The organism is Robertmurraya sp. FSL R5-0851 (genome assembly GCF_038002965.1).
Lineage (GTDB): Bacteria > Bacillota > Bacilli > Bacillales > Cytobacillaceae > Robertmurraya_A > Robertmurraya_A beringensis.
In genome coordinates this window covers 2,302,802-2,418,144 of record NZ_JBBOOE010000001.1, presented here as the reverse complement: position 1 = coordinate 2,418,144, position 115,343 = coordinate 2,302,802, and the positions used below count along the sequence as shown (strand labels likewise).

Annotated in this window: 123 protein-coding genes, 1 other RNA gene, 3 pseudogenes and 1 riboswitch (2 of these 128 running past the window's edge); of the genes and pseudogenes, 103 read left to right on the top strand and 24 right to left on the bottom strand. The window is 38.5% G+C overall.

Annotated features, from left to right (window positions below; translation table 11 throughout):
- Window positions 1–69, bottom strand: the start of a protein-coding gene (locus MKX65_RS12225) for a hypothetical protein (protein ID WP_340903800.1). The gene continues 384 nt to the left of window position 1, outside the view; the window shows 69 of its 453 coding nt (coding positions 1–69); it begins with the start codon at window positions 67–69; its stop codon lies beyond the left edge, outside the window.
- Between the two features lie 361 nt (window positions 70–430).
- Between MKX65_RS12225 and MKX65_RS12220 the strand changes: the two genes are divergently transcribed.
- Together MKX65_RS12220 and MKX65_RS12215 are read left to right on the top strand one after the other, a co-directional pair.
- Entirely contained in the window at window positions 431–733 is a 303-nt protein-coding gene (locus MKX65_RS12220) for an N-acetylmuramoyl-L-alanine amidase family protein (protein WP_340903798.1), read from the top strand.
- Window positions 687–929, top strand: a complete 243-nt coding sequence (locus MKX65_RS12215; RefSeq protein WP_340903797.1) for a spore germination protein — start codon at window positions 687–689, stop codon at window positions 927–929. Before MKX65_RS12220 ends, MKX65_RS12215 begins: the two co-directional genes overlap by 47 nt.
- Before the next feature lie 595 nt (window positions 930–1,524).
- Here MKX65_RS12215 and MKX65_RS12205 read toward each other — a convergent pair.
- From MKX65_RS12205 to MKX65_RS12175, 8 genes and pseudogenes are all read right to left on the bottom strand, one after another.
- Complete coding sequence (locus MKX65_RS12205; RefSeq protein WP_299095162.1) at window positions 1,525–1,812, bottom strand: hypothetical protein; 288 nt, start codon at window positions 1,810–1,812, stop codon at window positions 1,525–1,527.
- 120 nt (window positions 1,813–1,932) lie between these two features.
- Window positions 1,933–2,229: pseudogene (locus MKX65_RS27090) on the bottom strand (phospholipase D-like domain-containing protein); the annotation flags it as partial.
- A complete protein-coding gene (locus MKX65_RS27085; protein WP_411233864.1) occupies window positions 2,187–2,486 on the bottom strand; it encodes a PLD nuclease N-terminal domain-containing protein in 300 nt (99 codons plus the stop codon). The gene MKX65_RS27085 and the pseudogene MKX65_RS27090, both read right to left, overlap by 43 nt.
- Window positions 2,487–2,625: 139 nt before the next feature.
- Complete coding sequence (locus MKX65_RS12195) at window positions 2,626–4,005, bottom strand: S8 family peptidase (protein WP_340903794.1); 1,380 nt, start codon at window positions 4,003–4,005, stop codon at window positions 2,626–2,628.
- Window positions 4,006–4,126: 121 nt separating this feature from the next.
- A complete protein-coding gene (locus MKX65_RS12190; RefSeq protein ID WP_340903793.1) occupies window positions 4,127–4,453 on the bottom strand; it encodes a hypothetical protein in 327 nt (108 codons plus the stop codon).
- Between the two features lie 152 nt (window positions 4,454–4,605).
- The gene (locus MKX65_RS12185) at window positions 4,606–4,800 is read right to left on the bottom strand and encodes a hypothetical protein (protein WP_160549815.1); all 195 of its coding nucleotides are present in this window, start codon (window positions 4,798–4,800) and stop codon (window positions 4,606–4,608) included.
- Between the two features lie 179 nt (window positions 4,801–4,979).
- Entirely contained in the window at window positions 4,980–5,327 is a 348-nt protein-coding gene (locus tag MKX65_RS12180; protein ID WP_328823061.1) for a spore coat protein, read from the bottom strand.
- A gap of 13 nt (window positions 5,328–5,340) precedes the next feature.
- A complete protein-coding gene (locus tag MKX65_RS12175) occupies window positions 5,341–5,622 on the bottom strand; it encodes a hypothetical protein (RefSeq protein WP_041844980.1) in 282 nt (93 codons plus the stop codon).
- A 662-nt stretch (window positions 5,623–6,284) separates the two neighbouring features.
- Between MKX65_RS12175 and MKX65_RS12170 the strand changes: the two genes are divergently transcribed.
- From MKX65_RS12170 to MKX65_RS12150, 5 genes and pseudogenes are all read left to right on the top strand, one after another.
- Window positions 6,285–6,491 (top strand): DUF1657 domain-containing protein, encoded by a 207-nt coding sequence (locus MKX65_RS12170; protein ID WP_145582939.1) that lies wholly within the window; start codon window positions 6,285–6,287, stop codon window positions 6,489–6,491.
- A 623-nt stretch (window positions 6,492–7,114) separates the two neighbouring features.
- Window positions 7,115–7,239 (top strand): annotated as a pseudogene (locus MKX65_RS12165) (tyrosine-type recombinase/integrase); the annotation flags it as partial.
- Between the two features lie 979 nt (window positions 7,240–8,218).
- A complete protein-coding gene (locus tag MKX65_RS12160) occupies window positions 8,219–8,350 on the top strand; it encodes a hypothetical protein (RefSeq protein ID WP_340903790.1) in 132 nt (43 codons plus the stop codon).
- A gap of 182 nt (window positions 8,351–8,532) precedes the next feature.
- On the top strand, window positions 8,533–8,739 hold the full coding sequence (locus tag MKX65_RS12155; protein ID WP_009336488.1) for a DUF1657 domain-containing protein: 207 nt from the start codon (window positions 8,533–8,535) through the stop codon (window positions 8,737–8,739).
- An 82-nt stretch (window positions 8,740–8,821) separates the two neighbouring features.
- A complete protein-coding gene (locus tag MKX65_RS12150) occupies window positions 8,822–9,370 on the top strand; it encodes a YhcN/YlaJ family sporulation lipoprotein (RefSeq protein ID WP_340903789.1) in 549 nt (182 codons plus the stop codon).
- Window positions 9,371–9,402: 32 nt separating this feature from the next.
- On the opposite strand, the gene MKX65_RS12145 is transcribed toward MKX65_RS12150, so the two are convergent.
- From MKX65_RS12145 to MKX65_RS12130, 4 genes are read right to left on the bottom strand one after another with little or no spacing between them, the layout of a single operon-like run.
- Complete coding sequence (locus MKX65_RS12145) at window positions 9,403–9,639, bottom strand: DUF5348 domain-containing protein (protein ID WP_340902974.1); 237 nt, start codon at window positions 9,637–9,639, stop codon at window positions 9,403–9,405.
- Window positions 9,636–10,436, bottom strand: a complete 801-nt coding sequence (locus MKX65_RS12140) for an AAA family ATPase (RefSeq protein WP_197197386.1) — start codon at window positions 10,434–10,436, stop codon at window positions 9,636–9,638. The genes MKX65_RS12145 and MKX65_RS12140 overlap by 4 nt, the downstream gene beginning before the upstream one ends.
- Window positions 10,429–11,784 carry a DDE-type integrase/transposase/recombinase gene (locus MKX65_RS12135; RefSeq protein ID WP_160549917.1) on the bottom strand — a complete coding sequence of 452 codons (1,356 nt, stop codon included), beginning with the start codon at window positions 11,782–11,784 and terminating at the stop codon, window positions 10,429–10,431. Before MKX65_RS12135 ends, MKX65_RS12140 begins: the two co-directional genes overlap by 8 nt.
- A gap of 44 nt (window positions 11,785–11,828) precedes the next feature.
- Complete coding sequence (locus MKX65_RS12130) at window positions 11,829–12,359, bottom strand: DUF6431 domain-containing protein (protein ID WP_340902976.1); 531 nt, start codon at window positions 12,357–12,359, stop codon at window positions 11,829–11,831.
- Between the two features lie 237 nt (window positions 12,360–12,596).
- Between MKX65_RS12130 and spoVAC the strand changes: the two genes are divergently transcribed.
- From spoVAC to MKX65_RS12075, 11 genes and pseudogenes are all read left to right on the top strand, one after another.
- The gene (gene spoVAC, locus MKX65_RS12125) at window positions 12,597–13,076 is read left to right on the top strand and encodes a stage V sporulation protein AC (protein WP_009336486.1); all 480 of its coding nucleotides are present in this window, start codon (window positions 12,597–12,599) and stop codon (window positions 13,074–13,076) included.
- A complete protein-coding gene (spoVAD, locus tag MKX65_RS12120) occupies window positions 13,076–14,095 on the top strand; it encodes a stage V sporulation protein AD (protein WP_340903788.1) in 1,020 nt (339 codons plus the stop codon). Before spoVAC ends, spoVAD begins: the two co-directional genes overlap by 1 nt.
- Window positions 14,092–14,442 carry a stage V sporulation protein AE gene (spoVAE, locus tag MKX65_RS12115; protein ID WP_098797242.1) on the top strand — a complete coding sequence of 117 codons (351 nt, stop codon included), beginning with the start codon at window positions 14,092–14,094 and terminating at the stop codon, window positions 14,440–14,442. Before spoVAD ends, spoVAE begins: the two co-directional genes overlap by 4 nt.
- Before the next feature lie 11 nt (window positions 14,443–14,453).
- Window positions 14,454–14,660, top strand: a complete 207-nt coding sequence (locus MKX65_RS12110; RefSeq protein WP_009336483.1) for a DUF1657 domain-containing protein — start codon at window positions 14,454–14,456, stop codon at window positions 14,658–14,660.
- Between the two features lie 29 nt (window positions 14,661–14,689).
- Entirely contained in the window at window positions 14,690–15,550 is an 861-nt protein-coding gene (locus MKX65_RS12105; RefSeq protein ID WP_340903786.1) for a DUF421 domain-containing protein, read from the top strand.
- 116 nt (window positions 15,551–15,666) lie between these two features.
- A pseudogene (locus MKX65_RS12100) lies at window positions 15,667–16,174 on the top strand (DUF421 domain-containing protein).
- Window positions 16,175–16,526: 352 nt separating this feature from the next.
- Complete coding sequence (locus MKX65_RS12095; RefSeq protein WP_017417921.1) at window positions 16,527–18,020, top strand: phospholipase D-like domain-containing protein; 1,494 nt, start codon at window positions 16,527–16,529, stop codon at window positions 18,018–18,020.
- A 234-nt stretch (window positions 18,021–18,254) separates the two neighbouring features.
- A complete protein-coding gene (locus MKX65_RS12090) occupies window positions 18,255–18,572 on the top strand; it encodes a hypothetical protein (RefSeq protein ID WP_340906387.1) in 318 nt (105 codons plus the stop codon).
- A 7-nt stretch (window positions 18,573–18,579) separates the two neighbouring features.
- Window positions 18,580–18,834 (top strand): hypothetical protein, encoded by a 255-nt coding sequence (locus tag MKX65_RS12085; RefSeq protein WP_340906239.1) that lies wholly within the window; start codon window positions 18,580–18,582, stop codon window positions 18,832–18,834.
- Between the two features lie 23 nt (window positions 18,835–18,857).
- The gene (locus MKX65_RS12080; RefSeq protein ID WP_340903784.1) at window positions 18,858–19,541 is read left to right on the top strand and encodes a DUF421 domain-containing protein; all 684 of its coding nucleotides are present in this window, start codon (window positions 18,858–18,860) and stop codon (window positions 19,539–19,541) included.
- Window positions 19,542–19,910: 369 nt separating this feature from the next.
- On the top strand, window positions 19,911–20,456 hold the full coding sequence (locus MKX65_RS12075; RefSeq protein WP_340903783.1) for a DUF3231 family protein: 546 nt from the start codon (window positions 19,911–19,913) through the stop codon (window positions 20,454–20,456).
- Window positions 20,457–20,614: 158 nt separating this feature from the next.
- On the opposite strand, the gene MKX65_RS12070 is transcribed toward MKX65_RS12075, so the two are convergent.
- Window positions 20,615–21,139, bottom strand: a complete 525-nt coding sequence (locus MKX65_RS12070; RefSeq protein ID WP_445677948.1) for an EAL domain-containing protein — start codon at window positions 21,137–21,139, stop codon at window positions 20,615–20,617.
- 157 nt (window positions 21,140–21,296) lie between these two features.
- Window positions 21,297–21,474, top strand: a riboswitch (cobalamin riboswitch).
- A gap of 136 nt (window positions 21,475–21,610) precedes the next feature.
- Here MKX65_RS12070 and cobJ point away from each other — a divergent pair.
- The 25 genes from cobJ (at window position 21,611) to MKX65_RS11945 (ending at window position 44,702) form a co-directional block, all read left to right on the top strand.
- Window positions 21,611–23,233, top strand: a complete 1,623-nt coding sequence (gene cobJ, locus MKX65_RS12065) for a precorrin-3B C(17)-methyltransferase (protein WP_340903782.1) — start codon at window positions 21,611–21,613, stop codon at window positions 23,231–23,233.
- A 9-nt stretch (window positions 23,234–23,242) separates the two neighbouring features.
- The gene (gene cobK / locus MKX65_RS12060) at window positions 23,243–24,019 is read left to right on the top strand and encodes a precorrin-6A reductase (RefSeq protein WP_340903781.1); all 777 of its coding nucleotides are present in this window, start codon (window positions 23,243–23,245) and stop codon (window positions 24,017–24,019) included.
- On the top strand, window positions 24,009–24,674 hold the full coding sequence (locus MKX65_RS12055) for a precorrin-8X methylmutase (RefSeq protein WP_340906235.1): 666 nt from the start codon (window positions 24,009–24,011) through the stop codon (window positions 24,672–24,674). The genes cobK and MKX65_RS12055 overlap by 11 nt, the downstream gene beginning before the upstream one ends.
- Window positions 24,649–25,785 carry a cobalt-precorrin-5B (C(1))-methyltransferase gene (locus tag MKX65_RS12050; protein WP_340903780.1) on the top strand — a complete coding sequence of 379 codons (1,137 nt, stop codon included), beginning with the start codon at window positions 24,649–24,651 and terminating at the stop codon, window positions 25,783–25,785. The genes MKX65_RS12055 and MKX65_RS12050 overlap by 26 nt, the downstream gene beginning before the upstream one ends.
- Window positions 25,760–26,956: a precorrin-6y C5,15-methyltransferase (decarboxylating) subunit CbiE gene (gene cbiE, locus MKX65_RS12045; protein ID WP_340906233.1), complete on the top strand. Its 1,197-nt coding sequence runs from the start codon at window positions 25,760–25,762 to the stop codon at window positions 26,954–26,956. Before MKX65_RS12050 ends, cbiE begins: the two co-directional genes overlap by 26 nt.
- Entirely contained in the window at window positions 26,953–27,657 is a 705-nt protein-coding gene (gene cobI, locus MKX65_RS12040; protein WP_340903779.1) for a precorrin-2 C(20)-methyltransferase, read from the top strand. The genes cbiE and cobI overlap by 4 nt, the downstream gene beginning before the upstream one ends.
- The gene (cobM, locus tag MKX65_RS12035) at window positions 27,657–28,439 is read left to right on the top strand and encodes a precorrin-4 C(11)-methyltransferase (RefSeq protein WP_160547611.1); all 783 of its coding nucleotides are present in this window, start codon (window positions 27,657–27,659) and stop codon (window positions 28,437–28,439) included. Before cobI ends, cobM begins: the two co-directional genes overlap by 1 nt.
- On the top strand, window positions 28,432–29,568 hold the full coding sequence (locus tag MKX65_RS12030; RefSeq protein ID WP_160547610.1) for a cobalamin biosynthesis protein: 1,137 nt from the start codon (window positions 28,432–28,434) through the stop codon (window positions 29,566–29,568). Before cobM ends, MKX65_RS12030 begins: the two co-directional genes overlap by 8 nt.
- The gene (locus tag MKX65_RS12025) at window positions 29,565–30,923 is read left to right on the top strand and encodes a cobyrinate a,c-diamide synthase (RefSeq protein WP_160547609.1); all 1,359 of its coding nucleotides are present in this window, start codon (window positions 29,565–29,567) and stop codon (window positions 30,921–30,923) included. The genes MKX65_RS12030 and MKX65_RS12025 overlap by 4 nt, the downstream gene beginning before the upstream one ends.
- Window positions 30,920–31,549: a precorrin-2 dehydrogenase/sirohydrochlorin ferrochelatase family protein gene (locus tag MKX65_RS12020; RefSeq protein WP_160547608.1), complete on the top strand. Its 630-nt coding sequence runs from the start codon at window positions 30,920–30,922 to the stop codon at window positions 31,547–31,549. The genes MKX65_RS12025 and MKX65_RS12020 overlap by 4 nt, the downstream gene beginning before the upstream one ends.
- On the top strand, window positions 31,546–32,307 hold the full coding sequence (gene cobA / locus MKX65_RS12015) for a uroporphyrinogen-III C-methyltransferase (RefSeq protein ID WP_160547607.1): 762 nt from the start codon (window positions 31,546–31,548) through the stop codon (window positions 32,305–32,307). The genes MKX65_RS12020 and cobA overlap by 4 nt, the downstream gene beginning before the upstream one ends.
- Complete coding sequence (locus tag MKX65_RS12010; protein ID WP_160547606.1) at window positions 32,301–32,855, top strand: nitroreductase family protein; 555 nt, start codon at window positions 32,301–32,303, stop codon at window positions 32,853–32,855. The genes cobA and MKX65_RS12010 overlap by 7 nt, the downstream gene beginning before the upstream one ends.
- A gap of 12 nt (window positions 32,856–32,867) precedes the next feature.
- Complete coding sequence (locus MKX65_RS12005; RefSeq protein WP_160547605.1) at window positions 32,868–33,407, top strand: cob(I)yrinic acid a,c-diamide adenosyltransferase; 540 nt, start codon at window positions 32,868–32,870, stop codon at window positions 33,405–33,407.
- A gap of 94 nt (window positions 33,408–33,501) precedes the next feature.
- A complete protein-coding gene (locus MKX65_RS12000; RefSeq protein WP_160547604.1) occupies window positions 33,502–34,341 on the top strand; it encodes a methyltransferase domain-containing protein in 840 nt (279 codons plus the stop codon).
- A gap of 102 nt (window positions 34,342–34,443) precedes the next feature.
- Entirely contained in the window at window positions 34,444–35,643 is a 1,200-nt protein-coding gene (locus MKX65_RS11995) for a CbiX/SirB N-terminal domain-containing protein (protein ID WP_160547603.1), read from the top strand.
- A 243-nt stretch (window positions 35,644–35,886) separates the two neighbouring features.
- Window positions 35,887–37,428 carry an ABC transporter substrate-binding protein gene (locus MKX65_RS11990; RefSeq protein ID WP_340903778.1) on the top strand — a complete coding sequence of 514 codons (1,542 nt, stop codon included), beginning with the start codon at window positions 35,887–35,889 and terminating at the stop codon, window positions 37,426–37,428.
- Window positions 37,429–37,436: 8 nt separating this feature from the next.
- A complete protein-coding gene (gene nikB, locus MKX65_RS11985; protein ID WP_340903777.1) occupies window positions 37,437–38,366 on the top strand; it encodes a nickel ABC transporter permease in 930 nt (309 codons plus the stop codon).
- 13 nt (window positions 38,367–38,379) lie between these two features.
- Window positions 38,380–39,195, top strand: coding sequence for an ABC transporter permease (locus tag MKX65_RS11980; protein ID WP_340903776.1), 816 nt, complete (start codon window positions 38,380–38,382; stop codon window positions 39,193–39,195).
- 4 nt (window positions 39,196–39,199) lie between these two features.
- Window positions 39,200–39,904 (top strand): ABC transporter ATP-binding protein, encoded by a 705-nt coding sequence (locus tag MKX65_RS11975; RefSeq protein ID WP_340903775.1) that lies wholly within the window; start codon window positions 39,200–39,202, stop codon window positions 39,902–39,904.
- Window positions 39,901–40,683 carry an ABC transporter ATP-binding protein gene (locus tag MKX65_RS11970; protein ID WP_340903774.1) on the top strand — a complete coding sequence of 261 codons (783 nt, stop codon included), beginning with the start codon at window positions 39,901–39,903 and terminating at the stop codon, window positions 40,681–40,683. The genes MKX65_RS11975 and MKX65_RS11970 overlap by 4 nt, the downstream gene beginning before the upstream one ends.
- Before the next feature lie 502 nt (window positions 40,684–41,185).
- Window positions 41,186–42,346 carry an FAD-dependent oxidoreductase gene (locus tag MKX65_RS11965; RefSeq protein WP_160547597.1) on the top strand — a complete coding sequence of 387 codons (1,161 nt, stop codon included), beginning with the start codon at window positions 41,186–41,188 and terminating at the stop codon, window positions 42,344–42,346.
- Between the two features lie 47 nt (window positions 42,347–42,393).
- Complete coding sequence (locus tag MKX65_RS11960) at window positions 42,394–43,587, top strand: GTP-binding protein (protein ID WP_160547596.1); 1,194 nt, start codon at window positions 42,394–42,396, stop codon at window positions 43,585–43,587.
- 177 nt (window positions 43,588–43,764) lie between these two features.
- Window positions 43,765–44,016, top strand: coding sequence for a type B 50S ribosomal protein L31 (locus MKX65_RS11955; RefSeq protein ID WP_160547595.1), 252 nt, complete (start codon window positions 43,765–43,767; stop codon window positions 44,014–44,016).
- A 39-nt stretch (window positions 44,017–44,055) separates the two neighbouring features.
- On the top strand, window positions 44,056–44,325 hold the full coding sequence (gene rpsN, locus MKX65_RS11950; protein ID WP_160547594.1) for a 30S ribosomal protein S14: 270 nt from the start codon (window positions 44,056–44,058) through the stop codon (window positions 44,323–44,325).
- Window positions 44,326–44,345: 20 nt separating this feature from the next.
- Window positions 44,346–44,702, top strand: a complete 357-nt coding sequence (locus MKX65_RS11945) for a hypothetical protein (protein WP_340903773.1) — start codon at window positions 44,346–44,348, stop codon at window positions 44,700–44,702.
- A 157-nt stretch (window positions 44,703–44,859) separates the two neighbouring features.
- On the opposite strand, the gene MKX65_RS11940 is transcribed toward MKX65_RS11945, so the two are convergent.
- Entirely contained in the window at window positions 44,860–45,072 is a 213-nt protein-coding gene (locus MKX65_RS11940) for a hypothetical protein (RefSeq protein ID WP_340903772.1), read from the bottom strand.
- Window positions 45,073–45,095: 23 nt separating this feature from the next.
- Here MKX65_RS11940 and MKX65_RS11935 point away from each other — a divergent pair, with 23 nt between their 5' ends.
- Complete coding sequence (locus tag MKX65_RS11935) at window positions 45,096–45,407, top strand: ABC transporter ATP-binding protein (RefSeq protein ID WP_340906231.1); 312 nt, start codon at window positions 45,096–45,098, stop codon at window positions 45,405–45,407.
- Window positions 45,408–45,517: 110 nt separating this feature from the next.
- On the opposite strand, the gene ssrS is transcribed toward MKX65_RS11935, so the two are convergent.
- A non-coding RNA gene (gene ssrS, locus MKX65_RS11930) (6S RNA) lies at window positions 45,518–45,714 on the bottom strand.
- A 218-nt stretch (window positions 45,715–45,932) separates the two neighbouring features.
- On the opposite strand from ssrS, the gene MKX65_RS11925 reads away from it, so the two are divergent.
- From MKX65_RS11925 to MKX65_RS11880, 10 genes are all read left to right on the top strand, one after another.
- Window positions 45,933–48,635, top strand: coding sequence for a tetratricopeptide repeat protein (locus MKX65_RS11925; protein ID WP_340903771.1), 2,703 nt, complete (start codon window positions 45,933–45,935; stop codon window positions 48,633–48,635).
- A 48-nt stretch (window positions 48,636–48,683) separates the two neighbouring features.
- Window positions 48,684–49,073 carry a DCC1-like thiol-disulfide oxidoreductase family protein gene (locus MKX65_RS11920; protein WP_160547592.1) on the top strand — a complete coding sequence of 130 codons (390 nt, stop codon included), beginning with the start codon at window positions 48,684–48,686 and terminating at the stop codon, window positions 49,071–49,073.
- A 14-nt stretch (window positions 49,074–49,087) separates the two neighbouring features.
- On the top strand, window positions 49,088–49,972 hold the full coding sequence (locus tag MKX65_RS11915; protein WP_340903770.1) for a TIGR01777 family oxidoreductase: 885 nt from the start codon (window positions 49,088–49,090) through the stop codon (window positions 49,970–49,972).
- A gap of 51 nt (window positions 49,973–50,023) precedes the next feature.
- Window positions 50,024–51,025 (top strand): helix-turn-helix transcriptional regulator, encoded by a 1,002-nt coding sequence (locus MKX65_RS11910; protein ID WP_340903769.1) that lies wholly within the window; start codon window positions 50,024–50,026, stop codon window positions 51,023–51,025.
- 72 nt (window positions 51,026–51,097) lie between these two features.
- Window positions 51,098–53,809 (top strand): RecB family exonuclease, encoded by a 2,712-nt coding sequence (locus MKX65_RS11905; RefSeq protein WP_340903768.1) that lies wholly within the window; start codon window positions 51,098–51,100, stop codon window positions 53,807–53,809.
- On the top strand, window positions 53,782–57,036 hold the full coding sequence (locus MKX65_RS11900; RefSeq protein WP_340903767.1) for a UvrD-helicase domain-containing protein: 3,255 nt from the start codon (window positions 53,782–53,784) through the stop codon (window positions 57,034–57,036). The genes MKX65_RS11905 and MKX65_RS11900 overlap by 28 nt, the downstream gene beginning before the upstream one ends.
- 175 nt (window positions 57,037–57,211) lie before the next feature.
- Window positions 57,212–57,565: a DUF4181 domain-containing protein gene (locus MKX65_RS11895; RefSeq protein WP_160547587.1), complete on the top strand. Its 354-nt coding sequence runs from the start codon at window positions 57,212–57,214 to the stop codon at window positions 57,563–57,565.
- Window positions 57,566–57,645: 80 nt separating this feature from the next.
- Window positions 57,646–58,152, top strand: coding sequence for a GNAT family N-acetyltransferase (locus MKX65_RS11890; RefSeq protein ID WP_445677914.1), 507 nt, complete (start codon window positions 57,646–57,648; stop codon window positions 58,150–58,152).
- A gap of 38 nt (window positions 58,153–58,190) precedes the next feature.
- Complete coding sequence (locus MKX65_RS11885; protein WP_340903764.1) at window positions 58,191–58,394, top strand: hypothetical protein; 204 nt, start codon at window positions 58,191–58,193, stop codon at window positions 58,392–58,394.
- A gap of 89 nt (window positions 58,395–58,483) precedes the next feature.
- On the top strand, window positions 58,484–58,882 hold the full coding sequence (locus MKX65_RS11880; RefSeq protein WP_340903763.1) for a YkvA family protein: 399 nt from the start codon (window positions 58,484–58,486) through the stop codon (window positions 58,880–58,882).
- Between the two features lie 137 nt (window positions 58,883–59,019).
- On the opposite strand, the gene MKX65_RS11875 is transcribed toward MKX65_RS11880, so the two are convergent.
- Window positions 59,020–59,526, bottom strand: a complete 507-nt coding sequence (locus MKX65_RS11875) for a VOC family protein (RefSeq protein ID WP_340903762.1) — start codon at window positions 59,524–59,526, stop codon at window positions 59,020–59,022.
- Between the two features lie 19 nt (window positions 59,527–59,545).
- Window positions 59,546–59,827, bottom strand: a complete 282-nt coding sequence (locus MKX65_RS11870) for a hypothetical protein (protein ID WP_340903761.1) — start codon at window positions 59,825–59,827, stop codon at window positions 59,546–59,548.
- A gap of 106 nt (window positions 59,828–59,933) precedes the next feature.
- Between MKX65_RS11870 and MKX65_RS11865 the strand changes: the two genes are divergently transcribed.
- Entirely contained in the window at window positions 59,934–60,473 is a 540-nt protein-coding gene (locus MKX65_RS11865) for a helicase (protein WP_340903760.1), read from the top strand.
- Window positions 60,474–60,676: 203 nt separating this feature from the next.
- Here the strand turns inward: MKX65_RS11865 and MKX65_RS11860 are convergent, their stop codons facing one another.
- Together MKX65_RS11860 and MKX65_RS11855 are read right to left on the bottom strand one after the other, a co-directional pair.
- Window positions 60,677–61,363 carry a YczE/YyaS/YitT family protein gene (locus MKX65_RS11860; RefSeq protein ID WP_340903759.1) on the bottom strand — a complete coding sequence of 229 codons (687 nt, stop codon included), beginning with the start codon at window positions 61,361–61,363 and terminating at the stop codon, window positions 60,677–60,679.
- A 64-nt stretch (window positions 61,364–61,427) separates the two neighbouring features.
- A complete protein-coding gene (locus MKX65_RS11855) occupies window positions 61,428–62,165 on the bottom strand; it encodes an SDR family oxidoreductase (RefSeq protein ID WP_340906229.1) in 738 nt (245 codons plus the stop codon).
- A gap of 154 nt (window positions 62,166–62,319) precedes the next feature.
- Between MKX65_RS11855 and MKX65_RS11850 the strand changes: the two genes are divergently transcribed.
- Window positions 62,320–63,027, top strand: coding sequence for a GntR family transcriptional regulator (locus MKX65_RS11850; RefSeq protein ID WP_340903758.1), 708 nt, complete (start codon window positions 62,320–62,322; stop codon window positions 63,025–63,027).
- A 274-nt stretch (window positions 63,028–63,301) separates the two neighbouring features.
- Here the strand turns inward: MKX65_RS11850 and MKX65_RS11845 are convergent, their stop codons facing one another.
- Together MKX65_RS11845 and MKX65_RS11840 are read right to left on the bottom strand one after the other, a co-directional pair.
- Entirely contained in the window at window positions 63,302–63,526 is a 225-nt protein-coding gene (locus MKX65_RS11845) for a helix-turn-helix domain-containing protein (protein ID WP_340903757.1), read from the bottom strand.
- Between the two features lie 10 nt (window positions 63,527–63,536).
- On the bottom strand, window positions 63,537–64,013 hold the full coding sequence (locus MKX65_RS11840) for a DUF2975 domain-containing protein (protein ID WP_340903756.1): 477 nt from the start codon (window positions 64,011–64,013) through the stop codon (window positions 63,537–63,539).
- A 197-nt stretch (window positions 64,014–64,210) separates the two neighbouring features.
- On the opposite strand from MKX65_RS11840, the gene MKX65_RS11835 reads away from it, so the two are divergent.
- The 4 genes from MKX65_RS11835 to MKX65_RS11820 all read left to right on the top strand — a co-directional run bounded on the left by MKX65_RS11835 (window position 64,211) and on the right by MKX65_RS11820 (window position 67,582).
- Entirely contained in the window at window positions 64,211–64,471 is a 261-nt protein-coding gene (locus MKX65_RS11835; RefSeq protein ID WP_340903755.1) for a hypothetical protein, read from the top strand.
- Window positions 64,472–64,540: 69 nt separating this feature from the next.
- Window positions 64,541–65,305 (top strand): FxLYD domain-containing protein, encoded by a 765-nt coding sequence (locus MKX65_RS11830; RefSeq protein WP_340903754.1) that lies wholly within the window; start codon window positions 64,541–64,543, stop codon window positions 65,303–65,305.
- 30 nt (window positions 65,306–65,335) lie between these two features.
- The gene (locus tag MKX65_RS11825; protein ID WP_340903753.1) at window positions 65,336–65,947 is read left to right on the top strand and encodes a hypothetical protein; all 612 of its coding nucleotides are present in this window, start codon (window positions 65,336–65,338) and stop codon (window positions 65,945–65,947) included.
- Window positions 65,948–66,202: 255 nt separating this feature from the next.
- Window positions 66,203–67,582 (top strand): PD-(D/E)XK nuclease family protein, encoded by a 1,380-nt coding sequence (locus tag MKX65_RS11820; RefSeq protein ID WP_340903751.1) that lies wholly within the window; start codon window positions 66,203–66,205, stop codon window positions 67,580–67,582.
- A 438-nt stretch (window positions 67,583–68,020) separates the two neighbouring features.
- Here MKX65_RS11820 and MKX65_RS11815 read toward each other — a convergent pair whose 3' ends face one another.
- Window positions 68,021–68,392 (bottom strand): hypothetical protein, encoded by a 372-nt coding sequence (locus MKX65_RS11815; RefSeq protein WP_340903750.1) that lies wholly within the window; start codon window positions 68,390–68,392, stop codon window positions 68,021–68,023.
- Window positions 68,393–68,570: 178 nt separating this feature from the next.
- Here MKX65_RS11815 and MKX65_RS11810 point away from each other — a divergent pair, with 178 nt between their 5' ends.
- The 39 genes from MKX65_RS11810 to MKX65_RS11620 all read left to right on the top strand — a co-directional run bounded on the left by MKX65_RS11810 (window position 68,571) and on the right by MKX65_RS11620 (window position 109,705).
- On the top strand, window positions 68,571–68,894 hold the full coding sequence (locus MKX65_RS11810) for a nucleoside triphosphate pyrophosphohydrolase (protein WP_340903748.1): 324 nt from the start codon (window positions 68,571–68,573) through the stop codon (window positions 68,892–68,894).
- A 21-nt stretch (window positions 68,895–68,915) separates the two neighbouring features.
- Entirely contained in the window at window positions 68,916–71,495 is a 2,580-nt protein-coding gene (locus MKX65_RS11805) for an MrcB family domain-containing protein (RefSeq protein ID WP_340903747.1), read from the top strand.
- The gene (locus MKX65_RS11800) at window positions 71,467–73,935 is read left to right on the top strand and encodes a restriction endonuclease-like protein (protein WP_340903746.1); all 2,469 of its coding nucleotides are present in this window, start codon (window positions 71,467–71,469) and stop codon (window positions 73,933–73,935) included. Before MKX65_RS11805 ends, MKX65_RS11800 begins: the two co-directional genes overlap by 29 nt.
- A gap of 71 nt (window positions 73,936–74,006) precedes the next feature.
- Complete coding sequence (locus MKX65_RS11795) at window positions 74,007–74,192, top strand: hypothetical protein (protein WP_340903745.1); 186 nt, start codon at window positions 74,007–74,009, stop codon at window positions 74,190–74,192.
- Window positions 74,170–74,469 (top strand): hypothetical protein, encoded by a 300-nt coding sequence (locus tag MKX65_RS11790; RefSeq protein ID WP_340903744.1) that lies wholly within the window; start codon window positions 74,170–74,172, stop codon window positions 74,467–74,469. Before MKX65_RS11795 ends, MKX65_RS11790 begins: the two co-directional genes overlap by 23 nt.
- A complete protein-coding gene (locus tag MKX65_RS11785; protein ID WP_340903743.1) occupies window positions 74,469–74,687 on the top strand; it encodes a hypothetical protein in 219 nt (72 codons plus the stop codon). The genes MKX65_RS11790 and MKX65_RS11785 overlap by 1 nt, the downstream gene beginning before the upstream one ends.
- 180 nt (window positions 74,688–74,867) lie before the next feature.
- A complete protein-coding gene (locus MKX65_RS11780) occupies window positions 74,868–75,467 on the top strand; it encodes a short chain dehydrogenase (RefSeq protein ID WP_340903742.1) in 600 nt (199 codons plus the stop codon).
- Window positions 75,468–75,801: 334 nt separating this feature from the next.
- Complete coding sequence (locus tag MKX65_RS11775; RefSeq protein WP_340903740.1) at window positions 75,802–76,395, top strand: TetR/AcrR family transcriptional regulator; 594 nt, start codon at window positions 75,802–75,804, stop codon at window positions 76,393–76,395.
- A 108-nt stretch (window positions 76,396–76,503) separates the two neighbouring features.
- A complete protein-coding gene (locus tag MKX65_RS11770) occupies window positions 76,504–76,872 on the top strand; it encodes a DsrE family protein (RefSeq protein ID WP_340903739.1) in 369 nt (122 codons plus the stop codon).
- 11 nt (window positions 76,873–76,883) lie between these two features.
- Window positions 76,884–77,594, top strand: a complete 711-nt coding sequence (locus MKX65_RS11765) for an isochorismatase family protein (RefSeq protein WP_340903738.1) — start codon at window positions 76,884–76,886, stop codon at window positions 77,592–77,594.
- Window positions 77,591–78,400, top strand: coding sequence for a DUF3891 family protein (locus MKX65_RS11760; protein WP_340903736.1), 810 nt, complete (start codon window positions 77,591–77,593; stop codon window positions 78,398–78,400). Before MKX65_RS11765 ends, MKX65_RS11760 begins: the two co-directional genes overlap by 4 nt.
- Window positions 78,401–78,816: 416 nt before the next feature.
- Window positions 78,817–80,094 carry an IS110 family transposase gene (locus MKX65_RS11755; protein WP_340903327.1) on the top strand — a complete coding sequence of 426 codons (1,278 nt, stop codon included), beginning with the start codon at window positions 78,817–78,819 and terminating at the stop codon, window positions 80,092–80,094.
- A 388-nt stretch (window positions 80,095–80,482) separates the two neighbouring features.
- Complete coding sequence (locus MKX65_RS11750) at window positions 80,483–81,544, top strand: TRAP transporter substrate-binding protein (protein ID WP_340903734.1); 1,062 nt, start codon at window positions 80,483–80,485, stop codon at window positions 81,542–81,544.
- Window positions 81,545–81,834: 290 nt separating this feature from the next.
- Window positions 81,835–82,311 carry a TRAP transporter small permease gene (locus MKX65_RS11745; protein WP_340903733.1) on the top strand — a complete coding sequence of 159 codons (477 nt, stop codon included), beginning with the start codon at window positions 81,835–81,837 and terminating at the stop codon, window positions 82,309–82,311.
- 12 nt (window positions 82,312–82,323) lie between these two features.
- A complete protein-coding gene (locus MKX65_RS11740) occupies window positions 82,324–83,604 on the top strand; it encodes a TRAP transporter large permease (RefSeq protein ID WP_340903732.1) in 1,281 nt (426 codons plus the stop codon).
- A gap of 52 nt (window positions 83,605–83,656) precedes the next feature.
- Complete coding sequence (locus MKX65_RS11735) at window positions 83,657–84,304, top strand: GntR family transcriptional regulator (protein WP_340903731.1); 648 nt, start codon at window positions 83,657–83,659, stop codon at window positions 84,302–84,304.
- 119 nt (window positions 84,305–84,423) lie between these two features.
- On the top strand, window positions 84,424–84,651 hold the full coding sequence (locus tag MKX65_RS11730; protein ID WP_160547553.1) for a hypothetical protein: 228 nt from the start codon (window positions 84,424–84,426) through the stop codon (window positions 84,649–84,651).
- Window positions 84,652–84,700: 49 nt separating this feature from the next.
- Window positions 84,701–85,801, top strand: coding sequence for a zinc-dependent alcohol dehydrogenase (locus MKX65_RS11725; RefSeq protein WP_340903730.1), 1,101 nt, complete (start codon window positions 84,701–84,703; stop codon window positions 85,799–85,801).
- 5 nt (window positions 85,802–85,806) lie between these two features.
- Window positions 85,807–87,030 (top strand): aromatic ring-hydroxylating oxygenase subunit alpha, encoded by a 1,224-nt coding sequence (locus tag MKX65_RS11720; RefSeq protein WP_340903729.1) that lies wholly within the window; start codon window positions 85,807–85,809, stop codon window positions 87,028–87,030.
- Window positions 87,005–87,487: an aromatic-ring-hydroxylating dioxygenase subunit beta gene (locus MKX65_RS11715; RefSeq protein ID WP_160547550.1), complete on the top strand. Its 483-nt coding sequence runs from the start codon at window positions 87,005–87,007 to the stop codon at window positions 87,485–87,487. Before MKX65_RS11720 ends, MKX65_RS11715 begins: the two co-directional genes overlap by 26 nt.
- 202 nt (window positions 87,488–87,689) lie before the next feature.
- Entirely contained in the window at window positions 87,690–88,658 is a 969-nt protein-coding gene (locus tag MKX65_RS11710) for a GTP-binding protein (RefSeq protein WP_160547549.1), read from the top strand.
- A 70-nt stretch (window positions 88,659–88,728) separates the two neighbouring features.
- Window positions 88,729–89,172: a CoxG family protein gene (locus tag MKX65_RS11705; protein WP_160547548.1), complete on the top strand. Its 444-nt coding sequence runs from the start codon at window positions 88,729–88,731 to the stop codon at window positions 89,170–89,172.
- A gap of 2 nt (window positions 89,173–89,174) precedes the next feature.
- Entirely contained in the window at window positions 89,175–89,828 is a 654-nt protein-coding gene (locus MKX65_RS11700) for a nucleotidyltransferase family protein (protein ID WP_340903726.1), read from the top strand.
- Entirely contained in the window at window positions 89,801–90,556 is a 756-nt protein-coding gene (locus tag MKX65_RS11695; RefSeq protein ID WP_160547808.1) for an aspartate racemase/maleate isomerase family protein, read from the top strand. Before MKX65_RS11700 ends, MKX65_RS11695 begins: the two co-directional genes overlap by 28 nt.
- A 36-nt stretch (window positions 90,557–90,592) precedes the next feature.
- The gene (locus tag MKX65_RS11690) at window positions 90,593–91,474 is read left to right on the top strand and encodes an FAD binding domain-containing protein (RefSeq protein ID WP_160547807.1); all 882 of its coding nucleotides are present in this window, start codon (window positions 90,593–90,595) and stop codon (window positions 91,472–91,474) included.
- Window positions 91,471–91,950 (top strand): 2Fe-2S iron-sulfur cluster-binding protein, encoded by a 480-nt coding sequence (locus tag MKX65_RS11685; protein ID WP_160547806.1) that lies wholly within the window; start codon window positions 91,471–91,473, stop codon window positions 91,948–91,950. Before MKX65_RS11690 ends, MKX65_RS11685 begins: the two co-directional genes overlap by 4 nt.
- A gap of 14 nt (window positions 91,951–91,964) precedes the next feature.
- A complete protein-coding gene (locus tag MKX65_RS11680; protein ID WP_160547805.1) occupies window positions 91,965–94,319 on the top strand; it encodes a molybdopterin cofactor-binding domain-containing protein in 2,355 nt (784 codons plus the stop codon).
- Window positions 94,320–94,414: 95 nt separating this feature from the next.
- Window positions 94,415–95,476, top strand: coding sequence for an XdhC family protein (locus MKX65_RS11675; RefSeq protein WP_160547804.1), 1,062 nt, complete (start codon window positions 94,415–94,417; stop codon window positions 95,474–95,476).
- An 18-nt stretch (window positions 95,477–95,494) separates the two neighbouring features.
- A complete protein-coding gene (locus MKX65_RS11670) occupies window positions 95,495–96,349 on the top strand; it encodes an ABC transporter permease subunit (protein ID WP_160547803.1) in 855 nt (284 codons plus the stop codon).
- Window positions 96,350–97,324, top strand: coding sequence for an ABC transporter permease subunit (locus MKX65_RS11665; RefSeq protein WP_160547802.1), 975 nt, complete (start codon window positions 96,350–96,352; stop codon window positions 97,322–97,324).
- Window positions 97,311–98,060, top strand: coding sequence for an ATP-binding cassette domain-containing protein (locus MKX65_RS11660; RefSeq protein WP_160547811.1), 750 nt, complete (start codon window positions 97,311–97,313; stop codon window positions 98,058–98,060). Before MKX65_RS11665 ends, MKX65_RS11660 begins: the two co-directional genes overlap by 14 nt.
- Before the next feature lie 2 nt (window positions 98,061–98,062).
- Entirely contained in the window at window positions 98,063–98,767 is a 705-nt protein-coding gene (locus MKX65_RS11655) for an ATP-binding cassette domain-containing protein (protein ID WP_160547801.1), read from the top strand.
- A 12-nt stretch (window positions 98,768–98,779) separates the two neighbouring features.
- Window positions 98,780–100,021 carry an ABC transporter substrate-binding protein gene (locus MKX65_RS11650; RefSeq protein ID WP_160547800.1) on the top strand — a complete coding sequence of 414 codons (1,242 nt, stop codon included), beginning with the start codon at window positions 98,780–98,782 and terminating at the stop codon, window positions 100,019–100,021.
- An 86-nt stretch (window positions 100,022–100,107) separates the two neighbouring features.
- A complete protein-coding gene (locus MKX65_RS11645; protein WP_340903722.1) occupies window positions 100,108–101,334 on the top strand; it encodes a benzoate/H(+) symporter BenE family transporter in 1,227 nt (408 codons plus the stop codon).
- Window positions 101,335–101,343: 9 nt separating this feature from the next.
- Window positions 101,344–102,594 (top strand): MFS transporter, encoded by a 1,251-nt coding sequence (locus MKX65_RS11640; RefSeq protein WP_160547799.1) that lies wholly within the window; start codon window positions 101,344–101,346, stop codon window positions 102,592–102,594.
- Between the two features lie 155 nt (window positions 102,595–102,749).
- A complete protein-coding gene (locus tag MKX65_RS11635) occupies window positions 102,750–104,186 on the top strand; it encodes a malic enzyme-like NAD(P)-binding protein (protein ID WP_160547798.1) in 1,437 nt (478 codons plus the stop codon).
- A 57-nt stretch (window positions 104,187–104,243) separates the two neighbouring features.
- A complete protein-coding gene (locus MKX65_RS11630) occupies window positions 104,244–105,146 on the top strand; it encodes a hydroxymethylglutaryl-CoA lyase (protein WP_160547797.1) in 903 nt (300 codons plus the stop codon).
- 11 nt (window positions 105,147–105,157) lie between these two features.
- Complete coding sequence (locus MKX65_RS11625) at window positions 105,158–106,360, top strand: CoA transferase (protein WP_160547796.1); 1,203 nt, start codon at window positions 105,158–105,160, stop codon at window positions 106,358–106,360.
- Window positions 106,361–107,029: 669 nt separating this feature from the next.
- Window positions 107,030–109,705 (top strand): sensor domain-containing protein, encoded by a 2,676-nt coding sequence (locus tag MKX65_RS11620; protein ID WP_340903721.1) that lies wholly within the window; start codon window positions 107,030–107,032, stop codon window positions 109,703–109,705.
- Window positions 109,706–109,764: 59 nt separating this feature from the next.
- Here the strand turns inward: MKX65_RS11620 and MKX65_RS27080 are convergent, their stop codons facing one another.
- A complete protein-coding gene (locus MKX65_RS27080; protein ID WP_377057965.1) occupies window positions 109,765–110,001 on the bottom strand; it encodes a DUF3231 family protein in 237 nt (78 codons plus the stop codon).
- 195 nt (window positions 110,002–110,196) lie between these two features.
- Here MKX65_RS27080 and MKX65_RS11615 point away from each other — a divergent pair, with 195 nt between their 5' ends.
- The 4 genes from MKX65_RS11615 to MKX65_RS11600 all read left to right on the top strand — a co-directional run.
- Window positions 110,197–111,417 (top strand): ABC transporter substrate-binding protein, encoded by a 1,221-nt coding sequence (locus MKX65_RS11615; RefSeq protein ID WP_340903719.1) that lies wholly within the window; start codon window positions 110,197–110,199, stop codon window positions 111,415–111,417.
- A gap of 17 nt (window positions 111,418–111,434) precedes the next feature.
- On the top strand, window positions 111,435–113,189 hold the full coding sequence (locus tag MKX65_RS11610; RefSeq protein ID WP_340903718.1) for a sensor histidine kinase: 1,755 nt from the start codon (window positions 111,435–111,437) through the stop codon (window positions 113,187–113,189).
- Entirely contained in the window at window positions 113,190–114,377 is a 1,188-nt protein-coding gene (locus MKX65_RS11605; protein WP_160547792.1) for a response regulator, read from the top strand.
- 563 nt (window positions 114,378–114,940) lie between these two features.
- A protein-coding gene (locus MKX65_RS11600) for an ABC transporter substrate-binding protein (RefSeq protein WP_340903717.1) crosses the window boundary here: on the top strand, window positions 114,941–115,343 show its start. The gene runs 977 nt beyond the window's last position; the window shows 403 of its 1,380 coding nt (coding positions 1–403); the start codon lies at window positions 114,941–114,943; the stop codon falls past the right edge of the window.

The following is a 115,343-nucleotide window of genomic DNA, read 5'->3' as shown; positions in this document are numbered from 1 at the left end:
AATAGAAGCATCAATCCCCCATACGGATGGAAAGGGGATACTAACTTTGGCTGTCTTTGGAATTTTCAAAATTAACCTCTCCTTGATTATTTTGTGTATGGATTGAGTTGTATTTAATCATAATCCTGTAGTAATGATACAGTATATGCACAGAGAATCACTTAGGTGTTTTGTTAAGAAAGAAGCATCAATAATCAATCAGCCTACTGTCTAGATGAACAAGAGTTTGCCTGACCCACGAAAAATATGGAACATTAATTGCTGCTCATACATATGGTCTCGCATTTGGAAAATTTCTTAGCTTTAAAATAAATCATCTTATTCAATGAAATGTAATGCCTATCATCACCTATTTTTATATGTATCTCAGACGAATTCCTATACCTCCGTTACTCTTCGATCATATTTTATTTGTACGAGGTGGTGTAAAATGTTTAAATTATATTTAGATCCTGGTCACGGGAGAATGGACCCAGGAGCTATTGGCAATGGGATGCAGGAAAAAGAAATTACCTTAAATATTTCCCATAGCATCCGAAATCTCTTGGAAAACCATTATGAAGGCCTGCAAATTAAAATGAGTAGAACAGCAGATATTACGCGCAGCTTGAAAGAACGTACAGATGATGCGAATGCTTTCGGTACGGGGGCCAAAGGATGGATTTGTGGAAGAAGTGGGAGTCAATGTGGCGTTAATTCGGAAACGAATCAAATCAAGCAGCATGGTTTATGAAACGAAAAAAGTAGGCGTTCGCACGAAAACAACCGTTGCAATTCTTTACATGCGTGACATTGTTGATCCTAAGATTGTTCAAGATGTAAAGAATAAATTAGATGATCTTCACATTGACGGAGCGTTTAGCGCCACTCAGCTAGAAGAATTAATGGAAAGCCTTATAATCAAAACGGTTGCTATATTTCATTGCTAAAAACTTTTATTGATTCCAAATTCTCTTTAAATCCAATGGAACGAATACCTTATTCCCATGTATCTCCCTATGTATGATAGGATTTGAAAAGCATTGATCTGGTAAGAAAGCTTAGTTTTTATTCGCTCTCTGTAATATACCAAGAATGTTGCGACATAAAGCTTAGAATTGTAATTTTTACGAACGTGTGCTTCAGTTATTTTTTTTATGAGACTGGGCTTGTTTGTTTTGTTGTCTTACTTGTTGTTCATTATTTTTGCTTGTAAACTCATTTCCTTATTGATTTTGTGCTCCTTGCGTACTGCCTTGGGAAGCTTGGCTTCCATCTTGGGCTTATTGCGGTTCTTCTTGTTCGATTTGTTGAACGCGTGGTTCAACGCTGTGTAGAACGGATTGAGTGTGTAGCCTCTTGGTAAAGCTGCTTAGCTTGTTGATTGCAAATGTTTCGAAGCTAGCCCTGTCTTTACGTCATTTTTTACTGTTATAAATAACGCTGCCTTTAATTTTTACTTTATTAGAATGATGTATAAGAATATTTTTTATAACTTCCAATTTTATCCTGATTTTAAATGACCAAAAACCCACAGTTATGTAATTATATGCCCAATAAGAGAGAACGTGTCGATTTATTTTTTAGAGTCAAGAACTCTATCCCCAACATGAGAAGCGTCCACAATCCGATGGCATATAAAAAGTGAAAAATCCCTACCTTATTTTCATAAATGGTATTTCCTAAAAAATCTCCAAGCACTAATACAAAAACTAAGTGAAACGGGGTTAACTGAGAGATTGATGTTCTACCGGTTATGATAATGATAAAAAATAAGGTGACAAAACCTACTATGACTTTGATTGTCAGTAAACCCAAAAAAACTTCACCCAAAATTTATTCCTCCATTTTATATTTCACTCGATTTCAAAAATCCTCATGTTTTAAAATATTTATATTACAACATGTAAGCTAATTAAAATCAGAAAGATAAATAATACCGGTTTTTTCAACTTATAATAATGGAGAAAGCACGCGAGCACCCTGTTCAACAATGCGCTCGGTCAGGGATCGTTGCAACAAGTTTTCAATTCTTAATGGTACAGAATCAGTAAGATCCCTCTCGAACTGCTCTGTGAGTTCCCTTGCCACATCAGCACTGTACACGACTTGACACACCTCATAATTCAGGCGAAAACTTCTCATATCATAGTTTGCTGAGCCTACGGCAGCAATCTCCTCATCGATGGTCAACACCTTCGCATGTATCATTCCTTTGTCGTACTGGTAGATTTGAACTCCAGCTTGGACTTTGCCGACTCGAAGCCAAGCCCGCCTACAGTAAAATACCTTAAAGCATCGGCGATTATCGATGCTGAATCACTATATGTATCAGGTAACTTATCAGACTCATTATGAGAAGAGGTCAATCTTTTACGATGAATAAGCTTGGGATTTGATATGCTAAGATATAGTAAGAAACCAATGACAGGCAAAACAAGGACGATTACTATCCAATTCAAAGCTTTGGCTGGCCGACGAACTTCCCAAATTGCTATGAATAACATAAAGAACGTATTTAACAGGTATAGATAAAAAATCCACTCCAACTAAAATTCCCTCCTTAGTTTTTCCATTATCATGTACAAACAATGTACATCATGTAGAAGTTTTATAACAACGAAAAGCAACGGTTTCAAAAAGGGATTATTGCCTTTTGCTTTGGGCATCTTCCAATCCATTCTTTACATTAATTAAGCCACTACCAAATTCGTGATCAGTTCCAGGGATTCCTAAATCATAAGTAGAATTCTTAATAATGTCTATTACTTCTTGGTTCGTTAAATTAGGGTTTACTGAAAGCAAGAGGCCAGCAAGTCCTGCCACATGAGGCGAAGCCATAGAAGTACCTGATAAAGCTGCATACTGCTGGTTAAAATAGGTGCTCGGAATTTGAACTCCGGGAGCTGCAACATCGATATAATCTCCATAATTTGAGAAAGGGGCACGTTGTCCGGTGTAACTTACGGCAGCGACACTGAGAACATTAGGAAAAGCAGCTGGAAAGCTCGGCTGCATAGTATTTTCATTTCCTGCTGCAGCAATCAAGACAACATTTTTACTGTATGCATAATCGATTGCCCCTTTTAAAAGGGAAGAATGCTGATAATTGCCTAAACTCATATTAATGATATCGGCTCCATGATCCACTGCCCAAAAAATCCCTTTTGCTATATCAAAGGTCGTCCCATGCCCTTCGGCACCCATTGCTTTTATAGGCATAATTTTGTTATACCAAGTGATGCCTGCAACACCTTCATGGTTGTTTGTTTCTGATGCAATGATTCCTGCTACATGGGTGCCATGCCCGTTGTCATCATCAGGGAAATTATTATTCAACAGTACATTATAACCATTTGTAATTCGTCTTCTCAAATCAGGATGGTCCAGATCAACGCCAGTGTCTATAACAGCAATAATGATATGTTCATCCCCTTTGGTGATATCCCAGCCTGCTTCTGCTTGAATTGCCGATAAGTTCCATTGGTATTGTTCTCTATATAGCAAATCATTAGGAAGTCCAATTTGATTTTGCAGATAAAGATAATTGGGTTCAGCAAATTCAACCATAGCCTGACTGTTAAAATATTCAATAAGTTCCTTGGTCGAAAGCGTATTAGAACGAAAAACAATCGTAGAATTTTGCTTTTTAATGATCGTGCCATTGATCTCCTGTGCCATCCTTTCTAATTCCTTTGTTGAGGGAAGAGTCTTGAATGCAACGTTTACTTCTTTCTTAATATAATGACTCTCCGTTTTTTCATTGTGTTTTATTAGAAAAACGGAAGGATCATTTCTTAATTGATTCTTGATGGTTTGACCCATGGAAAGGCTGTTTATTTGAAGAACATTTTTTTCTTTTTCAACATTTTGGACATTGGTTATAGGGGTATTGTTTTTGACAGCAACTGTTTTATTTTCGTGATTCTCTTTGTTTCTTGTATTTTGTACTAAGAATAATAACCCTATGGATAAAAGAATAAGTACGGAAACAGTAACCAATAAGGACCTTGGTATTTTTGTCATGAGACACCTCTATATACTTTTATTATTAGAAAATGCTTCAATATAATAATCAAATTTCTTATTATCATTCTCAAACCTTGATACATAAAGAACACCGTTTGAGAACAAACGGTGTATAAACTTATTCATCTTTATTATCTGCGTCATTTACATCTTTACGATCTTCAATTGGTTCTTCTGTATTAGTGTTGTCATTATTTTCATCAATATTATCTGGATCTGTTGCGTCTTCAGTATCTTCAATTGATTCTTCTGTATCAGGGGTGACATTATTTTCATCAATAGTATCTGGATCTGTTGCGTCGTTAGGATCTTCAATTGGTTCCTCTGTCCCTGGAGTTACATCCTCAGGTGGTGGATTATTATCGTCATCTCCATTATTACACCCTAATAACAAGAAAATTGAAAGAAAAACTGTTGATAAAAGTTTCATCCACTTAAGATTCATCTTTACCGCCCTTTCGATTGTTGTAATTTCTAAATTATTTTCTCCGTTTATTCTTTATTTATTCAGATAGTCTAAAAAGAAATTTGATGAAATACAGCAATAAGCAATTATGTATAGACTTATGATAGATAATATTACAAAGTTTCCCTATTTTATCCGATTCTATTTTTTGCTTTCTGAATAACCTCTTCTACAAACTGATCTTTATTTTCTAATTCACCAAGTGTAATATCTCCATTAGCTAATTTTTCAGAGAGCACATTAATATCTTCCTGGACGGAAACAGGGATTTGATTTTCAGTCAACATTTTCTGAAGCTCATTTGCAATTTTAGTTTCTTGATTCATTTTTAACACAACCATTATTTTAGTATTTATATGGCAGGATTTGAGCAATTTAATACTTTGAACACGTTTGTAGGAAGGTTCTAAAGAAGAGAAAGGTTGGTTAACATCCAACCAACCTTTTGTCTTGCATAATTATTGTTGTGTGTACCCTGAGTTTGTTCTCCTTGAACACTTGTTCTTTATTGTATTAAATTGCCTCTATATGGATCTTGGCTTTGCATGTAGTTAGAAAATTGTTGAACCGATTGTTGAATAGTTTGTGGAGTTTCTTTTTCCAAAGCGTACCATCCGTTTTTAAACATTAAGTTATATAGATTCCGGTGACAGTCTTCAGTTTCTTGGGAAATAGACGCAATTGTACGATACAACGACCCATGGCTTGCTTCTTTTAATGCAGTCGAATATGAGGAAGATATATATTTTTCCGTAGTTAAGGCATCGTTTAGAAAATCTCTATCGTTCATTTGCGGCGTCTTGGGAACTGGTGTTTCAGGATTCTTAATTTTGTTTGGATTATTATTTTCCACTATCGTATCCTCCTTATTGATTCATATTTTGTGAAGGTTGAGTTACATACTGTTGCATCTGTTGAAGCAGCTGTTGATAGTGTCGGTCGTGCATTTGTCCAGCTTGTTCAAGTGCTGCTCTTACTTCTGGATTTTGACATTGTTGAGCGAAAAAATGCATTTTCTTCATCGCAAGTAGATTCCAGCTTAACATATCGTTTAAATAGAGATGATCCTTTGTTGACATTATTTCAGGCGGCTGCGTCATGAAAGCTTGTGCTTGTTGATTAACCATACCCGTCTGCGGTTGTTGCATGATGTTTCCTCCTTGTTAACAATGTTGTAATCACTTGGGTAGATTGCCACACAGCGGTCAAAAATATGCAGGTATTTTAGATTAGTTTTAAAGACCCCCACCTTTAGATAGCATTAAATACTCCCCACCTATACGCAGGTGGGGAGTATTTGTGGCTAAACTAAATATTAATTTATCCTATTCCAGATTCTGTCTAGGTCCAAGGCAACATATATTTTATCACCATTAATTTCCTTATGTATAATAGGATTGGAAAAATACTGATTTATATTTTTATTAAATTGCTTACACCTTGCTCGTGGTTTTGGTCCATATAAATCGTTTCAGGATAGTCCTTATACATACTCCGTCTACCTCTTTTTTAATTTTATGAAAAATACAAACTGCATCAATACTCCATTTCTAAATAAGCATACCAGTCTTGCTTCTCGAAAAGGAAAATCCCCCTCGAATTGTAAAACAATTGTACTTTAATCAGCTTTTACAAAAGTACAACCGTAAAATTTACCCTATTCTCTCTTCCTTGATTTTTTTTGCCAAGAGTATTTTTTCCGAAAATAATAAAAATATAATTCGAATTTTAAAAACTTTGTATGAATAAATATTTCTATCTTCAAACATTCTAAGAAAGGTTTCAAAAAAAATAATAGGAGGTGTTATTCATGACAGTCATAAATGACGTTAAAACAGCTTTAGCCGGATTAAAAAGCGCTCAAGCTAGCTTTGAAACATTTGCTCTTAGTACAGATAATGAACAAGCGAAGCAGCTTTACCAAGATGCTGCTAAACAAACCCAATCTGTTTTACAAAGCGTTGAACCACGCGTTCAACAAATCGAACAAGAAGAACCACAATACAAACAACAATAATTAAAAGACAAAAAAAGGTTGGTCGAGTAAACCAACCTTTTTACTCTCTCAATAATGGATGAAACACAGAGGTGATTATTCATGATATATAAAATAAAACAATTTAAAGATCGGTCTTTTAGTATTAACGGTTATCGGAATAGGATCAGGATGTAACGAAAGCCAGAATCAGTTGGGTGAAAATAATAACGATTTGAGTATTTCACAGGTACATACAAGCTTTCTTTTTCGATTCTTAACACGTTTTTTCATTGACATCAACAAACTTTATAAACACATATAAACACAATGAGACCCCTCACAACATCGTGGGTGGTTTTTTTGCCTTCATTTTTAATTCTCTTGGGTGTATTGTGTCAAAAAGGTGAAGGTTGGATTGGTAGGGGTGAATTAGCAAACAGCGAACCCGATGGATATACGCTTGTTTATATGGTCTCTCCAAATAACTTTACTGGTTAATAAATCCTACTGCCAATAGAAAAGAAAATTTGGACAGTTTTTAATTTAATATCAGTCACCATGAAGATTCCGAACTTATTGTCGTAACGGGATGACCCCCGGTTTGACAATATTAAAGAGTTCATTGGATACGCAAAGGAAACGAGTTAGCTGTGTAGTTTTATAAGGTAACAACTAACATACGAGATTGACTGCTTATTAAACGGCTATTTAAAAAGGTTTGAGAATTGTAGAAGCACTATCGCTCTTTATAGAGGACTTTATTTTTGATCATAAAAATGGACACCAATTCAGTTGAAATAGATAGAGGGGAGTTAATCATCTAGTTCTTGTTTGATGATTACCTTTATGAATTCTCAGATAAGCCTTTACAAATAGGATTTGTAAGGTACCCCGAATCAAGTGCAGCCGCCTCGACTTTCAGGTTAAATCTCTCTATTTGCCGATCAAGTCTAGAAAAGGATTAATATAGAGAGGGGATATCGTTTTAAGATTAGTCGCTAATATCAAATGTGTTAATGTTTAGTGAATGGTCGGTATCTCTAACAGAAGCGTAAAATATATCTTTAATTTGATGATATCCCTTTGCCTTTTGTGATAAGAGCCATAATTTAATATTTGATTAAAACACGATTTTAAAAACCTATCCAAAAAAGAAACTGGCTTACAGTGAATCTTTGGTGCAAAGTTTGCCAATTCCTTCTTTATCATACCTTCTAATGAGTATTATAAACACTTTTTCCCTGTATTCTTATGTAGAGATATTGATTCTTTTTAGTTTGAAACAATTATGTATCCAATTTTTTTATCAATTCTATTAGATAGCATACTAATATTTAGTTTCTGTTTTTTGTTGTCTTGCCTTCCAGAATATAAAAGTAATTTTTCCCTTTCACATCTCCAACTTTTAATTTGACAATGTCACCTACCTGTAATTCTGTATTAATCCCCATCAAATATAGCTATACATCTCTTTCGCCCAATCTCGGATTTTTGGTTTCCTTTTGTCTCCCAGTTTAATCCCAAGTTTTATTTCTTCAATGTCCTTTTTTGGTTTTAACTTTAAACGTTGAAAGGATTTTCCTTTTTTGTTTTGTTGTCATTTTTTCACCTTCTAAAATGTATGAAAAATTTGATGTTTAATAACAAAACAGTTCCTTTTTATGTATTAGACAAACCTTAATACGGCGACAAATGCATGCGTTTATCTTTGTTATTACATTTTCAATGTTAAATACCCATAAATAGGATGATTAAGAGGGAAAAACTTGAAACTTTGGGATAATATCCGAAAAACGGGAAAAATATTAGTCCTTTCAGGAAATACAATCATCTTATTTTATAAAGGTAGGGGTGTAAAAGAAATTGAAGTTGAGAAAAGAAAAAATGAAAAGTTATAAGAGCTATTGCTGTCAACAAGAAATAGAAGAAATGATGGGGATATGGAAAAGGGGTTATTATCGAAAAAATGGAGCTATACGTCAAAAATAATTTAGATTTAAATTTCCCAAAAATCATTGAATAAAAAATTCTCCATAAAGCAATATAAAAGAGTAAAAAAAAATTCAAGGAGGAAATTATCATGACAGTAATAAATGACGTTAAAACAGCTCTAGCAGGATTGAAAAGTGCTCAAGCAAGTTTTGAAACATTTGCTCTTGGTACAGATAATCAACAAGCTAAGCAACTTTACCAAGATGCAGCTAAGCAAACCCAATCCGTTGTAGACAGCATTGAACCACGTGTTCAACAAATCGAACAAGAAGAACCTCAATACAAACAACAGTAATTAGTAAGGCGAAAAAAGGTTGGCCTCTTAACCAACCTTTTTTCAGCTGTTCAAATAATGGAAAAACATGGAGGTGATTTTTTTGAAAGATAAAATAACCACATTGAAAAACCTACTTTTTATTATAATGGTCATTGGTTTCGCATCAGGATGTAATGGTAATCAAAATGAATTTATTCAAGGTAATAGTACTTTTGGTATTTCACAAGTACATACAAGTAAGCCAATTGATCAATCCGTTGCCAATCATGCGAAAGAAAAGATAATTGCCAAGGAAGATATTACAGACGTAAAAGCTGTGAATACTGATAAAGAGCTTTTGGCAGCGATTAAAGTTGAGAATTTTGATCGATTTCGATTAAAGAGTATCGAGAAGTCAGTAAAATCCGACTTAGAAAAAATATATCCGGACTATAAAGTTTTTGTTTCGACTGATAAAAAAATATTCTGGGAGCTTGAAAAGGTCGAGCAAAGACTGAAAAAAAACGATATGAATAAGAAGAACTTAAAAAAGGATTTGAACAAACTGAAAAGTCTTATGAAGGAACAAACTGTTAATGACGTTCTCCAATGTCCAGAACTTGACGGTGTTGATTGTCCTAAAACTGACGGATTCACTGTCCAAAAATGAAAGGGAAGCAGTTCACATGCTTCCCTAATGATTTACAAATCAACTTGATACGTCTCATTTTTCTTAAGGTAGAACCTAACATCATTTCGACCCGTAAGGATATACCAGTCTCTGCCCAATTCCAAGCGGCAGGAAAGAGTCTTCCCACTTCCCAGATGTAGATCAAACCATTCACCACATCTCATCTTATAACCAGAATTGTCTCCCCAAAACACGACCCAACAATCCAACTCTTCATTGTAATTCATTTCTTTCCAGCGACTTTTCATGAAAGCTCACCCTGTATGACTTGCTTGATCATATGGTCGTCAATGATCCTTCGGCCATTTTGTGAGCCATAGAGTAGACTATGTGTGCAGAGTTTATTTATCAGCCTTGCGGCACCACCAGAAAACCGATGGATTTCGTCGAGCGCCCCGTCAGAGAAAATTGGTTGATCAACTCCAGCATAACGAAGATGCCTAGAAACATATTCCTCAACCTGGGCACGATCGAGATGTCCTAACTGGAATTGGATATCGATTCTTTGGCGTATCGCTGCGTAGGATTGGAGTCGAAGACGATCCCACAATTCACTTTGACCGACGAGAATGAGTGCCATCGGACTTTGCGAATCCATTTTGAAGTTCAGTAAGAAACGAACCTCTTCAAGCATTTCCCGGTCCAGAAGATGGGCTTCGTCCACTACCACCACAGGTTGTAGCCCTCGTATGCCTTTCATTAATTCAATCTCACGATGAAGCTGCCGTTTTGCATCTCCTCGATAAAACTTCGCTTCGGAGCCTAACTGTTCCAAAAGACCTTTGTAAAAATGACGAGGTGTTAATTTAGAGTCGGACAGGTAAAGGATATGGAATTTCCCTTTATCCAATTTGTCCACAAACTTACGGATGGTCGTGGTCTTTCCAGTACCACTATCCCCACTCAAAACGGCAAAAAGCTGTCTTTCAGCTGTGTACTTCAGCCTTCCAAGGATTTCTTGCATCATGGAGGAATCATACAATTGATCAGTCGGAAGATCTCTGGCGAAAGGGGTGTTATCCATTTCATAGAAGGCTTCAAACACGAGAATCATCCTCCTTCCAAACGGCACGGAAGGTCACGGCAGGTTTCTGTTCAGTTTGACGTTTTTGGTTCTTTCGTTCAGCTGCCTTTAATAGTCTTGAAGATTCTACATCCTGCACCTGTAGGTGCTCAGGTAATGCAGGACGCTTCCCAGCTCTTTCCCCTATGACAAGCTTTTTGGCCTTCCAAGGAGTATGATCCTCGAACTCAATGGTCAGCTCCTTGATATTCGCAGGGTCATAAACAACCTCAACCTGTCGTCCAATGAATGCCAGGCCCACCTCATATTTTTGATCCATGAAGCTGATACATCCTGATTTATCGACTTTTCTCGTTTCACAATGGAGAAATGCATTACTCAACGTATCCGGATCGATGAACCGAATCGCTTTCTTATCTGAACGAAATGCCGTTTCCGGGCTAATTTTCTCCCCAAGTGCAGAATGAGGCTTATTCTGATAACACTCTGTCAGCCACACTTGGAAAAGCTCATTCAGACGATCAAGTGTATTGGGTTTTTCGATGACAGCCTCACTGATGAATGAATCTATGATTCTATTGAAGCGTTCAATTTTCCCTTTTGATTCAGCTGAGTACGGCCGTGTGTAAGTAAGGCGGGTGCCTATTTTTGAGCAGGTACGCGACATCCATTTGGTTCGATATTGCTTTCCATTATCAAAATAGACAGCCTCTGGAACACCATACTTCTGGATGGCCTGACGGAAGGAATCCTCAATGATCCTTGAATCCAATGTAGGGTAGAAAGCTGCATGAAGCACAAACCTGGTTGCGTCGTCGATAAAGGCGACAAGATACACTTGTTTCTTCATTCCATTGGGACCAATCGGCAGGTAAGGGCCATACTTGATATCTGATTGCCATAGTTGGTTGCGATGTCGCTTCTGAAATCTCCTGGCAGCTACTCCTGTCTGGGAATAAAGTCGCATATGCCGTGTGCTGTAACCTTTTTCAGTGAGCTTTTCCTGGAGCGTTGACCTTTTGATCTGTCCTGGCTCAGCCAACCCTTCCCACTCGAGTATCTGTATGATTTGTGCTACGCTCCGGCTTGGCACTTCCTTACGCAGAAGGATTGCCTGTTCCAATAAATGAGGAGGGATAGCTTCAGACTTACGAGCACCTTTTCTTCCTTGTGGCTTTAGTCCCCCAAACCCATCTTCCTGAAATTGAGCCAAATATCGCCTGATGGTTCTTTCTGAAAGACCGCTGGCCTTCACTATTTGGTCTCTTAATTCCTTTACCTTCCCAGCGTCAAGCCCCTCTGCCAATAAAGGGGATATCAGCTGAAAACGCTGCACTGCCAATTCCTCTGATTTCTTATGTTCCCTCATGATACACTCTCCTCTCTGTGTCTATCACGAGTGTAAATCAGGTGTTATTGGACAATGAATGCAGAACGGGTGTGTATCCATAAATTAATATTTACGATGGGCCGGACAATTCTTGTTAGCCATCCATTGGCATCTCCTGCCAAGCGTCCTATCCTTTGAAGTGCGGTCCCTGAACATTTGGACGTGACATCCAGGGGGATATTTCCTTGGTTGGTTCTGATCATGATGGAATTCAAACAGCCTATCCAATAATCCACAAATTGATGAAACCAGCCGTACCATCTCGAAAGAGTGGAATCATCGGCGGGAACAATGTGGGTGGACGGGTTCGTAAGAACGTCTTCGATACATTCAGCCTCATAGCGTTTATAAGGAATCAATAAATCTGGAAGTTCATGATGAATGGTCTGACAATTGGTGCACTGCAATCTTCGGATGTTATATGTCTTACTCTGACCTGTATGATCCTTGGCTTTTCGATTCTTTGTACCTCTAACCAACATGTCTTTCCCGCAGCATGGGGAAGGAATCCTCCCCGCACCCCTAACTAAAAACTCCAGTAAGTATGTTTTCAATCAGCTGATAATCTGATACAATAATCATATACTTTTTTTGTGGGACGTCTCCTGTATAACTGTTGGCGCAGTTATACATTATGGGGGACGTCTTTTCCTTTCCCCAAAATAAATGTCGAAATGTTTCGAATTATATACGGACATTATAATCGACTAATTCTGGACAGGCAATACCGTCAACTTTAGGAAATTTAAAGATGTCAAAAACAAACAAACCTAAAGAGGAAGGATCGAGTTATGTCTAACAATCAAAAGAAACAACTTACTCCTGTGCAACAGGAATATCAAAAATTGCAAAAACAACGAGAGATCAAAAGACCGGTTGTTAAAAATTGCATTAAGGCCTTTTTAACCGGTGGACTTATTTGTTTGATTGGTCAGCTTATTTCAGACTTTTACATTTATTATTTCGATTTTACTGAGCAAACGGCCGGAAATCCGACGGTGGGTACGTTAATTTTTATTACAATGCTTCTTACTGGTTTTGGCGTATATGATCGAATGGCCCAATTTGGTGGGGCTGGAACAGCTGTACCTGTAACAGGTTTTGGCAATGCGGTTATATCGCCTGCCATTGAGCATCGAACCGAAGGATTTGTACTGGGCGTAGGTGGCAACATGTTTAAATTAGCGGGGGCGGTTATTTTATTTGGTGTTTTTTCTGCTTTTGTCATTGCCTTAATTAAAACCACTTTAATCCAGTGGGGTGGTTTATAATGCTAGCAGGTCATCGTACATGGATCTTCGAACAAAAGCCTGTCATTATCTCCACTGGAACCGTTGGTGGACCATTTGAAGCCAATGGTGCTATCCCAGATGATTTCGATACTCTTCATGCTGATTTATGGCTTGGGCAGGATTCCTATGAGAAAGCACATAAAATCCTTTTTGAAGAGGCTTGCCAAAAAGCCATGGAAAAAGGGGGCATACAAAAGGATCAAGTTCAATTTATCCTAGCTGGGGACTTAATCAATCAAATCACCCCAACAAGTTTCGCTAGCAGAACGATTGGAGCGCCTTATTTTGGCTTATTCGGTGCTTGCTCTACCTCGATGGAAGGACTGGCTCTAGGTGCTTATATTGTAAATACAAAAGGAGCGAAATATTTGTTAACAGGAGCTTCCAGTCATGATACAGCTGTTGAAAAACAATTTCGGTATCCAACTGAGTATGGTGGACAAAAGCCACCTACGGCACAATGGACGGTTACTGGTGCAGGTGCAGCCCTATTAAGTGATACTGGGGAAGGACCTCATGTCACATCTGCCACAATTGGTCGTGTAATCGATATGGGATTGACAGATCCATTTAACATGGGAGGAGCTATGGCGCCAGCTGCGGTTGATACCATTGAAGCCCATTTAAAGGAACGAAATGTTGAGCCATCTTATTACGATTTAATTGTAACCGGTGACCTTGGCCAAATCGGACAGGAAGTGTCCATGGATCTATTTAAAAAGCATGGAACTCCTATTAGTGAAGAACAATACCAAGATTGTGGCCTTATGATTTATCGGGAAGGACAACCCGTTCTTGCAGGGGCAAGCGGTGCAGGCTGTTCAGCAACGGTAGTTTATGGGCATTTATTAAACCGCATGAAAAAAGGTGAATTTAAACGAATGTTAGTTGTGGCTACAGGTGCTTTGCTTTCACCGTTGTCCTTTCAGCAAAATGAAACAATTCCTTGTATCGCCCATGCAGTGTCAATTGAATACGGAGGTGAACAATTAACATGATCTATTTTTGGGCTTTTGTCGTAGGCGGTTTAATTTGTATCATTGGGCAAATTATGTTTGATGTATTTAAATTGACACCAGGTCATACCTTAAGTGCTCTTGTAGTGATTGGGGCGCTTTTAGATGGATTTGGACTATACGAGCCTTTGATTGATTTTGCTGGGGCAGGGGCTACCGTTCCGATTACAAGTTTTGGGAATTCGCTTGTTCATGGTGCGATGCAGGAAGCAGAAAAACATGGGTTAGTTGGTGTACTGACAGGAATGTTTGAAGTAACTAGTTCTGGTATTTCAGCTGCCATTGTTTTCGGCATGATAGGAGCTTTAATTTTTAAGCCAAAAGGATAAGGAGAATTAGGATGACAGTAGGATCAGATGTTAAACAGTGTTTTGCCAGTCTAAAAGGGGTAGAAGCAAGTCTCTCAAGTTTAGCATTACGGACTCTTGATGATGAATCGAAGCGAACTTTGCATGAGGCTATGATGGTAGTACACGAAGTAACAAAAGATTTAAAAAAAAGAGTAGGAGAACTAGAAGGAGAGGAACTTCAGTACAAAGGTTTCTAGAAAAACTATATTTACAGGGGGTGTAAGCAGTGCCTGAATGGTTAGAGATAACTGTACGCTCAGCATTATTTGTTGCTGTTTTATTTTTCATTACAAAATGGTTAGGGAAAAAGCAAATTTCAGAACTATCTTTCTTTGAATATGTCACCGGTATTTCTATTGGAAGTATTGGTGCAGAAGTGGCTATGGGACTTGAACGGAACATTTTTCACGGAATTATTGGAATTGTCATTTTTGCGGCTATTCCCTTTTTCGCTGGTTTAATTTCATTAAAAAGTAAACGTTTTCGCAATTTTATAGAAGGAAAAGCAACTGTATTTATCAAAGATGGGAAGATTATGGAAGATAATTTAAAAAAGGAAAGATATACGACAGATGAACTGTTAGAGCTACTTCGCAGGAAGGATGTCTTTCAAGTCTCTGATGTAGAATTTGCTGCTTTAGAGGCAACAGGTGATTTATCTGTGATGCTAAAGAAAGAAAATCAACCTTTAACAGCAAAGGATATAAACTTGAAGGTTGCTTCAATCAAGGAGCCTCAGACCATTATTATGGATGGTACAATAATGGATGAACCACTAGCCACGATTGGACGAAGTCGGGCTTGGCTACATACTGAATTAGAAAAACTAGGGGTAACGATTGAAAATGTATTTCTGGGACAGGTTAATTCTTACGGAGAGTTAACGATTGATCTGTTTGACGATAAATTACAAGTCGCACCCCCTCAAGAAAGACCCTTAATTCTTTCAACCTTGAAAAAATGTCAAGCAGACTTAGAACTATTTGCTCTTGGAACGGAATCAAAAGACGCCAAACAAATGTATAGGTTAAACAGTGAAAAATTACAAGAAGCCATTGATAAAGTGACCCCTATTTTAAAAGGATAAGGATTTAGCTTAGATTCATACATGACGAAAAAAAGATACCATTTTTAATTGAAATAAGTTTAAAAACCTTAGTCCAATTTCGGACTAAGGTGAATTTTTTTTACGAGGTGTTAGAAGTGTCTATTTTTTTAGTTAAAGTTATTTTTATCTATATTGTGTTTATTGTAGCAGTAAATATTTTAGGGAAATCAGCTCTAGCCCAACTTACCCCTCATGATTTTGGAGCGATTCTTTTTTTATCTTAATCGAAATTTAAAGGAAAGTAGATATCCTTTACCTGAGCTGTTGTCTAATTTAAGAACAACAGGATATCCGGATATTCACGATAATGAATATGCGATTTTGGAAGCAACAGGTGAAATTAGCATTTTTCCAAGAAAAGAATTAGTTCCTATTACTCCAAAAGATTTACATATGAAAGTGGAATACCGCGGATTACCCATAGCCGTTGTCATTGAAGGGAAAGTGCAAAAGCGTAAATTAAAATTTATCAACAAAAATGAAAAGTGGTTAAAGGAAGAACTAAAGGCAAAGGGATATCTTCAAATCAAAGATTTTTTTTATGCTGCTGTTAGAGATACCGATCATTCATTAACCATTAACAAAAAAGATGTTAACGACTAATTTTAAGACGATTTCCTCCCAATATAAATTAATGTTTTCTCTTATTTACTCCTTATTGCATTTACCACTTTCATTTTCCAAATTTATAAAAAATTATACCTATATTTAGGAATTTACCAGATGGTAATTTTCAAAATCACTAAGTCTCTAGTTAGGACAGTGCCCAGATCATTACGCCTTTCTTGATGTCAGAACTTTCCCAACCTTAATTCTCTTTTTTTCGTTCTTAATATCTTATACAAGTTCTTATAAAGGTAGTCCATAATATATAACAGACAATCCCTTCATATTCCATACGTATACTGGTTACATAGTTTGTACATGTTAAGAGAAACAGAAGGAGGGATTCCAGTTGGAGTGGATTTTTTATCTATACCTGTTAAATACGTTCTTTATCTTATTCATAGCAATTTGGGAAGTTCGTCGGCCTGCCAAGGCTTTGAATTGGATAATAATCGTCCTTTTTTTACCTGTCATTGGTTTCTGGCTATATCTTAGCATATCAAACCCTAAGTTTATTCATCGAAAAAGATTGACCTGTTCTAAAAATGAATCTAACAAATTACCTGAGACATTCGGTGCTTCAGCATCGGTAATTGCCAATGCTTTACGGCATTTCACTGTGAATGGGCTTCGAATGGGCCAAGTCCAAGTGTTTAACAATGGGATAGCAAAATATGATCAACTCCTTGTATCCCTGCAAAAAGCCCAAGAAACCATTGATCTGGAATATTTCATCTATCGGAACGACCAAATTGGTAATCGAATCACAGAACTGCTAATCGAAAAAGCATTAAATGGAGTGCAGGTTCGTTTTATGAGAGATAGCTTGGGGAGTTATAAATTCCCGCGTGAAAAAATCCGGCAGATGGTTGAAGCAGGGATAGAATGCAGGACAATATTTCCTCTGCGATTTCCCTGGATTTTGTCCAATTGGAATTATCGGGATCATTGTAAGATTGTGACGATTGACAGAAAGGAATCCTTTACTGGCGGTATGAACGTTGGGTATGAATATACAGGATTAAAGCCAGACGTAGGATTTTGGAGGGACACTCATTTGCAAATTATAGGGGAAGCAACAGGCGACTTGCAGACTGTTTTTGATGTTCATTGGGAAATCGCTGTGCCGGAAAGGATAAAATCAAAAACAAATTTGAAAACAAAATCAGAGGTAACGAAAATCAATTCAATCGGCAGAGCAGATCATTCCAAATGGTCAGCCGAATTGGGATCAGAGTTGAGCACCCTTGATGATAAAGAAATGGACATATCCGGAAAAACTAGGACATTGCATAAAGCGTATATCCATACGTTGGAAGGAAACCCTGGAATTCCTACCCCAGTCATTCGGCAAGCTTACTTTATATGTATAACACAGGCGACCAAGACTATTGATTTAACAACACCCTATTTTGTACCAGAAACGGATATTATCATGGCATTAAAGACAGCAGTAACTCGTGGTGTCCGTGTAAGATTGCTGGTTCCTCGCCACAATAATCAAAAAATCGTGGGTCTTGCAAGCCGTACTTATTACGGAGAACTTATAGAAGCTGGAGTTCAAATCTACCAGTACGACAAAGGAATGATACATGCGAAGGTGTTGACCATCGATGAGGAGATTGCTGCCGTAGGCTCAGCAAACTATGATATGAGAAGTTTTCGCCTGAATTATGAGGTGTGTCAAGTCGTGTACAGTGCTGATGTGGCAAGGGAACTCACAGAGCAGTTCGAGAGGGATCTTACTGATTCTGTACCATTAAGAATTGAAGACTTGTTGCAACGATCCCTGACCGAGCGCATTGTTGAACAGGGTGCTCGCGTGCTTTCTCCATTATTATAAGTTGATGTATCCTGTTTTTATTGTTCTATCTTAAATCTAGATTTAACTTTGTTTTTAATATATTTCTGACTTATTTGAAAAAAAGTCGAAAACCCGTGTATTATAAGAACTTCCAACAATGGTTTTTTTCTTATTTACGATGGAAATTCATTACTAAAAAACGGTAATACTAAAAAGGCAGCTCAAAGAGTTTGAATTCAAAAATATCTGTTACCTTTTCATTTAAATATAGAGGTGATATCAATAGATAATATATTTGAAAATCTTAAGGAAATACGTTTATTAGAAGATAAGCTCTATCATTTAGAATTAAATAGTTGGCTAAAAAATGAGTTTTTAACTTGGGAATGGTGGATACTAGTCGTTTTTTTAGTTGTGCCTTGGGTTATATGGGCTAAACTTGTTAAACGAGACATTATTTTAGAAATTTTGTTATTTGGTACCATAATTATCTTGACAACAACCTTATTAGATGTAGTTGGTGCACAATACAGTTTTTGGGATTACCCCATTGCATTCCTACCTTTTATTCCCAAAGGCCTTTCCTTTTGATTTTTCAATGGTACCTGTAGCTTACATGTTGTTATATCAATATTTTAGAACATGGAAATCTTTTATTTTAGCCCAGATCATTATGGCACTAACATATGCCTGTATAGGTGAACCCTTTTGCGAGTGGGTCAAACTTGTTAATTATTTAGAGTGGAGATACAGATATTCATTCATATATTACATCATTGTTGGAATTGTAACTCGAGCTTTAATACTAAAACTAGCCTCTTTATCTAAACCTCAAGATCTTACAACTAAGTAAAATTTAAATTGGAGGAAAAAACTTTGGAAGAAGTTAATATTGGTTTACTGACGATCAAAGTCATCGTTGGTTTTGCAACTTTATTTTTTATCATTATCATAACAGGCAGAACATCCATCTATCAGTTAACCCCGTTTCACTTAGTTTTTGTGTTAGTACTTGGAGATTTTTTAGGAAATAACATTTATGAAGATAAGGTAGGGATTTTTCATTTTTTATATGCCATCGGATTGTGGACGTTTCTTATGTTGGGAATAGAGTTTATGACTCTAAAAAATAAATCGACACGCTCTCTCTTATTAGGCAATCCTAACATCATCATTCGAGATGGTGTTATGGACAGAAAGTTACTTACAAAGAACAAATTGGATGTAAATCAAGTATTGAGTATACTCCGTCAAAATAATGTCTTTTCAGTTCGCGAAGTCAAATACGGTATATTGGAAGCTAATGGGCAAATAAGTTTATTATTAAAATCCAAGTATCAAAAACCAGACAAGCAAGATCTCAATCTTCCAGAAAGTCCAGTAGACCTCCCAACATCGTTAATTATAGATGGGGAAATTTTATGGGATAATTTACATAAACTCGGATTTGATCAACAGTGGTTAGATAACCAATTAACTACCAATGGATATGATAATGTAAAGCGTATACTTTACGCAGATTGGCGAGAGAGTGAAGGCATACATGTAAGTCCTAAATAAAATTTGTTAGGATAAGAGCACATCAATTTTCTTGGTGAATATAAACTTTAGTCTTCAACAATCAGGCGCTTTAATGAAGTAACTAAAGCCTAATTTTTCACTTATAACACCGAGAAATTAGACTTTTTATATTTTGGTTTCCTTAACGTTGTAAATCCGCATTTTCCTGACGCTACCCCATGAACAGGATTTTGATTCAGAAATTATCCCCTTTGAAAAAGAAATACAAGACGCATTGGATCGTATAAGTGAGGGATAATCATGAATACTTTGTCCCGCTCTATAATAAATTACATGAGGTCCCGCTGAATAATAACTAGTTAAATGACAGAAATTATGGAGTATGTAATGAGTTCAGGAGGGATTGACATGTTAAATATTATAGAAACTATTATGGATGCAATGAAATCACAATCTGACCAAGACAAAGACCAACCTCTTCATGTGGGAGAAGTGATGGCGTGCTGGATATATTTATCAGGCCTTGAATTAGCCAAAGTATCTGTTCAAGCGGGGATCAATACGACTTCTGATGAGGAACTTAAAGCGATTCTTGAAGAAGATATGAAATTAGGGAACAGTCAAAGACAAAGACTCCATGATTTCTTGATTAAGGAAGGGGTTCCGTTACCTACTGCCCCTGAAGATATGCCAAAATCAGATTCTAATGATATTCCTCTTGGTGTTAAATTAACGGATGATGTACTTGCAAATGAGTTATCCTTAAAGATTGTTAGTTTAATTATGCAAGCTGCTGGTGCTGCATCCGAATCCATTCGTACAGATGTGGGTTTAATGTTTATTCAATTTCAAGCTGAAAAATTTGCATTTGCTACTAGATTAAAACATTTGATGCGTAAGCGCGGTTGGATTAGAGTACCACCTTTTTACCATCCGCCTGGAACCCAGATTTAGGATCATGTGGGGACAGGTTCACTGTCCCATTTTTTCGTGGTTTTGCTAGCTATATTGAAATACATATATTTTTCTAAAACAGAGTTATCCTAACTCACAGTAAAAGTGATATTCATGAACCCAATCATTTTGTGGGGTTTGAATGAATATTAGTTTTACTAGTTATTTAAAATCGGTTTTTTAAGTAAATAACAGAGAAGCTCGTCCTCGCTAAGAGGATGGCTAAAATAGTAACCTTGAAGCATGTCACATCCGTTTTCAGTTAGGAATTTTGCTTGTTCAGATGTTTCTACACCTTCTCCAATGACCTTTAACCCTAATTTATGTGCCATAAAAACCTGGTCCTCTTTATTTTGTGAAATATCCTTAATGAAAGAACGGTCGATTTTTAAAGTATTAATAGGAAAAGACCTAAAATAACTGAGGGAACTGTAACCTGTTCCAAAGTCATCAATGGATATAGAGACACCGAGAGACTTTAAATCCTTGAGTATCGCAGTTGTAAGTTGAACGTCTGCTGTCATACTCTCTGTGATTTCGAAATGTAATCTTTCAGGCTTTATCCGCTTGTTTCTAATGATGTTCGCCACCATTGACACAAAATTGGGTTGGTAAAACTGACGGATGGAAAGATTCACGGCTACGTTGATGTAGTCATATCGTTTGACGCTAACATCTGCAATTGTCTACAGGCTTGTTCAATCACCCATGTACCAATTGGGATAATCAATCCATTCTCTTCTATTCCATTAAGTGGAATATTCTAGTGGAGGTTTTTATTAAATTTTCAAAAAAAATAGTATGTTAACCGAGTTTATATGGTATATTTATAAAAAATTTAATAATTAAATTTAAATAAGTGCTCACATTTGTGAGGTAAAAGGGAAACTAGTGAAAGTCTAGTACAGCCCCCGCTACTGTAAGAGCTGATGAAATTACAATGCCACTGAGAAATCGGGAAGGTGTAAGAGTAAAAAGAAGCTTAAGTCAGGAAACCTGCTTATTTAAACGACACTTGCTTTTCGGTGGGAGAAGTATAGGCGGGACAATTATACCTATTGTTTTTGTATTTCAGTATGCTTTTTATACTGTCATTTCACATGCCTGTATTCCCTTTAAAAGGAGTACAGGCATTTTTATTTGGAGGAAAGCCTATGAAAAAGGGGAAAATTTTTGTTGTTGGCTTCGGTCCCGGTGATCGGGAGCATATTACTAATCGAGCTGTAGTTGCCTTGCAGCAAAGTGATTGTATTATTGGCTATAAAACATACGTGGAGCTAATTGAACATTTGGTAACAGCAAAATCCATTGTCAGTACGGGTATGACTGAAGAAGTGTCACGTGCACAGGATGCAGTAAAGAAAGCGGAAGCAGGTCATATTGTCTCAGTAATTTCCAGCGGAGATTCAGGGGTATATGGCATGGCTGGATTAGTGTATGAAGTGCTGATTGAGAAGGGTTGGACTGAGAAAGATGGAATTGCGGTTGAAATTGTTCCAGGTATATCAGCCATTAATTCTTGTGCGAGTTTATTGGGGGCGCCAGTCATGCATGATTCCTGCACGATCAGCCTAAGTGATCATTTGACGCCTTGGACTGTAATAGAAAAGCGTATTGAAGCAGCTGCGATGGCGGATTTTGTAATAGCTTTATATAATCCGAAAAGCGGTCGGCGAACACGACAAATTGTAGAGGCACAAAATATTCTATTAAAATATCGTTCTCCTGAAACACCGGTGGGACTTGTGAAAAGTGCTTATCGTGAAAATCAAAATGTTGTGCTCACAACACTGGCTGAAATGCTTGAACATGATATTGGAATGCTAACAACGGTTATTATTGGGAACTCTTCTACGTTCTTTTATGACAATAAAATCATTACCCCTCGAGGTTATCAGCGAAAATATACTTTAGGTGAAGAGAAGCAAAGCTTAAAACCGCATCAGCGTTTGAAAAAGGAAGCCGAGCCATGGGCGTTGAATCAAGAAACCGGGGAAGCGCAAGCTGGGTATGAGCAAATTGAAAGAAAAAAACAAGAAGTTACCTCATTAGATTTGGCCTTAAAGGCTTTATCCATGGTGACTAAATCAAAAATAGAACATCTGCATGTAGTTCAGCAGCCAATCGAAGATATATTTGAATTTGCTGTTTCACCTGGTGTTGCCAATAAATTTATTACGCCTGATCAAATGCGCGTATTGGCAGAAACCATTGGCGACACAGGCACCATGGAATATACACCGGATCATCGTTTTTTAGTAAAGATTCCAACAACACAGCCTGAATCGATAGTTGAAAAACTAGAACAGAATCATTTAACTGTCATGCCTGTGGGCGATGTTTTAAATGTAAAAGCTTGTGATTTTTGTTACGGGGAAAAAGCAGAATCGATTCCATACGCAGAAGAAATAGCAGCAAAATTAGGGGGCTTAAAGCTTCCAAAAGAATTACATATTGGTTTCAACGGCTGCGGTATGGCATGTTATCGGGCAGTATTCGATGATATCGGGATCGTTTACCGCAAGAAAAAATTTGATTTATTTATTGGCGCAAAGCCGGTTGGCCGTACGGCCCATGCTGCACAGCCTGTAGCAGAGGGAATTGAAACCGATCAACTGCTGCCGTTACTTACGAAAATTATTGAAGAGTACAAACAAAATGCCCATCCCAATGAACGCCTTTTTAAATATTTTAAACGCGTGAAAAGTATTCAGTATTTTAACTACCAGGATATGAGCTCCAAAATTGAAGTCGAGCCGGCACCATGTGGAGATTAGGAGGAACACATGATTTTATTTTTAGCAGGCACAAGTGATGCGAGAGCATTAGCCATTCAATTGCAAAACCAAGGCTATCCTTTATTAGCAACAGTTGTCACAGAATCTGCAGCCGAAAGTTTAAATGCCCATCATATTCCATATCAGGTAGGGCGGTTATCAGTTGATGACATGATGGCGCTAATTCAGAAGCGAAAGATGACCTGTGTCATTGATGCCAGCCATCCATATGCGGAAGAAGCGTCGAAAACCGCAATGGCAGCAGCAAAAGCATGTGATATTCCCTATATTCGTTATGAAAGGCCAGAAGAACAGTTTATATCTCCACTAATTACACAAGTTGATAGTTATGAAGAAGCAGCTAAATTAGCTCAATCTCATAAAGGAACGATTATGCTGACAACAGGTAGTAAAACGTTAGAGATATTCGCCAAGTATTTAATACGTGATGAAATCCGGCTTATTTGCAGAATGCTTCCGAATATAGGAAATATGGAAAAGTGCCATAGTTTAGGTATTAAACAAAAGGACATTATTGCGATCCAAGGCCCATTTTCGCAATCATTAAATAAAGCGCTATGTGAGCAATTCAATGTGACTCTAATGATTACAAAAGAAAGCGGCAAAGTGGGATCTGTAGATGAAAAAATGACAGCTGCTCTGCAATTAGGGATTCCTGTTATTTTAATAAAAAGGCCAGTGATTTCATATGAAAATTTTTGTACTTCTTTTGAAGAAGTAACTCAACTATTGGGAGGTTTTATTCTTGGCAAACATGAACTTTAATACAAAATTTATTCCTATAACGGTAGATCCAGACAAGATTTATGATCACAGTTTCGCCATTATTAAAGAAGAAATGGGTGAACATTCATTTACAGAAGAGCAATGGCTAGTTGTTCGGAGGGTGATTCACGCTTCAGCAGATTTTGAGTTAGGCCGTAGCATGATTTTTACACCTGATGCCATTGAGGCAGGGATTCAATCGATTTTAGCAGGCCGTCATGTAGTGGCGGATGTACAAATGATTGAAAGCGGTTCTGGCCGCAAACGATTCCAAAAACATGGCGGGGACTTGCATTGTTATATTGCGGATGAAGATGTCTCAAAGGAAGCAAAGGCTCAAGGAACAACACGGGCTATTATTTCCATGCAAAAAGCAACGCGTTTACATGAAGGAGGGATTTATGCCATTGGTAATGCGCCAACCGCGCTGTTGGAGTTAATTCGTTTAATTAAAGAAGGTGAGGCAAAACCGGATTTAATTATTGGAATGCCAGTTGGCTTTGTTTCAGCGGCAGAGTCGAAAGCCGAGTTAGCAGTGCTGGAAGGAATTCCATTTATTACGAACGTAGGGAGAAAGGGTGGCAGTACAGTGACAGTCGCTGCACTTAATGCCATTTCGATTATGGCGGATGAACGAGCAAAAGAAACGAAATAAAAAAGACCCTTCACAAATGCGCCATGGCTACACGACAGGAGCCTGTGCAACAGCCATGACAAAGGCAGCATTGCACGCTCTTGTCGTAGGAAAGGTACCAGATGAAGTCACGATTTATTTACCGGCTGGTCAGTATGCAACATTTAAAGTATCCGCATTTCAAGTGTCAGAAGACAGGGTAATGTGCGAAACGATCAAAGATGCCGGGGACGATCCTGATGCTACCCATCAAGCACGAATTCAGAGTACCGTTTGTTATTCAAAAGAAAAAGGCATTCATTTAGATGGCGGGGTTGGTGTTGGGCGAGTGACAAAAGCGGGACTACCTGTGCCAGTTGGTCAAGCAGCGATAAACCCCGTGCCACGTAAAATGATTTATGGGGTTGTACAAGAAGCAATTGAAAAATTCAAATTGGATTGTGGAATTGAAGTAATCATTTCTGTACCAGATGGTGAAGAAATTGCAGAAAAAACATTGAATGGGCGGTTAGGCATTATCGGCGGAATTTCGATATTAGGTACACGGGGAACAGTGGTTCCGTTTTCCAGTTCTGCTTATATGGCAAGTATTGTACAAGCCATCAATGTAGCAAAAGAATCAGGATGTGAGCACTTAGTCATTACAACGGGTGGACGCAGTGAAAAATATGCTATGCAGCAGTATCCTCATTTACCAGAAGAAGCATTTATCGAAATGGGCGATTTTGTTGGTTTTACGTTAAAAAATATTGCACGGAAGAAGATTTCGAGTGTCTCGTTAGTAGGGATGATGGGGAAGTTCTCAAAAGTTGCCCAAGGCGTGATGATGGTTCATTCAAAAAGTGCACCGATTAGTTTTGAATTTTTAGCAGGTATAGCCAATAAAGTGGGTGTTGATGAAGAGACACAGCAAGAAATTTTACAGGCGAATACAGCTTCACAAGTTGGTGAAATGCTTCAGGGAAACGAGGCATTCTTTGCAGCACTTTGCAAAAACTGCTGCTACTATGCACTTAATCATATGAACACTGAAATGAAAGTGTCGACAACCTTGTATTCCATGAATGGAGATTGTTTAGGAAAGGCTGAGAATATTGACAAATTGGATGAAGATGATTGGTATAGGGGATAATGGCGCGGAAGGATTGCTCCCCCAATATACAAATTGGATCGATGAATGTGATGTACTTGTAGGCGGGGAGCGTCATTTGCAATTTTTTCCGGAATTCAAAAAAGAAAAAAAAGTAATAAAAGGCGGTTTGTCAGTGTTAACAGCTGAATTACAGCAAGAAACACGAAATGTCGTTATATTAGTATCCGGTGATCCACTGTTTTATGGACTTGGCAGTGTTCTTGCGAAGAAGCTTCCATTAGAGATTTATCCTTATACCAGCTCGGTACAGCTCGCTTTTTCTAAAATGAAGGAAAGTTGGCAGGATGCGTATATTGTCAGCTTGCACGGCCGATCCATAAAAGGGTTTGCACAAAGAATTGATGGGCGTAAAAAAATTGCTGTTTTAACAGATGAAATGAATTCTCCGCAGGCAATTGCAACGTATTTAAAGCGATTTGGAATGACAGAATATGATGCCTTCGTTGCTGAAAATCTACAAGGTGAAAACGAACGTTGCCGCTTTTTTACCTTAGACGAGATGGAGCAAAGCTCCTTTTTTCCATTGAATGTTGTGGTTTTAAAACAACGAGTGTCGGTCGAACGCGCCTCTATTGGAATTTCGGATGATGCTTTTCTTCAAAGAAAGCCAGATAAAGGATTAATTACGAAAAAAGAAATTAGGACTCTTTGTCTCCAGGAGTTAGGAATTAAGGAAAATAGCATTGTTTGGGATATTGGAACCTGCACAGGTTCAGTTGCAATAGAGGCATCGAAAATGGCTAGGGAAGGTGCCGTTTATGCCATTGAAAAAAATGATGGTGATCTTAAAAACTGCTTGGAAAATCAATTAAAACATCGTACAGATTTTGTTGCAGTGCTGGGGAAGGCACCTGACCGTCTGGATGAATTTCCAGATCCGCATGCGATTTTTATTGGCGGAAACGGTGGAAATATGGAGCATTTATTGCAAACATGTATTTCACGCTTACAGCCAAATGGACGACTTGTTATGAATATTGCCACGATTGAAAATCTGGCAGAAGCGCTGCAGCATCTAAAAGCATTAGGCTGTGAAGTAACGATATTACAGGTACAAATTTCAAAAAGTAAGCCAATCTTAAATTTAACACGTTTTGAACCGTTAAATCCAATCTATATTGTGACGGCAAGGAAAGGAAAAGAATCATGAGAATGGGAACCTTATATGGATTAGGTGTTGGGCCGGGAGATCCAGAATTAATCACAGTAAAAGCATTTCGCAGATTGCAGGAAAGTCCGGTCATTGCTTACCCCAAAAAATTAAAGGGCAGCAAATCTTATGCCCATCGTATTGTGGAAGTGTATATTAACCCGGCAGAAAAAGAGATGCTTGGTTTAGTATTCCCCATGACAAAAGATGAAGATACTCTAAGAACTGAGTGGACAAAATCAGTGGAAGCTATTTATAGCTATTTAGTTCAAGGAAAAGATGTAGCTTTTGTGACTGAAGGGGATCCGATGCTGTTTAGCACATTTATACATTTAATGAACTTAATGAAATCGATGTACCCTGATGTTCCGATTGAAACGGTCGCAGGCATTTCGTCGTTTAATGGTTCTGTTAATCGCTTAGGGATTGCGTTGGCGGATGGTGATGACCAGGTCGCCATGATTCCGGCTACGGAGGATATGGAAGAAATGCGCCGAGTAATTGAAGACCACGATGCAATCGTCTTTATCAAAGTAGCAAAAGTTATAGACGCAATGCTCGATCTACTGGAGGAAATGAATTTATTAGAGAAAGCACATGTCGTTACAAAAGTTACATCTGATGAAGAGGTAATTTGGAAGATCAATGAACTACGGGGTGCAGAATTAAATTACTTGTCATGTATGGTGGTGCGCAAATAATGAAAAAAATTTGGATTATCGGAGCAGGTCCGGGAGATCCGGATTTAATCACGGTGAAAGGGTTAAAGCTATTAAAAGAAGCGGATGTTGTGATGTATACGGATTCACTCGTAAGCGAAACGTTAGTTGCGGAGGCGAAGGAGTCGGCAGAAATTATCCGCACAGCAGGGATGCATCTTCAGGAAATGGTGGATTGTATTGTCGAGCGTGTCGACGCAGGAAAAAAGGTTGTACGTTTACATACAGGGGACCCGGCGATGTACGGGGCAACGATGGAGCAAGTAGCTCTATTGAAGCAGCATCATATTAGCTATGAAGTTGTACCAGGTGTAAGTTCTGTTTTTGCGTCTGCAGCAGCAGTTGGTGCAGAGCTGACGATTCCTGATTTAACTCAAACCCTCATTTTAACGCGGGCTGAAGGGCGTACACCTGTGCCAGAACTTGAAAAATTACAGGCACTGGCGAGCCATCACTGTACGATTGCCATGTTTTTAAGTGCGACATTAACAAAGAAAATTACTAAAGAATTGCAGGCAGCAGGCTGGGCGGATGATACACCAGTTGCTGTTGTACAGCGTGCTTCGTGGCCTGACCAAAAAATTGTGCGGACAACACTGGCTGAATTAGATGAGGCAATGCGTGTCAATGGCATTCGTAAGCATGCGATGATTCTAGCAGGCTGGGCATTAGACCCGCATATCCATGAAAAAAATTATCGTTCGAAGCTCTATGACAAAACTTTTACTCATGGCTTCCGCAAAGGTGTGAAGGGGAATGATTAGTTTACGAGAAGGTGAAATCCCTATTATTGTAAAGCGAAAACCATACGCCCTCGTTGCCATCACGAAACATGGGGTGGCACATGCAAGAAGCTACGCTGAAAAATTCCCCTATGCGGACCTATATTATATGAAGAAATTCGAACAGGGGGACGAAGAGACCCGTCATATTCAGTTATTTGATGGTACGGTTCGCCTATTATTGCCCGCTTTGTTCCAGCAGTATAAAGGAATCATTTGCATCATTTCCCTCGGTGCTGTCGTTCGTATGATTGCTCCGCTTTTGATTGATAAAAAGAAAGACCCTGCCGTGTTAGTGGTAGATGATAAAGGTCAGTATGTCGTTAGTGTTTTATCAGGGCATATTGGCGGTGCTAATGCCTTAACCCATGAATTTGCCAATGCGATTGGTGCAGCACCTGTTGTTACAACCGCATCAGATGTTCAAAAAACAATTCCGGTAGATTTATTTGGCGCCCAATTTGGGTGGGTTTGGGATAGTGAAGAAAAATTAACACCTGTTAGTGCTTCGGTTGTAAATGAAGAGCATGTTGCAATTGTGCAGGAAACGGGTGAAAAAAATTGGTGGATGTACGATCGTTCAATGCCGGACCATTTGAAAATTTACCCTACGATAAATGAAGCGATCATGGCAAAGCCAAAAGCGGCACTGCTTATTACAGATCGTTTACTTGAGGCACATGAAGAGTTGCTGCTCGAGAACGGAGTTATGTATCGCCCAAAATCAATTGTACTTGGAATTGGCTGTAATCGTGGTACGGCAATGGCAGAAATTGAACAAGTCATTGATGAAACACTAGCGGAGCTGTGTTTAAGTAAAAAAAGTGTCAAAGCAGTTGCGACCATCGACTTAAAGAGGAATGAAACAGGCCTTCTTGAATTAACTGCTAAACATAACTGGACGTTTGTAACTTACACACCTGACCAGCTAAATGAAATACCGATGCAAAACCCATCGGAAACAGTCTTTAAATATACAGGTGCATATGGGGTCAGTGAACCGGCCGCATTGCGTTATGCGAATGCGAAAGAGTTACTGCTGAAGAAAAAGAAAAGCGGAAATGTGACTATATCCATTGCACGTGTCAACTTTGAGGAGGAAGTAAGATGAATCGATTTGTTCTAGCCGGCACAGGAAGCGGTGTTGGAAAAACAACATTCACAATCGGCATCATGCGTACGCTTATGAAGCGTGGATTAACAGTCCAGGGCTTTAAATGCGGCCCAGACTATATTGACCCGACGTATCATACAGCTGTCACAAAACGCCCTTCTCGTAATATTGATAGTTTCATGATGTCCCATGATACAGTCCGTGCTATTGTCTCAAGAGCGAGCAAAGATGCAGATGCAGCTATTATTGAAGGAGTGATGGGGTTTTATGATGGCAAATCCCCATTATCAAATGAAGGATCTGCTGCTCATATTAGTGAGATTACAAAAAGTCCCGTCATTTTAATTGTCAATGCAGCAAGTATGGCAAGAAGTGCGGCTGCAATTGTCAAAGGATTTCAAATGTTAGATGAATGCTCCAATATTGTGGGTGTTATTGCCAACCAATTAGGAAGTAAAAGCCATTTTGAAATTGTCAAAGCAGCAATTGAAGAAGAATGTCGAGTTCCTGTCATTGGCTATCTGCCTAAAGGAGCTGTCCCTTTGATGCCAAGCCGTCATCTGGGTTTAGTACCAGCCATTGAGCGTGGTGATTTAGATTCATATTTTGATAGTCTTGCAGAAGCAATCGAAGAAACAGTGAATATTGAACAACTTCTAGAAATTACAAAAACACAATCATTGGACGTTTCTGAATCTATCTTTGATGTACAGCCGCAAAAACAAGAAGTACATATTGCAGTTGCAAAGGATGCGGCCTTTAACTTCTATTATGAAGAAAACCTAGAATTACTCCGTATATATGGTGCCACGTTGCATTACTTCTCTCCATTACAAAATGAGGAAGTTCCAGAAAAAGCCCAGGGGTTGTATATCGGCGGCGGTTTCCCGGAAGAGTTTGCAGAAAGGTTGGCAAAAAATGAGGAAACGAAGCAATCGATAAGAGCCGCGCTTGAGCGAGGGGTGCCAACATTAGCGGAATGCGGCGGTTTTATGTATTTAACAGATGAAATTGTGAATCGTCAAGGACAGGTATTCCCAATGCTCGGGATCATTCCAGGACGTGTGCGGATGCAAGATAAATTAGCGGCACTTGGTTACCGGGAAATTACAGGTGTACCAGGCAACTTTCTAATCAATGAAGAGGAGCAGGCAAAAGGTCATGAGTTCCATTACTCGACTTATGAGGGGGAACATACATCACCAGCTTATTTTAGTAAAGGCCGTTTTCGTGCTCAGCAGGAAGGTTATCTTCATAAAAATATTGTTGCTGGTTATACACACTTTCATTTCGCATCAAATCCACAGCTTGTGAAAAATTGGCTGACAGCATGTTTGGAGGATAAACAATGAATTATTTCCCACTATTAATGAATATTGACTATAAAAAGGTTGTTATTGTTGGGGGTGGTCATGTAGCTCGTCAAAAGGTAGAAGCACTATTGCCAACAAAGGCACTAGTGACAGTGATAAGCCCAACGGTAACCGAAAAATTGCAGCACTACATCAATGAAGGGTTTGTGACTTGGAAAGAAAAGACATTTGTACCTGCTGATTTAGATGATGCATTACTGGTTTTCGCCGTAACAAATGACGAAGAGGTAAATAATGCAGTGGAAGAAGCGACACAGCATTGGCAATTACTCAGCCGTGCGGATGCAAAAGGACGTGTTGATTTCATCAACCCAGCCGTCGTTCGCCGTGGTGATTTCGTATTGACTGTATCGACGTCTGGAGCAAGTCCAGGTCTGACCCGCCAAGTAAAGACGGAATTAGAAGAGCAATTTGGAGTACATTACGTGCAGTATGTTTCATTTTTAAGGGAAGCACGTCAGCGGATTTTACAAGTGTTTACGGGTGATGCGAAAAAACAGCTATTAGCAGAGCTCCTGAATCCACAGTTATTACAATGGATGGAACAAGGTGAAAAACAAAAATGTGAAGCGTGGCTGCGGCAGCGTATAGGAGAAATACGTTGAGCGGATTTGTATATATTGTAGGAGCTGGTCCTGGTGACCCAAAACTATTGACGATTCGTGGATTAGAGTGCATTCAGCAAGCGGATGTGATTTTATATGACCGACTGGTGAATGCGGAATTACTAAAACATGCGAAAGCAGACACCGAGCTGATTTATTGTGGAAAAGAACCAGGCAGGCATGGACTGATTCAGGATGAAATTCATCGTGTGCTAGTGGAACAAGCCAATCTTGGTAAGCAGGTTCTCCGCTTAAAAGGCGGTGACCCATTTGTCTTTGGGCGTGGTGCAGAAGAAGCCGCAATTTTACGGCAAGCAGATATTCCATTTGAAATCGTGCCTGGTATTACAGCGGGGATTGCTGCGCCTGCTTATGCTGGGATTCCTGTGACACATCGTGATCATGCCGTAAGCTTTGCGATCGTTACTGGTCATGGCCGTCAAGAAAAGGAGCAGAACTTTTTAAATTGGTCCGCGCTTGCTCAAATTGATACAGTAGCTTTTTATATGAGCATAGGCAATATCGCTCATATTACGAAAAGCTTAATAACCTATGGCAAAAGTGAAACAACCCCTGTTGCTGTCATTGAATGGGGCACAACCAAAAATCAGCGTACAATTACAGGCAATCTCTCCACGATTGCACAAGATATTCAAATCCATCGTATCTCAAATCCATCTATGATTTTAGTTGGCGAGGTGGTTAGTGTACGGGATCAAATTGCCTGGTTTATAGAAAAGGAGCATGAATTATGTTAGATGTATTAAAAAAACGCCGAGCGATTCGCCAATTTGAAACTCGCGAAGTGGAACGGGACAAAATTGAGACGTTATTAGAAGCAGCAACGTTTGCACCAAATGACCGTATGCGTGAACCCTGGCATTTCTATGTATTACAGGGCGACAGCTTAAAACGTTATGAGCAGGTGGCGCTTGATTATTTACAAAGGCGTTTCCCAGCAAAACCACATTTAGTGGAAAGCTCAATGGAAGCCATCACAAAAACACCGCTTGTCATTGTGGTGACATCAGCCATTGTGGCTGGAGATGAAGGAGCAACCAAAGATAATACCTTTGCAGTCAGCAGTGCGATTATGTCGATGTGGTTAATAGCCGAACAGCTGGGTTTAGGCATGGTATGGCGTACACGCGGTGTCGGTTTAGTGCATGATACAGCATTACATGATTTTATTGGTGCAACGGATGAAGAGCAATTAGTAGGCACGTTATGCATTGGTTACCCTGCAGAAGAGATTACTTCCGTAAAAAAGCGTACACCATTTGCAGAAAAAACAACGTGGTTATAGGGAGGTTAGTACATGGCTCGACAGGGGATGTTGTTAGTTTACACAGGAGAAGGCAAAGGAAAAACAACTGCTTCACTTGGTGTAGTATTACGTGCAATTGGCCGCGGCATGAAGGTGAAATACTTTCAATTTATTAAATCACCTGAACGTACATATGGTGAACAAATTGCCCTGCGAAAACTCGGTATTGAAACCGTGCAATTAGGTGTCGGTTTTACATGGACGAAAACACCGGAGGAGCATCGCGAAGCACTGGCGAAAGCCTGGCAGACAGTAAAAGAAGAGCTAAATGATGTAACAACAGATGTTTTAGTGCTGGATGAGTTGAATAATGCGTTAGCCATCACACGTTTTCCAATCGATGATGTATTGCCGTTACATGAGGTGTTAGCGGCCATACAAAACCGTCCCAAAACGATGCACCTAATAATCACAGGCCGTTCTGCTCATCCATCTTTACTCGCTTTAGCTGATTTAGTGTCAACGATTGATGCTACAAAACATTATTATACTGATCATGATGTTAAAGCGATGAAGGGGCTTGAGTTTTAAGCATTGAGGACGCCATATTTAAATCACAAACAGGCACCCAATTCACCAGAGAAGGATTGTCCATTTAGGTTGTCGAGATTGAGGAGAAAGTTCAATGAAAAAAGGATCCCCTTTACGCTTTGATTTTGAAAAGCTGTGGAAAGAAGGCATGTTAAACTGGCATGGCAAGATGCCAGAACGAATGATTGATGATGAACTGGAAGAAGCATTTTGGGCTCAGTCCATGAGGAAAAAAACATACAAGCAAACAGATAACTATGCAAAAAAAATTTACGAAGTAATGAAACAGCATATCCCGCAGAATGCATCTTGTATTGAAATGGGGCCGGGCTGGGGCAATTATACCTTTCAACTCCGTCAAAACGTCAAAAGATTAACGTTAGTGGATGGTTCTGAAAGTGTGCTTGATTATTTAAAACAATACTTTGAAAACGATGCAAATGTTCGGTTCGTTCATAGTAAATGGGAAAAAGCGCAAATTGAGCAACATGATGTTGTTATTGGGGTGAACTGCTTTTATCGTATGTATGAAATGAATGCGGCGTTGAAAAAAATGAACCGGCTTGCCAAAAAGCGAGCCATCATTGGCTTAACAACAGGACCTATTCAGCCGCATTACGTTATTTTAGATGAGCAGTTTGGCTATTACATTAAATATCCTCGCCGTGATTATATTACCATCGTCAATATGCTGTATCAGTTAGGGATTTTTGCAAATTGTGAAATGCTCAAGCTGGAGCGTGAGTATCGTTATGATACGTTGCAGCAATTATATGAAGCACAAAGCAAAAAAATCTTATCACCCCAGTTTGATATGGCACATGTGAAAGCATCACTCGAAGGTTTTATTGCTATGGAGAATGGCCAGTATGTATACCGTCACACATTCTATGCTGCGATCATTAGTTGGGAGCCTGTGAAGTTACATGACTAAGTTTCGTTTTAACCTCTAATATACGTGCTTTAATCGGAGGCTCTGTTGATATAACAAAGAGATATAGAGGGTCCAAGATGATGGAGAGAGGGAGGTAACTTTATGACGACATGGGATTTAACACAAATGCAGCGTCACTTACTTATTTGCAATGGGGCAACCTGTATGGCAGCAGGAGCTGAAGAGGTCACGCAGCAAATTCGTGATGAAATCCGTAAAAACCGTTTGGATGAGCATATTCATACATCCCGTACACGATGTAACGGCCGCTGTAAAGATAAATGCGTAGTAATTGATTACCCAAAAGGGACATGGTATTCGGTTCAACATGAAGAAACCGCTCGTGATATTGTTCATGAGGCAGTTGAACAAGATGCTATCATTTATTCAATGGAGCACGGTGTGCGGAAGCGCAGCGAAGACCGCATAAAAGGAATTGAAAAATACAAGAAAGGTAATGGACCAATTAAAAAAGCTGTATTATTTGTTGGACATGGTAGCAGGCTGGAGGCAGGAAATATAGAGGTTCGCGAATTTATCGGGCAGATGAAAGAATACATTGATCCAGCCCTTTTAGTAGAAACATGCTTTTTAGAATTTGCAACACCAAATATTGAAGATGGGATTCAGATATGTGTTGAAAAAGGTGCGGATGAAATACATGTAATTCCCATCATTTTATTACATGCAGGACACTCAAAATTGCACATTCCTGCAGAAATTGAACATGCAAAAGAGCATTTCCCAGATGTTCAATTTACCTATGGCCAAACGATAGGTGTTCATGAGGAAGTTTTTGAAATTTTAAAAACAAGACTTACTGAAACAGGTTTTGATGTGGAGCAAAAGCATGAGGATACGGCCATTTTATTAATTGGACGAGGCGGCAGCGATCCATATGCTAATGGTGATTTTTATAAAATTAGCAGATTATTGTGGGAGAAATTAAATGTACCTATTGTTGAAAGTGCCTTTATGGGGGTAACGACGCCAACTGTGCAGGATGGGATGGAACGCTGCATTAAATTGGGCGCAAAAAAAATCATCATGCTGCCGTATTTTTTATTTACGGGCATTTTAATGAAAAGAATGAATAAAATGGCCGAACAGTTTAAAGAGTCTTATCCGCATGTATCAATAGATATAGCACAGTATTTTGGCTATCATCCAAAGTTAAGAACGGTACTGTTAGAACGTATGAACCAGGCCTTAAACGGTACATCGACTGGAATGCAAGATTTAGAAAATTTCCGTAAATATGCGGAAGAACATGGGTATGAACATCATCATCACCATAATTAGAGGATAGTCAACTGGTTTTGGAAGGGAATAGGTCAAAGTATTATATACCACTGGGGTACTCCTGGTAAGGTTTGAATGTTTCCTTAAGTCAGGAGACCTGCCTATTTTAACATCGCCGATTGACCTACGGGATTTTAGGGAGGTGGTTAGATTCCTATTTCCCTCTATCATAAAAAGTATTTCTGACCGCTTTCGTTATTACGGTTGGAAGTGCTTTTTTTATTTAATAATGGAGGTGTTTTTATGTGTAAATATGGTAAGGGGAAAATGGTGTATTTTTTTGTTTGTTTCCTAATCGTGTTCTCTGGATGTAGCCAGGAAAAAACTATTGGAATTGGAGATTCCCCTAAAAAAGATAAAAAAATGACTCTGGCATTCCCTTGGAGTCCACAAAGTCTTGACCCCCATGGTAGTGATAGTTGGGAGGTTATGCGTACAGGAACAGGAGAAACATTGGTAAAGTTGGATGAAGATTTACAAGTTAATCCGTGGTTAGCGAAAGAATGGACGCAAGAAGATGCTACTACATGGAGATTTAAGCTTGAGGAGAATGTTAGTTTTCACAACGGAAAAGCGATGGATGCGTCAAGTGTAAAGAATTCCTTACTGCGCTCGATAGAGAAGGATCCAAAAGTAAAAGACCTTTTGAACATTGAAACCATAGAGGTTGTATCCGCACATGAGTTAATAATTGTCACTGTACAAGCGAACGCAGCATTAATTCCTCATTTAGCAGATCCATCTACAATGATCGCGGATGTAAGCACTATAGATGATGAGAATCGTTATCCTGCTCTTACAGGAGCCTTTTCGTTTAAACAATTTAAAAAAGATGAATCCCTTGTTGTGGAAAGATTTGAAGATTATTGGGGAGAACAAGCGCTATTGTCTGAAGTAATCATTAAGTATATTCCAGAAGGAACTACGAGATTAATGTCACTTCAATCAGGTGATGTGGATGGTGCGACAGATATTCCGATTGATAACATGGCAGTATTAGAAAAGGATGAAAAATTTGAAGTATACGTCACTCCATCATTACGAACTCATATGTTGATGTTTAATATGAATTCCCCATTTTTTAAGGAATTAGCTCTTAGAAAAGTGGTTGATTTGAATACTCCACGTGAAGAGATTGTTCAATCTATTATGCTAAATGCAGGTACAGAAGCAAAAAGTCCCTTTCCGGAAGTATTCTCATTTGGGAATGTTGCGAAACTAGAACCATCGCTATCTAGTAGTGAGTTACTAAAAAAAGCAGGTTGGAAGAAAAATGAAGAAGGTATTTGGGAAAGGCAAGGGACTATATTTGATGTTACACTTTTTACCTTTCCACAACGTCCGGAGTTAACCGTTATGGCGGAGGTAATTCAAAGTGAATTATTGAAACAAGGAATAAAAGTAAGTATACGTCAAGTAGAAAATATTGATGAAGCGTTAATGAATGAAGATTGGGATTTATCCATGTATAGCATGCTAACTGCGCATACTGGAGATCCGCAATACTTTTTAAGTATGTTCTATCAATCAAGTAGTGAATCTAATATTAGTAACTATGAATCTCCAATCGTTGATCAGAAAATCAATGAATTAAATGAAACTACTGACCGAGCGAAGCGTGATCAGGTAGCGATTGAAATTCAAGATTTGATTATTAATGACGTGCCACAATCATTTATTGTTCATCCCAAGACCGTATTTAGTGCTAAAAAAGGGGTGGAAGGGTTTACTCCACATCCTATTGAGTATTACTATATTCACTCCCAGCTTGATATAAGTAAGTAGGGAAGCATATGATTCGTTATGGGTTAGCCCGTTTATTGCATTTGTTTTTCGTGATTTTTTTCGTATCTACTTTCACTTTTCTATTATTAAGGTTAGCACCAGGTGATCCAGCATATATCCTATTAACCAAGCATAATGTGCCAGCATCTGAAGAAGCATTGATAGCCTTAAGAGCAGAATTAGGTTTGACAGAGAGCTTATGGAGTCAATATATTCATTGGTTAAAAGACGCTATTTTATGGGATTGGGGGACATCCTATGTTTCCAAAGAACCCGTTGTAAAGGAATTAGTATATAGGCTACCCGCGACGTTGGAACTGGCATTCGCTGGATTACTTGTTATGTTTTTTGTGACGATCATTTTGGGGATTTCTACGGCTATTTATTCTAATAACTGCTTGGATTTAGTGGGAAGAATTCTGGCCATTGTCGGTTCTTCCGTTCCTACCTTTTGGTTGGGATTTCTATTTATTTATTTTTTCTCTGTTCAATTTGGTTGGTTTCCTTCTATGGGTCGTGGAACATTACAACACCTTGTGCTACCTGCTATAACCCTGGGATTGGGTTTGGGAATGGTGTATGCTCGTATCCTTCGAACAAATATGCTCGAGCTGAACAATCAACCTTTTGTTAAGGCTGCAAAAATGAGAGGTATTTCAAGAACAAGAATCTTTATTTTTCATATTTTTAAACACGCTTTTCTACCAGTGCTAACCATGCTTGGGACTAGTTTAGCATTTATGCTAGCTGGAAGTGTAATTGTAGAAACTATTTTTTCTTGGCCTGGGTTAGGAAAGTATATAATTGATGCCATTAATATGCGAGATTATCCAGTCATTCAAGGATATGTAGTGTTTACTTCATGTCTATTTGTCACTGTCCATATAATTGTAGATTTTATATATATCGTATTAGATCCAAGATTAACCGTACGTTAGGGGAGGGATGTCCATGAAGGTCAGAGATATATTTAAGTGTAAGAAAATGGTTGGTGTATCTCTTCTTATCTTTATTTTTGTAATTGGCTTATTAGCACCAGGGGTATCTCCTCATGACCCTCTGGAAGTAAATCTCTCTAAACGCCTAGTATCGCCAAATTTCGAATATCCCTTTGGAACGGATCATTTAGGACGTTGTATCTTATCACGAATTATTTATGGGATAAGAGTAAGTGTTGTGTATTCTGTGATCATTATGCTTTTAACCTTTGTTATTAGCCTTCCTATTGCTTTATTTATAGGATATTTTCGTGGGAGGTTAGACTATTTGATCATGCGTTTCATCGATGTCACCCTTGCCATTCCAGATATTATCCTGGCAATAACGATTGTTGGCGTATTAGGTCCCAGTCTTTTCAATATGGTAATGGCTATTTTAATCGTTCGATGGACTAATTATGTTCGGTTCATTCGTAGTTTAGTAATAAAAACATGCGAAGAAGATTATATTTTCTCTGCTCGAATGTCAGGGAATTCACATTTTCGTATCATGAGGTATTATATATTTCCTGTTATTCTCCAAAATCTAGTGGTGTTTGGAACGTTGGATATGGGGAAAATTGTCCTTTTAATAGCAGCACTTTCTTTTTTAGGCCTGGGAACCCAACCCCCGACTCCAGAATGGGGAAGTATGCTACATGATGCCACTTTGTATTTTCAGATTGCACCATTTGTCATGATTTTTCCGGGACTGGCCCTCTTCCTGTTTATGTTAGCCTGTCAATTAATAGGTGATCAGTATAGTAAACACAGTGTGAAAGAGGTGTAGGGAATTGATTTCAAACAGGCCTCTTTTACGTGTAAAAGATTTAGAGATTTCTTATTATCATAAACCTATCGTTCAAAATATATCTTTTGAATTATTTGCCGGAGAAATGGTCGCTATAACAGGACCTAGTGGATGTGGAAAAAGTGTAACAGCGCATGCAATGGTAGGCATGTTAGGAGATCGGTGGAAGGTGACCAAAGGCCAAATGATTTATAATGACCAGATCATTAACTTTCTTGACGAGAAGGAATGGCAAAGGTTTAGACGAAAGGAAATTTCCTTACTGATTCAAGAATCTTTAAATGGTTTAAATCCCATTAGAACGGTAAAAAAACAAATGGTGGAAACATTAAGACTTAGACAAAAGTGGAAGAGTAAGGAGTTAGAAGAGTACCTACATTCTCTTTTAGATCAGGTTGGTTTTTCTCATCCAAACCTAATATTATCGTCATATCCATTTGAACTTAGTGGGGGAATGCGCCAACGGATTTTATTAGCTATGATGGTCAGCATGAAACCTAAGATATTAATCGCAGATGAACCAACCACTGCACTTGATGCCATAAATAGAGAAAAGGTTATGACACTATTAAAGAAATTACAGAAGGACTATCAGCTAACCATTTTATTAATCTCTCATGATCAACAAAGTATAAATAAATATGCAAATCGTATTATTCAGATGAATGCTGGAGGAGTGATAAGTTGATCCTATTAGAACTGAAGAATGTGACAAAAGCGTTTCCAAGAAGAGCTAGAAACAAATCATTATTTGTGAAAAAGGAATATATCAAGGCGGTTCATCAAATAAATTTTACAATAGCGAGCGGGGAAAGTATTGGTCTAGTAGGGGAAAGTGGAAGTGGAAAAAGTACGTTGGCTAAACTAATCACAAAATTAGAGCCTCTCACATCAGGAAAAATTTGCTTCAGAGGTCAGTCGATAAAGGACAAGAGAAGTCAATGGTTATATAAACATATTCAACTAGTTTTTCAAGACTCTTCGTCATCCTTGTTTCCAAAAATGACAATAAAGGAAATTTTGTTAGAACCTCTTCTTAATTATTATCCAAATGAAAAATCGACATGGGAAGAAAGCTACAAGAAAGTCCTCAGGCTAGTAAATCTTGATGAGTCATATCTTTCAAGATATCCTCATCAATTGAGTGGTGGGCAGAAGCAACGGGTTTGTATTGCGAAGGCCTTGGTTGTAAGACCAGAACTGATAATATTTGATGAATCCATCTCTAGCCTCGACCAAGATTCGCAACAAGTTATCATAAACATGTTGGAAAATATAAAAAAACAATATAAACTAACCTATTTATTTATTTCACATGACCTAGTGACAACTAGAAAATTTTGTGACCGCATAATGGTAATGTATGACGGAAAACTAGTGGAGACAATTGAGGGAAAAAATACCAATAACATCAAACACTCTTATTCACGTGTACTGTTTAAAACTCTAGATATAATTAGAAACTAAGAAGTGTGAAACACATAAATAATAAAAACCAGTTTCCAAAGGAAACTGGTCTTTCATTATATAAAAATAGTCCTCAGAATTCTTTGTTGAAACATAGTCTCCACCGATTCTCTCAGTAAAATATTGTATGGGGTATATAGTTGTATAGATTTGTAGTTTGTCACTCGTATTCTCAGTATTACTCTCTGTTGACGTAGTACTGTTACAAGCCGACAATACGAACAAAACCGGTTAGAAAAGATAATAGCGAAATCATTTTTTTCTTCAATTTCTCGTCACCCCTCTGTAAAACCATCTCTCTTTATGTTAATCGTAATAATTTCGATTTATGTTGATTATAATAGTAATCATTACGATTTGCAATTGATTATTTGAAAAATTTATGAAAAGAGCAAAGGTAGAAGCATCAGCAAAAATTTTCAAAAAGGGGGTTGTGTTTATTTTTCATTTTGTTTAGAATGTAAATCGTAACAATTACGATTAAAGGGAAGGAGGTCAAAAAATGTTTGATTGGTTAGTGATCGGAGGCGGAATTCATGGCTGTACGATTTCAACGTATTTACTTAAACATGGGAAAGTTCGAAATGAGAAACTATGTATCATCGATCCCCATTCGGAGCCCATGGCAAGATGGAAACGAAATACGGAAAGAATCGGTATGACATTTCTTCGGTCTCCGTCCGTTCATCATATTGATGTTCATCCTTTTAGTTTGCTGCAATTCGGAAAGCAAACCGATCTACATAACCCATTTTATGGGGTGTATAACCGTCCATCGCTACAATTGTTTAACGACCATAGTGAAAAAATAATTTCTGATTTCAACTTGAAGAAAAGTTGGTATAGAGGAGTAGTGGAAAAGGTTCAAAAAGCTAAAGGGGGATGGGAAGTAACAACGGAAGATGGAAAAATGATTCAATCGAAAAATGTGGTCATAGCGATTAGTGTAAATGAGCAACTATTGGTACCTGATTGGGCAAAGGAACTTGCTTTCCATTCTCCGAAACAGGTTCACCATATATTTGACGATAAGCTCGAAAATCTAAAGGAAATGAAACCTCCGATTGCAATCATTGGGGGAGGGATTACGGCAGCTCATCTTGCCATCAAGATGGCAAGAGAATTTCCTGGTGAAGTGACCTTAATCAAACGTCATCCTTTTCGGGTTCATGATTTTGATAGTGATCCAGGCTGGTTAGGGGTAAAACGACAAGGGCCCTATCGTAGGGTGATGGATTATACGATTCGTCGAGAACAGATAAAAGAGGCTAGATTAAAAGGCTCTGTACCTAAGGACGTCTTTCATAAAATAAAGGGTCTAGAAGCTAAGCAAAAGCTACGTATTGTTGACGGAGAAGTAAACTCTTATGCAATGGAACAGGAGTATCTAACCCTACACGTAAGCTCTAAGTCTTATCAAGCCCGACATGTATTACTTGCAACAGGATTTTACCCAACAAGACCTGGCAACTGGGTAGAGAAACTGATTGAAGAAGAACATTTACATTGTGCCAATTGTGGCTATCCAATTGTCAGCAAAAACCTTCAGTGGTGTCCGCATTTGTATGTGATGGGACCGTTGGCAGAGTTGGAGATCGGCCCAATTGCTAGAAATATTTCTGGTGCCAGACAGGCAGCCGAAAAAATTGTTGCTAGTTTATAAAATTTAAATCGTAATGATTCCTAAAAATGAACAAGGGAGAGAAGAGGATGAGAAAGGTACCGGTAACGGTTTTAAGTGGATACTTAGGTTCGGGGAAGACGACCTTGTTAAATCATGTGTTACAAAACAAAGAAAATTTAAAGTTTGCCGTTATTGTTAACGATATGAGCGAGGTAAATATTGATGCGTCCATGGTGAAAAAAGGTGGATTCAGCCGCACGGAAGAAAAGCTGGTTGAAATGCAGAATGGCTGTATTTGCTGTACATTGCGCGAGGACTTAATGGTGGAAGTAGAGCGGCTTGTGAAAGAAGGGGATATTGATTATATCTTGATCGAATCATCGGGGATTTCTGAGCCTGTACCCGTTGCACAAACGTTTAGTTATTTGGATGAAGACTTAGGAATGAACCTGTCTGAGTACTGTCAACTGGATACGATGGTGACGGTGGTTGACGCGAATCGTTTTTGGCATGACTTTGCTTCAGGTGAAAGTCTCCTTGATAGAAAACAGGCGAATGATGAAACCGATACAAGGGAAGTGGTAGATCTACTCATAGATCAGATTGAATTTGCGAATGTTCTTATCTTAAATAAAATTGATTTAGTGAGTCAAGAAAGCATGGAGGAATTAAAAGCCGTGCTTCAAAAGCTGAACCCAGAGGCGAAAGTGGTTGAAAGTGCACATTCTGTTGTTGCTTTATCAAATATCCTACATACGGGGCTGTTTGATTTTGACAAAGCAAGTCAAGCGGCAGGCTGGATTAAGGAGTTAAATGAAGAGCATACACCAGAGACAGAGGAGTACGGAATCTCTTCCTTTGTGTATCGCAGTAGAAAGCCATTTCATCCAGAAAGATGGAATCATTGGTTGGAAAATTGGCCATCAGAAATTGTTCGTGCGAAGGGGTTCTTCTGGTTAGCGACTCGAAACGATATGACAGGTCTACTCTCGCAGGCTGGGCCCTCTATTATCTTTCAGGGAGCAGGAGAATGGATTGCCGCAGCTCCTAAAGAAGAACAAGCGAGAATTCTGGAGGAGGAACCAGAATTACTGGAACGTTGGGATAAGGAGTATGGTGACCGAATGAATGAACTTGTTTTTATCGGCATAGATTTTAACAAAGAAGAACTGATAGAGAGCCTAGATGCCTGTTTATTAACAGAAGAGGAAATGGATCAAGATTGGAACAAGCTAAGTGATCCACTGCCACCTTTTTATGTAGAAGAAGTAACGGTGTGAGGAAGATTTATGACTCGTTGGGTATCAAATAGGAGGTTACAGAGGTCATAAAGTGAAAGTTATGACGTCTGATGCATGGGATAAGGAAGGGGAGAAGTCATAAAGAGAGTGTTATGACTTCCGTAGCGAGAAAAAGGAAGAGCATTTGTCATAAAAAATAATCGGAGGTAAAAAAATATGAAACCAAATACACATCCTACTTACAATAAAGTGGTCTTTATGGACGTGAACAGTGGCTATAAATTCTTAACCGGTTCTACAAAAAGATCGAACGAGAAGATTGAATGGGAAGATGGAAATACGTACCCCTTACTAAAAGTAGAAGTTAGTTCGGACACCCATCCCTTCTACACAGGCAAGCAGAAGTTCGCAGATAAAGGCGGAAGAGTGGATCGTTTCCTTCAGAAATACAATATGAAAGAAAAATAAATCGTAATGATTATGCTTATCATATAGGAGGAGTCTAATATGGCAAAGAAGTCTAAAGTGGCAAAAGAACTTAAAAGACAAAAGCTAGTGGAACAATACGCAGAAAAGAGAAGAGAACTAAAGGAAAAAGGGGATTATGAAGCGTTAAGTAAGCTACCACGTGATTCAGCTCCTTCCCGTCTTCACAATCGCTGCTTAGTGACTGGCAGACCAAGAGGATATTTGAGAAAATTTAAGATGTCGCGTATTGCCTTTCGTGAGCTTGCCCATAAGGGTCAGATCCCTGGTGTAAAGAAATCCAGCTGGTAAAAGAAAGAAGGGCATGGATCATGAATGAAAAAATGATGGAGGTTTTCGTAAGAAATATTGTAGCTTCCTTGCCAAGGAATCGGAGAAAGCTCTACCAATTTATTGAAAGCATTGAAGATTCTCTTGCTCAGCAATCCGATACGAGGGAAGAATTCTTAGCCCTTCTAAGGGAACATTCCCCACACCATCAAGCGGCCGAGCGATTCAACATGTCAATAGAAGAAACGGTAAGGGTCATGCATGACATTGAAGATGAAATTAGCGAAAAGCTTGAAAATAAACTGAAGAATTATAAGTGGATTGATTTTACTGAACAATTACATGGAAAGCAAGTAGAAACCAATCAACAGGTACAGTATTTCTTTGTTACCTCGTAGGATAGTAAGGCTGATTTTAAAAAGAAATCAGCCTTATTTTTTATGAAGGCTGTGGTAAATGTTAAATAGATAATTAGAAAAAAACAAAGGGAACCAAACTAGAATGGTTTCCCAATCCTTGTTCAACTAAGCATACTTTAATAAGAATATACAGATTTTAACTTTCTACCGATAATTTAGCAGATACAGCCATTAGTTCTAATTCTCTTTCCCAAACAGAAAATTGACCGATATGGTGAATTATATCCTTATCGAAAAAAAATTCAAATCGTATTTCAAAACCCGACAGCTGCTTAATCCAAAGCTGAAAATAAAAGAATCCATCTTTGAACCTTATGAACAGTATAGAAAAGAATTCGTCCTTAGTCATTTTTCCTATACCTCAAAGGACGCATTATCCGACAGCTTCTTGAAGCGGTGGAACTGCCTTCACATGTAGCGAATCAATATCCGCATGAATTAAGTGGCGGACAAAAGCAACGTGTAACGATTGCGCGTTCGATCAGTATTGAGCCAGATCTGATTGTTCTAGATGAGCCGACCGCAAGCTTAGATGTGATTTCCCAGGGGGCCGTGCTCACTCTTTTAACAGAGCTTCGTGAAACCTTGAATCTTTCTTATTTGTTTATTTCACATGATCTTGCTGCCGTTAACCAAATGAGCCAAAGAATCATGGTTATGAAAGATGGGGAGATAGTCGATTAGTTCAACCAAGAACAGCTATTTAGTACCGATCGCCATCCTTATACAAAAGAACTGATATCCATTTTCTAATGAAAAAAACCAGTCTCCAATGGAAACTGGTTTCTCTCATATGTAGTGCCGCATTTGCCGTATTAAAGGATAAGAAAGTTTTAAACCACCACTCCTCAAAGTGGGTGTTCGCAGAAACATTCCTGCCTGTCCTCCTTGTCGTATAGACGGAGACTTGTCATTCGTGTTTCGATGTTAAACTCCCTATTACAGCTTAAAGGTTAAAACTTTATTATGAATACGAACAATGCAGCTGATGTACTTATATTACTATGATTTGATGTTTAATTCAATGGTAATCATTCCTCATGCATCCTCTAACTTACACTTGCAATACTAGGAGAGGCACGATTTTTAAACCATAAGCCATTAGAAGAATGCCAGGTGGAGATATTCACTTGGCATTTTTCTTTACCCAGCTGCTAATTATTTCATGTTAAAATATTCCTATATACTAAAGCCTTTTGAGGAGTACCTATGCTAAAACCAAAACGCTCGATCAAACAATTGAAAGAAACCGCGTCTCGGCAGTTTACCGATCGTGAGGAGCCGAGACGGTCGTATATTAATGCCTTCCAATCGTTATCCCACGAGCAATATAAAGTACTCGTCTATTATGGAGTCGGGGGGATTGGCAAGTCACGATTGCAAAAAGAATTACAACATATGACCAGTACACTTGATGACACTGCCATAAAAGTGACGATTGATTTTCGCGAAGAAAAACACCGGGATCCTTCAGAAGCCCTGATTTGGTTTCGCCAGCAATTAACACAGGAGCATAACATCAAATTTACGACCTTTGATTTGGCGTATGCGATTTATTGGAGTCGGATGAAATCGCAAATCACGATGAAGTCTGAGCGAAAGTCGATTCCATTTTTAGAAGAAGGAAGCTTTGTGGCTGAATTAGTCACACAACTTGAAAATCTCCCGGTCGTTCAATGGATTCCGAAGACGATCAAGCTCATTGATGGCCTAGCCAACTACCGGGACGTGATGCAATGGTGGAATCGAATTGGCAAAGAAATACTAGCTGACTTGAAGGACATGCACCCAAAGGATATTGAAGACATGCTTTTGGTGTATTGGGCGGCAGATGTAATCAGTTGGTTGAAAAAAACAAACAAAAAAGCGGTGTTCTTTTTCGATACCTATGAAGCCTTATGGGAAAAGGATCGTTCGGTCGGTTCCTTCGATGAAAGGGACGAGTGGATTAAGGAATTGATCCTGCAATTTGACGAGGTCTCGGTCCTAAATGTCATTTGTGGCCGAGAAAAACTCGTCTGGGAAAAAAGCAATCCGGAGTGGAATTCGGTAGTTGAGCAGCATTTAATGGGGGAACTATCTCCAACGGACTGCAAAAGCTTTCTGAATTCCTGCCTCATTTCAGATGAATTCATCCAAGGGGCGATCATCCAAGGAAGCGAAGGACTTCCCTACTATCTAGACTTAATGGTAGATACGTATCAGCTCATTTCAAGAAAACAAGTGCCTGAGGTAGCGGACTTTTCAAAGCGTCCAGAAGAAGTGCTTCATCGCTTTTTAAAATATTTAGACCGTCCGGAAAAAGAAACGTTAAAAATCTTATCGGTTCCAAGATTTTGGACAGAGGATCTTTTTGTCGAGCTCGTCACTGAATTCAAAACCTTTTATCCTGTGACGGCATTTCCCGAGCTTTGTGAATTCTCCTTTATCCAAGAGCTAGATCAGGACGGATCCTGGTCGATGCATAAGTTGATGAAGCAAGGGCTGTATCATCAGGTGGAGGAGCAAACACCCTCATTGTTCCAGCAAGTTCATACGTTTCTTCATACCTATTATTCTAAAAGACTGGATCAGCAGGAGGAACTTCCAACCGCATTTGTGGAGGCCCTTCATCACGGGGAAAGGGTCCTCACCACGGATAAATTAGTTGACTGGCTTTCTCAATACTCTGTGGTGATGACCAATAACGGGCATTGGAGTTCGTTAATCAAAGAGTATGAAAGATTAGCGGAGGAGTACAGTGACTGGCAAGTACAGACGCTGGTACAACAAGGTCTATGTGAACTGTATCTGTTAAATGGACAATATGAGTTAGCAGAAGCGCGGGCGAATAGGGCGATTCAGCTTTACGAAATACAGGGTGAAGGTCAGATACAAATTGCCTATCTTCAAAAGAAGCTGGGAGACTTGTACCGAAATACCAATGACTATGAAAAAGCGGTTTATGCGTTTGTGAGTGCAATTCAAGAATTAGAAAAAGTCCAAGAAGAACCACAAGTTCTACAAGAGATCGCTTGGATTTCCACACGACTAGGAAAAATCTATAAACTTCAATCCAAATACGAGCTAGCACAACAATCGTATCAGAAGGCTTTAGACAAGTGCTCTAGGTTAATTGAATGGGGTGAACCATCAGCTGAACTATACGCCACCCTCGGGCAAGTGCACGAAAAATTAGGAGAGTTACAGAATGATGAAGGGTCACTTGGCGAGGATCTTCATCATTTTTACCAATCCATTCAATCCTATGAGCAGGCGCTGTCATCGAAGGAGCTAAAAGATACCATCACCATCCGGGCGCACCAAGGTCTGGCCTATAAACGTCTGGCAGAGGCCATTTCTAAAAAAGAAGAGAAACTAGCAAACTTCCATCAAGCGATTTCCATCTACAATGAAGTGATCGAGAAGGCACCGGAATATGTGGATGGGTATGAAATGCGAGGACATGCGTCAGTGGATCTGTTGGATTTGTATGCCGACCTCGGTCAATTCAGTCCAGCCTTTGAAAGATTTCAACTCGCCGTGGAGTCGTTTGAAACAGCGCTAGAGCTTTCAGAAGTCCAAGGAAGTTCAAGAAATAGGCTCAGTTCTGCGTATCGCTCACTTGGAAGATTGTATAGAAAACAAAAGAACTACTCATTAGCCATTGAAGCGTTCCAAACGTCACTAATCAAAAGTGATGAATTGTTCCAGCATTCTCCCGAATACATTTATGCCCACAACAGTCGAGGCAAGATCTATCGGGAAATGGGAGATTGTTATTTAGATATGAAGGAAGAGGAGCAGGCCGTTCGTTCCTATAAAGAGAGTGTAGTATGCTTTAAGAAACAACTGGAACATTCGCCAGGGTCCAAGACAGCCATGGTTAATATTGAGAGATTAGAGAAATTAATCGTTCGTTTTTTAGCATAAGATGAGTAAGTAAAACTAGATATTCTTATATTGAAAAGAGGTGAGGGGATGAACAACATTATTTTGTTCGATGGAGAATGTAACTTTTGTGATCATAGCGTTCAATTCATCATCAAAAGAGATAAAAATGCCGTATACAAATTCACCTCGCTACAAAGTGAAATAGGGCAAGAGATAAAAAGAAAGTACCAAGTGCCTGAACATATGGACAGCATAATTTTAGTAAAAGACGATAAGTGTTACTTTAAGTCTGCGGCCGCTCTTCGGATCAGCAAGCATTTATCAGGCGGTTGGAAGCTCTTATACGTACTTTCCATCATACCAAAACCTATACGAGACTATTTCTACGATATCCTTGCCAAGAATAGATACAAATGGTTCGGAAAAAAGGATCATTGCATGATACCGTCACCAGAAATAAGAAAACGCTTTTTATAGAAAGGGAGAGGCCTATGAAAAAAGTGGTTATAGCCGGGGGAACGGGCTTTATCGGCGAATACTTTCAAAAGAGATTCGAAGACCAAGGGTACGAGGTGAAAATCATCTCGAGGCAAAAACAGCATATTTCATGGGAAGACAAGGAAGACATGGTTGAAGCTTTAGAGGATGCTGAACTCTTAATTAACCTTGCAGGTAAATCAGTCAATTGCCGATACAACGAGGTAAACAGGAATGAGATCATGAATTCAAGGGTGAAGACTACAACGATCCTTGGAGAATCCATTCAAGCGTGTACCCATCCACCTAAGACCTGGGTAAACTCCAGTACAGCAACCATTTATCGACACGCAGAAGACCGTCCGATGACGGAAGAAAACGGAGAAATCGGTTCGGGTTTCTCGGTAGATGTCGCAACCAATTGGGAGAAAACGTTCTTCTCCTTTGACCTTCAAAACACGAGACAAGTCGCCCTACGTATAGCCATCGTTTTAGGAAAAGACGGTGGAGTCATGACTCCTTATAAAAATTTAGTTACATTCGGTCTAGGAGGGCACCAAGGGAACGGAAAGCAAAAGTTCAGTTGGATTCACGTGGAAGACCTATTCCAAATTGTCCTATTTTTAAAAGATAGAAACGATCTGAGCGGGGTGTTCAACTGTTCATCGCCAGCCCCTGTTAGCAATTACGAGTTCATGAGCACCCTCAGAAAGACCATGGGAGTCCCGTTTGGATTACCAAGTCCGAAATGGATGTTAGAAATCGGATCTATATTCATCAAAACCGAAACGGAATTAGTGTTAAAAAGCCGTTGGGTTCTTCCCGAGCGATTACAACATGAAGGCTATACATTTGTCTACCCAACCCTTGATCAGACATTAAAGGACATACTGAACTAAGTCCATTAGGCTTTTATAATTTTTTCAAAGATAAAGAAAAGGGGAAATTCCATGCTTGAAGATACAACCGGTGTCCGTCTCCTCGTATTAAAAGAAATCCTTCTTCGAGAGACGGATGAAGTCAAACAGCTTTCCATTAAAGAGTTGGTGGAAAAGTTACAAATAGAAATACCAGGATGTACGGCTAATGAGAAAAAAGTAAAAGAATATATCGAAATCTTGAAAGATACCGGATTTGAGATTATTGATAATACCGAAAAGTATGGGAAGAAATACTACAGTCACCAAGATCGATTATTTGAAAAATATCAATTGAGATTGTTGATTGATCCGATTCTCTCGGCCCGTTTTATCACCGAAGAAGAAAAGAGAAACATCGTATCCAACGTGAAAAAATTGACAAGTAGCCATGTAGCAAAGTCTCTTCCAGATCCAATTGTTTACCAGCAATCCATTAACCAAGATTACAACCTAATCAAACTACATATTGATATAATTCACGATGCCATTTTTGAAAGTAAGCTGATTAAATTTCAGTACGGAGACTTTAATATTGATAAAGAGTTTCAACTGCGTAAAGGTGGGGAACATTACCAGATCAAACCACTAGCACTTATTTGGGAATCAGACTTTTATTACTTAATCGGCGAAGATACGAAATACAGTGAAGAAGACAATCCTCGAAACTACCGATTGGATCGAATGAGAGATGTGGTGATTACCGAAAAAAAGTTTGTGAAAAATAGAAGAGACATCAGCAGCTATGTTCAGCAATCCTTTCATATGTTCGGTGGACAAGACGAATGGATCACACTGCAATTCCACTTAAATCGAGTCGCCCTCAATGGAGTGATTGATAAGTTTGGCGTGGATGCAGACATTAGAAAGGGAGAAGACAACACCTTTATTTTAAAAGCAAAAGCTAAGCTGAGTGAAGGATTGAAGGGGTGGATCCTTGGATGGGGAAGACATGTGAAGGTGTTATCTCCTCCGTCTCTTGTAGAGGATATGAAACAGGAGCTAAAGAAGATGATGAGTGCCTATGAAGAGTAGGGTGGTCCAAAAATGGAACACCCCTTTGTTTATAATAGAAAAAAACGGTTTTAACGATAAAAAGGAGGACCAATGATGAAAATTATCCTCGGCTTTTGGCTGGATTCGGCGTCTTATCCGGACGCGCTACACGGCCAAGAGGCATCTGCGGGTACGGTGGTCACGGGATTCAACGGCTTACTTGGGATATTGGAAACACAGTTAGGCTTAACGATTCCAAAGCAATCGGAAAACCTGCGAATTGCTGAATGGCAAGAATTGTTGCGAAAACATGACAATGGGAATAGGCTATATTCTCCATCCTATCAAACCGATTCTTGGAACACAGCGAAGGAATTGCTGCGTCGTCGGGATGAACTCGTCTTAGCTGGCTGGGACCCAACGATCCATATGGGCGGAAGCAAATGGTTGGAACTATTAGGAGAACTAGAGCAATCCAATCAAAACCGTACATGGGGATTGCCCGATCGCGTCCGTGCCCTACTAGCCAAGCTCGAAGAACCGGTACAAGTACATATCGAAACCATCACAATCGTCGATGAGGACAAAAGCTTATGGGACCCTTGGTGTAAGCAGTTGATTGAAAAGCTGAAATATCATGGAGTGGAAATGGTGAAAGCTCCTAGCGAAAAAGAGAAAGAAGAGGAGCCCACAACAGACCTTTCTCTTCTAAAAAGGGTTCTCGCTGGTGAGTCACTGTCTCAAGAAGCAAAGGGGGACGGAAGCTTACTTCTCGTTCGATCCGAACAAGAATGGGACGCTGCTGATTATCTCACCAGCTGGTTACAGGAGCATGGCACCGAACAGACGGTCATTATTAAGGACGAAGGATCTCTATTATTGGACGAGCTTCTTCACCGACGTGGCGTGGCAGGAGCCGGGGCAGAGGGGGCTTCGAAATGGCGTGCGGTTCTCCAGGTGTTGCCTCTCACGATTGATACGTATTGGAACCCGATCAGAGTCGAGCGAATGATGGAATTGGTCACGATTCCTACTTCTCCTATCCCAGGACGAATTCGTTATCGATTGGCTTCCGCATTAGCGAATCATCCAGGAATTGGCGGTCCTGTATGGACAGAGGCCATTGAGCAGGGACTTCGCCATTATGAAGAAGCATGGATAGAAGAAGGCCTGGACGATCAGGAAAAGAAAAAGCGCCGGAAAAAGCTTGAAGAGAAGCTGGATTTGTGGGTTCGCCACGAGTACTATGACCCGAATGAAGGAATGCCGTTAGAAACCTTCGTTCACATATGTCAAAAAGTGAGCCAATGGGCCGCATCCACCTATCAACGAACTCATGACCCGATCTATGCTCAGGCCATCAAGCATGCGCAGGAAGTGTTAGATGGAGTAAGAACACTTGGAGTGACCTCCGTTTCTCAGCTGCAGGTCGGACGAATCATGGACTCGGTTTTAGGCGAAGGCGCCAAGCTATCTCATTACGGAGAGGAAGCAGCCCCATGGCAGGTGGTTAACCATCCGGGGCAGATTTGGGGAGAAGCAGACACGATCCTTTGGTGGGGATTTCTTAAGAATATGTCAGGACCAAGCATTCGAACGTGGACGGTAAAAGAACGGAATTGGCTCAAGGAGCAAGGTGTCTTCTTAACAGAGGAAGATGTTCGACGCCGCCGGGAGGCCGCTTCTTGGCAGCAAGCGATCCGTTATGCCAACCGAAAACTGATTTTGTTTGCTCCGGCCAAAGTAAAAGGAGAAGAAATCCCCATTCACCCATTATGGGATGAAATTCGGTATGCCGTCGTGAAAGACCATCATACGGAGAAGAAACTCACCTTGGACCCAGCGGAATGGCGGAAGCAGCCAAGTGTGACCTTATTTGAGGAACCCTTTGAACGCGTGGGGTTGAACAAACGGAACATCCCAGAACCCATCCGCACGTGGCAGGTACCCGAAAAAGTGGTTATCCCTCGAGAAGAAGAATCGGCAACAAGCTTTGAGAGCTTAATTGGTTGTCCTGTTAAATGGACGTTTCGATATGCTGCGAAAGTGAAACCAGGGAGTGCCCTTTCGATCCCTCATGAGTCGCTCATGTTAGGGAATTTAGGACACGTGATACTAGAACATCTGATTACTGAAAAATCCAGCTGGAGCGAACAGGAAGTGCGCTTAAGAGCAGGGGAATTATTTGATGAGTTCATGCCAAAGTTAGCGGCTCCTCTATTAGAACCAAAAAATAGCATTCGTCGAGATGAAACACGGAGACATTTGCAAACCTCTTTACAGCAATTTTTCAAAGTCTTACATCAAGCGGGTGTTCAGATTCAACATACCGAGCTTGAATTGCAAAAACCGTGGAGCGAAGGTGTCGAGTTCAAAGGAAGATTGGATTTGGTTGGTGAAACCCGTACCGGGAAAAAGATTCTCTTCGATGCGAAATGGTCGAGAAAACCAAGCAATTATAAAGAGCGCTTGGAAAAGGTGTCGATCCAATTAACGCTCTATCATTGGCTGTTAGCGGATCATGAGGATGAAGAACTGCCTGTGGCGTATTTCATGCTGCGTAGTGGACATTTTTACAGTTTGCCACATGAAGACTTTCCTGAAGACTACCATGTACCCGGACCATCGCTTTTAGAGAATCATGACATGGTGCGAAAATCGGTAGAAGACGTGTGGACTCAGCTTCAACAAGGGACGATCATTGCTCCAGGTGTACCATCAAGTGATGCAGAGGAAGCGGGCTCTTTTGCGTCCATCATTGACCCACCTTGTATGTATTGTGAATATCAGAATCTATGTGGAGTAAGGAGGTTGACCACATGAGCGGAAAATTAACCATGTTAAGTGCTGGGGCGGGAGCGGGGAAAACCTTCCGTTTATCAGCTGAAATTGTCAAAGCCATCCAAAATGGGGTGCCTCCGGAAAACATTATGGCAACCACGTTTACAACAAAAGCGGCCGATGAACTGATTGAGCGAGTTCGTCTGAAATTGCTGGAAGCAAACGATCCGGAATCAGCCGCGCGAATCCTCGATGGCTATGTGGGCACGATGAATAGTGTGTTTGGCCGTCTGTTACGAGAATTTGCTCTTGAAATGGGCCTTTCTCCCGTTCAAAAGGTGTTAGCCGAAACAGAAGCGACCATCCTTTTTGATACGGTGGCCGTGGAGGAAATTGACAAATTCTATCGTGATTACCGACTTGTTTTTGAACGATTGGGTCAAGAAGATTGGCGTAAAAAGGTGCTTGAGATATTGAAGCTCGCTCGTGAAAATGGGCTGAGCGCAGACGATGTGAAAGCCTGTGCCGAATATTCGTGGACGACGATGTCGAATTGGCTTCCCGCTCCCCTCGAAAACCCTGGAAAGTTGGACAGCGAGTTAAAGGCGGCCCTGAACTTTGCGAAGCAAGAACTTCCTGGGGAAGATACCACAAAGAAAACCTTGGATGCGGTAGAGTTGATCAAAACATCGCTTGCTGATTGGGAGCGGAACGGATCACTCACCTGGCAAATGTGGGCGAAACTAAGTAAGCTCGATGTTGGGAAAAGCAGTCGTGACGTCGCCTACCCTATACAAGATGCGGCTTCCGTTCATTTCCGTCATCCCGGCCTGCATCAAGATATGAAAGACGCCATTTATGGCTTATTTCTTTGTGCGTCGGAAGCGATGGAAACGTATAAAGTCGAAAAAAGCAAACGAGGCTTGATCGATTTTACGGACCAAGAGTCGCTTGCTCTTCAATTATTAAAGAATGAACCAAATATCGAGGTGTTAAAGGACCGAATTTCGGATGTGTTCATTGACGAATTTCAGGACTCGAGTCCTCTACAAATCGCTTTAAATATGCAGCTTCGTGAAATCGCCCAAAAGGCCACATGGGTGGGAGACGTGAAGCAGGCGATCTATGGCTTTCGAGGCACAGACCCTGAGCTCATGCAAACCGCGATGACGAGCATTCCTGATTTGGACATTGAAATACTCGATGCCTCTTATCGTTCCCGCAAATCTCTAGTCGATTTTGTGAATGCGATATTCGTGCCTGTGTTTGAAGCCAGAGGGATGAGAGCGGACCGTGTCGCATTAGACCCAAAGCGAGAGGACAAGCCGGAACAAGCCGTTGCAGTAGAAGCTTGGTCCTATCTACATTCAAAAAATCAACAAGCCGACGCTGCTCATTTAGCAACAGGTGTCCAGACCATCTTACGTCAAAAAGAACAGTACATCCTTATCGATAAAACCACCCGTGAGCCGCGATCGCTGAAAGCCGGGGATATGGCGATCCTATGCCGATCCAATGATGAGTGCGTAAAAGTCGCCACCGCACTTTCTAAATTAGGCATTTCTGCGACCGTAGGAGAAGGCGGATTGATGGCCACATCCGAAGTCGTATTTGCCGTAGCGGCTATGCGTTACTTAGTCGACGCAAATGATACCTTGGCACTCGCTGAATTGGTCCACTTTTCTTCAGACACCTGGGGAGAAGGACGTTGGCTGACTGATTGGCTTCAAACAGATAAAGGATTGGACACGATCAAGACGGAGCCATTGATCCAAAGTTTGGACCAGGCCCGTCAGAAAATCGTTCAAATGAGCCCTTCCGAAGTATTGGATTTGGCATTAGTCACCGCTAAGGCAGACGAAGTCGCTCTAAGCTGGGGGCAGGGTGATCAACGCTTAGCCAATTTGGATGCCCTTCGGAAACTAGCTACCAAGTACGAGGATCTGGCGGGCACCAATGGAACAGCGGCAACTGCGGTTGGATTTCTGTTATTTTTAAATGAAGTCGAAAGAGACAAAGAGTTAAATCTGGTGGCAGAATCCACGGATGAGCATGCTGTAAGAGTACTCACGTATCACAAGGCAAAAGGGTTAGAATGGCCTTTCGTGATTCTGAATTCCTTAGAAAAATCGTCTGAAAAGAATGGTCCTCCTCCGGTATTCGATCGACCAATGGCCGTCAGCACCACCCCATTTAATGTGGAAGATCCACTTCATGGTCGCCGGCTGTATTATTGGCCATGGCCGTATGGAAAAACCTATAGCAAGGTGGGGCTAGACGCGCATGTAGCAGAGGCACCAGAACTACAGCAACGCAAGCAACAGCTACTAGACGAAAATCAACGATTATTATATGTAGGAATGACTCGGGCAAGAGATTATCTCGTGTTTGCCGCACGTGATTTTTCAAAAGTAAAATGGATTCAAGAAATGACCGATGTGTCCGGTCGTCAAGTGCTATCCGCCATTGGAGTGCAAAACGACAATCAAGAAGAAGTGCCCCTTCATAATCGAGACGGAAAAATGATTGTAGATGGGGAGGAATTCCCTTGTAGGGTAAGGGTGCTGTCGATCGAGGAAGCACCAGAAACAGCATTTGAAATGAATGAAGAACAGGATGTTGTCTATGTGGGCAAAACGGTTGAAAGGGTCACCTTTGTCCCTGCAAGATTTAGTCCGAGTGCACTAAAAAGTGAACTGGGCACTGAAGAAACAGATATAAACCTAGAGACAGACACGAATCAAATTCATCCAATCGGTAGCCGTCTGCCACTCTCTGGGAACCCGGACATGGCTCTATTGGGAGAAATGGTGCACGCCTTTTTAGCTGCGGACAATCAGAAGATGGAAAAAGAAGAGCGATTAAGCCTGGCTCAAGCCATTCGGGGCCGCTATAAGATCTCAGCTCTATCCACCGAGTCGATGCTAGAAGCCTCCGACCGACTGGAGGAGTTTTTAACAGAACACTATCCTGAGCTTCTGAAACGACATAGTGAATGGCCCGTTCACTTGCAAAAAGGTCTACAAAAGGCATCAGGCTGGATTGATTTACTGCTATTAACTCCAAAAGGCTGGATTATTGTCGACCATAAAAGCTTTCCGGGAAAAGAAGCCGACTGGGTCTCTCAAGCGACGAGTTACCTCCCGCAATTGCGTACCTATGCAGAGGCCCTTCAGAAAGCAACTGGACAACCGGTCTATGAAGCTTGGATTCATATGCCAGTCGTTGGTGCGATGATTCACTTTTCGGAAGAAGAGTTCATCTTTTAAGGAAATGGCCTATAAATGAGCAAAATACTCGTATTCGTTCACTAACGACTACGGGTATTTTTTGTTTTATAGGAGGGACGAGGGAGGGGGACAATTCTTATCCTCTTTTCGTATCAGTCAAAGTAAATATATGGTAATATTTAGTTGTATAAAATCTTAAAGGAGTTTCCCTTTTATGAAAATCCTCGGGTTATTTGCGTTGTTTTTTCTGTACGATTGGATACTGAATCGGTATCTACGTAAAAAGTTGCAAATTGAGAAAACTCCATGGGGCATTTACAAACCCTTGAACAACACTCAGAAATGGCTAGAAAGAGCCTTATTAACGGTTCATTTAATTTTACTATTGATTATTGATGACATCTTTCTATTAACCATCCTCTTTTTTGCTTTGTTAAACAGTCTACGAGCATTTATGGAATGGAAATATGAGAAAGAAAAAAAGACATTCGTGTTGACGTTACTTGCAGTCTTTAACATTCTGTTATACGCAACCATCTTTCTTATTTTTAGAGATACGATTGTCTAGTTGCATTCTGTTTAACTAAGAAAGTCGTAGAGTCTTAGGTTTGTATATTAGTTAAATTCAATTTTAGGGGTTGAATGGTGTTGTTTGAAACAGAAAGATGTTTGATCCATACTTTGCAAAGATCGGATACCATGGATGTGAAAAAATTATATATAAATCAGGAAGTAAGAAAATATCTTGGTGGTACACGCGAGGAACATTCAATTGAACAAGTATTAGAAGACATGCTGAATGCAGGCTCGAACTCTTTGTATTGGGTGGTTAGAGAAAAACACACAGAGGATTTTATTGGTTTGGTTTCTCTGGACCCTCACCACGACGGCGTTTACCAAGAAATTTCCTATCAACTGTTACCCTATTGGTGGGGAAAAGGGTATGCATCAGAAGCAGTTCAGGTACTATTAAATTATGCATTAAATGAACTAAACCTATCAAAAATAATTGCGGAAACGCAAACGGCCAATACATCCTCTTGTAAGCTATTAGAAAGACTAGGGATGGAATTAGAACGAACGGTTTGCAGATTTGGGGCTGAGCAAGCCATTTATTCTAAAAATAACAAAACGAAGAAAATGGTTGTTCAGTAAAAAATCTATTCAATTAACTTAAAGAGGGAGAAATAGAATTGGAAAAAATAAAAGCATTACCTGAAAAGATGTCATTTGCTATAGGCTTAACTTTACTATTAGGTAGTGGAGTCTTGTTATTCTTGTTATCACTTTTGTTTCCTATCGGAAAGGTCACTATGATGGTTGTTGGAGGGATTGTTTTTTGTATTGCTTTCTTATTTATAGCGAATGCAGCTGATAAAAGACATAAGAAAACGTAAGAGCCATATGGCCCCCCACAAGCACAAAGTGAAAATGATTTAATTCTCTCCTAATTTACTTTATATTATTACTAACAAGGGGGAGTTAGATGGAACAACAAAATACTTTAACTAAATTAAAAAACTACGCAAGAAATTTAAAACAAAATTTATTCATCCTTTATTTATCATACAAAGATAATAGAGTTCCTTGGTATGCTAAATTGGTTGCTATTTGTGTGGTTGCTTATGCTTTTAGTCCTATCGATTTAATCCCTGACTTCATTCCTGTTTTAGGTTATCTTGATGACCTAATTATTGTTCCACTGGGCATTTCACTGGCTTTAAAATTAATACCAACTTACATTATGGAAGAAAACCGAGAAAAGGCTGAAGAAATTAGGGAAAAGGGTAAACCAAAAAACTGGTTTGTTGCCATACTCTTTATTCTAATCTGGATTTTACTTGCGTTTTGGGTTGGTAAATTATTATACGGTTTATTTCATTGAAATTAGTTTAAATACATATAGGGATATGCTTCCATGCATATCCCTACTTCAACTAACCCCGTTGAAGCTATAAGTTCAACTCTTAGTGTATATTTTGAGGCAAATTCGATTAAAGTCGCAGTACATCCAGAAACACTTTAATTAGAATTCCCTTCATATGCTTGTCTTAATTTTCCCATATCAATTTTCGTCTTCGTTTGGAGAAGAGCATTCATCACTCTTTCCGATTTTTCAGGATTTTCATCACTTATCATCTCGTTAAGGGATGCAGGAATCACTTGCCAAGAAACGCCGAACTTATCTTTCAACCATCCACAAACTTGTGCCTTTTCGTCTCCACCTTCAGAAAGTTTTTCCCAATAATAGTCTAGTTCTTCCTGTGTCTCACAGTTTATAATAAACGAGATCGCTTCTGTAAATGTATAGGTTGGACCTCCATTTAACGCGACAAAAGGGATGCCTTCCAATTCAAATTCAACCGTCATTACTGCTCCTTCTGTACGGCTTTCATGACGTTCTTTTCCGTAGCGGGTGATTCTACGAATGCTTGAATTCTTAAAGATGGACGTATAAAAGGTGGCTGTTTCCTCTGCTTGGTGTTCAAACCATAAATTCGTGGTGATTTTTTGGATTTTATTGTTCACATGTTTGACCCCTATACCCTTATTTTTTATCACGATTGGTGGTTTTGTATTTTAAACCTTGGCTATCATAGGTGATCCATTCTCCAACAGGCTCACCCATTTCAAAATACCCGGACCGCTTTATCGTTCCATCGGTCCGATACCATTCCCAATAGCCATCTGGCATATCATCGATGATTTTACCTTTTGACCATATGGTTTTTCCATTGGCATGGTATTTAATCGTGTAATCATTATTCACCTCTAGTTTCTTTTCCTTCACACCGTTTGGGTGTATCATGTCACATTTTTCATTTTCCATGACGAACCTCCGATACCTATTTTAAAATGATACCGTTAACTATTATACAACCAAATAATGAATATTATCTTGATGATCGCTCATCCTTTGTTAGGAGGGAATAGAAATGCGTATTCCACATGAAAAAATCTACCCTGAATGCCCATTTATATCGAGAACCATAGAGGTGGGGGGACTCTCAAAAGGGGAACTGATCGAGAAGTTAAAGCAATCTTCGATCATGATGAATGAATATGGAAAGAGGCTATTCGCTTCCGATCGGTTTACGACTTCTGAAACAAAATACAGCCTGGAGACGGTGGAATTAACCGTTGGTAACCTTGGCTTTCTTGAGGGAGCGACTACCGATCAAATCTATAAAAGAGCGAGCGAACTGGGGTTGGCTTTGTGCCCGGTAGAGCTCGGACCTTACCTAAGACTAGCGTATCTCGACCAGACTGAAGGGGAAGTAGGGAATTCTCTACAGAAACAACAAGCTCCATCCGGCTCCATCACGATCGCATCTGAAATTCTATCGGAAGAGGACGATTTTCCAAAAGGCTTTTATCTGAGACGAATAAATGGGGTGTTGTGGTTACGCGGATACCGTGCAGATCATCTGCACGTTTGGAATGCTGATGATCATTTTATCTTTTCTAAAAAGTGAGATTACGTCTTCGGAATATCCTTTTTATTACCGAAAAATCTAACTAATCGTAAGGAAACTATAAAAGTTAATACCGAGATTTCAGTAGAAGAGATGAAATGATAAGATAAAAGATAAAGTGAACAAGAAATATTTCTTGTTCACTCTTTTCCGTGATGTACAACTGCCGGGGTAGTCGTAACTGGTTTCAAGGGTTTAACCGACTAAACGACTTTTACAGAATCTTTATTTACTACCATTTCTTCTTCTTCATTTATAAGATTATATTTTCTTAAAATGGGTTCAACCTTCTTCATAAAGAATCCAATCAACGGTCCCATAAGGAGCATACCAATTACGGTTCCTTCCCTTATAGTAAGCGATAATGAGAACCCAAATGTTAGTAGAACGACAAGAAGGATACATAAAAGATCGACCGATTGTCTGATGTAAACAAATTTCCATTTTGTTTTTTTGGACAAGGTCATACAAAATCCTTCCAATGGAAAAGTGACTACATCTAATACCAACATGATCGCTAATGCAAAAGCTACTATGGTTAACGCAGCAATTAACAATATCACTCTAAGTATATAACTATCTATTGTAATTGAGCCCCAAACTTCATAGAAAAAGAAATTGATTACAACCCCAATGAGAATGGTCAAAGGCAATTGTAATAGATGGCGTATTTTAAAACCCTTTCTAAGAAGAATCATTTGGCCTACTATACAGCTACTATTAAAAATCATTCCAATCGTTCCTACTTTAATTCCAGATAGGAAAGAAATAGATTGTGCTAATGCATCATATGCCCCCACACCAACCGAAACTTTTAAAGATAAGGATGCAGCAATCCCTACTGAAAGGATGATTAATAATAGGAGAAACATGATCTTTATTTGTTTCATTATTTTTCCTCCATGAAAGAACCAACTTTTAGTTTTTATTTAAAAAAGGTGTCCTGAGCACCCGTTAGTCCATTGGTGTCGCTGGGACCATAAGGATTTCACTTATATTAACCGATTTTGGTGTACCAATGGCATAAGCGACGGCATCTGCGACATCACTTGATTGTAACCCGATCTCTCGTTGAAGATTCTCAATCCATTCCCGTCTTTCAGAGTCACTGATTGTTAAATGAAGTTCCGTGTTGACCGTTCCTGGAGAGATGAGTGTGCTTCGGATATGGTTATTTCGTTCCTCTTGACGCAATGTTTCCATGATGGCACGAACGGCAAACTTTGTTCCACTGTAAACAGCCCCTTGTTGAAAAACAACATGTCCTGCTTCAGAGGCAGTTGTGACAATGTGACCTGATTTTTGCTTTTGCATGATCGGTAACACGGCAGCGATTCCATTTAAAACACCCATGACATTGATATCAAGCATTTGGCGCCATTCATCGATTTTTAAGTCTGAGAGCAAAGATTGTGGCATGATTCCGGCGTTATTGAAGAGGACATCGACACGGCCATGTTTTTCGATTGCTAAATCGACCACCGCTTCAACTTCGTCTTTATTCGTTACATCTGCAACCATAAAGGAAATATCAGTATTTGGTAATGATTCGATAAGCGCTTTCAAACGATCTTCACGACGTGCCGCGATGACTAGTTTTGCTCCTTCTTGTGCAAGTTTCTTGGTGGTAGCCTCACCAATTCCACTCGAAGCTCCCAAAATAATAACCACTTTATCTTGTATATTTGACATCATTAAGTAACACCCTTCCTTATTGTTTGTATATTCACATTATAATTGTGCCGGTATAATTTTTCAATACATGAATTATTTTTTTATTCATGTAATCTTTTTGCTTGGTTTGTGCTATAATATGGGCAAATGAATGAACAAATGAGGGGACGACATGTTAAAGTACCAACAAATAGCCAGCGAAATTGAAAAATATATAGTTGACCATAACCTGCAGCAGGGAGATAAGCTTCCCATATTAGAAACGTTAACGGCGCAATTTGCCGTAAGTAAGAGCACGATTACGAGTGCCTTAGATCTTTTGGAGAGAAAAGGGATTGTTTTCCAAGTGCGAGGAAGCGGAATCTTTGTGAGACGCCATAAACGGAAGGGTTACATCAGCCTGTTGTCCAATCAAGGATTTAAAAAAGAAATGGAAGAATCTCAGCCAACGTCTGAGGTCATCGAATTAGATGTGGTTAAGCCAACACAAGAGGTGATGGACAATTTAAATATTGGACCAGAGGATGAAGTATATTATGTCAAACGGATTCAATATATTAACGGGGAAACCTTGTGTCTGGAGCATTCCTATTATAATAAAGCCATCATACCTTATTTAAATAAAGAAATTGTGTCTGAATCGATCTTTCATTACATTCAAGAGGGATTAGGATTAAAGGTTGGATTTTCGGATATGTACCTTCAAGCAGATAAATTGAATAAGGAAGAAGCGGGGTATTTAGGTCTAGAACCTGGAGACCCAAAGTTTTGCCTCGAAGTTATTTTTCATTTAACAAACGGACAGCCCTTCGACTACTCGAAAAACATCTATAACTACAAACAGTCGCAATTTTTTATTCAGGCGAATAGTCATTATTAATTATGAAAGGTTGTTTTTCGTAAAGTTTGTTGTTTTGGAAAAATCCCAAATGCCGGATTTTTCCCCACATAACGCTGGATTTATTGGTCTATTTGTAGAGTAGCTCTTTTCTAAGGATGAAAATATTCTGATTGGCTGTTGAAACAAATAGTTAATTTCTAAAAAGTGTGTATATAGCAACAATGTTTTAGAAAAGAGCCTTTTGAAAAAAAGGATTAATAGAGCATTTCTTATCTGCTCAATTAATCCTTTTTATTTGTTGCAGGAAAGGTGTCTACGATTCTTGATTTTCCTCATCCCTTCGATACTCCAAAATATCTCCAGGCTGACAGTCCAAAGCCTTGCATATGGCATCTAACGTGGATAATCGAATCGCCTTGGCTTTTCCATTTTTCAAGATCGAAAGGTTTGCCATAGTGATTCCCACTCTCTCCGAAAGTTCGGTTACACTCATCTTCCGTTTCGCCAACATCACATCAACATTAATAATTATCGCCATTATATTCACCTCAGACCGTTAAATCATTTTCAGATTTGATATCAATTGCTTCTTTTAATAGTCGTTGGAGAACCGCAGCGAAGACAGCGATGACCAAAGAAGCAAAGGTAGGAACCATTCCCATGAGAATCAGGCCAGGTGCATCATCAATTTCGGCGACCACATACACAAATGGCAGAACGACCACATACAACCCACTGAAGGTCAAGGCACAGAATTTGATCTTCTGTAGTGCTTTCACAGACAGCTCAGAAAAAGCTTCGTTTTTGTCAATATAGTTCAAAAGTTTGAACGCCTGATACAAGGCACCGAAGAACGGTAGGGCAGATACATACATCCCTACAATAATGGGATAGAGAATGTGGTCATAACTTGGATTGATTGGATGCTGGGGCAACCAAGTGAACCCAAAAATACCTAAAGCTAGAACTGGAAGCCCAATAAGAACAAGTGCCATTCTTAAAAATAATGTGGATCCTCGTTTCATTAAAAACACCTCACTAAAATATTTATATATTGATTCTAGTGTATTATTTATCGTTTTACAATAAATAATTGTTGTTTTTGTATATTTTTTCTTTCAGCGAAGTGAAATATTCATAAAAATCATGCAAAAGGGGTCCGAAAATGGACCACCTTTTTTCTTATACTTCAACTATAGGAATGAAGAAGAGGAGAGTGCGTATGAACCAACAGCAGATCAGAAGTGCCATTGGAGTATTGGCAGACTTATTTTACTCCGACAAAAAGAATCAAGAACTCGCGATGTTAACGATGGAACATTATATTGACGATTTGAAGATGTTACAAGATGTTCGAACGGTCGCAAGGGAGCTTGAGAATCAGCAAGCCTTCTCGTTGCTCGCACCGATGAAATGGTTTGATATGAAAGCAGCAGAAGAAATTGAAGAAGTGCTTAAAGGGGATGTATCTTTTCTTAGGTAAAATGAGTGACTGGATCAGACTACTGGTAACTTACTAGTTTTATAGAAAAAATGAATGAGGTGGATGATGATGAGAGGTTGGTTGAATGTTATCTTAGCAGTAACTTTAATGGTATTTGTATCCGCATGTGGAAATGAGCTCGCGGGAGATACCCATTCTTCGGAAGGGATCGAAGAGCAAGCAGGATCAAAACAAGAAGAATCAAAAGAAGTTCAAGAGGAGCCAAAGCTTGAAATTGTCCAATCCACTGGGGGAGCCTGGAAGGATTCCATTGATAGCGTGTGGGTTCATTCCTCTGCGATCTTTGAAAATACGGGCGATGTGCCGGTCTCAATTGGAGAAACGCAAATGAATTACAAAGATAAAGAAGGGGGCATTCTCGGAACTTCAACCATGATCTATTCAGTCCCAAGTGTGGTAGGTCCTGGTGAACAAGCCTATATTACCGAAACGACGATCCTTGAAGGAATGACCGACCCAGCCCTATACGGTGAAACTACTTATAATTATGGGTTTGATCCAACCGAAGAAAGTGCTAATTTACTAGAAGTGTCAGGAACGAAAGGAATTCCTTCCACCGATGACTATAGCACTCCGTATACCGTGACGGGAGTAGTGAAAAATACGACAAGTGAATTACAAGATGACATCCGAATCTCTGCGGCGTTATTTGATGAAAGTGGAACCTTACTTGGTGTGTTAAATGGGAGTGTGGATGTGGGTGTGAATCCAGGTAGTGAAGCCGGATTTGAATTAAACTACCCAGAAGTACCGAGAGAAATTGCCGGCAAAGTTAAAACGATTGATGTAAAGGCGTATGGTTGGACTTGGTAATCTAGTGAAATTTTATTAGGAGGAATTAAAATGAAAAAATTTATATTAATGATGGTGGTACTTATTTTTACTCTTTTAACGGGGTGCTCGTCATCGGACACATCGAAGGCAGCTGACAAAGAGAATAGTGAGACAACGGAACAAGAACCAACCAATGAAGCGGTGGAAGTGGATAAAGGGTTACTCAATGTAGAAGTCACTCTGCCCGCTTCGATGTTTGAAGGAGAAGATGTGGATGCTTCCATTGCTGAAGTAGAAAAGGAAGGCGTTAAAGCAACGAAGAACGAAGACGGTTCCGTCACGTATAAAATGTCCAAATCGAAACACAAGGAAATTATGAAGGAGTTAGAAACTGGGATCATTGAGTCTGTAGCGGATATGAAACACAATGAAGACTTTGTTTCGATTCAAGAGATCACGTACAATAAGTCATTTTCAGAGTTTACGATGGTGGTAGATCAAGCAACCTATGAAAACAGCATGGATAGCTTTGTTGTATTTGGACTTGGTTTATCTGGCATGTACTATCAGCTGTTTAACGGCGCAGATAGTGAGGATTATCAGGTGAAAATTATGGTAAAGGACCAAGCAACCGGAGAGGTGTTTGAAGAAGTGGTTTATCCGGATGCATTAGAGGAATAGGGGGTCTATGCCTAACCTGCTTTGATGGGTTAGGCAGATCCTTGAATTCAATAAGTAATAGGTAGGAATGGGCTAAAGGAGAAAGGCTAAGAATTGTAAAATTTCTCCTTAATTAGTATACTCCTATAAGGATCTATGAGTGGGAATATGCATCTACAATCCTATAAAAATAGTAAATAACTGACCAAAGCTTGTTTGTTTAAACGATCACGTATTGAGGGTCAGATACATAATACAAATTTGGAGGAATCAACAATGAAATCACTAAAACGAATGTTGTATGAATTAACGATGGATAAAGAGTTTGTCGCCTTAAAATTCCTAATAGACCGCCCGAATGTGTTCCATGTAGTGGGAGCGACCCATTTAGAAACCTGGCATTCACGGTTCTTAACTTGGTTGTTGGATCCTACTGAACGACATATGCTAGGGTATTATCCGTTTCAACGATTCTTAATGGCCGTGGCAGAATCGGCCGATGAAAACTTGGATGATATTACGGATCTCGCCATGCTAAATGTGAATCAATTCAGACATCCGGAAGTTATCGCTGAAAAGGATATAAACAAACTGGATATCGATGAGCAGGAAAACCTCGAGGAATCTGAAAAGAATGACGACAAAGGAAGGCTCGATGTCTTCTTTAAGGTAAATATCGTTGATGAAAAAGACCCTAGTCAGGAGAAAAGATTAATCCTAGCGGTCGAGCAAAAGGTTTACGCCAGAGTAGACGTGAATCAATGCAACAAGTACTTAAGAAAGTTCGAAGAGAAATTCAAAGACGAAACGTTTCTGCTGGTAGGCTTAGTACCCAAAAGCCAAATCAAAGATTCCAATGAAGCAACGTTTGGCAGCTCCAAATGGAATGGAATTGATTATCAGCAATTAGTAGACATCGTTCTCATGCCGTGCCTAGAAAACCCAGATCTAAGCATTTACGCCAAACCGATCATTCAGCAGTATGTAGATGCTCTACGTATGCCATATAAAGGTAAACGTGAAAAATTGGCGACGATTGAAGAAGAACGCATCCTCGTACGTTCCATTTATGACCGCTTTGAAGATGTGTTTAAAGCCATTACGAACATATCAAATGAAGACGACAGTGAAGAAAGAAACTACGTGAACACAGTCGTAAACGAAACCTATGGGGAAGTATTCAGAACCATCAAATGGATCCTGAACGAGGAAAACGATGTAGAAGAGCTATGGAATTTCTCAACCCCATTTCAAAGAACCATACACAAAAGATGGGACGAGCTTCATATCGTGATAAATCATGAGAATGAAGAAACCATTATTGATGGAAAAACAGTGGCGGAACTTTGGAAAAAGTCGTTGCAGTGGATCGAAGAGCAGCAACTTCCTCTTCATCAGCTGGTCGAGGAAGGCTTTATTCTTGGTGGCGGGGACAGAGGAAATCGGTATGCAATCGCGTTGCAGCCGATTCATAAAAACAGGAAGAAGTTTGCTTCCATCCATACCTATGAATCTATCATTACAGGGGAGACTTACTTCTTGGAGACGAAGATTAATCCTCATAGTGGGATGTTGACGATTGCTAAGTTACTGAAGAATCTGGGGGTTGCGGTGGAAACTCCGTTGCTCGAGACGGGTGGGACTGTTCTCGTATAGACTTTTCTAAATCCTAATACCTTATTATCATAGAGGGCTGAGTATTCTTTGATTTGCAGCCCTCTAAAAGGATTCATGATCAGTTAACACTAGAATAAAGTTTGACTGAATCAATTAATAATGAAGCTAAAGGTGAGAAAAGTGATTACACAATACGAAGCAATTCTTGAAGCATTTAAACATTTAGGTGGCGTTCAAAGTAAGAAAGAAATAGATGAATGGATACAAAAAAATTTCAAAAAGAATAGGTACTGTTATGGTAGATATGGTACCTGTTACACATGGAGGCAATAATAGCTCGACTGTACCATCAAGGTTCCGCATTTTGCTAAGAATATCAAAAGGTTGTTACGGTATTATTCCCGAAAAGAATAATAGCTTTTAAAAATAAGAGAAAAGCGTTTTTCCACCAAAAGGAGAAACGCTCTTTTTATGGTATTAGTAGGGATACCGATTAAACACATAAAGGTTACTAAACTGCGACCCATTCTTCCGTACAGTTTCATATACAGTTATAATGCCAAATTTAATCGCCTTTTGAAGCATTCGTTTAAAGGATGATCGTGAAATCATACCAAGTTCTCCCCGTTCCTCATAGATACTTTTAAGCATAGTACCTATTTTCGCGTTACAAACTCCTGGCACCTTTTCAGCGAAAAGTATCAGTCGCTGCAATGCAATCTGCTCATTTCTTGTGAAATGATTCTTATAATCTACCATCCATAAAGTCACATGGTCACGAAACTCCTCCACATGATTAAACTGCGAATAACCCACAAAAGCGTCGATTGTACTAGCCTTAATTGACACTTGCCTTCACCTCCTTTTAATCCTTATATATAAAGAAGTAGCTCAATCGGACAGGCTACATGACAATAATTTGAACATTCCTCTATTCTGTAAGAAGATGCAACTTTTGTTGTATAATGGGAAAAAGTAAGAAATTAGTCCCGTAAGAAACTTTGTGTTGTTGGAATAGGAGATACCAATGCCCGTATACAATAAATTAATCCGTGATCAGATACCTGAGATGATCGCTTCGACTGGAAAGCAATATTCTACAAGGATATTAAAAAATCAAGAATACATAAGTGAGCTGAGAAAGAAGAGTAGAGAAGAGCTAGAGGAATACATGAACGCTGACAGTAATGAGGCTGCTATTGAAGAATTGGCCGATTTGTTAGAGGTTATTAGCTCCTTAGCAAAGGTACATGGTTCTTCCATTGAGGAAGTGGAAAAAGTAAGAAATGAAAAGTTTAAGGAACGTGGTGGATTTGATAAAAGAATTCTTCTTGTAGAAGTGGAAGATTAATGACGTGCGGAGTGATTACATTTGTTAGATAACATCATATTTGAATTAGTAAAAAGGGTAAAAACCATTCATACTTTAACCTCTAAGAAAGAGAACGTAATAACGAAGATCGATGATAAAGGGATTTATGTAGAAACGGAATCCTCTAAATCAAAGTATCAAAGTGGTAACAAAAGAGAACCTGATGAATTCATCCCGTTTCGCTTCCTTCGAGATGGGTGGTATGAATTTATCGATATTCGGAATGCTGAAGCTAATGATTTTAAAAAGGTAAGAGGACGGACTTCCTTCCTGATGTCATTATTTTCACATCTTCCGTTTGTGGATGTATCGAAAAATAAAAGTACTTCTATTCATTTAAGAGAATTCCAGACTGACGAGCTACCAAATGTTTCTTATAAAAGCGTAAAAGAATTTTTAGATGAGATTATCTCTGGTACCTATAATCCAACACAGTTAAATGAGCAGTTCGAGGGGAATTTATACAGAATCAAATCAAGAAGCAGACAGGATGCCCGGTTGCTGGGTTTTATCAATGAGTTCAATGAGTCTAATCACTTTCAACTAAGAGAATATGTAGAATCGGAACACGAGGATCAATACATAAAGAGAATTCTAATGAATCTGGGATATTTCCGTGTGGTGCTCATTTGCTTGGATCTTCTTCGTCATTACAGCAAATCAGACAAGAAGGCTGCTATAGAGGAGCTAGGAATGCTAGTCGTCCGAAATTCACGTGGGGATAACCTGATGGTAGAGTCTGTGGCAAAGGAAAGAACGAACCTCCTTCTTCAATGGTTGGAGCACACAAGATTAATCGACAACCAATGGACTCCAACGGAACCCTTCTTTGATACCTTAAGCATAAAGGAGCAGAAAATGGCTAGTGATATTCGTAGTAATCTACTGAAAGTAATGAACACCTACTTAGATGCAAAAAGAGAATCCTTTGGAGGGAACGAGCTAGGGGCCTTTGTTCGAAATGATATCCCATTAGGTTTTTATCAGCTGGATTTTATTGATTCTTCAGAGTATGTAGTGACAGGATCCGTTGGCCAAGGAAACTGGGCGTCTGTTCCATGGATAGCCATCATGAATCGAAAGATTACTGTTTCAACCCAACGTGGGTACTATATTGTATATCTGTTTAGTGAGGATATGCAGAGTGTTTATCTAACACTTGCACAGGGAGTAACGGAGACATCAAAGGATGAAATGCTTAAAATTAAAGAAGACATTCGTCAATCCATACATAGCTCAAGTAAGGTGAAAAGAGATGACTTAATCAATCTTGGGACAAGTCAGAAAGCAAAGCAATATGCTCTTTCTACAGCAGCTTATATCCGGTATAACATGCAAGAGATGCCAAGTGAAAGTGTCCTTGTAGCAGACCTAGGTGAAATGGTAACTTTTTACGAAAACTATATTGCTAGTAAAAATCGACTTACATACGAAGCTCCTACGGAAACGCATAACGTGGTCCACGAGCATGAAACGGTCAAACTTAATGATAGAGATTTAATTGAGCATATATACTCCTATATTCGAAGCAAGGGTTTCTATTATAAAAAAGAAGAGGTAATTAATCTATTCCTATCCTTAAAAACAAAGCCCTTTGTCATTCTCTCAGGAATTTCTGGTACTGGAAAAACAAAAATGGTTCAATGGTTTGCGGAAAGTGTAGGAGCAACCGAAGAAAATGGACAATTTGCTTTAATTCCGATTCGTCCAGATTGGAATGATGGCTCGGACCTACTAGGGTATGTCGATATTAAAGGGGAGTTTAAGGAAGGTCCACTGACGAGAGTGATAAAGAGAGCAGAAAACCATCCTGAACTTCCGTACTTTGTGCTATTAGATGAAATGAATCTGGCACGTGTGGAGTACTATTTCAGTGATATTCTCAGTGTCATGGAAAGCCGTAAGTGGAAGAATGGAAATATTGTTTCTACGAATTTACTTTCCGAGGAAATAGCAGGATTCGACTTAAAACTACCGAATAATCTTTATATCGTTGGTACAGTTAACATGGACGAAACAACCCATCCATTCAGTAAGAAGGTATTAGACCGTGCCAATACCATTGAGTTCAATCGTATTGCACTTGGTAACCTGTCATTTTTACACGAGCAAGCGCAAGTGGATCCAATTGTAAGTGATCAAGATTCATTTGCTTCGACTTACCTCCATTTAAAGGATCTTTATGTAAAGAATAATCGTATTGTAGAGTTGGTAACAACCGAATTAGAACGAATGAATGCCGCACTCCAGTTAATCAATGCACATGTTGGTTATCGTGTACGTGATGAGATTTGTTTCTACATGGCGTATAACGAAGAGGCAAGGCTGATGGAATTCTCCGAGGCACTCGATCATTGTATCTTACAAAAGATATTACCTCGAATTACTGGAAGTGACATGAGGGTAGATCAACTTCTAAAAAAGCTATATGCCCAATTTACCAACAAGCAGTTCGAGGAAGACGTTGAATTGACTGAGCAGGAATTACAAAGTGCGAAGTACCCAAAAAGTGCGGCTAAGGTAGTGGAAATGCTAGGGAGGTTAAGAGACGATGGCTTCACTTCCTTCTGGATCTCGTGAGGATGTTGAATTAGTTAAGGTGGAAGCAGATGACTTAACTTTAGTGTTAAAAGGAAAACCGTATCATGAGGGGTATGAAGGACTTAAGCAATATCGGAGCATGGATTACCACGATGTCATGGAATTCAATGTCGAAGGAGTAAATATCCAGGAGATTAAAGTCTACGACATCAACGAACAACAAATGGTTGATCCAGTAAATTTACGACCCATCTTTTTCGAAAATGGAGTGTATCAACTAGTCGTTTGGTCGAAAAATGGCCAGGAACTAACCTTCTACCATGAACATCCGTTATTACGGCAAGCTGTTTCAGTAATGGAATTTGGAACTCAGTCCGTGCTTATGGGGAACCTGCAATTCCAGAATGAAGTGGGTTTTACAACCTTTCAGATTCTGCAGGACAACAAAAAGCTATTAGAAGTTACACTAGAAATTTTTCCGTCGAAGATTGATTACAAAAATGACTACAAGAAACTTCTAGAGGAAGTAAATGATGAGATCTATAATTTGGCCTATCATTTCATACGAAAAACGTATTTAGGAGCTTCGGTAAAACTGGAGGGAAAGCCATCTAGAGCGGAGTTTTACCGGTTAATTTCTGAGCATTTCCGTCAGTTTACACAAGCCATTGCGCGCATTGAACATCAGCCCCATCATACACTTCAAAAAACGTATGAAAAGGCAATAGGGGATCAACTCAAGAAAATTGATAGTACGAGTAGGGCATACCTGCGAAAGAGATCCAACTTGTTTGTTGAAGTTGAAAAAGGAATCGCTATTAATAGTATAAACTTGATGCCTCATGAGGGATTGAAAGCTAAGAAAGAGTTAACATATGACACACTGGAAAATCGCTACGTCAAGTGGATGATGGAGAGATTGATACGTAAGCTAAATGATCTATTAGAGACCGTTCAAAAGATGAACAAATTTATGGTAGAACCCGATCCAGATTTAATGGAAAAAATCTCAAAAATGATTACTCAACTTCAAGCTAAAATGAAGAATCATTTCTGGTCAAGAATTGGAAAACTGGACCGTTCGGTGATGAGTCTCGTATTACAAATGGCTACAGGCTATCGAGACGCTTTTCAAATATTCCTAACGGTGTCAAAGGGACTTGCCCTACAAGGAAAGCTGTACCAAATGTCTTTAAAAGATGTAGCTAATCTCTATGAGTATTGGACCTTCCTAAAGCTTGGACAGATACTGGGACGAAAGTATGCTCTCGTAAGTCAGGATATTATACAGGTGAACAGAGATGGATTATTCGTGAATCTGGAAGCAAATCGAACGGCTAAGCGTGTATTTAGGCATCCCCTTACCAATGAAGAAATCGTGTTAACCTATCAAAAGTATGAGGGAAAACTGCCTACCATTCCACAAAAGCCTGACACGATGTTGAGTATTGAGAAAAAAGGAAAAGACTATACATTTAATTACATCTTTGATGCTAAGTACCGGATTGACTATGCCCAGAAAGATAGCTACTATAAAAATCGATACAAAACCCCTGGTCCTATGGAAGATGATATTAACACGATGCATCGTTATCGAGATTCGATAGTTGCTGAGAATAACGGACCGTATGAAAGAACAGCTTTCGGAGCGTATATTCTGTTCCCATGGTTTGATGAATATTCTTATCAAAAACATCATTTTTATCAAAGTATAAACAAGGTAAACATCGGTGGGTTGCCTTTTCTACCAAACGCGACGGTGTTAGTTGAGCAATTTGTAGAATGGTTAATCAATAAAAGTCCCGAAGAGATTCAAAAGGAAGGAATATTGCCAAGAGGTACACTAGAAGAATGGAAATCCAGTCTTAATGAATTAGTATTAGTTGGACTTGTTTCAAACGGCGAGGAGTATCTCCGCTTCATGAGAGAAGGTTACTATTCTATTCCGGTTAGGAAATTGAAAAAGGGTTGGCAGGAAGCGAAATATGTGGCTTTATATGTTAAGAGCGGAATTGAGCAGCAGGAAAATGGAATCAAATACTATGGGGAAATAGAGGAAGTTAAAACAGATAAATTTGATGGCGTGAACTGTATATGTTTTCATGTATCAAATTGGATTACTTTAAAAAACATGATCAAACCAGTTGGTTATGGGATTTCTAGTTATATGTTAACTAACTTACATAGTTTAAACGAATCTACTGAGCTACCGGAATTATTTATGAAGTCTAGTGAGGAAATGATTATTTGGCGAATGTTGAGAAGGGTGTCTGATAAAATAGTTCTGAATTTAGATAATGATAATGTGGATAATGCAAAAAGAGTAACTTACTTCAAAATTAAAGATATTTTAGTAAGTATAGATATCCAAGAACAAAGTCTAAAATTTGTTAGCAAACATAATGAACTAGAAGTACCTAAATATGAAATAATACAGAATCCTAGTGGTGTCTTTAAATTGCTAAATACCTTGTTTTAAAGCTTGTTAAATAAAATTTGATTTAATATATCATCCAAAATCGTGTTTCTTTGAGGAATCACAATGTACGGTTGGTTGAAAGCGGGATCCCGTCTGTATATCGCGCAAAACAGGTCATTATTGCAGGCGACGAGAAGCAGCTACCACCATTCTATATGTTTCAAACGTCGGTTGTAGTTGATGAGGACGAAGATGAGCAGTATGATACAGATGAATCTGTTAGCCTATTGAAATTTGGCGAAAAGAAGGTTTCCTGAGAAAATTCTTCAATGGCATTATCGATCGAAATATGAAGAGCTCATTAACTTCTCGCATCATGCTTTTTACAATGGTCATGTACAGTTTACACCTAATGTAATTTCATTTAGAAAGCCTCCAGCTATTGAATGGAAAAAGGTAGAAGGAAGATGGATAAATCAATCAAATGAGATAGAAGCAGTTGAAGTAGTAAAAACTCTGAAGGAGATTTTACTACTTCAACCTGGTAAAAAGTTGGGATTATTACCTTTAACGCCAAACAACAATCTAAAATAATGGACCTGATAGAAGATAAGGCAAATGAAGATGAGCAATTTAATGCAGTTTACAATCAAATGATGGCTAGAGACTTAGACGCGCGAATCTTTGTGAAAAATATTGAAAATGTCCAAGGAGATGAACGTGATATTATTCTTTTCTCGATTGGCTACGCCAAAATAATTTTTCATTTGTCTCTGACAAAAGTGAAATTTGGGAAGGATAAATTGATTTAGATGACGGAACTCACAAATATTGTCCATTCAATGTTTGTGAGTGTTTTTTGTTGTTAAGAAAATACAACAATTTGGACAAATAAATCCTATACACACATTTTAAACGATACAAATGTTAAGAAATAAGTACCATTAGGTGTTATAATAATTCTGAATAATATGAATAAGAGGAGTGAGAGTGTGAAAATTCTTATAGTTGGTGGTACAGGGACAATAGGGAAATTTGTGGCGGAAAAGTTAAAATCTAATCATGAAGTTATCATTGCAAGTAAATCAAATGGAGATTATTTAGTAGACATTACATCTCCAGATCGTATCGAACAAATGTATAAAGATATACCAAATATTGATGCTGTGATAAGTACAACAGGAGCATCTCACTTTGGTCAGTTGAGTGACCTTACTCCTGAACTAAATGATATCGCAATAAATAGTAAACTCAAGGGTCAAGTAAATCTAGTATTGATAGGACAACATTATATCAATGATAGCGGTAGTTTTACACTAACTACTGGAATTATGATGGATGATCCTATTTTAAGAGGTAGTTCTGCTGCTATGGCTAATGGTGCAGTTGCTAGTTTTGTCAAATCTGCTGCGATAGAATTAAACCGTAATATAAGAATTAATACCGTCAGTCCGAACGTTCTAGAGGAATCCTTGGAAAAATATGAGGTGTTTTTTAAAGGCTTTAATCCAGTATCAGCTAACAAGGTTGCCAATGCATTTGTAAAGAGTGTTGAAGGTGCTCAGACTGGCCAAGTTTATAAAGTGTATTAAGTTCATTTAGCTATATAATAGAATTTCTATCAACCACTAAGCCTCGCAAAAGCAGTGCTTTTCGTATTGGATCGATTGTTACATATTCATCCAAATTCCTAGAAAAATAGTAGTAAATAGACATTTTTTAAAAAAATTCTATGTTAGAAAATGCAACAAATTTTGAGACGAAGCGTATTTCTCTTGCTAAGATAAAAACATAGAAATAAAAACAAGGGTAAATATAAGGTAATAGAAAGGGCTATACTAAATATTCTGAAAATATAATTGACATAAATATGAAATATTGGTAAATTGTTAGTGAGTACTAACAAACAATAGGTGGTTAGCAAACATGACAATTAATGAAAAGATCTTAAAAGTAGCAATTGATTTAATGGCTAAGAAGGGGTATAAAGGTGCCACTACGAAACAGATAGCAGAGAAAGCTGGGGTTAGCGAGATGACTCTTTTTCGAAACTTTGGAAGTAAGAAAAAGATTTTAGAAGCTGCCGTAGATCGTTATTATTACAGCATTCAGATGAAAGAAATTTTCGAACAAAGAATTGTATGGGAAATAGAAAAGGATTTGCAAATGGTGGCAGAAACCTACCATAAATTAATGAAAAAAAATAAAAATGTCATCAAAATCGCTCTCCAAGAAGGAGGTAGTGTATCAGGTTTGCACGAGCAAGTAAATAAACATCCCCGACAGTTAAAAGAATTGCTAGTAAAGTATTTTCAAGAAATGAATAGCAAAGGTCTAGTAGTTGAAACAAACTATGAGCTACATGCGATGAACTTTTTGTATATGTGTTATGGACACTTTATCTCACGTTCATTTATGCAAGGAGAAAATATCACACAAATTTCTGAGGATGAAATTGTTCAAGGTGGAGTAAGAAATTTTGCCCAAAATCTATCTACTATTTATACGTATACAAGATAGAAGTTGGAATATTATTGGTGAAATAAATATATTATGTTAGTGAGTACTAACTATCGAGCGTTATGATTATTTGAACATAAAATGAAAAGAGAGAAAGGGGAACTATTTATGCATTTGTTTATTCATTTAACACATGGTATTGAATCTCCAACACAGGCAGATCGAGCATTCTTAATTGCTAAAACAGCACTTAGGGATGGACATCAAGTATCTATGTTCTTAGCTGGAAGTGCAGTTGGTCTAATGAAAGATGAAAACCTTGATTCAGTATTAGGAGTTGGAGTAACAGCTACCGAATTAAGGAATTCGGTCAATGAAATTCTAGGTGCTAATGGCCGAATTGTTCTTTCGCAGATTTCATGCGCGGCAAGAGGTGTAACCGAAGAGGATTTAAAAGGCAAAAATATAGAATTAGGTTCTCCTAGTGTACTAGTGGAGATGACAGCCCAATGTGACAAGGTTATTACATACGGATAGGGGGAAGTTGAATGGCGAGGATATGGGAGAAATTTCTAGATGAGCGGGATGGAAGAGTGTATAGTGGAGCTGGCCTAGGAAAAAGTTATGGATTGGGAAAGAGGCCAGCGCTAATTATCGTTGATGTTCAATATGGATTTACCGGCGACAAATCAGAAGAAATTGAAAAATCAATCGAAAAATATCCTACTAGCTGTGGTTCTGTAAGTTGGGAAGCCATTCCACAGATTAAGAGAGTGCTAGATAAAGCGCGTGAGGTTGAAATACCTGTTATCTTTACAATTATTAAAGGAGATAAAGACAGCAATAATGACAGGGTTGCGATAAAGGGTCAGCTGTTTAGCCATCCAGAGTTGCTGGAGGGTGCAAAAGGTACAAAGGTTGTTGAAGAGCTACAACCATTAAAGGGAGAAGTTATTCTATCAAAAAAGAAGCCTAGTGCATTTTTTGGTACTCCCTTAGTAACTCAATTAACTAAATATAATGTTGATAGTGTGATTGTTACAGGCTGTACGACTAGCGGGTGTGTAAGAGCAACAGTAGTAGATGCATTTTCCTATAATTATAAGGTAATCGTACCTGAAGAATCTGTATTTGATCGTGGGATTACCACTCATGCCATGAATTTGTTTGATATGCAGCAAAAATATGCTGATGTAATAAGTACTGATGAAGTGATTGAGGAACTGGAAAAATTGAAAGTGAGGAAAAAAATCAAATGATTATCTCAAATCAGAACGGCAAACTAGTGTTAGTTCGACAGGATGACCACGCGATTCAAATGGGTGAAGTAGCAAGAAGATGGGGAAATGGAGAGTTTGAGAAACTGTTAAACCATGAATCTGTAAGTTTAGGAATTGAAAAGCATGACTCAGGCTGGAAAGGACCAGATGATGAGGTTTTGTTCAATCCTGATAAAAAAAGGCCGCGAAATTTTATGGATGTAAATCTAAAACAACATGTCGAATTTTACGAGTTAGGGTATCGTAAAACATTACAGCAGGACCCCTATGCAGGGATGATGTTGGGGATGCATTGGATTGGACTTTATACAAGTAGATTCGGGTATGATCCTACTTTTACATACAAGGTCGCTGACGATTTAGTAGATTTTATGGATGAAACAGTTTCTACTATTCAAAAAGAGTGGGTGGATGTAAAGCTTCAGTATTGGAAAAAAAATCAAAAGCGTAGCGAGTTTGAAGATAATGTATGGATGCAATACGAATTTTTCCAAGTGATGGATCGAATGGGATTATTTATGGGCTTAAATGATCCAAATATAGAAAATGAGATTACATTAGGTCCGATTAGAACAAAACAAAAAAGTGATCCTATCAATTTAACTCTCCAAGCTAAAGGGAATGGAACACTTCTTGTTCATCCATTTCCGTTTGACGAAGAATTTGTAACGACAGTGCCAGGTAGAATCATTGAAGATCGCGACTATGAAAATCATCAGGAAGCGAAAGATGTAGTAGAGCATACGGAAACAGAAACAATTGCTTGGAGGATAACCGGGAAGTAAGCTAGAAAATAAACTAGAAGAAGAAATAGCTTTTTTATAATTTATTTTCACTATATTAAATGTGGGAATAAGATTAAGTGTTTTCGATAAATAGTACCTAATTAGTTGAAACAAGGTTGGGTACAAAAGTAAAATGTACTCAACCAATTGTGTTTTTAATTTTTTGAAAATAAAAAATAAACAAAAAATAACAAAGAATACACGTACACTGTTCTCTGTCTACATCATACTGTCTACACCATACAAATGGGATTTGTGCTTTAGAGTTATTCAAAACGATCATTTAATAAATAGGAGCATTCCTGTTAGAAGGATTTTCGGGGACTTGAACAAAAAAGAGCCCTCTTGGTATGATACGGGGTGTCAAATCGTGTACCGAAATGACCCCTAACTTAGTAAACCAAGGAGGACTCCATATGAATTTTAAACAAAACCAGAAGATAAATCAAGTCACCGAAAAAACACTTGTTGTTGGAATCGACATTGCCAAACGTACACATTACGCATGCTTTGTGGATGATCGTGGACGGGTGCTCCGAAAGTCATTCTCTGTTTCTCAATCTCGAGATGGGTTTGAGCTTTTCTATCAATGTGTTCTAAGTGAAATGAAAGAACAAGAGAAAACGGAAGTTATCGTCGGGATTGAACCTACTGGCCATTACTGGCTCAATTTAGCCTATTTTCTAGAAGAACGAGGCATCCCCCTAGTTATGGCCAACCCTATGCACGTCAAGCGATCAAAAGAGTTAGACGACAATCTACCAACCAAACATGATCGTAAAGATGCGCTAGTAATCGCTCGTCTTATAAAAGATGGACGCTTCAGTTATCCACGTATATTGAAAGACATGGAAGCCGAACTCCGTGTGGGCGCAACCTTTAGAAGTAAGTTGACAGAGGAACTTGGAGCTGTCAAAAATATGATGATTCGCTGGTTAGATCGCTATTTTCCTGAGTTTACCCAGGTGTTTCCGTCATTCGGAAAAATGGCTATGGCTGTACTTGAATGTACCCCATTTCCAAGTGATCTTCATCAGAAACAACCCGATGAAGTTTTAACTCTTTATCGTCAGGTTGAGGGACTCAAATCCCCCCAGAGACCGAAAGCAATGCGTCTCATTGAAGTCGCTGCTAACTCCATAGGAGTAACAGAGGGACGTGAGATGGCCCGTATTGAAATCGCCACACTCGTTCGCCGTTACCACCAGTTGGAACAAGATATTGAAAGTATTACACAGCACTTAGTTGAACTTACACAAACATCCGTAGAGTACGAATGGCTCTCAACGGTTCAAGCACTTGGAGATATCACAATTGTCGATTTATTAGCTGAAATCGGTAGCTTTTCACACTATAGAGATCCACGCCAAATCATTAAACTTGCGGGACTAACATTACGTGAAAATTCCTCTGGGCAGCATAAAGGACAAAAACGCATTTCCAAAAGAGGCAGAAGAAGGCTTCGCGCCCTCCTTTTCCGGGTAATGATGCCGATGATTCGCCATAATGAAGCCTTTAGAAAACTACATGAGTATTACACAAGCCGTAAGGATAATCCGTTACGCAAGAAGCAATCTATCGTGGTACTATGCGGAAAACTATTAAAAGTGTTACATGGAATATGTACAAAGCACAAAGCGTTTGACGCTCAGCGAATGATGAAGGATATTCCTAGTCTCGCAGAGGCTATGTAAAGTTCTACATCCCCTTAACAGACCTAGACAACAGGATGACACGGAGAAGCTGGCAATATTTTTTCCATTCGACCTTGAGTCCCTATAGGAGCTTCGCTAGCCTCTGCCTTATGACTAGACCGAACGAAGGAATGTAGGCACATTGATGCCCAGAGACATGGGAGGGTACGTCATCATAAGCTACGCAGAGATCCATTGTGCATCACATAATTCTCCAACACTACTTACCACTATTATCCAGTAGTGACCGCGTAGCGTACCCATGTGTTGGGATAGATTAACATAATATAAAAATATTGTTAGGGAACGTGTCGAAAAATATTTTTTTGACACCCCACCAACGGGGTAAACCGTTGATAGATCAACATTTATAGAGGGAGGATTTATCATGAAGAGAATAAAGCTTAGTTACCCTAAAATAGTTAGTCTTACACTCATTCTAATCCTATTTTTAACCGGATGTGGCAATTCATCATCTACCACAGGTGCTGGGAATGAAAATACAGGTAGTCAAGCAGAAAGTCTAACGATTAAATTGGCAGGTATGACTCCACCAGATCATCCATTAACAGTAGGTGCTGAAAAATTCAAGGAGCTTGTCGAGGAAAAATCGGAAGGGAAAATTAAAGTAGAATTATATCCGAACCTTCAGCTAGGTGCAATAAGAGAGCAAACAGAACAGGTTCAACTAGGTACCATACATATGACCCAAACATTGCTTTCAACTGTTACCTCCTTTAATGCAGAAACTCTTCAAGTTTTTGAATATCCATTCTTATGGCCTAATAATGAGGATCAGATTTGGGAGGTATTATCAGGGGAGGCAGGTACAAAAGCATTAGATCATCTCGAGGCAGTTAAATTTAAGGGATTTGGTTTTTGGGCAGGGGGCTTTAAGTCAATGACAAGTAAAGGTGACCCTATCCTTACTCCCTCAGATTTAAGTGGGAAAAATATGAGAGTTATACCTTCTGAGATTTTAATTAAAACATATGAAACATACGGAGCAAATCCTGTACCTATTGAATTTGCGGAGCTATATAATGCCTTGCAGCAAGGGGTCGTTGATGCACAGGAAAACCCATTAGAAACAATTAGTTCTAACAAACTCTATGAGGTCCAGGACCATTTATCAATAACTGAACATGGCTACCAATTTTATATGATTGTAGCTAACCTTGATTGGTTTAATGGATTAAGTCCGGAGTTCCAACAAATCATTATGGAATCTGAAGAAGAATCAAGAATCTATGCCCGTGATTTAACACAGGAAATGTCAGACACTCGAATAAAAGAATTTCCAGAACTAGGACTTGAAGTTCATACACTTTCTGAAGAACAAAGAAACGAATTTGTGGAATTATCCTTACCTTTGCACAAAGAATTTAGCAATACCCCTGAGAAAAAGGAGCTATTAGACATCATTTATAAAGAATTAGGAATTCAATAACTAGTATTTCTTGTTTAATCTATGGATTTATAGAAAAGGCTGTTTCGTAACCTTTGTTGCTATTTAACTAAGGTAGGTTGATTGAAACTCCAGGTGTGTGCTTTCTGCGGTGCAGGAGTCACACTCCTAAATTCCAATCAATATAATCACCTCAAAAACAATAATCTACTAGAAAACAGCTATTGAAAATTAGGGAAACTCAAAACATAATACCTACGAGTTAAGAGTAACCCTAATTTCTCCTTTATTTTTTTAAGGTTGTTACACGAAAATCCGATGGGGGGATACTAGTGAAAATACTAAATAGAATTGAAGATATATTTATAGCAATGAGCATATTGATAGCTACCTTGCTGGTAATAGTAAATGTCATTCTTAGGGTAATGGGATCGGGTTTAATTTGGTCAGAAGAATTAATTCGCTATCTCTTAATATGGGTAACATTTGTTGGAATGAGTGTATGTGCTAGAGAAAGTGAACATATGAGTATTGAGTTTATACCCCAACTACTAAAAGGGAAATCATATAAGCTCCTCATGGCAATTATTTATGTAGTAGCAATCATATTTAGCTTTATGTTGGTTTGGTATAGTTACCTGTTGGTTGATTTCAGTTCACAAACAGGGCAAAAGAGTTCAGGATTAGGAATCAATTTTTCAATCGTATACCTAATCATTCCTCTTTCAGGTTGTTTATTGGTCATTAGATACATCCAGCTGCTAGTTCATTTGTTTCGTAGAAAAGACTTATTAAATACACCAAATTAAGGAGTCAGATATATGTTAGTTGCTATTATTGTTCTCTTATTTGCGATGCTACTTTTAGGTGTACCAATATACATATCATTAATTTTGAGTACCTTTTTGTCTCTTATATTCTTTACCGATATAGATTCAATGGTTGCAGTTCAAAGAATCTTTGGGGGGATTGATAAATTTGTACTTATGGCGTTACCATTCTTTATTCTAGCAGCAAATGCAATGGATGTAGGAGGGTTATCGAGGAGAATATTAAATTTTGCAAGGGCACTTGTTGGTCATTTATATGGTGGTATGGCAATGGCCACACAAACAGCAGCAATGTTTTTCGGTGCTTTATCAGGATCTAGTCCTGCCACCGTAATTGCGATAGGCAGAATAATGTATCCAGAGCTTTTAAAGCAGGGATACCCGAAAAAATTCGCTAGTGGCCTTATTATTCAATCTGGTGCAGTATCATTAGTAATCCCACCTAGTATTACCATTATCTTGTATGCTAGTGCAACAAATACATCTGTGGGCTCATTATTTTTAGCTGGTTTAGGTGCAGGCGTATTTTTCGGTGTTTTCCTTCTTCTATATATCTATCTTTATTCAAGATTCAAAAAATTCCCAAGAGGCGAGCGTTCTTCTTCAAGGGAAATCTACAAAGCTATTAAAGAAGCATCTTGGTCTTTAGCAGTCCCTCTCATCATTATTGGTGGTATATCCTTTGGAATATTCACTCCGACAGAGGCAGCTGGTGTATCAGCAATCTATGCAATCTTTGTTGGGCTGTTTGTCTATAAAGAGATAACATGGAAAAAGCTATTTCAGTTAAGTCTTGATTCAGCAAAAACATCTGCACAAGTAATGATATTAGTTGCTGCAGCTTCTGCCTTAGGTTGGGTCCTTACTATAGGTCAGGCACCTCATATGCTCGCAGGATTTGTAGCAGAAACCTTTACATCTCCATGGACATTTCTAATCTTTTTAAATTTATCGCTTCTCCTTATCGGAATGTTTGTAGATTCAACCATTGCTTTAATTGTTATCGCTCCATTAATTCTTTCTAGTGCAACCACACTAGGTATAGATCCTATTCATCTCGGGATTGTAATGGTACTGAACTTAGCAATAGGAACATTTACTCCACCATTCGGTTTAAACATCTTCGTTGCAAACAGTATAACCCGCTTAAAGATGAATGAAATGCTTCCAGGCTTAATGCAATTTTTTTGGGTAACATTTGTAGCACTTCTAATCATAACTTTTATCCCAATTATTTCGATGCTATTACCAACTATAGTATATGGTTCATAAAAAAACTGTAAGAAGGATGATAATAAGGATGGAATGATAAAGGGTGATTATAATGAAGAAAATTGAAAAGAATTCTCCACTTCATGTTCAAGTATATAAAGTGTTAAGAAAAAAAATTATCGATGGTGTTTTTTGTCCTGGTGAACCGGTTATAGAAGCTTCTCTAGCTGAAAATCTTGGTGTGAGCAGAAGTCCAATTAGAGAAGCCATTCGATTATTAGAACAAGATGGATTAATAAAAAAAGAGGGTAACCATAAGATCATACGTAAATTTACAAGTAAAGATATAGAGGATGTGTATAAGTGTCGGCTTGCGATAGAGGCCCTAGCAGCGATCCTTGCTGTAAAAAATATTACAGCAAGACAGCTGGCGCATTTAAATGAGATATTTGAAATGGCAAAGAAGGTTTCTTTTGTAAATGATCAAAAAAATGTACTTAAATACAATACAATGTTTCATGAAACTATTGTTCAAGCATCAAAAAATCAAACACTGATCGATTTATATGCAAGTTTATCTGGGCTATTTATGTATTATACGAATGCTAGATTAGTTCATTTCCACCAAAATGATGATTATTTAATCGAGCATCAGAAAATCATTTATTCTCTTGAATCAGGAAAAGAGGAAATAGCAGAGGCTTGTATGAAAGGTCATATAGAGTCAGAGCTTAACAGATTTCTTAATTTTTTATCATAATAGGAAATTTAATTGCAAGGTGAACAGTATTATTATTTCATTTTTTTTACGGCAGAATGTTAGTGAATACTAACTAACATTACGTTTTTATAATGACGTTTGAAAGTAGGTGACAATGGATGGATAAAAGTGTAGTGCTTAAAAACGAATTTGCACATGTGGTAGTTCAAGTTGATAAATCTGCCAATGGTGACCGGCTAATGATAAAGGATATCCGTACAGGAAAAATCTCGTTCTTTGATCCCTTGGAATTGGAGAGTTTACTATGGAGTACTCACAAGGATCTTACTAATTTACTAGATCCCTCCAAAACTCGCTGGATCAATGAAATAGATGATGAGGAATAATAGCACAAAGCTTATAGCTCAACAAAATAATAAATAAAGGGGTAAAAAAATGACTCAAACATCAAAAGCAGCTGTATTAACAGGTAAAGAAACGATAGAAATCATGGAATTTCCCATTCCAGAAACTGGTGACAATGATGCGCTTCTTCATGTGGAGGCCTGTGGAGTATGTGGGTTTGACAGTGAAGCCTATTTATATGGAGGAAATGGTGTCTTTAATCTACCATGTGTCATTGGACATGAAATCGTTGGTCGAATTAAAAATATTGGTTCTGTTGCATCAAAACGCTGGGGTGTCAAAGAAGGGGATCGGGTAGTGGTAGAGGAGTACATTCCATGTGGTGCATGTAATAATTGCTTAACCGGAAACTATCGTCAATGCTTTGACATTCGATATGGAGCGATGAAAATTGATAATGAGAAAACAGCCCTATGGGGTGGATTTGCTGAATATATGTATCTTCATCCAAATGCGATCGTCCATAAAGCAAGTAGTGATGTTTCCCCAGAATTACTACAGCTATACATTCCGATTTCAAATGGATTACATTGGGTACAAGAGGTAGGAAACACAAAGGTAGGAGATACAGTAGTTATTCAAGGACCTGGTCCTATGGGATTAGGGGCTGTAATTGGAGCAAAGGAAGCTGGGGCCGGAACCATCATCGTTACAGGAATGTCAAAGGATGAACATCGCTTAAAGCTTGCGAAAGAATTCGGTGCAGATCACACGTTTTATGCAGATACCCAAGATCTTGTAAAGGAAATAGCTGCAGTTACGAACGGAAATATGGCCGATACAGTAATAAATGCAGCCACAGCACCACAGCAAATTGTCACATCATTAGATTTGGCTGGCTTACGCGCAACAATTATTCATTCAGGTACTGATGAAAATCTATCTAATAATCTAATGTCTAGTAAAATCACGTGGAAGCTTTTAACGATAAAGGGAGTACTTGGTCGTCCAACACGTGCAGTTGGAGTCGCACTAAGAGTGATAGAGTCGAGAAGGTATCCACTTGAAAAAATGGTAACTCATAGTTTCTCAGTAGAAGAGGCTGCTGAAGCAGTTAGGACGCATGCATATGGTCTAGATCAGTGTATACATGTAGCTGTGGTAAATGAAAACATAAAGATGGAAGGGTGAAGGATATGATCAATTCAGAAAACATTACGCAGTATATCAAGGATACGGCAGTTCACGGAGATATTTATACTGATGAAGAAATTTTTAAGCAAGAGATGACAAGCATCTTTGAGAAAACCTGGGTTTACGTAGGGCATGAAAGTGAAATTGCTAACTCAGGAGATTATAAAACAACTGTCATTGGTACGCATCCTCTTATTGTTACAAGGGATTCCGATACGGATGAAGTACATGTGGTGTTTAATCGTTGTAGGCATCGAGCTGCAACAGTCTGCCAACAGGAAAAAGGGAATGCGAACTATTTCAGATGTGCTTATCATGGCTGGACATATTCAAATAACGGTGATTTAACAGGTATGCCTTTCCAGGATGGTTACGGTGAGGAGTTTGATCGTTGCAAAATGGGATTAATTAAAGTACCTAGAGTTGGTATATATCAAGGCTTTATTTTCGCTAGTCTAAGTGAGGAAGGTCCTACATTAGAAGAACATCTAGGAAACGCACGCCCGTATATTGACTATGTTGTAAATACTTGTCCAGAAGGGATTAGTTTAAATGCTGGTGCACATAAATATCGATTTGATGGTAATTGGAAATTGCAAGTTGAAAATACGATCGATCCTTATCACTTAAGTGTTACACATAGAAGCTTCTTTAACCTGATGAGTAAAAAAACAGGGAAGAAAATTAATTTTTCTAAGATGCATAAAAACGAGAAAATTCGAGATTTAGGAAATGGGCATTCATTATATGAATTAGATGGTGATCTTGGAATTGGTGCATTACCGTTTAATTTAATTGTTTTCCCTAACCTAGGCTTCTTAGGTTCACAAGTGCGGGTTACATGGCCTGTGTCTGTAAACAAAACGAATGTATTTTTATATCCAATTATGTTAAAAGGAGCTTCAGTGGAAGAGAATGCAGCCCGTTTAAGAAAACATGAAGGGTTTTATGGCCCAGCTGGATTCGGAACGGTTGATGATCTGGAAGTGGGATTTGACCGGGTAATGGAGGGTCTGAATGCAAAAGGAAAGGATGGCGAATGGCTTGAAATCAGCCGTGGCTTGGAAAGAGAAGAAGTGGATGAAAAAGGAATTATCACAGCCACTTCAAGTGATGAAGTATCAGCAAGGGCGCTTTATAAAGCCTGGAAAAAACTAATGACAGCAGATGATTCAAATGTTGAAACAAGGGGGAAGAAGCATGAGCCAACTGTTGGTAGACCGTAAGCAGATTGAGGAGTTTCTTATTGATGAAGCAGCGTATTTGGATGAGGGAAAATTTAGTGAGTGGTTAGATTTATTTACAGAGGATAGCTTTTACTGGATTCCATCTAATCAAGATGATATTGATCCAAATACACATGTCTCGATTATCTATGATGATAAAAACCGGTTAGAAGAGCGGGTTTGGAGATTACAAAGTGGATTGGCTTATGGTCAGGAGCCTAAATCAAGAACTAGACATCTAGTCACAAACGTCAAGGTTCTACACTGTGAGGAAGACAAGGTTATTGTCACATCTAATTTTATCCTTGTAGAACTAAGACGTAGTATTCAAACCATTTATTCAGGTAGACTTGAACATCATTTAAAACAGACTGATACAACCTGGAAAATAGCTTCAAAAAAGGTGGAGTTAATTAATAATAATGAATTTCTTGGTAATTTAAGTTTTCTATTTTAATGCTCTTTTCCTCAAAAGCTTTTAGTCGCGACTAGACAACAACATGTTTAAAAAAGTAAACAGTAGAAAAAAGATGCCATACTACTAAGTTCAGTGAAATAAAAACAGTTTAACAAAGCAACAATGTTTACGAAAAAAGCCATTATTAAATGATTTAACATAGCCAAATGATTAAAAGATTAAGAGAATAGGGGGTGAGAAATTGGATCGTATACCTGTGATACTCCTCAGTGGATTTTTAGGAAGTGGAAAGACAACTTTATTAACGCAAATACTTGATCAATCGAAACAAGAAGGGTTGAATGTTGGCATCTTAATCAATGAGATTGGTCAAGTTGATATAGATGGCCATATTATTGCTGATAAACATTCAACAAGTGTTGAAACAATACTTGATGGATGTGTGTGTTGTAGTAAAAAGAGTGAAATTATCAAAAGTTTTGAGATACTCCTGAAAACAAAGCCAGATGTAATTTATGTAGAACTTACAGGAGTTGCTGAACCTCATGAAGTGATCATGGAAATGGAAAAAAAGGAGATTATCGCTAAGGTTTATTTGAACAAAGTCGTTACAGTGGTTGATGCATTGAACCTTAATAGCAATATGAACCATCCAGTGCTCCGTCATACCTGTGAGAAACAATTATCTATAGCGGATCTAGTAATAGTAAATAAAATGGACCTTATTGACTCTTTTTTAGTAGAAGAATTGAGAAGGATGATTAATAAAATGAATCCTTCAGCGGAATTGACTTTTACTTCTTATAGTCAAATCCAGTTAGAACAGCTTTTCCTTGCTAATAGTTTTATTGAGGAAAAAAAGAGCACTTTTGGAAGAATTGAAGACGATCCAATGGGTTTATCCTTTAACTATTTATCAACGGTCGCCGTCCCTATACCATTTCCCGTTACGAAACGTTTCATAGAGAACTATTTAGAAAGTCTAAAACCGAATCTAGTTCGAGCTAAGGGCTTTGTATTACTAGAGGAAGGGGATATGTATTTAGTTCAGCTTGCTGGTAATCAAATTTCGTGGGAACTGTTTCAAAATGGTGAGAATTACCATTCTATCGTCTTAATCGGAGTGGATTTAGTTTCTACAGAGGCTGTTGAAAAGCTAGCAAACCAGGCTGGTTTAATGGTGGAAGAACTTCTAATGAAAGCAAACTAGTTAAAAAGTAAGATCTATAATCAAAAGATTGAAAATTATTAATTTTTCGAACAAAATAGGAGGTTGTTGTATGAATCTTGAGGGAGAAACAAAATTTAATCTATCAGCAGAGGATTTATGGGATACGTTACATAATGAAGAAATTCTAAAAAAGGTTATCCCGGGATGTCAAGAAATGGTACAGAAAGAAAATGGGGAATATGACGTAATCTTAAAGCTTGGGGTTGCAGCAGTAAAAGGAGAGTATATCGGGCAGGTTAAGATAGAAGATGTACAAAAGCCGAACTATTATATCCTTCATGCAACTGGAACAGGTCAGCCAGGTCATGTGGAGGCAAAAATGGATTGCCGAATTATCGAAAATGAAAATGGATCTGTCCTTGAATGGAAATGTGATGCTGTAGTTGGTGGAATGATCGCTAGTGTTGGGAATAGAGTCCTTTCAGGAGTGGCTAAGTTTCTAGCAGGGAAATTCTTCAAGGATATTCAAAAAGAAGTAAAAGCTTCTGTGTAAACATGGGTAAGAAAATAGGTGCTGTCGTATTAGCGGCTGGAGAGGCTAAAAGAATGGGTCAGCCAAAACAATTCTTACCATTAAATGGGGCTCCGATGTTTATTCATAGTATAATCACTGCTACTAGAAGTGGTTTAAGTCCAATCATATTAGTAGTAGGAAGAAATGAAGATAAGTATAGAGACATTCTCAAAGGATACCAAACTGTCAGAATGATAAAAAACCCTAGCTATGTGGATGGTATGGGAACCTCTTTGAAGCTCGGAATCGAAGCAGTCGGAGAGGCTGTAGATGGAGTGATGGTTTTTTTAGCAGATCAACCTTTTGTTCCTACTAGTGTTATTAAAAAGATGGTAGTGACTTTTACAGAGTCTAACGAACAATACTCCATTATTAGACCTATTTATAGTGGTACTGATGGGCATCCAATCTTGTTTTCGTCCGGCTTATTTTCTGAATTCTCTGAGCTTTCAGGAGATATAGGTGGTAAAAGGATCATTAAAAAGTATCAAAATTATGTTAAAAAAGAGTACTTTGAATCCAATACCTGGGGCTTTGATTTAGACACTCCAGATGACTATGAAAAAGCACTGGGTTGGTTAACAAAACAAAAAAAGGTGGAAAAACAATGTCAAAAAATTATCGGGTTGGATTGATTGTTCCTAGTTCTAATACAACGATGGAAACGGAGATTCCTGCAATGCTTCTATCGAGAGCAACAGAATTTCCGCAAGAGACTTTCACATTTCATTCAAGCAGGATGAGAATGAAGCATGTTTCGAAGGAAGAATTGTCCAAAATGGACGTAGAAAGTGACCGCTGTGCTGTTGAGCTATCAGATGCTCGGTGTGACATCCTGGCCTACGCGTGTCTAGTAGCAATTATGTGTCAGGGAGCTGGATATCATGAGGTTTCCGAAACAAGATTGAATGCAGCTACAGAGGATAATGGTGGTAATGCACCGGTGGTAAGCAGTGCTGGAGCGCTTATTGACTGCATAAAAACGATTGGAGCAAAGAAAGTCTCGATTATCACTCCTTATATGAAGCCATTAACCGCAATGGTTGTTGACTATATCGAGCAGAGTGGAATTGAAGTCATTGATTCCATTAGCCTAGAGGTTCCGGATAATCTTGAAGTTGGCCGGTTAGATCCTAGTAAACTCCCTCGAATCGCAGAAGGGTTAAATATTGAAGGTGCAGATGCAGTAGTGCTCTCGGCTTGTGTTCAAATGCCATCACTTCCCGCAATTCAAAAAGCAGAGGATCAACTAGGAATTCCAGTATTATCAGCTGGGACATCAACTGTTTATAAAATTTTAAAGCAATTAGGATTAGATACTAAAGTACCGAATGCTGGTAGCTTATTATCGGGAAAATATTAAACTCTTAAAAAATATTCAGCTAATGGAGGCTAATACATGAAACCGCCAAAGTTTTCCTATTTAAAACCTACTAATCTTCCCGAAGCGCTAGAATTGTTAGCTGATTACGGGGATGATGCAAAAATATTATCTGGTGGTCAAAGTCTTATCCCTTTATTAAATATGAGGCTTTCTACACCTAAATATATTATTGATTTAAGTAGAGTACAGGAGTTAAAAGGAATAACAGAAGAGGAAGATACTATCGTGATCGGAGGAATGACTCGTCACGTTGAGTTAGAAAATTCGCAACTAATTAAAGAGCAGTGCCCATTGCTTACAGAAGGGATTCGATGGGTAGGACATTCCCAAATAAGGAACAGAGGGACAGTTGGGGGAAGTATAGCACATGCAGATCCATCTGCTGAATTACCTTGTATGCTATCCGCGTTAAGAGGAGAAATCGTAATTGTTTCTCAAGAGGAAGAGTTGATTCTTTCCCCTGAGGAGTTTTTCCTTAGTTATCTCTTAACAACCCTGGAACCAAATCAACTAATTAAAGAAATACGGTTTCCAAAGATGAATAAAGGGGCAGGCTACGCATTCGAGGAAGTGGCCAGAAGACATGGAGATTTTGCACTTTGTGAGGTGGCAGTGGTTATCGAGTTAGACATTGATGGAAGTATTAAGGACACGAAGATTGCTCTTGGAGGAGCGAATTCGGTGCCATTTGTTCCAGAAGAGACAGAAGAATTTCTAATTGGGAAAGAACCGACAGAGTCCATTATTAAAGAAGCAGCTATTCTTCAGCTGGATGAACTAGATCCAGAAGGGGATATCCATGGTTCAAAGGAGTATCGGCGCCAGCTGTCTGGGGTATTGCTTGAAAGAGCCTTAAATAAAGCTGTAAACCGAGCACGGGAGGGTGTGACAGTATGACTCAAACAACGATTGTCAAAATGAAAGTAAATGGCCATGAAATTGAAAAAGAAATTGAATCTAGATGGCTGTTATCAGATTTCTTAAGGGATAATCTTAGATTAACAGGTACTCATGTAGGCTGTGAGCATGGGGTATGTGGAGCCTGTACAATATTAATTAATGGCGATTCAGTACGATCCTGTTTAATGCTTGCGGTGCAGGCAGATGGGTGTGAAGTGGAAACAGTAGAAGCACTCGCTAAGGAGGATGGAACATTTCATCCTATACAGCAAGCATTTGCTAACAATCACGCACTCCAATGTGGATTTTGCACACCAGGGTTTTTGATGTCAGTCAAAAATTTTATGGAAATTCATCCAACTTTACCGTCCGATGATGAAATTCGAGAAGCTATATCTGGTAATCTATGCCGATGCACCGGATATAGCAACATTATTAAAGCAGTCAAGGAAGCTTATCAGCTGAATGGCTGAAGGGAGGTCCAAATATGGCACAGTACGTCGGCCAAAATGTGAAAAGAAAAGAAGACCACCGACTTCTAACTGGGAATGGGAGATTTGTCGGTGATATCAAACTGCAAAACATGGTAGAGGTAGCGATCTTAAGAAGTACCTATGCCCATGCCAAAATAAACAGTATTGATGTCTCAGCTGCGAAGGCCTGTAAAGGTGTCATAGATGTTGTAACTGCGGCTGATTTGGAAGGGAAAGTAAAACCTTTTACTGAATTTGTTGAATTTACTCTTCCACCTATTTTAGAAGAACATATTAAGCCTTTGATAAAGAAAAACCCTGAACCTATGTTGGCCAAGGATAAGGTTACGTTTGTTGGGCAGGCAATTGCAATTGTGGTAGCGGAAGATCGCTATGCTGCAGAGGATGCACTTTCATTAATTAAGGTAAGCTATGAACCGCTACCGGTTGTAACAGACCCTTACGAGACAATTAAAGAGAATGCAACCATTATTCATGAAGAGCTTGGCAATAACACACAAGCACTATTCCATGTGAAAATTGGTGATATGGATACTCTATTATCGAAAGCTGAACACGTATTAAAGGCTAGAATCAAAACACCCAGAGTTTCTGGGAATCCGTTAGAAACAAGAGGAGTAGTTGCCGAATACGAAGTGCGAAATGAGCAATTGCAGGTATGGTCATCAACCCAGGTACCTTATATGGTGCGCTCTTACTTATCTAAATTAGTTGGTTTAGTGGAAAACAATATTCGTGTAGTTGCTCCTGATGTTGGGGGTGGATTTGGACCTAAATGCGCAGTATATCCAGAAGAGATTGTTATACCGTATTTAGCAATGAAATATAAAAGGCCAGTGAAATGGATTGAAGATAGACTTGAACATATGCAAAGTACTCGTCATTCTCGAGACCAGGTCCATGACGTAGAAGTGGCATTTGATAATACTGGGACAATTCTAGGGATAAAAGATCATTTTTTACTAGATAATGGAGCACATAATTCCTTTGCGTTATGTTGTGCGTATAATTCAGCTGCACACCTAAGAGGGATGTACAAAATTCCAAACTATGATTTAACTGGTCAAATTGTTTTAACAAATAAGACACCGAATGTTCCTTATCGTGGTGCTGGGCGTCCGGAAGCAGTATTTGTGATGGACAGGATAATCTACATGATCGCAGATAGATTAAATCTAGATCCTGTTGATGTATCAATTAAAAATTTAGTTCTCCCTGAAGATATGCCATATGATACACAATTATTTTACCGAGATGGCGCAAAAATGGTTTTAGAAAATGGAGACTACTCGGTTTCTCTAAAGAAAACATTAGATATCATTGGCTATGAAGAATTCCGAAAGCTACAAAAAGAAGGTAGGGAGTCCGGAAAATATTACGGAGTAGGAATCTCTTCTTATATAGAGGGTACAGGTATTGGGCCACATGAGGGAGCTGTGGTAAGAGTTGATTCAACTGGCCAAATATTAGCATATGTTGGGTCTAGTCCACATGGGCAAAGCCACGAAACCACTCTTGCTCAAATTTGTGCGGATGAATTTGCAGTTAGACCGGACCAAGTTACAGTAAGAGCTGGAGATACGAGCTTGCTACCTTATGGTGTGGGGACATTTGCTAGTCGTGGTGCAGTTACGGCAGGATCAGCTGTTCATGTTGCATCGAAGCTTTTAAAGGAGAAATTTTTTGCCATAGCAGCAGTCATGCTGGAGGTTGCTGTTGATGATTTAGAGATGTACGGTGGAAAGGTTTATCCAAAAACAATGCCTTCTAACTTTCTCACCCTACAGGAAATTGCCCTTGCTGCCAAGCCTGGTCCACATTGTAAGGTACCTGAGGGAATGGAGCCTGGAGCTAGTGCGACACATTACTTTGTACCACCGACCGTTACTTTTTCATCCGGATTTCATGCTGCCGTTGTGGAAGTAGACAAAGAAACAGGTTTTGTTGATATTCAACGTTATATCGTCGTCCATGATTGCGGTCGAGTTCTTAATCCGATGGTCGTTGACGGACAGATTCAAGGGGGAGTTGCACAAGGTATTGGTGGGGCTCTTTATGAGGAGATCATTTATGATGAGAACGGACAATTAATTACTGGTACGTATATGGATTATCTGCTCCCAACCTCTATGGAAGTACCTGTTGTAGAAATGGGACATCAGGAGTTTCTGTCTCCGAGAAACCCAATGGGAATTAAAGGTGTAGGAGAAGGTGGTGCCATTAGTCCACCAGCTGCGATTGCTAATGCAATATGTGATGCATTAAAACCATTAAAGCTGGAAATTAATTCATTGCCGGTAAGTCCAGGAAAGCTTAGAAGGTTAATAGAGGAAGCGGAAGCAAAATAAATGCTTTGATTTCAAGCACAATTTATCCATGCTATATTCCATTTGGTTTCTGAGAATGGTAAAGGCACTAACATCGAAATGGAGGGTGGGATGGAATGTCTTCTTTAAAAGAATTACAACGCATTTTTGATCAAATGGAGAAGGTTTGGGAGCGAGGGGAAGAAGCAGCCCTTTTAATGGTCTATGAGGTAAGGGGCTCTTCTTATAGAAGACCCGGTGCGAAGATTATGATAGCTAGTGATGGAGAGGTCTTTGGATCACTGAGTGGTGGTTGTCTGGAAAGCGACTTACTTGAATGGGCGAAAATCGCAATTAATGAAAATAGGCCGATGATAAAATCTTATAATCTAAGTGAAAATGACCTATGGGGTCTTGGGATTGGCTGTAAAGGATCACAAAATATTTTAATTCTTCCTATTAAAAAGGATTCTACGTTTTGGAAAGAGGTGAGAAATAAGACCACTAAGGGGGAAATGGTAACACTCCTCTTGAACCCTTCATCAGGTGAAGGCTGGCTACTAAACTACCATCATCAAGTGCTTACAAAAAGCGGGGGTTATCTACCGTCTGAGGTGATAAACGAACTTTTTTTTCATAAAAAACAATATATTCATAGTGCTAAAGTAATAAAACGATTAGAAAGCCAGTTTATCGTAGATCCAATATTTCCTCTTGAAAAGCTAGTAGTTGCAGGGGCAGGCCATGATGCAGTACCGGTGGTAGAATTGGCGATAAAAGCTAATTTTGATGTAACAGTACTTGATCCGAGAAGTCAATTCAATAATGAGAAGCGCTTTCCAGGTGCACATAACTGGGCTGTAGATTCTGAGGATCTTGAAGAGGTTCCTTCCTCATTACGTAATTCTTGGTGGATCATCATGAACCATCATCTGGAACGAGATCGGGCTGCACTCGAACTTGCACTTGAATCTAACCCTAAGTATGTCGGAGTGCTTGGACCAATACAACGAACAGAGGAGCTGCTAGTGTCTAGTGAAATATCAATTACAGATAACCGGATTTATGCTCCTATTGGATTAGATTTAGGAGGAGATACAATTGAGGAAGTAGCCCTCAGTATTGTATCAGAGCTGCTCTCCGTTCGAAATAGAAAGAACTCGAATCATTTAAGAGGGAAAAGTAAAATTCACACATAAGAAAGGGAGGGCTGAAGGATGGATTATGTAGTCTATGGCATTATTACAGGCTGTATTCTAATCATTGCGTCAATTGGGTTTTCGATGGTGTGGAAAACGGAAAACTTTCTAAATATCGCCCATGGCCAATTGTTGTTAATTGGAGCTTATACAGCATATCTTTTCAAGGTTGTATTAAACTTTCCATTCGCATTAGCTATGATTTGTTCGGTCATTGCAACTGCGGTCTTGGGACTATTATTAGCAAAGGTATTCTATTTCCCAGTTCGAAAAAGTGGAATACTTGTGTTGTTGTTTACTAGTATTGGTCTTTCATGGGTCATTTACGGGGTGATACAAGCAATTGTTGGACCTGAAATACGGACCTTTGGACTGGAAACGAGTAATATGATTAGTCTGGTAGGGACACAAATTATGTCCTATCAAGAATTATTTATAATCGTACTATCACTAATATGTGTCGGGTTACTTCACTTTATTTTAACGAAAACAAAAAACGGCAAAGGATTCCGAGCGATGGCTGAAAATCGTGATCTGGCACAAATCAGGGGGATTAACTCTAGAAAACTATCAGACTATGTTTGGTTAATTTCATCCGGATTAGCAGGGTTAGCCGGTATTCTTTTAGCGATGACTGGGACCTTAAACATGGAATTAGGGTGGCAGCAAATACTTATTATCATGTCTGTCGTTATCGTTGGGGGAATAGGAAATATTTATGGCACGATGCTTGCAGCATTGATTATTGGGTTGAGTATGGACTTAAGCACGATTGTAATTCCTACTTCATATAGAACGGCAATTGCGTTTGTTATAGTCATTCTTGTTCTATTAATTCGTCCTCAGGGTCTATCGAAAGGAGGTACGACATAGATGGATATTCTTTTATTTCTATCTGGTTTGATTGCTCTTGGAGGAATATATGCGATGCTGGCCATTTCACTAAACGTAAATGGTGGATTGCTTGGACTATGGGATCTAGGTGTCGTTGGTTATTTTGCAGTAGGCGCTTACGCATATACCCTGCTTACTTCTCATGATCTAGGACTTGGACTTCCTATGATAGTAGGTGTGATCGGTTCGGCAATTATTACCGGATTGTTCAGTTTACTTATTGGTTATACCTCGCTTAGGTTGCAAAATGAGTATTTATTAATTACAACTTTTGCTTTTGCGGAAATTATTCGGATTATTGCCATAAACGAAGAATGGCTTACGAACGGAAATATCGGAATTTTCGGACTAGAAAGACCATTTGAGAACTTTTTACCAGGTACAACATATATGATCTTTTTTGCAGGATTAGTTCTTGCGGTTATGGGAATTTATTATCTATTTGCTCAGAAGCTCGCTCATTCTCCGATGGGAAGATATATGAGAGCCATTCGTGAAAACGAGCAAGTGACCCAATCTATTGGAAAAAAGGTATTTGCTACGAAACTAAAGATATTTGTCTTAAGTAGCTGCATGGTTGGAATCGCCGGCTGTTTCTATGTTTGGTATATGTCCATAATTGCACCAAATATGTTTACCTCTGCCATTACATTTACGGTTTGGACTGCACTGGTACTAGGTGGAATTGGAAATAACCGAGGTGCAGTGGTTGGTGCATTCGTTCTTATCCTAGTACAGGAAGCGACACGTTTTGTTCCAGTACCAACAGAATACAGTGTACTACTTGCAGGGCTACGTCAATTCGTGTCAGGTATGATGCTGATTTTAGTATTAAGATTCTTACCTCAGGGGTTAGTTGCTGAGAAATTCAAATCGGTAGAAAAGCTTTTTTATTTTCAACAAAATTCAATAATTACTGAGCAGAAGGGAGGTAGGAGAAATGCTGCAAGTTAAAAATTTAAGCAAAAATTTTGGTGGGATTCAGGCAGTGAAGAATGTCAATCTTGAAGTAAATCAAGGTGAGATTGTCGGATTAATTGGACCAAATGGAGCTGGAAAAACCACCTTGTTCAATATGATTAGTCTGTTTTTAACATCAAATTCAGGAGAGATCTCTTTTTTGAATGAAAAAATTGACCACTATACTGCTGAAGATGTCGTTAGTAAGGGTTTGTTAAGGACTTTTCAAACTCCTGTCGGTTTTCCAAAGCTTAGTTTACTCGAGAATTTGATGGTGGTTCCACCACATGATGGTGATGGGATATTTCAAGCTTTTTATAAAGGGAAGATGATCGCTAAGCAAGAAAAGGAGAATTACGAAAAAGTATGTACTTTACTAAAGCAATTTAATTTATACGAAAAAAGGAATGAATTAGCTGAAAATTTAAGTGCAGCTGAACTTAAGTTATTAGAACTGTGCAGACAGTTAATGGCAAACCCGAAGATTTTACTACTTGATGAACCTGCTTCTGGTGTAAACCCACTAATGCTCGATAAAATGGTCGATCACATATTACGTCTACGCAAAGAAGGAATGACATTCCTAGTGATTGACCACAACTTAGGATTTATCTATAGGATATGTGACCGAATTTATTGCTTAGCAAATGGAGAGTTGATTGCCTCAGGTAGTCCAGAGGAAATATCAAATAACGAACAAGTTAAATCTGTGTACTTAGGAGTGAGCTAATAATGAGTTTCTTAGAAATAAAAGATGTGATATCTGGTTATGGGAAAATTCCTATATTACATGAAGCGAGCCTAGAGATACAGGAAGGGGAAATGGTTGCAATTATCGGTTCAAACGGTGCCGGGAAAACGACGTTGATGCATACCATTGCTGGGTTTCTTCCACTAATGAATGGGTCAATTTCATTCCAGGGAGTCCGAATCGACAATAAGTCAGCTAGTGAGATTGCGAGAATGGGTTTGGGATATGTTCCCCAGCGAAAAAATGTGTTTGCAGAAATGTCTGTTCTTGAAAATCTGCAAATGGGGGCATATACCTTAAGAAATCCGAAAGACAAAATAAATGAAATGCTGGATTTATTTCCTCGTTTGAAAGAAAGAATTGGACAGAAGGCCGGTACGTTAAGTGGTGGAGAAAGGCAAATGCTTGCGTTAGCTAGTGCACTAATTGTAAATCCAAAACTTTTGCTATTGGATGAGCCGATTACAGGGTTAGCCCCACAAATTATCAAGGGACTTATCGAGATGATTGTACAAATTTGTAATAGTGGTACAACGGTAGTCTGGGTGGTTGAGGAAAATCCAAAGGAGGTACTTAAGCATGCGGACCGAGTGTATTTAATGGACTCTGGATTGATTAAAATGGAGCGAACTGGAAAAGAGTTTTTAGAAAAAGAAAACCTAGAAGAATTATTCTTAGGACATTAGGGGGGAAATCAAATGAAAAAATTCAAAGTAGCTTCGCTTTCAATCTGTGCCACCTTAGCTATTATGACTGGATGTTCTAGTTCAACAGGAGGGGATTCAGGCTCGAGTGGAGGAGAAGAAATAAATGTAGGATTCCTTTCCGGATTAACCGGTTGGTTAGGTGCTTTTACAAAGGAAAATATTAATGCTTTCGTTTTGGCTAAGGAAGAAATAAATGAGGCTGGCGGAATTCTTGATGGGAAGAAAATTAAAACGGTAGACGTGGACACAGCTTCAACGGTTGAAGGAGCTATAAAAGGATATCAAAAGCTAGTAAATGCAGATAAAGCTGTTGTGGCGATTGGGCCTGAAACAGAGTCGATGCTAGCTTTATTGAAGGAAGCTCCAAAATCTAAGGTGCCAATTATGTCTGCCTTTGCAGGATCGACAGAGCTAGATGAAGTTGGTGGTAATTATGCATTCCGTACTGCGGCATCTGATTCCACAATTGGTGAAGTGAGAGCACAGGTATTAATTGATGCAGGAATTAAAGAAATAGCGGTAATGGTAGGAAATTATGAAGGAGCTCAAAGTGATGTTGAGAAGTTCCGCGAAATGTTTGAAAGCCTTGGTGGAACAGTTCTAGAAGAGGTTACCTTTAACCCAGGACAAAACACGTACAATGGGGAATTAAAAAATATTGCAAATGCAAACCCGAAAGTAGTTTATTACTCTGGCGGGATTGATACTGCTCCAACCATTTTTAAATCAGCTAAACAAAGAGGCTATGAATGGGATTGGTATGTAACACCAGACGTGGCTGTACAGGAGTTCATTGATGTAATTGGGCAGGATGTTGCTGAGGGCATCAAAACCATTATACCAATGGAGGATGAAAACAATGAAGCATTTAAACGTTTCAACGAAAGCTATGAAGCAAGATTCAATGCTAAACCTTCTAGTGGGTATTACAACGCAAACACGTATGATCTGTTAATTGCTTCTGCTTTAGCAATGGAAGCAGCAGGTGAAGCGAGTGGAGAGGCTATTAATGAGAAAATCCGTGAAGTTACAAATCCTCCTGGGAAAGAAGTATCAACTTTTGAGGATGGAATTAAAGAGTTAAGAGCTGGAAATGACATAAACTATCAAGGTGCATCAGGACCTATTGATTTTGATGATCATGGTAATGTTATAGCAAGCTACGCCCTAATGGAGGTTATTTCAGGAGAATTTAAACAAGTGGAGTTCTACACAGCCGATTACCTTAAATAATTTAATAAATAATGATGGTTAAAAAAGGGGCGAAAGTTGCCTCTTTTTCCTATTGTTGAATGTTGGTTGTTTAAGGAGGAATAAAGTTGAGAAATACAGAGCTCAAACCGTTACATGTATCTACGAAAGGTAAGCTATCCAAAATGATTAATTCAAACAACCTATCATCAGGAATTGTTTCTGGCTTACTGGCAGCAACAGGTCCTCCTGTCATAATCTTGCAAGCAGCCGCAAACGGGAACTTTTCAAATGAGCAAACCATACTTTGGATGTTCTCTGTCTATTTTTTCGGTGGATTATTTAGTATTATTTTACCCATTTACTACAGGATGCCAATTGTGGGTGCACACTCTATTACAGGAGTTGCCTTTTTAGCAACAATGACAGGACAATTCTCTTATCAGCAACTTGTTGGAAGCTACCTTATTTCTAGTTTAATTATCCTTTTAGTCGGACTACTGGGCTTATTTTCTAAACTTATGAAATATGTTCCAAAAGAAATAATCTCGGCAATGATGGCGGGGATTATAACGAGTTATGTTGTGAGATTGATTGTGTCTGTACAAAACCTTCCGCTAATTGGGGGAGTGGCATTACTAGTTTTCCTTCTTTTTTCTAAATGGAAATGGAGAATACCACCTGTTATTGCAGCTGTGTTTGCTGCGTTTATCATGCTATTAGTAACAAATGGTATTGGAAGTGCAGGAGCTAGTATGCCGTTTGTCATACCAACGATACAACTACCTGAATTCAGTTGGTTAAGTATATTAGCTATTTCTGTTCCACTTTCGTTATTAATATTAAGTAATGATGCAGCTCCTGGTATTGGAGCATTAGGACAAAACAATTACCACCCGCCGATTAATCGAATTATCACGGTAAGCGGTATCTTTTCACTAATCACAAATTTCTTTGGTGGTCAGTCGGCTAATGTTGCCGGTATGATGTCAGCTATTTGTAGTGGCAAAGACTCAGGTCCAAGAGAAAAAAGATATGTCGGAGCCGTTCTATCAGGGGTGTTACTTATGTGTTTTGGAATATTTGCTTGGCTAATTGTTCCGTTTATTCAATCTTTACCAAAAGATTTTGTATCACTTCTAGCTGGATTGGCTTTGTTTGGTGTTTTAGGAACGAGCTTAAACCTTAGCTTCTCCCAACCGAAAATGGTGTTGAGTGTCACCTTTACCTTTGTAATAGCTTTATCGAATATAACCATTTTCTATATCAGTTCTCCTGTCTGGGCTTTGGCAGGAGGAGCGCTAATTGCTAATTTCATAGAAAGGAAGCAAGAACTACAGGTAAAGGAGGGATAATAGACACAAATGGAAAAGACTACGGTTATTTATCCAAAAAAACAGGGTAAATTCAATTATGGCTATATTATTGTTGCTTTATCTTTTCTTGCATTATTTGCAGCGATGGGAATCCGAGGGTCATTTGGTACCTACACGACACCGTGGGAACAGACTTTCTCCGTAAATCGTTTTATGGTAAGTGTTGTTTCATTTATTAGTCTATTTATATATGGATTTAGCATGATGCTTGCAGGAAGATTAGTAGATAGGATTGGTCCTAGAAAGGTTTTATCCTATAGCATGGTATTTTTGAGTATTTGTTTATTGGGTTCCTACTATGTAACGGAACTGTGGCATATGATCATTTTATACGGATTCATAGGTTCGATAGGATTTGGGCTTGCTTCATACATTACTGTCTCAGTGGCTATTGTCAAATGGTTTAAGGAGAAGAAGGGGTTAATGATTAGTATAGTAGTAGTCGGTATGGCTGCTGGTCCAATGATTTATACCCCGTTAAATATCGTTCTTATCGATAAAATTGGCTGGAAGCTTTTATTTGTATTATACGGAGGTATATATGCATGTGTCCTACTCCCACTATATTTATTGTTTTTTAAAGACCAGCCAAATTTGGAAGGGAAGTTTCTGAGTAAAGGGACGGTAGATGAAAAAATAGATAAAAGTCTAAAGCCAGCTGTTTTCGCTATTTTTCGCTATCCCGTCACATGGATGCTTATTCTCGCCAATTTTATTTGCGGATTTACAGATATAGGATTGATTCACTCTCATCTAGTACCTTTTGGAGAGAGTAGAGAGTATTCACGCTCATTTATTGCCAATGCAATGCTCCTATATGGATTATTTAATATTCTCGGGACAATTGCCATCGGATATGTGACCGATATATTTAGTAATAAACGATTGCTAATCATCTTATTTGGCATTCGAATAACCGCACTTTTGGTTTTAATTATATTAAATGAACCAATTTGGTTATTAATATTTGCCTTGCTTTATGGTTTAACAGATATTTCTACTATTACACCATTTACAATGCTTTGTACGAACATTTTTGGCGTAAATAATATGGGTGCTTCAGTTGGGGTTATTGGGTTATTTCATCAATTAGGGGCAGCTGTTGGAGCATTAATTCCCGGGTATTTATTTAGCCAATCCAATAGTTACTTATCTACCCTATGGATTTGTACCGTGATATTAATAGTATGCTCATTCCTAGTTTTGAGGGTTAATGACAAGAAGATGATCACCTTATGATTTAGGCTGGTTTCCATACCTTCATGTATCTTTTATGCATGATCATTATTAGCCTTCTGTCCTTTAGCCAATTTATGTGCACAATGAATAAAAAACGGAAAAACCTACAAATTTATGTGGTGTAGTAAAGCTTTTTCAGAGTAAGGGAGAAATTTATGTCAACAGTAAATAATTCTAATATGAATATTGTAATTAGGATCCAGATTGATAAAATGCTAATTACATTTAGTGATATTGCGAAGGAAATAGGTGAGATGGGTGGCGATATAGTTGGGATTGATGTTATCTCTTCAAGTAAAACGCATACAATTCGAGACATTACAATTAATGTAAATGACCAAAAGCATTCACATCTAATGACAGAAAAAATGAAAGATTTAGAGGGTGTTCATGTTGTTTCTGTATCAGACCGAACCTTCCTTCTTCATATTGGTGGGAAAATTGAAGTGCAATCAAAGAACCCTATTAAGAACCGTGATGACCTATCACGAGTATATACACCTGGTGTTGCGAAGGTTTGTACAGCTATTTCAGAAGAACCAAGTAAGGCTTTTTCGCTTACCATTAAAAGAAATACAGTTGCAGTCGTTTCAGATGGAACAGCTGTCCTTGGACTAGGAGATATTGGTCCCTTAGCTGCAATGCCAGTAATGGAAGGAAAAGCAATGCTATTTAAGCAAATGGGTGAGGTTGATGCCTTTCCGATTTGCCTAGATACAAAGGATACCGAAGAAATTATTCAAATTGTAAAATCAATTGCACCAGCGTTTGGTGGCATTAATTTAGAAGACATCTCTTCACCTAGATGCTTTGAGATTGAAAAAAGACTAAAGGAAGAGCTTGATATTCCTGTTTTTCATGATGACCAGCATGGAACCGCTGTCGTGATTCTAGCAGGACTTATTAATGCCTTGAAGCTTACAGAGAAAAAGCTAAGTGAGATTAAGGTAGTTTTGACTGGGATTGGTGCGGCAGGAACAGCATGTGCCAAAATCCTGCTAGGCGCAGGAGTGAAAAATATCATTGGTGTCGATATCAATGGAGCGATCCATCGGAGAGAAAAATATCGTAACCCGAGCTGGACAGAATTTGCGAAGCTTACAAACCCTGACAATGAAACAGGAAGCCTATCCGATGTTATTGAAGGGGCTGATGTATTTATCGGTGTTTCTGCACCAGGGCTATTGACTGTTGAGCATTTAAAGAAAATGGCGCGTGACCCAATTGTGTTTGCGATGGCTAATCCAGATCCAGAAATTGATCCAGAATTAGCAGAGCCGTATGTAAGAGTGATGGCAACAGGACGTTCTGATTATCCTAATCAAATTAATAATGTGCTTTGTTTCCCTGGAATTTTTAGAGGAGCACTTGACTGCCGTGCACGCATCATTAATGAAGAAATGAAAATCGCTGCAGCACAGGCGATTGCAAGTGTTGTAACAGATGATGAACTAAATGAATCCTATATTATCCCAAGTGTGTTTAATAAAAAGGTTGTGGAAAGAGTGAGAGAAGCTGTAATAAAAGCAGCATACAAAACGGAAGTGGCGAGAAAGGATCCTTTAATAATTGATAGTCGCTTGTCTAAGTAAACATTGTATCCATTCAGTGAATTGGTACAAATTTAGGGGGGGAGCGGGAAATAAAAGATGAAACTACCTGAAAATATAAAGATTATTGAAATTGGACCAAGGGATGGTTTACAAAATGAAGCTACTTTTCTTGAAACGAAAAATAAAATCGAGCTTATTAAGCAGTTAGTAGAGTGTGGATTTAAAGAAATTGAAGCTACATCCTTCGTACATCCGCGTGCAATTCCTAATCTTGCGGATGCAGAAGAGGTTATCGATGGGATTCGGGAACAATCTGCAACATTTTTCGCACTCGTGCCAAATGAAAAAGGATATGAAAGGGCAATAAAAATCGGGATACATGGGATTACATTTGTCCTTTCAGCAACTGATTCACATAGTAAAAAGAATTTGAACCGTAGCACGAAGGATTCTATAAAAGAACTTTCCTCATTGGTAGAGCATTGCCAAAAAGATAATAGATTATATAGAGCTTCAGTCTCAACCGTTTTTGGATGCCCATTTGAGGGTCAGACCGAATTCGGTCGTATAGCAGGAATTGTTGAGAGTCTAGCTAAGATTGGATTCAAAAGGGTCGGGTTATGCGATACGATTGGTGTTGCAAACCCGTCTCAAGTGTATCAATGGATGACAAAATTAACGAATGAATTCAAACAACTAGAGTTTGAGCTACACTTTCATGATACCTATGGTCGAGGATTAGCCAATGTTTTGGCTGGAATTCAAGCTGGTGTATTTTCCTTCGATAGTAGTATAGGAGGATTAGGTGGATGTCCATATGCACCTGGAGCAACTGGAAATATATCAACAGAGGATGTAGTAGATTTACTTGAGGAGATGAAAATCAATACAGGTATTGATAAAAGGAAGCTACTGAATACATCTCATACACTAGAGGGTTTTATTCATAAACAATTGAATAGTCAGATTTGGAAAGTGAATAAATCAAAATGTCTGTAAAGGGGGATTGTATGGCAAATCAAAAGCTTCCTTTAGAAGGAGTTAAAGTACTTGAGATGGGCTCATTGATTGCTGGTCCATTCTGTACAAGAATTTTAGCAGAGTTTGGCGCGGATGTCATTAAAATTGAATTACCTAAGCAAGGAGACCAAATCAGAAAATGGCGGGTTATGCATAATGATACTTCATTATGGTGGTATATCCAATCTCGAAACAAAAAGTCTCTAGCAATTGATTGTCGAACTGAAGATGGACATGAGGTGATAAAAAAAATACTAATGGAATGTGATATTTTAGTGGAAAATTTCCGGCCAGGAACTCTGGCGAAGTGGGGATTAGATCAACAGATACTAGAGGAAATTAATCCGCAATTAATTACATGTCACATTTCAGGATATGGCCAAACAGGTCCATATAAAGATAGAGCAGGTTATGGAGCAATAGGAGAGGCTATGGGAGGACTACGATATTTAACAGGATACCCTGAATTACCTCCTACACGGGTTGGGATAAGCATAGGAGATTCGGTGGCATCATTATACTCTGTCATTGGAATATTAATGGCTCTTTATCACCGTGATGTCAATAAGGGAGAAGCTCAAGAAATTGATGTTGCTTTATACGAATCTATTTTTAGTTTGATGGAAAGTATGATTCCAGACTATGACTTTGCAGGAGTTAAAAGGGATCGAACAGGCTCAACCCTTCCAGGAATTGTTCCATCAAATATTTATAAAACAAAGGATGCTGATTCATATGTAGTTATCGCCGCCAATGGGGATAATGTTTTTCAAAGATTACTTAGAGTGATAGATAAAGAAGATTTGGTTGGCGATGAAAGGTTTATTACAAATGACAAGCGTGTACTTTATGCTGATTTAATTGATTCCATGATCCAAGGTTGGTCTTCTACTCTACCTTTACAAGAGTGTGTAGACATATTAAATAAGAATGGAATTCCAGCAGGCCCAATTTATAGTGTGGAGGAAATGATGACAGATCCTCAATATATAGAGAGAGAGATGATATTAGATGCTAGGCATCCAGATTTAGGTACAATAAAAGTTCCAGGAATTGTTCCCAAGCTAACAAAAACACCAGGCCAGGTGAAGTGGTTAGGTCCAAAACTAGGAGAGAATAATGAACAGATCTTAAAAGAAATAGGGCTTACCGACGCACAAATAATACAACTTTATCAAAAAGGTGTCATTTGAAAAGGGATGGCGCAGTAAAGTGTAACTATTATCTGTAATCTATAAATAGGAATATTTAGTGATTAGGATAGATATAACAGGGATATACTTAATCCTGCCAGGCGGGAATATTCGTGAAATTTTAGTTAATTTAGAAGACGGAACTCACAAATGTTGTTCATTCAATGCTTGTGAGTTTTTTGTGTTTTACAAGCAAATACTTGTAAAAGTGATTCTATTTTCATGAAGTTTTAAACTCTATTAGACTTTGTGGATTGATATGCAGCTTCAAAAAAATTTCTCGAAGGTTCCACCATGATGAAATTTAGTTACTTATAATTTTAAGGAATTCGCTCCAATTCATTTTCTGTATCATTTCTCTTCTGACCATCTCTATTTCCTGCAAAAAGAATAGTCGCTAAAAAATAGAAAAAACCAGGTCATTATCCCTAGTTTTCATATTTATTATCCAATCTTTCCATCAATGTCAGATGTATCTACTAAATAATGTATGGAAAAAATGATCCCTTAAACCCAAGGATATTAAACTTTAATAAGGAAGAAAAATGGTTGTGTATTTTTTCACCAACATAAGATAAAATATAATTTTATTTAGTTATTAGTAAAATACACCTACGATAACAATCAAAAGAGATTTTAGTAAATGAAATTAATTTAGAAGGTGTTTTCATGCGTTGGTTCGCTAAATATCCATACCCAGTCTTATTTATATACGTTCTTATTTTGTTACTAACTACTTTTTTCGACCACTTAATCATTCATTACCTATACGAGGTTCTTAATATTCCTTCTTGGTCAGTTAAACTTTTTTTGATGGTTATCTTTACAATTCCGTTTTATATCTTTTTAGAGTCTGTAAAGAAACAACAGTTAAAGAATTTTACTTACCAGATGGAAATTGAAAAGTACAAACTAACACTAGAAAATTCGACCATAGCTGCTTTTATCTATAAAGATAATGCTTTTCTTTACGTGAGTCCTGCTTTTGCTGAATTATTCGGTTATACACGAAAAGAAATCTATGAAAAACCAATAACCAGGTATGATTTATTGACTGAGGAATACCACGAAATGATATCTACAAATGTAAAAGATAGACTTGATGGAAAGAAGGTAAGTAGTAAATATCAAGTGAAAGCCAAAAGAAAGGATGGTATGGAGCTTTACGTAGACCTTTATCCTTCTTTACAATCCTTTAATGGGCAAAATGTAATTGTCGGAAGTGCGGTAAACGTGACAGAAAAGCGTCAAATCCAGAATGAATTGGAGAAAAGTGAAAAAGTGTTATCACAAGCCCAAAAGATTGCAGGCATTCTCTACTGGGAATTTGACAATGTGAACAATAAGTTAACTTGGAGTCCCCAGACGTACAAACTCTTCGGGTTGTCTCCAAACATCAAACCTACGTTTGAATATTTATTGTCCAAAGTTCATGATGAGGATCGGTGTATTTTAATCAATAGTAGAGAAAAGGAATTGACAGGGGAAAACGTTACGAATATCTACCGTATTATATTAGATGATGGAAGTATAAGAACATTACATTCAATCTCTCAATGCCTTCTCGATGATAATGGACGACCCATTCAAACCATTGGAACGATGCAAGATATTACAGATCGTCTTGTAGAAGAAAATAAACTAGTACTAACCGAAAATCGCTATAAATCTTTGTTTGATCACAACTTAGATAGTGTGTTCTCACTAGATCTTGAAGGAAATATCATCACTGTTAACGAAATGGCCATTCGAACATTTGGGTATTCAAGGGAAGAAATGAGTCAACAATACCCTCTTGATTTAATTGCGCCTGAATTTAGAAATGAGGCAGAACAATTATTTGTACAAGTTCTGTCAGGTAAACCACAACGAATACAGATTCAAGCATTTCATAAAGAAGGTCGTAGGGTTGACCTGGATGTCACGGTCATGCCTATCACCGTCAAATCAATCGTCACTGGAGTATTTTGCATCGCAAAAGATGTTACTAAACAAAAAGAACATTTAAAAACCATTGAGCAACTGGCCTATAAGGACCATTTAACAGGATTACCAAACCGTAGAAAATTATTAGAACTTATGCATAGTCATATGAAAGAAGCTAAAAACCATGGGTTTATGATGGCGATCTTGTATATTGACTTAGATCGACTAAAAATCATTAATGACAATTTAGGTCATGAATTTGGTGATGCGATGATCATCGAAGCGGGAAAAAGAATATTAAGCTGTATAAGAAAGGAAGATACACTGGCCCGTGTTGGGGGAGACGAATTTGTCCTGATTATCCCGAATATCAGCGAGTTTGATATTGCCATTGATATAGCTCAAAGAATTTTAGAAGCATTTAAACCCGGTTTTTATCTCGAAGAAAAATTATTTCGTACGACAGCAAGTATGGGAATTAGTGTTTATCCTGCTCACGGAGAAGATATTAACGAATTACTTCATAAAGCCGATAAGGCTATGTACCTTGTTAAAACAGGGAAAAAGAACAATTACAAAGTTTTTGAAAATTCCATTCAAGAGCAAGAAGAGCGAAAATTTCTTATTCAAAATAGCATAGAATCATCTTTATCAAATGGAGATTTTTTTCTTGTGTACCAACCGAGAATAGATGTAAAAACAGGAATAACATCAACCTTTGAACCATTGCTAAGGTGGAGACATCCTAGTTTGGGTTTGATTTGCCCAGACGAATTTATTCCTTTGGCTGAAGAAACCGGAGACATTGTTCTCATTGGTGAATGGGTACTAAATGAATCTTTGCAGACCCTTAAGCACCTCCATTTAATTGGGAATACAGATATTCGAGTCTCCGTTAACGTCTCAGTAAAACAATTGTATCAATCGACTATAGACCAATCCATTAAGACAATGTTACAACGTTACAAACTTCCTCCACAAGCATTGGAACTAGAATTAACAGAAAGTATTTTGATTAGTGATGAACAAAGAATACTTGATATACTAAAGAATTTGAAAAGCTTGGGTGTTCAATTGTCCATTGACGATTTTGGAACAGGAAATTCATCGATTACTTATCTAAAAAAATTGAATATGGATGTTATTAAAATTGATCGTTCTTTCGTGACTGGCGTGCCCAAAGCAAAAGAAAACGCAGCCATTACCTCAGCAATGATTAATTTAATACATGATCTGGGTATGAAAGTTGTTTGTGAAGGAATTGAGACAGAAGAAGAACTTCAATATATTATTGACAAAGGCTCGGATGAAATCCAAGGATTTTATGTTTCATACCCACTAGTAAAAAAAGACCTCTTTCAATACCTGCAGAGAGAAGCTATTAATGGACCAAAAATACAGTATCAATCCAAAAACTAGTTGGAAATAGAAAATAGACAAATTGATTGAACCTTTTCCTGGTGGCGAGCTAATGTTAGCTAAAAAGGAATCAGAAAAGATACAATGGCAGGCTTTTTTTCGAAAGTGGAAGTCTTCAAGATAATAACCGCCCCCCTTATTGTCAGATATAAATCTATCAATAAGGGGGGCAGTTTCATTATTTTTGTACCATCGTTAGCATACTGCATTATTTCTGCTATTAACCTCGTATATTGACCAACCAGATCTTTTCTAAGGATCAACCCCATTGCAACCCCATCACCCCCGACGTTCATTCCATTAAAATTCATTTTCTTTTCATTTGTCGTAAATACGAAGAAAGTAATTAAGATTTTTCTATAGTATTTTTAGATGGTCAAATTGGATAGAATGAATTGAATGAAAATAAAAGATTGCTAAGCAAAATAGTGAGATTTATAGTATATATAAAGATTAACAAAGTATTAGTTAGATATTATTTAGGAGGGTATATGAAGCGATTACTTTCTATTCTTATCATACTCTTGTTAGCCGGTTGTACAGGAAATGAAATAGATCAATCTCTCCAAAAAAAAGATAAGATTGAACTTGAATTTTTTTCACCGAAACCTGAGACAGAAGTGATCTTTAATGAACTTATTCAAGAGTTTGAAAAACAGCATCCTAACGTTACGATAAAGCAGGTCATTGTACCTGAGCCGATGACCGTGTTAAAGGCAAGAATTGCGAGAGGTGATATTCCAGATCTATTTATTACCTATCCGATCGAACAAGATTATAAAGTAAGAGCTGAAAAAGGATATTTGCTTGATTTATCAAATGAACCCTTCATTAAAAATATCCAACCCACTATCCAAAATCGTTATCTTATAAACGGAAAGATGTACGGTGCTGCCTTAACGCAAAATGCTGTAGGAGTTCTATATAATAAGGATCATTTCGAAGAATTACATTTATCGGTTCCTAACAGTTGGAATTCGTTTGTGCAAGTTTTGGAAGATTTAAAGTCTAATGGAAAAACACCTTTACTCATGCCAAACAAAGATACAAACCAGGCGAGTATTTTTAATCTAAATCTAGTAGCCAATGAATTCGAGACGAGCTATTGGGAAAAGAATGAGTTTTCCATTGTATCTGATCCAAGGTGGAGGGAAATATCAGAAAAAACCCTAACTGTGCTTTCATATGTGCAGCCCAATTCTTTTGAAGACAGCTATTATGAGGTAAATAATAAATTTGCGCATGGTGAAGGATCCATGTACATTATGGGAACTTGGGCGTTAAAGATGATCGAAAAGTCAAATCCTTATTTAAATTATGGGATTTTTCCGTTTCCTGCATCGAATCAAAAGGATCATCATGTGTTGGGAGGAGTGGATATTGGATTTGCCATTTCAGCTGATACGCAACATCCTAAAGTAGCGAAATCGTTTTTAGCGTTTTTAATAAAAAAGGAAAACGCTCAAAGGATATCCGATTTTGAAGGTTCGATCAGTGCGGTTATAGGAGTCACAAACACCCATCAAGAAAGTCATTTAATAAGAGAAAAAATTGCAAATGGGCAAATAGTAAATTGGCCAAATCATTACTGGGCAGGTGGAACAGCTGCAGAATCTGATTTTCGAAAATATACAGCACAGTTTTACTATGATCACAATATGGATGTTTATCTTAAGAATCTACAAGAGATGTTTAACCGTTATTCTAATTAAAAGAATTAGGTGCCGATATGTTAAAATTTCAGCATAAGTTAATTATAGCTTTTATCTGTTTTGTATTAATTCCTATCATTATACTAGGGATTGTTTCATACAAAATTTCATCCACCACCTTACAAAAAAATATTAGTGAGCAAATGATTCAAACTTTAAAGGCGGTTGATCGAAATTTATTAGCTGCTGTTACTGAAGTGAATTCCTTTTCTGACTATATTGTTTCATCAAGTGCCATTCAGGACTATTTAAATACACAAAATACATCCTCGATCTATGAATTTTACAGCGATCAGCAGGAAATCGCTGGAAAGATGTATGGAAATTCACAGATTGATAATCTTGTTCTTTATAGGCATGATGGGGATGTGATTACTTTTACCGATGATATGGTTACGAGCTTAGATGATCTTCGCTCAAATTTGTTTTTGGATAAGCTTTTACAGGAGAAAGGTCGTCCGGTTTGGTTAACACCATATGAAAATCAAAATCTTGTTTTTAGCCAGGACTATATTCTAACTCAATCTAGAGTCGTAAAGGATATAAACACGCTTGATAATTTAGGGTATTTAATACTACATGTAAAACTAGATTTATTTGATCCTATTTTCAAAGATATTTATGGAGGTCCCAGCCATGAATTGATTGTAAATAAAGAGGGGACCGTGCTTTATTCATTAAATCGAAATTTCATTGGTAAAACTCTGGACATTGAAAGTTTTGCTGAATTTCCAACAAATAAAAGTGGTTACCTTACGGATGAATGGGACGGTGAAAAAAGTTTAATTACCTATATGCCGTCTAGTTTTGAAACCGGAGGTAACACACAGCTCATTCTAGTATCAATAAAGCCATTGAAAACGATTGCGAGTGATATTGTCAATATTCGAAACACTATGTTACTCGTAGTAGGGTTTACAGTGTTAACCGCCGGTTTATTTAATTTTTTGTATTTAAAAAGAATTTCTCGCTTTATTCATGAACTATTAAATGGCATGAAGCATGTTGAAAGAGGCACGCTGAGCAAACGAATGGGAAGATTTAAATTTCAAGAATTACAAAATATTTCGCAAGGCTTTAATAACATGACCGGAAAACTTCAACAATTAATGAGAGATATTGAGACAGAACAGGAACGCAAGCGTGAGGCTCAGTTTAAAGTGCTACAGCAGCAAATCAATCCTCATTTTTTATACAATACACTTGAATCCATTAATGCACTCGCCGCTTTAAACGGGCAAAGGGAAATTAGTAGAATGACGATTAACCTTGGTAAGCTGTTGCGCATTAGCATTAATGGAGGGTATGAAGTGAAAGTAAAAGATGAGATCCGTCATGTAATTAGTTATCTGGAAATTCAGAAAATAAGATTTAATAATCGATTTTCTTTTGAAGTAGATGTAGTGGAAGAGCTGAATCATTATCCGATCCTTAAATTAATTCTACAGCCGCTTGTAGAAAATATTTTAATCCATGAGTTTTCAAAAAGAGATGATGAAGAAGGGCTGATTAAGATTAGGGGTACGATATCAAACGGCCAAGGTGAATTTTGGATTGAAGATAATGGTAAGGGTATTGATGAACGTGTACTGATGCAACTAAATAATTGGAGACTAGAAAATCTGCATAGTCAGGCAAATAATGGTCACGGTGTACGCAATGTTGATGAGCGGATGAGACTTTTTTACGGAGAGAAATATGGTCTCATCATTTGTTCGATGAAAAATAAAGGGACGGTAATTAAAATTTCATTTCCGATTAAAGGTGATTAGATGCGAAATAAAGTAGTAATTGCGGATGACGAAAAGTTAATTTTAAATAATCTTACACAAATCATTGATTGGCAGGGATTAGACTGTGAAATCATTGGGACAGCTGAAAATGGACAAGAAGTTATGAAGATCATCAAAAATCAACAAGCAGATCTTCTATTAACGGATATTTCAATGCCCGAAATGAGCGGAATTGAACTGCTAAAAACATTAAATCAGATCGATCATAAGCCACTGGTGATTTTAATAAGCGGCTATGATGATTTTGAATATGCAAAAGAAGCCATTAAAAATAACGCGTTTGACTATATTTTAAAGCCCATTGATTATGATGAATTGGAAGATTGCGTTAAAAGAGCACTTAACAAGATAAAAGCTCAAAAAGTAACTGTGTATGAGCATGAGAAATATGCGATATATGAGCTGATTACATCCGGGAAAGTGGACGCACAAATCAACAACAAGCAAGCTCTTTATTTCTCAGTAATATTAAAAAACTTTAAGGAAGAAATCGAATTAATTATTACAAAAATTGAAGACTTTGTTTCTAAGTGGAATGCGGATTTATTTGTTTACAAGCTGTCAGATAGAGAAGTGATAGTAGTCGTTGAAATGGCAAAGGACTTTATCAATCAAGCAGCTGATATTACCGATGCATTTTCACAGCAACTTCTTTCTGCAGGGGCTGACCCTTGCATCATCTCTGTTGGTAAAGTCGTTGAGCAGTTATTTGAAATAAAGCATTCCGTTGATGCTGCCAAGGAATTACTTAAATATGAAAACTATATAAGTGGTAATGTTTTGACAGAGGAGCGGTTAAAGAAAGAATATAAGCCCAGCCAATCCGCTGCAGATATGATGGAAGAGGCACTCAACTATATCCGAAAAAACTTTCAAACCGATATAGGCATGGAGCAGACAGCGGAACAAGTAGGGTTAAGTGTTAGCTATTTCTGCTTGCTTTTTAAACAAAAAACCGGTCTTACATTTCTCGATTATTTAACAAATGTCAGAATAGAATATGCATGCCTTTTCCTGCAAAATACAGATCTTAAGACATATGAAATTGCCGAAAAAGTAGGCTATGCCGATCAGCGCTACTTCAGCCAAGTATTTAAAAGGAAAATGAAAAATACACCAAGCGAATATCGTAAACTAGTAAAAAATAAGGAAGCCTCTCCCAACTAGGTTAAAGTGTTCCGTTTTGATAAAACTCCGTAATCGAGAAACTAGCAAAAGTATAATAAGCGGAGAATTTCCGGCTAGATGCAGAATAGAGCCTTGTTCCGGGGGAAATAGGGGAAGGTTTTCCGCTTATGCAAAGCAAAATCTCCTATTTTCTAAGTTTTCGAGCCAATAGGCGGAATCTCTCCGTCTATTTTTGCTTTTTTTCATAATTATTAATTATTAGGCGGAATTTCTCCGTCTATATATCATCTCGGATGTGCTTAACCTAACCCTCAACAGATAAGTTTGTTTTGACCCTCGATTTCGTAGAAACGTAAATAAAGAAAGAAAAGCTATGGCAATTCATACGTTAATTCTTGTGTATTTTAAAAAGAAAGTACTCGAAAAAACAGAATCTTTTAGTATTTTTTTTCAATAATAAGAATTTAAACATTTTTTAGAGAAATGTCGCATTTTGAAAGCGCTTTATATACCTTATCATTAACTTATGAAAGCGCCAAGCTAACTCGTACTTCAATAATGAAAGCGCTTGAAAATATATTGAGAGAAATAGGGGGAGAGGTATGAAGAAGTTAATATTGTTTGTTTCAATACTGTCTTTAGTCTTTTCGTTAGTAGCTTGTAGTTCAGACAAAACTAGCGGCAGTGACAAAATTGTCGTTTGGACACAAGCCGCGGCAGATCATCCAGAAGGAAAGATGTTTGCTGACCGAGTAAAGAGCTACAATGAGGCTCATCCAGACGGACCTAAAGTTGAAATACAAAACATCACACGTGCAGGAGCTGGTTCAGGCTACATTGATAAGCTGAATGCAGCAATTACAGCAAACGACATGCCTGATATTTTTACATTAGACGGACCTGATATTGGGGCTTATGTTGATTCAGGATTACTTGGAGAACTAGATGGATACATGAGCGAAGGATTCAAAGATGGATTCACGCAAGCAATCATCGACCAAGGAA

What these genes read in the sequence shown, in the direction of transcription:
- cobK (WP_340903781.1), top strand. Translation starts at nt 23,243, where the DNA reads ATGATTTTATTTTTAGCAGGCACAAGTGATGCGAGAGCATTAGCCATT.
- MKX65_RS11915 (WP_340903770.1), top strand. Translation starts at nt 49,088, where the DNA reads ATGAAAAAAGTGGTTATAGCCGGGGGAACGGGCTTTATCGGCGAATAC.
- cbiE (WP_340906233.1), top strand. Translation starts at nt 25,760, where the DNA reads ATGAAGATGATTGGTATAGGGGATAATGGCGCGGAAGGATTGCTCCCC.
- MKX65_RS11905 (WP_340903768.1), top strand. Translation starts at nt 51,098, where the DNA reads ATGATGAAAATTATCCTCGGCTTTTGGCTGGATTCGGCGTCTTATCCG.
- cobJ (WP_340903782.1), top strand. Translation starts at nt 21,611, where the DNA reads ATGAAAAAGGGGAAAATTTTTGTTGTTGGCTTCGGTCCCGGTGATCGG.
- MKX65_RS11760 (WP_340903736.1), top strand. Translation starts at nt 77,591, where the DNA reads ATGATTATCTCAAATCAGAACGGCAAACTAGTGTTAGTTCGACAGGAT.
- MKX65_RS12175 (WP_041844980.1), bottom strand. Translation starts at nt 5,622, where the DNA reads ATGCAACAACCGCAGACGGGTATGGTTAATCAACAAGCACAAGCTTTC.
- MKX65_RS11940 (WP_340903772.1), bottom strand. Translation starts at nt 45,072, where the DNA reads ATGACTAAGGACGAATTCTTTTCTATACTGTTCATAAGGTTCAAAGAT.
- MKX65_RS12110 (WP_009336483.1), top strand. Translation starts at nt 14,454, where the DNA reads ATGACAGTAGGATCAGATGTTAAACAGTGTTTTGCCAGTCTAAAAGGG.
- MKX65_RS11640 (WP_160547799.1), top strand. Translation starts at nt 101,344, where the DNA reads ATGGAAAAGACTACGGTTATTTATCCAAAAAAACAGGGTAAATTCAAT.
- MKX65_RS11695 (WP_160547808.1), top strand. Translation starts at nt 89,801, where the DNA reads ATGTCAAAAAATTATCGGGTTGGATTGATTGTTCCTAGTTCTAATACA.
- spoVAE (WP_098797242.1), top strand. Translation starts at nt 14,092, where the DNA reads ATGATCTATTTTTGGGCTTTTGTCGTAGGCGGTTTAATTTGTATCATT.
- MKX65_RS27085 (WP_411233864.1), bottom strand. Translation starts at nt 2,486, where the DNA reads ATGTTATTCATAGCAATTTGGGAAGTTCGTCGGCCAGCCAAAGCTTTG.
- MKX65_RS11650 (WP_160547800.1), top strand. Translation starts at nt 98,780, where the DNA reads ATGAAAAAATTCAAAGTAGCTTCGCTTTCAATCTGTGCCACCTTAGCT.
- MKX65_RS11825 (WP_340903753.1), top strand. Translation starts at nt 65,336, where the DNA reads ATGAAAAAATTTATATTAATGATGGTGGTACTTATTTTTACTCTTTTA.
- MKX65_RS11730 (WP_160547553.1), top strand. Translation starts at nt 84,424, where the DNA reads ATGGATAAAAGTGTAGTGCTTAAAAACGAATTTGCACATGTGGTAGTT.
- MKX65_RS11810 (WP_340903748.1), top strand. Translation starts at nt 68,571, where the DNA reads ATGCCCGTATACAATAAATTAATCCGTGATCAGATACCTGAGATGATC.
- MKX65_RS11965 (WP_160547597.1), top strand. Translation starts at nt 41,186, where the DNA reads ATGTTTGATTGGTTAGTGATCGGAGGCGGAATTCATGGCTGTACGATT.
- MKX65_RS12030 (WP_160547610.1), top strand. Translation starts at nt 28,432, where the DNA reads ATGATTAGTTTACGAGAAGGTGAAATCCCTATTATTGTAAAGCGAAAA.
- MKX65_RS11660 (WP_160547811.1), top strand. Translation starts at nt 97,311, where the DNA reads ATGCTGCAAGTTAAAAATTTAAGCAAAAATTTTGGTGGGATTCAGGCA.
- MKX65_RS11740 (WP_340903732.1), top strand. Translation starts at nt 82,324, where the DNA reads ATGTTAGTTGCTATTATTGTTCTCTTATTTGCGATGCTACTTTTAGGT.
- nikB (WP_340903777.1), top strand. Translation starts at nt 37,437, where the DNA reads ATGATTCGTTATGGGTTAGCCCGTTTATTGCATTTGTTTTTCGTGATT.
- MKX65_RS12025 (WP_160547609.1), top strand. Translation starts at nt 29,565, where the DNA reads ATGAATCGATTTGTTCTAGCCGGCACAGGAAGCGGTGTTGGAAAAACA.
- MKX65_RS12000 (WP_160547604.1), top strand. Translation starts at nt 33,502, where the DNA reads ATGAAAAAAGGATCCCCTTTACGCTTTGATTTTGAAAAGCTGTGGAAA.
- MKX65_RS11895 (WP_160547587.1), top strand. Translation starts at nt 57,212, where the DNA reads ATGAAAATCCTCGGGTTATTTGCGTTGTTTTTTCTGTACGATTGGATA.
- spoVAC (WP_009336486.1), top strand. Translation starts at nt 12,597, where the DNA reads ATGTCTAACAATCAAAAGAAACAACTTACTCCTGTGCAACAGGAATAT.
- MKX65_RS11665 (WP_160547802.1), top strand. Translation starts at nt 96,350, where the DNA reads ATGGATATTCTTTTATTTCTATCTGGTTTGATTGCTCTTGGAGGAATA.
- MKX65_RS12170 (WP_145582939.1), top strand. Translation starts at nt 6,285, where the DNA reads ATGACAGTCATAAATGACGTTAAAACAGCTTTAGCCGGATTAAAAAGC.
- MKX65_RS11615 (WP_340903719.1), top strand. Translation starts at nt 110,197, where the DNA reads ATGAAGCGATTACTTTCTATTCTTATCATACTCTTGTTAGCCGGTTGT.
- MKX65_RS27080 (WP_377057965.1), bottom strand. Translation starts at nt 110,001, where the DNA reads ATGAACGTCGGGGGTGATGGGGTTGCAATGGGGTTGATCCTTAGAAAA.
- MKX65_RS12010 (WP_160547606.1), top strand. Translation starts at nt 32,301, where the DNA reads ATGTTAGATGTATTAAAAAAACGCCGAGCGATTCGCCAATTTGAAACT.
- MKX65_RS11845 (WP_340903757.1), bottom strand. Translation starts at nt 63,526, where the DNA reads ATGGCGATAATTATTAATGTTGATGTGATGTTGGCGAAACGGAAGATG.
- MKX65_RS11700 (WP_340903726.1), top strand. Translation starts at nt 89,175, where the DNA reads ATGGGTAAGAAAATAGGTGCTGTCGTATTAGCGGCTGGAGAGGCTAAA.
- MKX65_RS11835 (WP_340903755.1), top strand. Translation starts at nt 64,211, where the DNA reads ATGAACCAACAGCAGATCAGAAGTGCCATTGGAGTATTGGCAGACTTA.
- MKX65_RS12145 (WP_340902974.1), bottom strand. Translation starts at nt 9,639, where the DNA reads ATGAAAAGTCGCTGGAAAGAAATGAATTACAATGAAGAGTTGGATTGT.
- MKX65_RS11605 (WP_160547792.1), top strand. Translation starts at nt 113,190, where the DNA reads ATGCGAAATAAAGTAGTAATTGCGGATGACGAAAAGTTAATTTTAAAT.
- MKX65_RS11755 (WP_340903327.1), top strand. Translation starts at nt 78,817, where the DNA reads ATGAATTTTAAACAAAACCAGAAGATAAATCAAGTCACCGAAAAAACA.
- MKX65_RS11785 (WP_340903743.1), top strand. Translation starts at nt 74,469, where the DNA reads ATGGACCTGATAGAAGATAAGGCAAATGAAGATGAGCAATTTAATGCA.
- MKX65_RS11705 (WP_160547548.1), top strand. Translation starts at nt 88,729, where the DNA reads ATGAATCTTGAGGGAGAAACAAAATTTAATCTATCAGCAGAGGATTTA.
- MKX65_RS11830 (WP_340903754.1), top strand. Translation starts at nt 64,541, where the DNA reads ATGAGAGGTTGGTTGAATGTTATCTTAGCAGTAACTTTAATGGTATTT.
- MKX65_RS11955 (WP_160547595.1), top strand. Translation starts at nt 43,765, where the DNA reads ATGAAACCAAATACACATCCTACTTACAATAAAGTGGTCTTTATGGAC.
- MKX65_RS12220 (WP_340903798.1), top strand. Translation starts at nt 431, where the DNA reads ATGTTTAAATTATATTTAGATCCTGGTCACGGGAGAATGGACCCAGGA.
- MKX65_RS11980 (WP_340903776.1), top strand. Translation starts at nt 38,380, where the DNA reads ATGAAGGTCAGAGATATATTTAAGTGTAAGAAAATGGTTGGTGTATCT.
- MKX65_RS12155 (WP_009336488.1), top strand. Translation starts at nt 8,533, where the DNA reads ATGACAGTAATAAATGACGTTAAAACAGCTCTAGCAGGATTGAAAAGT.
- MKX65_RS11770 (WP_340903739.1), top strand. Translation starts at nt 76,504, where the DNA reads ATGCATTTGTTTATTCATTTAACACATGGTATTGAATCTCCAACACAG.
- MKX65_RS11840 (WP_340903756.1), bottom strand. Translation starts at nt 64,013, where the DNA reads ATGAAACGAGGATCCACATTATTTTTAAGAATGGCACTTGTTCTTATT.
- MKX65_RS12195 (WP_340903794.1), bottom strand. Translation starts at nt 4,005, where the DNA reads ATGACAAAAATACCAAGGTCCTTATTGGTTACTGTTTCCGTACTTATT.
- MKX65_RS11920 (WP_160547592.1), top strand. Translation starts at nt 48,684, where the DNA reads ATGAACAACATTATTTTGTTCGATGGAGAATGTAACTTTTGTGATCAT.
- MKX65_RS11925 (WP_340903771.1), top strand. Translation starts at nt 45,933, where the DNA reads ATGCTAAAACCAAAACGCTCGATCAAACAATTGAAAGAAACCGCGTCT.
- MKX65_RS12075 (WP_340903783.1), top strand. Translation starts at nt 19,911, where the DNA reads ATGTTAAATATTATAGAAACTATTATGGATGCAATGAAATCACAATCT.
- MKX65_RS11725 (WP_340903730.1), top strand. Translation starts at nt 84,701, where the DNA reads ATGACTCAAACATCAAAAGCAGCTGTATTAACAGGTAAAGAAACGATA.
- MKX65_RS12185 (WP_160549815.1), bottom strand. Translation starts at nt 4,800, where the DNA reads ATGAATCAAGAAACTAAAATTGCAAATGAGCTTCAGAAAATGTTGACT.
- MKX65_RS11655 (WP_160547801.1), top strand. Translation starts at nt 98,063, where the DNA reads ATGAGTTTCTTAGAAATAAAAGATGTGATATCTGGTTATGGGAAAATT.
- MKX65_RS11620 (WP_340903721.1), top strand. Translation starts at nt 107,030, where the DNA reads ATGCGTTGGTTCGCTAAATATCCATACCCAGTCTTATTTATATACGTT.
- MKX65_RS11635 (WP_160547798.1), top strand. Translation starts at nt 102,750, where the DNA reads ATGTCAACAGTAAATAATTCTAATATGAATATTGTAATTAGGATCCAG.
- MKX65_RS11870 (WP_340903761.1), bottom strand. Translation starts at nt 59,827, where the DNA reads ATGGAAAATGAAAAATGTGACATGATACACCCAAACGGTGTGAAGGAA.
- MKX65_RS12190 (WP_340903793.1), bottom strand. Translation starts at nt 4,453, where the DNA reads ATGAATCTTAAGTGGATGAAACTTTTATCAACAGTTTTTCTTTCAATT.
- MKX65_RS11775 (WP_340903740.1), top strand. Translation starts at nt 75,802, where the DNA reads ATGACAATTAATGAAAAGATCTTAAAAGTAGCAATTGATTTAATGGCT.
- MKX65_RS11690 (WP_160547807.1), top strand. Translation starts at nt 90,593, where the DNA reads ATGAAACCGCCAAAGTTTTCCTATTTAAAACCTACTAATCTTCCCGAA.
- MKX65_RS11630 (WP_160547797.1), top strand. Translation starts at nt 104,244, where the DNA reads ATGAAACTACCTGAAAATATAAAGATTATTGAAATTGGACCAAGGGAT.
- MKX65_RS11670 (WP_160547803.1), top strand. Translation starts at nt 95,495, where the DNA reads ATGGATTATGTAGTCTATGGCATTATTACAGGCTGTATTCTAATCATT.
- MKX65_RS11720 (WP_340903729.1), top strand. Translation starts at nt 85,807, where the DNA reads ATGATCAATTCAGAAAACATTACGCAGTATATCAAGGATACGGCAGTT.
- MKX65_RS12005 (WP_160547605.1), top strand. Translation starts at nt 32,868, where the DNA reads ATGGCTCGACAGGGGATGTTGTTAGTTTACACAGGAGAAGGCAAAGGA.
- MKX65_RS11625 (WP_160547796.1), top strand. Translation starts at nt 105,158, where the DNA reads ATGGCAAATCAAAAGCTTCCTTTAGAAGGAGTTAAAGTACTTGAGATG.
- MKX65_RS12055 (WP_340906235.1), top strand. Translation starts at nt 24,009, where the DNA reads ATGAACTTTAATACAAAATTTATTCCTATAACGGTAGATCCAGACAAG.
- MKX65_RS11680 (WP_160547805.1), top strand. Translation starts at nt 91,965, where the DNA reads ATGGCACAGTACGTCGGCCAAAATGTGAAAAGAAAAGAAGACCACCGA.
- MKX65_RS11715 (WP_160547550.1), top strand. Translation starts at nt 87,005, where the DNA reads ATGAGCCAACTGTTGGTAGACCGTAAGCAGATTGAGGAGTTTCTTATT.
- MKX65_RS11800 (WP_340903746.1), top strand. Translation starts at nt 71,467, where the DNA reads ATGGCTTCACTTCCTTCTGGATCTCGTGAGGATGTTGAATTAGTTAAG.
- cobM (WP_160547611.1), top strand. Translation starts at nt 27,657, where the DNA reads ATGAAAAAAATTTGGATTATCGGAGCAGGTCCGGGAGATCCGGATTTA.
- MKX65_RS12020 (WP_160547608.1), top strand. Translation starts at nt 30,920, where the DNA reads ATGAATTATTTCCCACTATTAATGAATATTGACTATAAAAAGGTTGTT.
- MKX65_RS11865 (WP_340903760.1), top strand. Translation starts at nt 59,934, where the DNA reads ATGCGTATTCCACATGAAAAAATCTACCCTGAATGCCCATTTATATCG.
- MKX65_RS11610 (WP_340903718.1), top strand. Translation starts at nt 111,435, where the DNA reads ATGTTAAAATTTCAGCATAAGTTAATTATAGCTTTTATCTGTTTTGTA.
- MKX65_RS12135 (WP_160549917.1), bottom strand. Translation starts at nt 11,784, where the DNA reads ATGAGGGAACATAAGAAATCAGAGGAATTGGCAGTGCAGCGTTTTCAG.
- MKX65_RS11960 (WP_160547596.1), top strand. Translation starts at nt 42,394, where the DNA reads ATGAGAAAGGTACCGGTAACGGTTTTAAGTGGATACTTAGGTTCGGGG.
- rpsN (WP_160547594.1), top strand. Translation starts at nt 44,056, where the DNA reads ATGGCAAAGAAGTCTAAAGTGGCAAAAGAACTTAAAAGACAAAAGCTA.
- MKX65_RS11820 (WP_340903751.1), top strand. Translation starts at nt 66,203, where the DNA reads ATGAAATCACTAAAACGAATGTTGTATGAATTAACGATGGATAAAGAG.
- cobI (WP_340903779.1), top strand. Translation starts at nt 26,953, where the DNA reads ATGAGAATGGGAACCTTATATGGATTAGGTGTTGGGCCGGGAGATCCA.
- MKX65_RS11850 (WP_340903758.1), top strand. Translation starts at nt 62,320, where the DNA reads ATGTTAAAGTACCAACAAATAGCCAGCGAAATTGAAAAATATATAGTT.
- MKX65_RS12085 (WP_340906239.1), top strand. Translation starts at nt 18,580, where the DNA reads ATGGTACCTGTAGCTTACATGTTGTTATATCAATATTTTAGAACATGG.
- MKX65_RS11735 (WP_340903731.1), top strand. Translation starts at nt 83,657, where the DNA reads ATGAAGAAAATTGAAAAGAATTCTCCACTTCATGTTCAAGTATATAAA.
- spoVAD (WP_340903788.1), top strand. Translation starts at nt 13,076, where the DNA reads ATGCTAGCAGGTCATCGTACATGGATCTTCGAACAAAAGCCTGTCATT.
- MKX65_RS11685 (WP_160547806.1), top strand. Translation starts at nt 91,471, where the DNA reads ATGACTCAAACAACGATTGTCAAAATGAAAGTAAATGGCCATGAAATT.
- MKX65_RS11855 (WP_340906229.1), bottom strand. Translation starts at nt 62,165, where the DNA reads ATGTCAAATATACAAGATAAAGTGGTTATTATTTTGGGAGCTTCGAGT.
- MKX65_RS11995 (WP_160547603.1), top strand. Translation starts at nt 34,444, where the DNA reads ATGACGACATGGGATTTAACACAAATGCAGCGTCACTTACTTATTTGC.
- MKX65_RS11990 (WP_340903778.1), top strand. Translation starts at nt 35,887, where the DNA reads ATGTGTAAATATGGTAAGGGGAAAATGGTGTATTTTTTTGTTTGTTTC.
- MKX65_RS11910 (WP_340903769.1), top strand. Translation starts at nt 50,024, where the DNA reads ATGCTTGAAGATACAACCGGTGTCCGTCTCCTCGTATTAAAAGAAATC.
- MKX65_RS11860 (WP_340903759.1), bottom strand. Translation starts at nt 61,363, where the DNA reads ATGAAACAAATAAAGATCATGTTTCTCCTATTATTAATCATCCTTTCA.
- MKX65_RS11880 (WP_340903763.1), top strand. Translation starts at nt 58,484, where the DNA reads ATGGAACAACAAAATACTTTAACTAAATTAAAAAACTACGCAAGAAAT.
- MKX65_RS11675 (WP_160547804.1), top strand. Translation starts at nt 94,415, where the DNA reads ATGTCTTCTTTAAAAGAATTACAACGCATTTTTGATCAAATGGAGAAG.
- MKX65_RS11945 (WP_340903773.1), top strand. Translation starts at nt 44,346, where the DNA reads ATGAATGAAAAAATGATGGAGGTTTTCGTAAGAAATATTGTAGCTTCC.
- MKX65_RS11750 (WP_340903734.1), top strand. Translation starts at nt 80,483, where the DNA reads ATGAAGAGAATAAAGCTTAGTTACCCTAAAATAGTTAGTCTTACACTC.
- MKX65_RS11900 (WP_340903767.1), top strand. Translation starts at nt 53,782, where the DNA reads ATGTGGAGTAAGGAGGTTGACCACATGAGCGGAAAATTAACCATGTTA.
- MKX65_RS12050 (WP_340903780.1), top strand. Translation starts at nt 24,649, where the DNA reads ATGAACGAGCAAAAGAAACGAAATAAAAAAGACCCTTCACAAATGCGC.
- MKX65_RS11765 (WP_340903738.1), top strand. Translation starts at nt 76,884, where the DNA reads ATGGCGAGGATATGGGAGAAATTTCTAGATGAGCGGGATGGAAGAGTG.